The 110,026-nt window shown below is 27.9% G+C and carries 97 protein-coding genes, 2 pseudogenes, 1 riboswitch and 1 other annotated feature (1 of these 101 cut by a window edge); of the genes and pseudogenes, 33 read left to right on the top strand and 66 right to left on the bottom strand.

Annotated features, from left to right (window positions below):
* The first annotated feature begins 503 nt into the window (after positions 1-503).
* The 13 genes from B3603_RS05025 to B3603_RS04965 all read left to right on the top strand — a co-directional run bounded on the left by B3603_RS05025 (position 504) and on the right by B3603_RS04965 (position 15,308).
* Positions 504-2,018, top strand: coding sequence for a YfcC family protein (locus B3603_RS05025; protein WP_291561451.1), 1,515 nt, complete (start codon positions 504-506; stop codon positions 2,016-2,018).
* Positions 2,019-2,217: 199 nt separating this feature from the next.
* Positions 2,218-2,406 carry a hypothetical protein gene (locus tag B3603_RS05020; protein WP_039633461.1) on the top strand — a complete coding sequence of 63 codons (189 nt, stop codon included), beginning with the start codon at positions 2,218-2,220 and terminating at the stop codon, positions 2,404-2,406.
* Between the two features lie 344 nt (positions 2,407-2,750).
* Positions 2,751-3,029, top strand: coding sequence for a hypothetical protein (locus B3603_RS05015; protein ID WP_349676786.1), 279 nt, complete (start codon positions 2,751-2,753; stop codon positions 3,027-3,029).
* A gap of 310 nt (positions 3,030-3,339) precedes the next feature.
* Complete coding sequence (locus B3603_RS05010) at positions 3,340-3,765, top strand: NfeD family protein (protein WP_291561445.1); 426 nt, start codon at positions 3,340-3,342, stop codon at positions 3,763-3,765.
* Positions 3,766-3,767: 2 nt separating this feature from the next.
* A complete protein-coding gene (locus B3603_RS05005) occupies positions 3,768-4,712 on the top strand; it encodes an SPFH domain-containing protein (protein WP_291561442.1) in 945 nt (314 codons plus the stop codon).
* Between the two features lie 182 nt (positions 4,713-4,894).
* Positions 4,895-6,418 carry a cell wall-binding repeat-containing protein gene (locus B3603_RS05000; protein ID WP_291561439.1) on the top strand — a complete coding sequence of 508 codons (1,524 nt, stop codon included), beginning with the start codon at positions 4,895-4,897 and terminating at the stop codon, positions 6,416-6,418.
* 128 nt (positions 6,419-6,546) lie between these two features.
* Positions 6,547-7,533 carry an alpha/beta fold hydrolase gene (locus B3603_RS04995; RefSeq protein ID WP_291561437.1) on the top strand — a complete coding sequence of 329 codons (987 nt, stop codon included), beginning with the start codon at positions 6,547-6,549 and terminating at the stop codon, positions 7,531-7,533.
* 301 nt (positions 7,534-7,834) lie between these two features.
* Entirely contained in the window at positions 7,835-8,296 is a 462-nt protein-coding gene (locus B3603_RS04990; protein ID WP_291561434.1) for a MarR family winged helix-turn-helix transcriptional regulator, read from the top strand.
* Entirely contained in the window at positions 8,277-10,532 is a 2,256-nt protein-coding gene (locus tag B3603_RS04985; protein WP_291561432.1) for an excinuclease ABC subunit UvrA, read from the top strand. Before B3603_RS04990 ends, B3603_RS04985 begins: the two co-directional genes overlap by 20 nt.
* Positions 10,533-11,048: 516 nt before the next feature.
* Positions 11,049-11,633, top strand: a complete 585-nt coding sequence (locus B3603_RS04980) for a DJ-1/PfpI family protein (RefSeq protein ID WP_291561431.1) — start codon at positions 11,049-11,051, stop codon at positions 11,631-11,633.
* A 1,016-nt stretch (positions 11,634-12,649) separates the two neighbouring features.
* On the top strand, positions 12,650-13,891 hold the full coding sequence (locus tag B3603_RS04975; protein ID WP_291561429.1) for an Ig-like domain-containing protein: 1,242 nt from the start codon (positions 12,650-12,652) through the stop codon (positions 13,889-13,891).
* A 337-nt stretch (positions 13,892-14,228) separates the two neighbouring features.
* Positions 14,229-14,447, top strand: a complete 219-nt coding sequence (locus B3603_RS04970) for a hypothetical protein (protein ID WP_291561427.1) — start codon at positions 14,229-14,231, stop codon at positions 14,445-14,447.
* A 300-nt stretch (positions 14,448-14,747) separates the two neighbouring features.
* Positions 14,748-15,308 carry a cob(I)yrinic acid a,c-diamide adenosyltransferase gene (locus B3603_RS04965; protein ID WP_291561425.1) on the top strand — a complete coding sequence of 187 codons (561 nt, stop codon included), beginning with the start codon at positions 14,748-14,750 and terminating at the stop codon, positions 15,306-15,308.
* Between the two features lie 121 nt (positions 15,309-15,429).
* On the opposite strand, the gene B3603_RS04960 is transcribed toward B3603_RS04965, so the two are convergent.
* The 18 genes from B3603_RS04960 to B3603_RS04875 form a co-directional block, all read right to left on the bottom strand.
* Positions 15,430-15,912 carry a peptide deformylase gene (locus B3603_RS04960; RefSeq protein WP_291561423.1) on the bottom strand — a complete coding sequence of 161 codons (483 nt, stop codon included), beginning with the start codon at positions 15,910-15,912 and terminating at the stop codon, positions 15,430-15,432.
* 88 nt (positions 15,913-16,000) lie between these two features.
* Positions 16,001-16,933 (bottom strand): hypothetical protein, encoded by a 933-nt coding sequence (locus tag B3603_RS04955; RefSeq protein ID WP_291561420.1) that lies wholly within the window; start codon positions 16,931-16,933, stop codon positions 16,001-16,003.
* A gap of 75 nt (positions 16,934-17,008) precedes the next feature.
* On the bottom strand, positions 17,009-18,481 hold the full coding sequence (locus B3603_RS04950; RefSeq protein ID WP_291561418.1) for a UDP-N-acetylmuramoyl-L-alanyl-D-glutamate--2,6-diaminopimelate ligase: 1,473 nt from the start codon (positions 18,479-18,481) through the stop codon (positions 17,009-17,011).
* 158 nt (positions 18,482-18,639) lie between these two features.
* A complete protein-coding gene (locus tag B3603_RS04945; RefSeq protein WP_291561416.1) occupies positions 18,640-19,260 on the bottom strand; it encodes an HD domain-containing protein in 621 nt (206 codons plus the stop codon).
* A 501-nt stretch (positions 19,261-19,761) separates the two neighbouring features.
* A complete protein-coding gene (locus B3603_RS04940) occupies positions 19,762-20,685 on the bottom strand; it encodes a transposase (protein ID WP_291561414.1) in 924 nt (307 codons plus the stop codon).
* A 255-nt stretch (positions 20,686-20,940) separates the two neighbouring features.
* Positions 20,941-21,819, bottom strand: a complete 879-nt coding sequence (locus tag B3603_RS04935; protein ID WP_291561412.1) for a hypothetical protein — start codon at positions 21,817-21,819, stop codon at positions 20,941-20,943.
* Positions 21,820-21,919: 100 nt separating this feature from the next.
* On the bottom strand, positions 21,920-22,756 hold the full coding sequence (locus tag B3603_RS04930) for a hypothetical protein (protein WP_291561410.1): 837 nt from the start codon (positions 22,754-22,756) through the stop codon (positions 21,920-21,922).
* 142 nt (positions 22,757-22,898) lie between these two features.
* Positions 22,899-23,729 (bottom strand): ABC transporter permease, encoded by an 831-nt coding sequence (locus B3603_RS04925; RefSeq protein WP_291561408.1) that lies wholly within the window; start codon positions 23,727-23,729, stop codon positions 22,899-22,901.
* 126 nt (positions 23,730-23,855) lie between these two features.
* A complete protein-coding gene (locus B3603_RS04920; RefSeq protein WP_291561406.1) occupies positions 23,856-24,308 on the bottom strand; it encodes a hypothetical protein in 453 nt (150 codons plus the stop codon).
* Between the two features lie 8 nt (positions 24,309-24,316).
* The gene (locus B3603_RS04915) at positions 24,317-25,315 is read right to left on the bottom strand and encodes an ABC transporter ATP-binding protein (RefSeq protein WP_291561403.1); all 999 of its coding nucleotides are present in this window, start codon (positions 25,313-25,315) and stop codon (positions 24,317-24,319) included.
* Between the two features lie 215 nt (positions 25,316-25,530).
* The gene (locus B3603_RS04910) at positions 25,531-25,905 is read right to left on the bottom strand and encodes a MazG nucleotide pyrophosphohydrolase domain-containing protein (protein WP_291561401.1); all 375 of its coding nucleotides are present in this window, start codon (positions 25,903-25,905) and stop codon (positions 25,531-25,533) included.
* Positions 25,906-25,959: 54 nt separating this feature from the next.
* Positions 25,960-27,135, bottom strand: coding sequence for a SpoIIE family protein phosphatase (locus B3603_RS04905; RefSeq protein ID WP_396151807.1), 1,176 nt, complete (start codon positions 27,133-27,135; stop codon positions 25,960-25,962).
* Positions 27,132-28,844 carry a [Fe-Fe] hydrogenase large subunit C-terminal domain-containing protein gene (locus B3603_RS04900; RefSeq protein WP_291561399.1) on the bottom strand — a complete coding sequence of 571 codons (1,713 nt, stop codon included), beginning with the start codon at positions 28,842-28,844 and terminating at the stop codon, positions 27,132-27,134. The genes B3603_RS04905 and B3603_RS04900 overlap by 4 nt, the downstream gene beginning before the upstream one ends.
* Positions 28,844-29,089 (bottom strand): (2Fe-2S) ferredoxin domain-containing protein, encoded by a 246-nt coding sequence (locus tag B3603_RS04895; RefSeq protein WP_039636165.1) that lies wholly within the window; start codon positions 29,087-29,089, stop codon positions 28,844-28,846. Before B3603_RS04895 ends, B3603_RS04900 begins: the two co-directional genes overlap by 1 nt.
* A gap of 192 nt (positions 29,090-29,281) precedes the next feature.
* Positions 29,282-29,821 carry a GrpB family protein gene (locus B3603_RS04890; protein ID WP_291561395.1) on the bottom strand — a complete coding sequence of 180 codons (540 nt, stop codon included), beginning with the start codon at positions 29,819-29,821 and terminating at the stop codon, positions 29,282-29,284.
* Positions 29,822-29,989: 168 nt separating this feature from the next.
* Entirely contained in the window at positions 29,990-30,463 is a 474-nt protein-coding gene (locus B3603_RS04885; protein ID WP_291561393.1) for a GNAT family N-acetyltransferase, read from the bottom strand.
* A gap of 157 nt (positions 30,464-30,620) precedes the next feature.
* Positions 30,621-31,370 (bottom strand): hypothetical protein, encoded by a 750-nt coding sequence (locus B3603_RS04880; protein WP_291561391.1) that lies wholly within the window; start codon positions 31,368-31,370, stop codon positions 30,621-30,623.
* A 174-nt stretch (positions 31,371-31,544) separates the two neighbouring features.
* Positions 31,545-32,207, bottom strand: coding sequence for an AIM24 family protein (locus tag B3603_RS04875; protein ID WP_291561389.1), 663 nt, complete (start codon positions 32,205-32,207; stop codon positions 31,545-31,547).
* A gap of 614 nt (positions 32,208-32,821) precedes the next feature.
* On the opposite strand from B3603_RS04875, the gene B3603_RS04870 reads away from it, so the two are divergent.
* A complete protein-coding gene (locus B3603_RS04870; RefSeq protein WP_291561387.1) occupies positions 32,822-34,003 on the top strand; it encodes a dicarboxylate/amino acid:cation symporter in 1,182 nt (393 codons plus the stop codon).
* A gap of 60 nt (positions 34,004-34,063) precedes the next feature.
* Here the strand turns inward: B3603_RS04870 and B3603_RS04865 are convergent, their stop codons facing one another.
* The 13 genes from B3603_RS04865 to B3603_RS04805 all read right to left on the bottom strand — a co-directional run bounded on the left by B3603_RS04865 (position 34,064) and on the right by B3603_RS04805 (position 47,179).
* A complete protein-coding gene (locus tag B3603_RS04865; RefSeq protein WP_291561386.1) occupies positions 34,064-34,579 on the bottom strand; it encodes a DUF6886 family protein in 516 nt (171 codons plus the stop codon).
* A 15-nt stretch (positions 34,580-34,594) separates the two neighbouring features.
* Positions 34,595-35,314, bottom strand: a complete 720-nt coding sequence (locus tag B3603_RS04860) for a hypothetical protein (protein ID WP_291561383.1) — start codon at positions 35,312-35,314, stop codon at positions 34,595-34,597.
* A 32-nt stretch (positions 35,315-35,346) separates the two neighbouring features.
* Positions 35,347-35,751: a GNAT family N-acetyltransferase gene (locus B3603_RS04855; RefSeq protein ID WP_291561381.1), complete on the bottom strand. Its 405-nt coding sequence runs from the start codon at positions 35,749-35,751 to the stop codon at positions 35,347-35,349.
* A gap of 143 nt (positions 35,752-35,894) precedes the next feature.
* Entirely contained in the window at positions 35,895-36,296 is a 402-nt protein-coding gene (locus B3603_RS04850) for a GNAT family N-acetyltransferase (RefSeq protein ID WP_291561379.1), read from the bottom strand.
* 108 nt (positions 36,297-36,404) lie between these two features.
* Complete coding sequence (locus tag B3603_RS04845; RefSeq protein ID WP_291561378.1) at positions 36,405-36,947, bottom strand: GNAT family N-acetyltransferase; 543 nt, start codon at positions 36,945-36,947, stop codon at positions 36,405-36,407.
* 355 nt (positions 36,948-37,302) lie between these two features.
* Positions 37,303-38,496: a GNAT family N-acetyltransferase gene (locus tag B3603_RS04840; RefSeq protein WP_291561463.1), complete on the bottom strand. Its 1,194-nt coding sequence runs from the start codon at positions 38,494-38,496 to the stop codon at positions 37,303-37,305.
* 205 nt (positions 38,497-38,701) lie between these two features.
* Entirely contained in the window at positions 38,702-39,481 is a 780-nt protein-coding gene (locus B3603_RS04835; protein WP_291561376.1) for a class I SAM-dependent methyltransferase, read from the bottom strand.
* Positions 39,482-39,553: 72 nt separating this feature from the next.
* The gene (locus B3603_RS04830) at positions 39,554-40,108 is read right to left on the bottom strand and encodes a GNAT family N-acetyltransferase (protein ID WP_291561374.1); all 555 of its coding nucleotides are present in this window, start codon (positions 40,106-40,108) and stop codon (positions 39,554-39,556) included.
* A gap of 424 nt (positions 40,109-40,532) precedes the next feature.
* Complete coding sequence (locus tag B3603_RS04825) at positions 40,533-41,570, bottom strand: serine hydrolase domain-containing protein (protein ID WP_291561371.1); 1,038 nt, start codon at positions 41,568-41,570, stop codon at positions 40,533-40,535.
* Positions 41,571-41,735: 165 nt separating this feature from the next.
* Positions 41,736-42,167, bottom strand: a complete 432-nt coding sequence (locus tag B3603_RS04820; RefSeq protein WP_291561369.1) for a GNAT family N-acetyltransferase — start codon at positions 42,165-42,167, stop codon at positions 41,736-41,738.
* 293 nt (positions 42,168-42,460) lie between these two features.
* The gene (locus B3603_RS04815; protein ID WP_291561367.1) at positions 42,461-44,248 is read right to left on the bottom strand and encodes an ABC transporter ATP-binding protein; all 1,788 of its coding nucleotides are present in this window, start codon (positions 44,246-44,248) and stop codon (positions 42,461-42,463) included.
* 1 nt (position 44,249) lies between these two features.
* Positions 44,250-45,995: an ABC transporter ATP-binding protein gene (locus B3603_RS04810; protein ID WP_291561365.1), complete on the bottom strand. Its 1,746-nt coding sequence runs from the start codon at positions 45,993-45,995 to the stop codon at positions 44,250-44,252.
* A gap of 629 nt (positions 45,996-46,624) precedes the next feature.
* Positions 46,625-47,179: a histidine phosphatase family protein gene (locus tag B3603_RS04805; protein WP_291561362.1), complete on the bottom strand. Its 555-nt coding sequence runs from the start codon at positions 47,177-47,179 to the stop codon at positions 46,625-46,627.
* Positions 47,180-47,482: 303 nt separating this feature from the next.
* Positions 47,483-47,666, top strand: a riboswitch (cobalamin riboswitch).
* Positions 47,667-47,943: 277 nt separating this feature from the next.
* On the opposite strand from B3603_RS04805, the gene B3603_RS04800 reads away from it, so the two are divergent.
* From B3603_RS04800 to B3603_RS04790, 3 genes are read left to right on the top strand one after another with little or no spacing between them, the layout of a single operon-like run.
* Positions 47,944-48,951 carry an ABC transporter substrate-binding protein gene (locus B3603_RS04800; RefSeq protein WP_291561360.1) on the top strand — a complete coding sequence of 336 codons (1,008 nt, stop codon included), beginning with the start codon at positions 47,944-47,946 and terminating at the stop codon, positions 48,949-48,951.
* A gap of 17 nt (positions 48,952-48,968) precedes the next feature.
* The gene (locus tag B3603_RS04795; RefSeq protein WP_291561357.1) at positions 48,969-50,015 is read left to right on the top strand and encodes a FecCD family ABC transporter permease; all 1,047 of its coding nucleotides are present in this window, start codon (positions 48,969-48,971) and stop codon (positions 50,013-50,015) included.
* Between the two features lies 1 nt (position 50,016).
* Positions 50,017-50,808 (top strand): ABC transporter ATP-binding protein, encoded by a 792-nt coding sequence (locus B3603_RS04790; RefSeq protein WP_291561355.1) that lies wholly within the window; start codon positions 50,017-50,019, stop codon positions 50,806-50,808.
* Between the two features lie 95 nt (positions 50,809-50,903).
* On the opposite strand, the gene B3603_RS04785 is transcribed toward B3603_RS04790, so the two are convergent.
* From B3603_RS04785 to B3603_RS04775, 3 genes are all read right to left on the bottom strand, one after another.
* Complete coding sequence (locus B3603_RS04785; protein WP_291561353.1) at positions 50,904-51,188, bottom strand: DUF4491 family protein; 285 nt, start codon at positions 51,186-51,188, stop codon at positions 50,904-50,906.
* A 364-nt stretch (positions 51,189-51,552) separates the two neighbouring features.
* Positions 51,553-51,690: a hypothetical protein gene (locus B3603_RS04780; RefSeq protein ID WP_160289247.1), complete on the bottom strand. Its 138-nt coding sequence runs from the start codon at positions 51,688-51,690 to the stop codon at positions 51,553-51,555.
* 101 nt (positions 51,691-51,791) lie between these two features.
* Positions 51,792-53,393: a DUF4830 domain-containing protein gene (locus B3603_RS04775; protein ID WP_291561348.1), complete on the bottom strand. Its 1,602-nt coding sequence runs from the start codon at positions 53,391-53,393 to the stop codon at positions 51,792-51,794.
* A gap of 276 nt (positions 53,394-53,669) precedes the next feature.
* Here B3603_RS04775 and B3603_RS04770 point away from each other — a divergent pair, with 276 nt between their 5' ends.
* On the top strand, positions 53,670-55,022 hold the full coding sequence (locus B3603_RS04770) for a DUF3298 and DUF4163 domain-containing protein (protein ID WP_291561346.1): 1,353 nt from the start codon (positions 53,670-53,672) through the stop codon (positions 55,020-55,022).
* A gap of 191 nt (positions 55,023-55,213) precedes the next feature.
* Here B3603_RS04770 and B3603_RS04765 read toward each other — a convergent pair whose 3' ends face one another.
* The 4 genes from B3603_RS04765 to metG form a co-directional block, all read right to left on the bottom strand.
* Complete coding sequence (locus tag B3603_RS04765; RefSeq protein ID WP_291561344.1) at positions 55,214-55,660, bottom strand: DUF134 domain-containing protein; 447 nt, start codon at positions 55,658-55,660, stop codon at positions 55,214-55,216.
* 56 nt (positions 55,661-55,716) lie between these two features.
* Complete coding sequence (locus B3603_RS04760; RefSeq protein ID WP_291561341.1) at positions 55,717-56,550, bottom strand: Mrp/NBP35 family ATP-binding protein; 834 nt, start codon at positions 56,548-56,550, stop codon at positions 55,717-55,719.
* 169 nt (positions 56,551-56,719) lie between these two features.
* The gene (locus tag B3603_RS04755) at positions 56,720-57,967 is read right to left on the bottom strand and encodes a metal-dependent hydrolase family protein (RefSeq protein ID WP_291561338.1); all 1,248 of its coding nucleotides are present in this window, start codon (positions 57,965-57,967) and stop codon (positions 56,720-56,722) included.
* 139 nt (positions 57,968-58,106) lie between these two features.
* A complete protein-coding gene (metG, locus tag B3603_RS04750) occupies positions 58,107-59,735 on the bottom strand; it encodes a methionine--tRNA ligase (protein ID WP_291561336.1) in 1,629 nt (542 codons plus the stop codon).
* Between the two features lie 175 nt (positions 59,736-59,910).
* Positions 59,911-60,193 (bottom strand) — a binding site (T-box leader).
* Positions 60,194-60,433: 240 nt separating this feature from the next.
* Here metG and B3603_RS04745 point away from each other — a divergent pair.
* The gene (locus B3603_RS04745) at positions 60,434-61,309 is read left to right on the top strand and encodes a 50S ribosomal protein L11 methyltransferase (RefSeq protein ID WP_291561334.1); all 876 of its coding nucleotides are present in this window, start codon (positions 60,434-60,436) and stop codon (positions 61,307-61,309) included.
* Between the two features lie 188 nt (positions 61,310-61,497).
* On the opposite strand, the gene B3603_RS23200 is transcribed toward B3603_RS04745, so the two are convergent.
* The 5 genes and pseudogenes from B3603_RS23200 to B3603_RS04720 all read right to left on the bottom strand — a co-directional run bounded on the left by B3603_RS23200 (position 61,498) and on the right by B3603_RS04720 (position 67,562).
* Complete coding sequence (locus B3603_RS23200) at positions 61,498-61,857, bottom strand: CZB domain-containing protein (RefSeq protein WP_396151847.1); 360 nt, start codon at positions 61,855-61,857, stop codon at positions 61,498-61,500.
* Positions 61,858-62,091: 234 nt separating this feature from the next.
* A pseudogene (locus tag B3603_RS23195) lies at positions 62,092-62,484 on the bottom strand (methyl-accepting chemotaxis protein); the annotation flags it as partial.
* A gap of 6 nt (positions 62,485-62,490) precedes the next feature.
* Entirely contained in the window at positions 62,491-62,955 is a 465-nt protein-coding gene (locus B3603_RS04735) for a hypothetical protein (protein WP_291561330.1), read from the bottom strand.
* A gap of 2,788 nt (positions 62,956-65,743) precedes the next feature.
* Complete coding sequence (locus B3603_RS04725; RefSeq protein ID WP_291561326.1) at positions 65,744-66,859, bottom strand: sensor histidine kinase; 1,116 nt, start codon at positions 66,857-66,859, stop codon at positions 65,744-65,746.
* Entirely contained in the window at positions 66,849-67,562 is a 714-nt protein-coding gene (locus tag B3603_RS04720; protein WP_291561324.1) for a response regulator transcription factor, read from the bottom strand. Before B3603_RS04720 ends, B3603_RS04725 begins: the two co-directional genes overlap by 11 nt.
* A gap of 588 nt (positions 67,563-68,150) precedes the next feature.
* Here B3603_RS04720 and B3603_RS04715 point away from each other — a divergent pair.
* On the top strand, positions 68,151-70,802 hold the full coding sequence (locus B3603_RS04715) for a cation-translocating P-type ATPase (RefSeq protein WP_291561321.1): 2,652 nt from the start codon (positions 68,151-68,153) through the stop codon (positions 70,800-70,802).
* 29 nt (positions 70,803-70,831) lie between these two features.
* Positions 70,832-71,449: a DedA family protein gene (locus B3603_RS04710; protein ID WP_291561319.1), complete on the top strand. Its 618-nt coding sequence runs from the start codon at positions 70,832-70,834 to the stop codon at positions 71,447-71,449.
* Between the two features lie 56 nt (positions 71,450-71,505).
* Here B3603_RS04710 and B3603_RS04705 read toward each other — a convergent pair whose 3' ends face one another.
* Positions 71,506-73,194 carry a hypothetical protein gene (locus B3603_RS04705; protein WP_291561317.1) on the bottom strand — a complete coding sequence of 563 codons (1,689 nt, stop codon included), beginning with the start codon at positions 73,192-73,194 and terminating at the stop codon, positions 71,506-71,508.
* A 3-nt stretch (positions 73,195-73,197) separates the two neighbouring features.
* Positions 73,198-73,980, bottom strand: a complete 783-nt coding sequence (locus B3603_RS04700) for an ABC transporter ATP-binding protein (RefSeq protein WP_291561315.1) — start codon at positions 73,978-73,980, stop codon at positions 73,198-73,200.
* Between the two features lie 572 nt (positions 73,981-74,552).
* On the opposite strand from B3603_RS04700, the gene B3603_RS04695 reads away from it, so the two are divergent.
* A complete protein-coding gene (locus B3603_RS04695; protein ID WP_291561312.1) occupies positions 74,553-75,443 on the top strand; it encodes a polysaccharide deacetylase family protein in 891 nt (296 codons plus the stop codon).
* Positions 75,444-75,649: 206 nt separating this feature from the next.
* Here B3603_RS04695 and B3603_RS04690 read toward each other — a convergent pair whose 3' ends face one another.
* The 5 genes from B3603_RS04690 to B3603_RS04670 all read right to left on the bottom strand — a co-directional run bounded on the left by B3603_RS04690 (position 75,650) and on the right by B3603_RS04670 (position 78,377).
* Entirely contained in the window at positions 75,650-76,204 is a 555-nt protein-coding gene (locus B3603_RS04690) for a DUF4269 domain-containing protein (RefSeq protein WP_291561310.1), read from the bottom strand.
* Between the two features lie 75 nt (positions 76,205-76,279).
* Positions 76,280-76,756, bottom strand: coding sequence for a GNAT family N-acetyltransferase (locus tag B3603_RS04685; RefSeq protein WP_291561308.1), 477 nt, complete (start codon positions 76,754-76,756; stop codon positions 76,280-76,282).
* Between the two features lie 216 nt (positions 76,757-76,972).
* Positions 76,973-77,125 (bottom strand): hypothetical protein, encoded by a 153-nt coding sequence (locus tag B3603_RS04680; protein WP_291561306.1) that lies wholly within the window; start codon positions 77,123-77,125, stop codon positions 76,973-76,975.
* A gap of 169 nt (positions 77,126-77,294) precedes the next feature.
* The gene (gene arsM / locus B3603_RS04675; protein WP_396151844.1) at positions 77,295-78,086 is read right to left on the bottom strand and encodes an arsenite methyltransferase; all 792 of its coding nucleotides are present in this window, start codon (positions 78,084-78,086) and stop codon (positions 77,295-77,297) included.
* Positions 78,087-78,110: 24 nt separating this feature from the next.
* On the bottom strand, positions 78,111-78,377 hold the full coding sequence (locus B3603_RS04670; protein ID WP_039636097.1) for an ArsR/SmtB family transcription factor: 267 nt from the start codon (positions 78,375-78,377) through the stop codon (positions 78,111-78,113).
* A 425-nt stretch (positions 78,378-78,802) separates the two neighbouring features.
* Here B3603_RS04670 and nhaC point away from each other — a divergent pair, with 425 nt between their 5' ends.
* Positions 78,803-80,257: a Na+/H+ antiporter NhaC gene (gene nhaC / locus B3603_RS04665; protein ID WP_291561299.1), complete on the top strand. Its 1,455-nt coding sequence runs from the start codon at positions 78,803-78,805 to the stop codon at positions 80,255-80,257.
* A 120-nt stretch (positions 80,258-80,377) separates the two neighbouring features.
* Here nhaC and B3603_RS04660 read toward each other — a convergent pair whose 3' ends face one another.
* Complete coding sequence (locus B3603_RS04660; RefSeq protein ID WP_291561297.1) at positions 80,378-80,617, bottom strand: hypothetical protein; 240 nt, start codon at positions 80,615-80,617, stop codon at positions 80,378-80,380.
* Positions 80,618-80,918: 301 nt separating this feature from the next.
* On the opposite strand from B3603_RS04660, the gene B3603_RS04655 reads away from it, so the two are divergent.
* Positions 80,919-81,551, top strand: a complete 633-nt coding sequence (locus tag B3603_RS04655; protein WP_291561295.1) for a HutD family protein — start codon at positions 80,919-80,921, stop codon at positions 81,549-81,551.
* Between the two features lie 201 nt (positions 81,552-81,752).
* On the opposite strand, the gene B3603_RS04650 is transcribed toward B3603_RS04655, so the two are convergent.
* From B3603_RS04650 to B3603_RS04635, 4 genes are all read right to left on the bottom strand, one after another.
* Positions 81,753-82,793: an NAD(P)H-dependent oxidoreductase gene (locus tag B3603_RS04650; protein ID WP_291561293.1), complete on the bottom strand. Its 1,041-nt coding sequence runs from the start codon at positions 82,791-82,793 to the stop codon at positions 81,753-81,755.
* On the bottom strand, positions 82,777-83,994 hold the full coding sequence (locus B3603_RS04645; RefSeq protein WP_291561290.1) for a lactate/malate family dehydrogenase: 1,218 nt from the start codon (positions 83,992-83,994) through the stop codon (positions 82,777-82,779). The genes B3603_RS04650 and B3603_RS04645 overlap by 17 nt, the downstream gene beginning before the upstream one ends.
* Before the next feature lie 12 nt (positions 83,995-84,006).
* Positions 84,007-88,854: a nicotinate-nicotinamide nucleotide adenylyltransferase gene (locus tag B3603_RS04640; protein WP_291561288.1), complete on the bottom strand. Its 4,848-nt coding sequence runs from the start codon at positions 88,852-88,854 to the stop codon at positions 84,007-84,009.
* A gap of 429 nt (positions 88,855-89,283) precedes the next feature.
* The gene (locus B3603_RS04635; RefSeq protein WP_291561285.1) at positions 89,284-90,513 is read right to left on the bottom strand and encodes an aminopeptidase; all 1,230 of its coding nucleotides are present in this window, start codon (positions 90,511-90,513) and stop codon (positions 89,284-89,286) included.
* Positions 90,514-90,809: 296 nt separating this feature from the next.
* Here B3603_RS04635 and sufC point away from each other — a divergent pair, with 296 nt between their 5' ends.
* The 6 genes from sufC (at position 90,810) to B3603_RS04605 (ending at position 96,662) form a co-directional block, all read left to right on the top strand.
* Positions 90,810-91,547, top strand: a complete 738-nt coding sequence (gene sufC, locus B3603_RS04630; protein WP_291561283.1) for a Fe-S cluster assembly ATPase SufC — start codon at positions 90,810-90,812, stop codon at positions 91,545-91,547.
* An 18-nt stretch (positions 91,548-91,565) separates the two neighbouring features.
* Positions 91,566-92,975 (top strand): Fe-S cluster assembly protein SufB, encoded by a 1,410-nt coding sequence (gene sufB, locus B3603_RS04625; RefSeq protein ID WP_291561282.1) that lies wholly within the window; start codon positions 91,566-91,568, stop codon positions 92,973-92,975.
* A gap of 12 nt (positions 92,976-92,987) precedes the next feature.
* Positions 92,988-94,073, top strand: a complete 1,086-nt coding sequence (sufD, locus tag B3603_RS04620) for a Fe-S cluster assembly protein SufD (RefSeq protein ID WP_291561280.1) — start codon at positions 92,988-92,990, stop codon at positions 94,071-94,073.
* Positions 94,066-95,298, top strand: coding sequence for a cysteine desulfurase (locus B3603_RS04615; RefSeq protein WP_291561278.1), 1,233 nt, complete (start codon positions 94,066-94,068; stop codon positions 95,296-95,298). Before sufD ends, B3603_RS04615 begins: the two co-directional genes overlap by 8 nt.
* Complete coding sequence (sufU, locus tag B3603_RS04610) at positions 95,288-95,710, top strand: Fe-S cluster assembly sulfur transfer protein SufU (protein WP_291561275.1); 423 nt, start codon at positions 95,288-95,290, stop codon at positions 95,708-95,710. The genes B3603_RS04615 and sufU overlap by 11 nt, the downstream gene beginning before the upstream one ends.
* A 739-nt stretch (positions 95,711-96,449) precedes the next feature.
* On the top strand, positions 96,450-96,662 hold the full coding sequence (locus tag B3603_RS04605; protein WP_291561274.1) for a hypothetical protein: 213 nt from the start codon (positions 96,450-96,452) through the stop codon (positions 96,660-96,662).
* A 198-nt stretch (positions 96,663-96,860) separates the two neighbouring features.
* On the opposite strand, the gene B3603_RS04600 is transcribed toward B3603_RS04605, so the two are convergent.
* From B3603_RS04600 to B3603_RS04570, 7 genes are all read right to left on the bottom strand, one after another.
* Positions 96,861-97,658: an ABC transporter permease gene (locus B3603_RS04600; protein WP_291561270.1), complete on the bottom strand. Its 798-nt coding sequence runs from the start codon at positions 97,656-97,658 to the stop codon at positions 96,861-96,863.
* A complete protein-coding gene (locus B3603_RS04595) occupies positions 97,642-98,319 on the bottom strand; it encodes an ABC transporter permease (protein ID WP_291561268.1) in 678 nt (225 codons plus the stop codon). Before B3603_RS04595 ends, B3603_RS04600 begins: the two co-directional genes overlap by 17 nt.
* A 112-nt stretch (positions 98,320-98,431) precedes the next feature.
* Positions 98,432-99,427, bottom strand: coding sequence for an ABC transporter ATP-binding protein (locus B3603_RS04590; protein WP_291561266.1), 996 nt, complete (start codon positions 99,425-99,427; stop codon positions 98,432-98,434).
* A gap of 318 nt (positions 99,428-99,745) precedes the next feature.
* Entirely contained in the window at positions 99,746-100,612 is an 867-nt protein-coding gene (locus B3603_RS04585) for an SPL family radical SAM protein (RefSeq protein WP_291561264.1), read from the bottom strand.
* A gap of 442 nt (positions 100,613-101,054) precedes the next feature.
* Positions 101,055-101,825: an ABC transporter permease gene (locus B3603_RS04580; protein ID WP_291561260.1), complete on the bottom strand. Its 771-nt coding sequence runs from the start codon at positions 101,823-101,825 to the stop codon at positions 101,055-101,057.
* A 15-nt stretch (positions 101,826-101,840) separates the two neighbouring features.
* A complete protein-coding gene (locus B3603_RS04575; RefSeq protein ID WP_291561259.1) occupies positions 101,841-102,665 on the bottom strand; it encodes an ABC transporter permease in 825 nt (274 codons plus the stop codon).
* A gap of 2 nt (positions 102,666-102,667) precedes the next feature.
* On the bottom strand, positions 102,668-103,417 hold the full coding sequence (locus tag B3603_RS04570; protein WP_291561256.1) for an ABC transporter ATP-binding protein: 750 nt from the start codon (positions 103,415-103,417) through the stop codon (positions 102,668-102,670).
* A 162-nt stretch (positions 103,418-103,579) separates the two neighbouring features.
* Here B3603_RS04570 and B3603_RS04565 point away from each other — a divergent pair.
* Together B3603_RS04565 and B3603_RS04560 are read left to right on the top strand one after the other, a co-directional pair.
* A pseudogene (locus tag B3603_RS04565) lies at positions 103,580-104,269 on the top strand (IS1595 family transposase); the annotation flags it as partial.
* A 98-nt stretch (positions 104,270-104,367) separates the two neighbouring features.
* A complete protein-coding gene (locus tag B3603_RS04560; RefSeq protein WP_291561254.1) occupies positions 104,368-104,643 on the top strand; it encodes a nucleotide modification associated domain-containing protein in 276 nt (91 codons plus the stop codon).
* 137 nt (positions 104,644-104,780) lie between these two features.
* Here the strand turns inward: B3603_RS04560 and B3603_RS04555 are convergent, their stop codons facing one another.
* Entirely contained in the window at positions 104,781-105,611 is an 831-nt protein-coding gene (locus B3603_RS04555) for a sugar nucleotide-binding protein (RefSeq protein ID WP_291561252.1), read from the bottom strand.
* A 297-nt stretch (positions 105,612-105,908) separates the two neighbouring features.
* Here B3603_RS04555 and B3603_RS04550 point away from each other — a divergent pair, with 297 nt between their 5' ends.
* On the top strand, positions 105,909-106,538 hold the full coding sequence (locus B3603_RS04550; protein ID WP_291561249.1) for a hypothetical protein: 630 nt from the start codon (positions 105,909-105,911) through the stop codon (positions 106,536-106,538).
* Between the two features lie 412 nt (positions 106,539-106,950).
* Here B3603_RS04550 and tlp read toward each other — a convergent pair whose 3' ends face one another.
* The 3 genes from tlp to pepF all read right to left on the bottom strand — a co-directional run.
* Positions 106,951-107,178 carry a small acid-soluble spore protein Tlp gene (gene tlp, locus B3603_RS04545; RefSeq protein WP_291561247.1) on the bottom strand — a complete coding sequence of 76 codons (228 nt, stop codon included), beginning with the start codon at positions 107,176-107,178 and terminating at the stop codon, positions 106,951-106,953.
* 577 nt (positions 107,179-107,755) lie between these two features.
* Complete coding sequence (locus B3603_RS04540; RefSeq protein ID WP_291561245.1) at positions 107,756-107,947, bottom strand: hypothetical protein; 192 nt, start codon at positions 107,945-107,947, stop codon at positions 107,756-107,758.
* A gap of 457 nt (positions 107,948-108,404) precedes the next feature.
* Positions 108,405-110,026: the 3' portion of an oligoendopeptidase F gene (gene pepF, locus B3603_RS04535; protein WP_291561243.1), read on the bottom strand. The gene runs 343 nt beyond the window's last position; the window shows 1,622 of its 1,965 coding nt (coding positions 344-1,965); its start codon lies beyond the right edge, outside the window; the stop codon is at positions 108,405-108,407.

Raw genomic sequence — 110,026 nt, 5'->3', positions numbered from 1 at the left:
GGTGCAGCATAGCTCGGAACAACACTAATAAATTTAACTAACACTAAGGAGAGACTACATTTGCTACTCTCTTTATAATAAGTTACTGCGTAACTTAAAAGATAAATAATTCTAAATTTCTCAGTTACCACTGAGAAATATCCGAAATTGTGAATTGTGAATTGTGAATTGTGAATTTAGTAGTTTTAGGGATGATACCAATAAGTGTTAATTATTTTCAGAGATAGATTAAATTAAGGAGTGGTATATCTATATATAATAGGTATTATAAATTTATAAAAAATAGGTGCCAGTCTAAATTAATACCAAAAAACAAGTTAATTATACATATTATGTATAATTTTTTGTTATTTTTACTGTTATACTTAATCATATAATTTATAATATAAAAAATAAATAATACTGTAAAAAATATTTAATAAATATTTAATATTTTTGTAACATAGTGTATAATGTTGCTGTAACAAATTTTTAGAATATTTTCATAATGAGGGAGGAGAAAAATGAGTAACAAAAAAAAGAAGAAAGGTTTTCCAACAGCCTTTACAGTTACATTTATTGTGTTAATTCTTGTTGCCGCATTAACTTACTTAATACCAGCTGGGAGCTATGCTAAATTAAAATTTGACACTGAAACTAATATGTTTACGATTACAAAGCCATCTGGTGAAATAGAGGAACTTCCTGCTACACAAGAAGTATTAGACAAATTAAACATGAAAGTTGATGTATCTAAATTCACTAGTGGAAGTATTAGTAAACCTATTGCTATACCTGATACCTATGAAAAAATAGAAAGCAATCCACAAGGACCTTTCGAAATATTAACTGCACCAATTCAAGGGGTGTATGAATCAATTGATATTATAATGTTTGTATTTATTCTTGGAGGTATAATTGGGGTTATTAATTATACAGGAGCTTTTGATGCTGGAATAGCTAGTTTATCAAAGGCAACAAAAGGAAAAGAAATGATGCTAATAATCGTAGTAACTGTATTAATTGCAGCAGGAGGTACTACTTTTGGTTTAGCAGAGGAAACCATAGCATTCTATCCAATATTGATGCCAATATTTTTGGTTGCAGGATATGATGCATTGGTATGTATAGCTGCAATATATATGGGTTCATCATTAGGAACAATGTTTGCAACTACTAACCCTTTGTCATCTGTTACAGCATCTAATGCTGCGGGTATAAGCTTTACAGAGGGATTGACATTTAGAGGAATTGGTTTAGTGTTATCATTAGTAATTTCTTTAATCTACATAATTCGTTATGCAAAGAAAGTTCAGGCTGATTCTAAAAATTCATTAATCCATGCAGACAAACAGCATATTGAAGATAAATTTTTAAGTAATTATGACCCTAATAACATTCCAAACTTTGATTTTAGAAGAAAGCTTATGTTGATGATTTTCGCTTTAGCTTTTGGAGTAATGATTTGGGGAGTATCATCAAAGGGTTGGTGGTTTACTGAAATGACTGCATTATTCTTAGCAGTAGCAATAATAATAGGATTTATTTCAGGAATAGGAGAAAAAGCATTTGTTGACAAATTTGTTACTGGTGCTGGAGATCTTATAGGAGTTGCATTAATTGTAGGTGTTGCTAGAGGGGTTAACATCATTATGGAAAAAGGCTTAATTAGTGACTCTATATTATACTTCTCATCAGGAGTAGTTGAAGGTATGAACTCTATGTTATTTATAGTTGTTATCTTAATACTATTTAGCTTATTAGGATTTTTCATATCATCATCATCAGGACTTGCAACTTTATCAATGCCTATTATGGCTCCACTAGCAGATGCAGTTGGGCTATCAAGAGATGTTATTGTTAGTGCATATCAGTATGGACAAGGCTTAATGTCATTTATTACTCCAACGGGATTGATATTGGCTAGTTTGGAAATGGTTGACGTAACCTATGATAAATGGCTAAAATTTATTTTACCGTTAATGGCATTAATGGGTGGATTATCTATAGCAATGCTATTTGTTCAAGTAATTCTATAATATTTTTTATAAAATGTAGAGTCTATCATTAAAAATTATTTTAATGATAGACTCTATTTTTATATGTTTTATAAATTTTTTTAATTAGTTACTTTTTAATATATATAAATAAATTTTAGATTTTTTTATATATTATGTTGATTTTAAATATATATTTTTTCTCTTTGGAAATACTAACATTAAAAGAGGAGGTGAAAATATGGAGCTTTCTACTAGAGAGGTTATCAAACTAAAACTTGTTGACCTTCAAGAAAATGTTCGTGATTTTCAAAGCTACGCTGATAAAGTGGATGATAAAAATGTTAAAGATGAATTTAAGGCATTGGCTAAAGAGTGTGGATACCAAGCACAAAGGCTTCAAGGATTACTAGGGGAATTTGAAGATTAATTTTAGGAGTTTTCATTTTGAAAACTCTTTTTTTATAGACAAAATTATATAAATAAATAATATTATAAATAAATTTTAATATATAAGTTTATAATGCTTTCGATTAGTGTTAAATTATAATTGTAAAATTAAAATTAAATCAAGGTTTACAATGAGAGGTGGGATAAAGAGTTTAATTTTAATATCCATTTTTGGAGCGCTTACAGCTATTGAAGCATTTACCAAAATACCAATACCTTTTGTATCGGATATATGGGGATGTCAGCAGTTCTAACAATAGAAGAAATATATAATAGTTTTTATGGTGACTATAGTGAGGGAAGGGCACTTGTGAAACATTAAAAATATTTGAAGAAGAAAATATTATAGAAAAAAACATAGATAAATCTGCACTTATAAAAAGCTTAGCTGATAGAAATGTAAAAAATCATCCTTATGTAGGAGAGTTTAGACAAATAGGAATGATAGGCGCAATTGAATTAGTTAAAGATAGAAAAACTAAAGACACATTTCCACTTAAAAGCCGTGTAGGCTATAACATATACAAAACTGCTTTAAAAAAGGGTGCCTTACTAAGGCCTTTAGGAAATATAATTTATTTTATGCCTTCTTACTGTATCTAAGAAAGAGATATAGATAAAATGGTTACTGTAGCTATTGACAGTATTAATGAGTACTTTAATTTATAAAAGTAGAGTTTAGTTCTAAAATTATTATTAATCTAGGACTAAACTTTTTATTTTTATAATATGTTTATTATCATGCTTGTTATATGTGATAATATATATTATTATATAAGTTTTTGCATACCGCTTTATAAAGTTTATATTGCATTTTGTTGAAATATAGGATATTATTATATTAAAGATAATTACTAATAATTCATTAAAAGTAATATATAATATTATTATAGTATAAAATGAGGTGAGTGGGATGGAAATTAATTGGATTTGGCTTCTATTAACAGCTTTTGTTATAGTCATTGACTTTCTTACAAGTGACTTTGTTTATTCCTGGCTTATTATAGGCTTTATACCAGCTTTTTTATTAGGTTTTCTGGTAGTATTTCCTGTGCAAGTTTTTATTGCTGTAATGATAGGCGGAATTTCAATTGTACTAGGATTAAAATACTCTAGAAAATATATTAAAAAGAATATAAAACAAGAAAAGCTAATGATGGGAAAATATTTGGGACAGGAATTTGTAGCAAATATAGATATTATAAAAGAAGAACAAATGAAGGTGAACGGTGTATATTGGAGAGTAAAAAATATAGGTTCACCAATAATTAGTGGTGAAAGTTTTATTGTTGTTGATATAGAGAACAATAAACTTATTATTAAAAAGGGAGATGAATAGCAATGATTCTTTTTGGTTTTTTAACTGTACTGGTAATAGTATTATTACTTATAATATTATCAGTGAAAGTTGTAAACACAGGCTATGTTTACATTTTAGAAAGATTTGGCCAATTCTATAAGGTTTTAGAGCCAGGATGGCATATAACAATTCCATTTGCTGACTTTGTAAGAGCAAAAATATCAATGAAGCAACAAATTCTTGATATACCACCTCAAAACGTTATAACAAAAGATAACGTTAAAATATCAGTAGATAATGTAATATTCTATCAAGTATTAAATTCTAAAGATGCAGTTTATAACATTGAAAATTATACTTCAGGTATAATGTATTCAACAGTAACTAATATGAGAAATATATTAGGAGATATGACACTTGATGAGGTATTAGCAGGTAGAGATACTATAAACTTTAAGCTATTAACTATTGTAGATACTATTACAGATGCTTATGGAATAAAAATATTATCTGTAGAAATTAAGAATATAGTTCCACCAGCTGAAATTCAAGAAGCGATGGAAAAACAAATGAAGGCTGAAAGAAATAAGAGAGCAGCAATACTTAATGCAGAAGGAGATAGACAAAGTGCTATAGCTAGAGCAGAAGGTGACAAGCAATCTAAAATTCTTCAAGCAGAAGCGGAGAAAGAGGCTAATATTAGAAGAGCAGAAGGTTTACGTGAGTCTCAATTATTAGAGGCAGAAGGTAAAGCAAGTGCAATTGAATTAATTGCTAAAGCTGATGCTGAGGCTATAGAAAAAGTTAATAAAGCTATACTTGATTCAGGTACAGATGCAACTGTAATAGCTCTAAAACAAGTAGAAGCATTAAAAGAATTATCTAAAAACCCAGCTAATAAGTTAATATTACCTGTAGATACACTATCTTCATTAGGTAGCATATCTGCTATAGCTGAAACAATAAAGATGTCAAAAGATAAATAATAAAAAATAAAAGCTAGCTTTTATTTTTTATTATAAATGATAGACTTGATATAATGTAATTTAGTTTTAATTATAAGAAATACATTAGAGGTAGTTTTTTAAAATAGGAATCACCTTATTTTTTTATTTTATAAAAGGAAAAGGTAGTTAAATGTAGAATAGTGTTAAGTCGAGGTGATTTTATGAAAAACAATAGAAAAACACAATTTATATACTGTTTTATTGCATTAACTTTAATAATTACTAATTTATTTACTTTAAGTGTTAATGCAGAAACTCAAATAAAAAGATTAGCTGGTGAAGGAAGATATGAAACTGCAAAAGCAGTGTCATCAGATGGATGGATAAATAGTGAATATGCGGTTTTAGTTACAGGAGCAGATTATCCAGATGCACTTAGCGCTACTCCACTTGCTAAAAAATATGAAGCACCAATACTATTAACAGAAAAAAATAAACTAAATAGTAATGCATTAAGTGAAATAAGAAGATTAGGTGTTAAAAAAGTATTTATAGTAGGTGGAACTGGTGTAGTAAGTACTGAGGTTGAAAATGAAATTAAAGATTTAAATATTGAAGTTGAAAGAATTTCTGGTCAAGGTAGGTATGAAACATCAGTTGCAGTTGCCAAAAAGGTAGGAGTAGAAAATGGTATTTTTGTTGCTTATGGATTAAATTATGCAGACGCATTATCAGTAGGACCAATTGCAGCTAAGCTTCAAATGCCCATATTATTAAATCCAACTCATAGTTTAGATCCATCATTAGAGAATCTAATAAGTAATAATTCTATTGCGAAGACATATGTAGTTGGCGGAACATCACTTATTTCTGATAATGTACTTAATAAATTTCCTAATGCTGAAAGATTATATGGAAGTAATAGATATGAAACTAATAAAATATTATTAGATAAATTTAAAGATCAATTAGATTTTTCTAATTTATTTATTGCAACAGGAACAAATTTTCCGGATGCTTTATCGGGAGGTGCATTAGCATCTAAGAATGGTAATCCTATGGTGCTTATTTCAAATACTCCAGATAATGCAACCTTAAGTATTAAAAAATATAATACACAAGCTAACTTAATTGTTTTAGGAGGAGAAAGTGTTGTTTCTACAGCGGCAATACAGAAATTTAAATCAGGAGTTAAAATGTTTAACTTAAATGCAGGACATACACTTACCGGAGCAGATACAGGTGCTAGTGGCGTAAATGGTTTAAAAGAAGAAGTTTTAACTAGACAACTTGTTAAAGAATTGGATAGTGAGTTTAAATCAAAAGGACAACAGACGAATTTAGTTATTGTAGATCATGCTACTACTTTAGATGAAAGTCTTAATAAACAAGTTATACTATGTAATAGTGTAAATGCTGACATGAATGTTGTTATACATTTTAATAGCCATTTAGGCATTGGATATGGCACAGAGATATTTACATATCAGGGTAAGTATGTACCAGAAGCAGATAGAGTATTAAAAAATATGAGCAAATTAGGATTTAGAAATAGAGGCATTAAGAATGCAGAACTAGCCTTAATAAATGGAACAGATGCAGAAACTATTTATATTGAGGTATGCTTTATTGACAATGTAAAAGATGTTGCTATTATGAATCAATATGGACTAAATGCTATAGCTAAAGCTATTGCTTGTGGTGTACTAGATATTGAATTCAACGAAGGGAGTCTAATTAAATAAAAAGCATTGTAACAATAGATAATATGTAATAAGTATGAAGTAAGGGGGATTTATGTTAGTTAAGATTACTTCTTAAACGTAAAACAATTTTGTATATTATCAAAATTAGTTTGAGGGAGATTTGAGAAATGAATTTAGAGAGAATAGAGAAAAAGAAAATGACTAAACAAAAAGGTTTAAAACGATTTAGACAATATTTATTGAGAGGCTTTACTTTTGTCATTTTTATTTTATTAATAGGCTGTTTATATGAAAGAATAGGTGGATACAGGGATGAAAAAAACTATCTTCCAGTGGGTAAGATGGTTGAGGTAAATAATCATAAAATTAATGTTTTTAGTAAAGGTGAGGGAAATTCTACTGTAGTTTTTACTGGAGGATTAAATGAGCCAAACTCTTATGCAGATTTTTATCCTCTTTATAATGAAATTTCCAATTATACTAGAATTGTTACTTATGATAGACCAGGACATGGATGGAGCGAAGTAACAGATGAATCGAGAGATATGGATTCTATTGTAAAAGAAATGCATACTGCACTTATTGAATCAGGAGAAAAATCTCCCTATATATTAGTTGGACACTCATATGCATCATTGCAAATGATAAGATTTGCACAGCTTTATAAAGATGAAGTATCTGGGTTAGTATTGATAGATGGTGGCAATCCTGAGTATTATGCAAAAAATGGCTTGGAAATTGCTAATAGCACAGTAGCTAAGTATAAGTTTCTAAAATCTACTGGTATAGCAAGATTAGCACTTTATCATACAGATTTCTTTTCAAAAAAAATTAAGTTATTACCTGATGATTTAAAGCAATTATATTTAGGAATGGCAATAAAAACTATGTATAACAAAAATATTATAGACGAAGGTAATGGAGCAAAAGCTAATGCAAAGACTGTGATGGAAAATGGCCATTTAGGTAGTTTACCACTTAGAATACTAACTGCGCCTAGTGATACTGAATGGGATAATAGTCAGATAGCCTTAAAAGAATGGTCAATAGATAGTAAACAAATAGTTGTTAATGGAGCAGGTCATGCTATACATCAATATAATCCCGATGCTGTTAATAATGAAATAAAAAAACTAATAGAGAAGCATAAGTAAAAGATATTAATTCTAATAACTAGAAGTGTTTAAATTAAAACTAGAGTCAATACATATTTTTTAATATCAGGCAACGTAAAATTAGAATTTACATGGTTTTTGATAACTTTTGTAACCATTTAAAGACAAAATAACAAACTATATATGCCTTTGGGGAAATTATAAGTGCTAGCTTATTACAAGATTAATAAGCTAGCACTTAATTTTTAGTATAAAATAGTTTCCTTATTGCAATCATTTTATTAAAGTGATAAAATAATTTCTAAAAGGAAACTATTTTATATTAAAGAGGTACTTGTCTATGAATGAAAAATTATATAATTCTAAATTAGAAGAAGGCTTATCAACACTTCAATGTGAACTTGTTGCTGAGAGAAATAGAGTAAACCCAGAAAATATTTCTTGGTTTCAGTACGATTTATTAGAGTTGTTATACCGAGCAAAGGGAAGTTTGCCTTCAGAATTAAGTATTAAACTAGGTGCTTCACGTTCTAAAATATCTAAGGCATTGAAGGGACTTAAGGAAATAGGCTATATTGAACAAAAGAAACAACCTAATGATGATGCACGAGAATTTTGGACAGAATTAACAGATAAAGGATTCAAATTTTTAAAGAATACTAAAAAAGAACATGAATATTTAGCAGGGATTGCTGAAACTACTTTAACTAAAGATGAGCAAGTATTGTTTGCTGAGATGTGTATCAAATTAAGCAAAGTATTTGAAGAAAAGAGGAGATACTATGACAGAAGAAATGATTGAAATATTTCATGCAAATGAAAATAACCTTAAGGATATATCAGTAAAGATTCCAAAGAAAAAAATTACTATAGTCACAGGATTATCCGGCTCAGGAAAATCTTCGTTGATTTTTGACACGTTAGCTGCTGAGTCCCAACGAATGTTAAATGATACTTACTCTGCCTATATTCAACAGCTATTACCTCATTATGGGAGACCAAATGTTGAAAAGATTAATAATCTTCCTGTATCGATTATTATAGATCAAAAAAAGATAGGTGGGAATGCACGTTCAACAGTTGGAACAATCACCGACATTTACACCTTGTTGCGTCTACTTTTCTCTAGAATTGGAAAACCTTTTGTTGGTTATTCAATGAACTTTTCTTTCAACAACACAAATGGTATGTGTCCTCAGTGTCAAGGATTAGGAGTAGTTAAGGACATTAATATTAATAAACTAATTGACTTTGATAAAAGTTTAGCTGAAGGAGCTATTCAATTTCCTACATTTCAACCAGGAGGATGGAGGTTAACTCGATATACTGAATCCGGATATTTTGATATTCAAAAACCTATTAAAGATTACTCTAATTTAGAACTCAATACTTTACTTTATGAAAAAGAAAAAATACCAGATAGCCCTACAGAAAAGTGGCATAAAACAGCTAAATATATTGGTGTTATACCTCGAATTAGAAGTTCATTTTTAGAAAAAGAACAAAAACAATACAAAGAAGAGATTGAAGAAATTATTAAAGAACAGATTTGTCCCCACTGTGAGGGAAAAAGATTGAATGACACGATTCTATCTTGTAAGATTAAAGGAAAATCAATCGGTGATTGTGTGAATATGCCAATAAATGAATTGAAATCTTTTATTCAGACAATTCATGAAAAAGAAGTCCAAACAGTGGTTAATGATATTTTTCAACGTTTAAGTACATTGGAAGAAGTTGGATTAGATTATCTGACATTAAACCGCACTACTAATACATTATCTGGAGGAGAATCTCAACGTATTAAAATGTCAAAGCATTTAAACAGTAGCCTCAGTGATATTTTATATATATTTGATGAACCTAGCACTGGATTACATCCTCATGATATCATTGGTATAAACAAGATATTTAAGGGGCTTAAAGATAAGGGAAATACAGTAGTAATAGTGGAGCATGATCCTGATGTGATAAAGATAGCAGACCATATAATTGATATGGGGCCAAAGCCAGGAATTCATGGTGGGGAAATTCTTTTTGAGGGAACCTATTTGGACCTATTAAATAGTCATACTATTACGGGGATTGCTTTATCTGAAAAACATAAAATAAATATGATAAATAAAGAATTTACTGAGTTTTATGAACTTAATAATGCAAATATGTTTAACTTAAAGAACATATCAGTAAAAATACCTAAAAATGCCTTGACAGTTGTAACAGGAGTAGCTGGTTCAGGTAAGAGCACATTAATTACACGTCTTTTCATAAATAGTTATCCTAGCAGTGTCCTTTTAGATCAAAAAAGAGTGTATACATCTTCTCGCTCAATATTAGCTACATACATTGGCTTTTTTGATAAAATTCGAGCCCTATTTGGCAAAGCAAATGATCAATCACCTTCATTATTTAGTTATAATGGAAAAGGAGCGTGCCCTTTATGTAAAGGTATGGGAATAATTAAAACAGACCTTGCTTTTTTGGATGATGTAGAGCAAACTTGTGAGTTATGTGGTGGAAGACGATACAGTGAAGAAGCTTTGAGTTATAAATATAAAGGATATACAATTAGTGATATTCTTAACCTTACAGTGGAAGAAGCTTTAACTGTTTTTACAGACAAAGAAATTAAAAAAATATTACATACTATTCAAGAAGTAAATCTAAGCTATATAAAACTTGGTCAGTCACTGGATACATTATCAGGAGGAGAACTTCAGCGATTAAAAATTGCTGTAACACTTTTAAATGATACTGGTGAGATTTATATACTTGATGAACCAAGCACTGGTTTACATGAGGCAGATACTAAAAAGTTGATAGTATTATTAAACAAATTAATTGAACGAGGAAAAACAATTATTGCACTGGAACATAATTTGAGCATCATGTGTCATGCTGACTGGATTATTGATTTAGGACCTTTTGGAGGCTTTAATGGCGGAGAACTAGTATATATGGGATATCCACAAAATATAATAAACTGTTCTTCATCCTTAACAGGAAAAAGATTATTAGAGTATATATCAAAAGAATAGATATCAATTTTGATTGTTGTATGTTATTAAAGGAAGTCATTATGGCTTCCTTTAATAAACATAAAAAAAATATGAATTAATTATAATTCATAGCTCATGTATTATTTTATAATAATAAGAAAAAAATATGGAATTTTGGATTAATGATTTAAATTGAAAAGAAAGAATATTGGATTTTATACAAAAGTTAAATAAAAATTAAAAATATCATTACTCGGAATACTGCATTATTCAAAAGTGAATTTTACGGTATTTTTTTATTATACAATTTGAAATAAAGACGACGTAACTATTTAAATTAAAAATACGAATAATGTTCTTTGAAAATTGAATAATGTGGTATTTAAAAATATGTTATAATATAGATTAAAATACATTATTTCACAAAAGATATTGTGTATATACATCTTAGTGTTAAGAAAGGAGATGATAGGTATGAAGTCATATAAAATTATATATCTAAAAAAAATGAGGAGGGTGAGTATATTTTAGCCTTCCTAGAGACAGGAGGATATAATGAATAATATTAAAAATGAAGTACTTATTGTATTGACAGAACAATGGAATGATTGGGAAGCAAGTTATGCAATTGCAGTTGTCAATTCTTTTTCAGATTATGAGGTTAAAACAATTGCAATTGATGATGTTCCGAAGAAATCAATGGGTGGTATCAATGCGTCTATTGACTACAAGATAAATGATTATCAAAATTTTAATAATCTTGCCATGGTCATTCTCCCAGGTGGTCTTTCATGGGAAGAAAATGACTATATGGAAATTGCAGATTTTATTAAGAAACTCATGGGAGTACGCATTCCTGTGGCTGCTATTTGTGGATCAACTACTTTCTTATGCAAGCACGGATTGCTTAATAATGTAAAACATACAGGAGATAGCTTAGAATTATTTCAAAAGCAAAAAGAATATATAGGAGAGGCATTTTATATTTCTGCACAGATAGTTGTTGACAATAAAGTTATTACTGCAAATGAAACTGCTGCTGTTGAATTTGCTTATGAAATTTTTAAAGCATTAAAGATTGACAGTGATGAAGAAATGGCACAATGGTATGATAACTTTAAAAATGGTGCAATTCGCTAGAATGTGAGTAAAATCATATCAATAAATTCTAATTTATCTAAGAATGGACTATGAATAATTTTAATATTTAAAGTTTCAAGTAAATAATAAACAATATATTGAAATACCGCATTATTCAGATTGAATTTTGCGGTATTTTTACGTCGTATTTCAAATATTTTATGAAGTTAAGAAAAGAAAATATAAAGTGAATAAGATAAAAACAGAAATTAAAGGATTAGCCTATGAGTTAGTACATGAAGAAGCTAATGAAACATGTAAGAGCTATAGTGAATATATATCTTAAGGACTAGATAGAGCATATGAAATCTTAAGGGTTAATAGAAAAGAATTTATAAAAATGTTTGTATAAGTAGCACAATACGCTGTTTTACGAGGAAAAGTGCAAAGTAAGTATATTAGTTAAATAATAAAATAATACATATATATTCAAAATCATTATCCTAAAATCTATAAAGAGTATAACTTAAAGATAGAAGAAAGCCATAAAAAGAGATTTAAGTCTATGCCGCAAAAGAGTGCAGAAGTTAGAAGAAATCAGAAAGAATATCTACTGTGCTTTAACAATAAAGCTTTTGAAAAATTACCAAGAGAGGAATTATAAATGAGATAGCCCCAATAATATGGATTGACAAAAAATACACTGATTAAATCTGTAAAAAATACGGAAAGAAGCCTGAGAAAGTCTGTAACAAGTTCGGTAAGTATATGTTAATATTAAATCATGGAAAAAGGTAGTAACCATAGCAGGATTACAAATGTGGTTACGGATACTAGAAAAGAGTAAATTTTAGAAAGACGCCTAGGTGACTAGGTGCTTTTTACATACATTGATAAGCTAAGAGAGGTATATCTATATACAAAACAAAGAAAAATTTTAATTAGTTAATATTTTAAATTAAGAAGTTTACTTATAATGTAATATATAGTGCTATTTGTCTAATGATTTGAGTTGAAATGGGTATGTTGAACATTTATAATGTTTACTGGAAATACTTTAAGGTGGAGGGGATAATATGAGAAAAAAATTTACAATTGCATTAATTATGATATTAGTACTATTGCTAGGGAGTTCTGCTACTGTATTTGCAGCTGATTCTATAGAGAGCAAACTTAAAAAGGACTATTCCAATAATTTAATAGCGAACTATAAACTTGATGAAAGAGATGAAAATACTTGTATAGATACTATAGGACAATATAATGGTACATATAATGGCACTATAAGTATAACTGAAGATAATAATACTTTTAGAAGATTTAATGGGATAAGTGATTATATACAATTCGATAATTCAATTATTCCTGTTGGTAAAAAATCTATTAAATTCAAAGTACGAGTAAATGATATTCCTAACAAAGATATGGCAGTTTTGAATAATGCTGTATCAGATAAGCAATTAATTTATGGTAGTTGGATAGGGATAGATACAGAAGGTAAGGTTGTATGGAATATATATAATGGAGATTACAATGTTTCAAGTAGGCTTATCCGTTTAGCTTCAACAAGAAATATTTGTGACGGACAATGGCACACAGTTTTATTAACATGGGATGGAACTACTAATTCTAATACAGCTAAAATGTATATTGATGATCTAAATACTCTAGATATTAGCACAACATCAAAGAAAACAGAATCAAATAATTTAACGTCAAACTTAATAATAGGAAAAACATTAAATAAAGCGCATCCATATATATTCAAAGGTGATTTAGATGAAATTGAAATATATAATGAAGTTGTTGATTATTCAAATAAAGCAGAGACTATATCATTAGACAAAACATCTATGAATTTAATGGAAGGCAGCTCAGAAAAACTAACTGCAACAGTATTACCTGAAGATACTGCAAATAAAAAAGTTATATGGTCATCAAGTGATGAAAGCATAGCAAAAGTAGATGAAAGTGGAAACGTAACAGCTATAAAAGAAGGACAAGCAATAATAACAGCTAAAGTAGAAAATACTGATTTAATAGCTACTTGTGAAGTAAATGTAAGCAAATTAGTAGAAGAAAATAAGAATAATGCAATACTTAGTATATCTCTAGTAAATGGAGCTACAAAAGAATATGATGTAAGCATGGAAGAAGTAAATAAATTTATAAACTGGTTTGAGGAAAGAGCTAATGGTAAAGGACTAGCAACATATTCATTTAATAAAAAGATCAGTCCTTATAAATCAGTAAAAGAATATATAGTACATGATAAGATAGCATCTTTTGAAGTAAGAGAATATGAAATAAGTAAATAAATTAGATAAAAAAGCACTTACTCATGTAGGCGCTTTTTTATTTTGATGTGACAGGTAATGTGCGCATTGTTAACCTAATCAAAATAAAAAAGGAGAGATACAAATGTTAAAACCACCTATTTGTTGTATGGGAAGAAAGAGTAGATTACAAAATGGAATCAAGAAAATTATATATTAATCTAGTTTCTTTATTATATATTTTTTTATAATAGTGTTTCTTAAATCACAATTTTTCATAATATGTATATATTATGATTAGGAGCAATTATAAATGTACAAGCCATTCATATATTTGACATTACAGATAATAATTATAAATTAATTGGGGGGATTAATAATGAGTAATCAAGATTTATTTGAATCTTTTGGTTCTAACGACGGTTGGGATAGCGGAAGAAGATGTAGGAGAAGATGTAGAAGAAGATGTGAAAGAAGATGCGAAAGAAGATGCGAAAGAAGATGTTGTAGAAGAGACGATTGGAGTAATGATTCGGGCAGCTTTGGTAATGAAGGCGATGACCTACTTTCTTTATTACTTCTTTTCTCCATATTATAATCTTGCTTCTATTAAATCACTATAGTGTTTGCTAATAATACTCTTAATGAGATTAAATAATAAAATTTTATATATTATAAATAATTTATTATTCTCTAGGATTGGTATTTAAATACCAATCCTTTTTAAGATTCTATTAATTCTTTAAAGATATTTACTAATAAACATTCATTTTAATTAATTACTTTTATCAATTAATAATATTTCTCTTCTCTACAATTTAGTGTATAATTAAGATATAATTAAATACATACTAAAATAGATTAATAATATAAATATATAATTTCAGAGGTGATAACTATGGGTATTTATACAAAAGGTGGAGACAAAGGTTCAACTTCTAACCTAGCTGGAAATAGGCTATTAAAATGTGATTTGTTAATTGATGTTCAAGGACATATAGATGAATTAAATAGTCATGTAGGATATTTAAATTCTATGCTTTGTTTAAATCAAGGCATTAAACCTTTTGCTAGAAAAGAGATTTCAACTTTTTTAGAAGAAATTCAACATAAACTATATGTAACTGGTGTAGAAATCTCCTTAGAATTTAAAGAACCTAAAATTAAATCAGAAGATGTTACTGTTCTTGAAGAAGCTATTGATAAAATGACTAATTCAATGCCACCACAAACTCACTTTATTTTATACAGTGGTTCTCCAGAAGGGACTTATGCACATGTAGCAAGAGCTATAACTAGAAGAGCTGAAAGAGCTTTCGTTGAACTAATTCATGAAAGAAATATAGATGTAGGGGATAGCTATAAATATATAAATAGATTATCTGACTATTTCTTTACATTATCTAGATATTTAAATCATCTACAAGGTAAAAAAGAAACTATAATGGAACTAAGATAGAGCATAATTTATAGCATTATAAAAATGAGATTAAAATTTATAATTAATTTTAATCTCATTTTTTACCCTCAGCTCACAGTTAAAGGTAATGTTAAACTGTGAATTGTTTTAATGTCATAATTTATATTTCCATCTTAAGTGATTTATCATTAATTGCTCTTTGTACTGCTAGTATTCCATCTAAATGATCATACTCATGTTGTAACAATTCTGATAAGTCACCAGAAAGTAACATTTCACAATCATTCCATAATAAATCTTTATAACAAATTTTACATTTTTTATATCTTGAAACTTTAACCTTTAGTTTTGGAAAACTCATACAATCGTCCCAAAGTTCAAATTTTTCTTCATCAACAAACTGCAGTTTAGGATTAATAAATACTACTGGTTTATCAATATACATATAAATAATTCTTTTAAATACATCAATTTGCGGTGCTGCTATTGCTCTTCCACATTTATATTTTTTTCTAAAATCTATTAAAGTATCGTGCAAGTCTTCAGTTACTTTTTTCACTTCTTCTAATTCTTCTTTTCTAACTTCACTTGATACTTGATATAATTTTTCATTACCTAATAATAAAATTTCTCTTATAGCCATCTCTTACTCTCCCTAAAATTATAAATATTTCTATAAAATTATTTTTTATAATAATTTTATAAATTTAGACTCTTTAAGTAAATATTCTTTATCTTAAAAATCCAAAATAATAGCTTTCACCTTTTTCAATTATTTCTTTATTATCTTTCAATGCTTTATTATTAATAACAACTTTTATAACATCATTAACCATAGTTTCTCTTGCAACACTAATTAAATAGGCTGGTCTACTAGTCTTTCCTTTATCTTCATAGTATAAAAAGTCTTCAACTTCTTTAAATGCAACTATTTTTTGTTCTATATCGCCTATATAAACTTTTATATCTTCTTCACTTACTTCTGGCCAAATATCATCATTTCCATCGGATTCATTACTTATATATTTCATATTTTCTAGTACTTTTGTTAAAGACATTGGAACAAAATGTATATTAATACTATGTTCACCATACCATCCGTGTAATCTATAAATTTCAAATTTATCTATCCTTACATCTAACTCCATATCCTCAATTAAATTAACATCATATAGCCAGCATTCTAAGGCTTCTTTAGAATAATCTTTATTAAATATTGCTATATACTCCTCTTTCTCAGCTAAACATACTTCATAATATCCTTCTTCATTTCCTATAACTTTAATATCATTATTGGTTAAAACCATTGGATTTTTTACTGGTGTCCCATCAAAGTAAGTAACTCTTCCATAAAGGTTTTTTAGCTGTACTGGAATATTATATTCTTCTCTATCTATAATTACTTTAATGTTGCTCATACTTTGGAATATTTCTTTTAAATCAACTTTTAAATTAAAAGCACTTTTTTTCACTAAAACAATACTTTTTATTAAAAGTTCATCATCACAATATACTTTAATATTCTTTTGTCCATCTTCAAAGCCTTTTCCACTTACTTTTATATATGGAATATTATCTATATCCCAGACCTCTTTTTTTATTATACTTTCGATTGTAGTTTTAAATTCTGGATTATTATTAATAAATACTCTTAACTCTCCCATACCCTAAATTCCCCATCTTATTATATTAATCTATATTAAATATTTTCTAAAATTTAATTTCATAGCTTTAAATTTTTATTCAACACCAACTTTCTTCTTTAAATATTCTTTTACCACTTCCATATCATCAGACTTGATAGTTCTATCTTTTAAAATTTGATAGGTTTCATGACCTTTTCCAGCTATAACAATTACATCTCCAGATTTTGCACTATCCATTGCAAAATATATAGCTTCTTTTCTATCTAAAATTTTTTTATATGAACAGTGAGTTCCTTTTATCCCCTCTTCAATATTATAAAGAATTTGTAATGGTTCTTCTGTTCTAGGGTTATCAGATGTTATTACACAAAATTGTGAATTTTCACCTGCTATTTTCCCCATTATAGGACGTTTGCTTTTATCTCTATCACCACCACAGCCAAACACTGTAATAACTTTACCTTTTGCAAGACCCTTAACAGTAGTTAAAATATTCTTTAATGCATCTGGACTATGTGCATAATCAACAATTACAGTATATCCCTCTTCTGTATTTATTGCTTCTGCCCTCCCCCTTACAGTTTTTATATCTTGTAGTGCTAAAATTATATGGTCAAGTGTTAATCCTAAATGAATACAAACTGCAATAGCTGCTAAAGAATTATAAACACTAAATAAGCCTGGAATTTTAATAACTACCTCTTTTTCTTCCTTATTAAAACTTATTTTAAATCTTGCACCATCAGCAGATAATCTTATATCCTTTGCCATTAAATCTGCACTATTATTAATTCCATACGTGAATATCTTAGCTGTAGCAGTATTTATTATATCTTTTGACATACTATCATCTATATTTACTATAGCATATTTACATTTTGTAAATAACTTTAGTTTTGCATTTTTATAATTTTCCATAGTTTTATGGTCATCTAAATGGTCTTGACTTAAATTTGTAAAAACTCCTATATCAAATATGCAATTATCTACTCGATGTAATTCTAATGCCATTGAGGAAACTTCCATAATTACATCTTGAACTTTCTCCTTTGCCATTTTTCTAAGTAGCATTTGAAGTTCTAAAGATTCTGGTGTTGTAGGCGTATTCTTTTCTACTTCTAAAATTTTATTTCCTATTCTATTATCAATAGTACCAATTGTACCAACTTTATGACCTAGATTTTCCAATATATTTGAAATAATAATGGATACTGAAGTCTTCCCATTAGTGCCAGTTATTCCAACTAGATTTAATTCTTTTGATGGCTCATTATAAAATAAACTTGATATTTCAGATAATACTTTTCTTGTATTTTTAACCCTAATTATATTTACATCTTCAGAGCTTATTTTTATTTCCTTTTCAACTAATATAGAAGTAGCACCATTTTTAATGGCATCATCTATAAATCTATGACCATCCACTTTAAATCCTTCTATACATACAAATAATGAATTTTTCTTCGTAATTCTTCTTGAATCATACACAATTCCACATATCTCTGCATCATCATTCCCTTTTAAAATATCATAGTCTATTTTAAATAATAACTCTTTTATATTCATAAAAATTCTCCTATTCTTCTTTAATTAATGGAGATCTATTTCTTTAATTAGTTCTATTAAATAATCTTTATAATCATTTTATGATAATATCCTTAATATACAAAGGGACGGTTCATTCTTTTAATAACCACAAAATTTATTTATATAATTTTTTAACATTATTTAAATGTATTTTGAATTATATCCGGTAATACATTATAAATGGGCTTGTTCATTTTTCCTTCAAAGTAATCTTTTAATTGAAAAGTAACTTTCCATTTTGGTATTGTAAGCTCATTCACTCCATATCTTAAAGCTACATCAACCATTCTTTTTTCTAAAAGACAAAATCCACTTGGCAAAGCAAGTGCATCACACAGTTGTATTAATTTATCATAATCATCAAATTCTACTTCTTCCAAATATCTTTTAAGAAAACTAAAATTCTCTTCGGTACTATCCCACTCATCCAAAATTATATTTATATTTTTATAAGGAAAAGAATGTGTAATACAAATCCTTGCTAATAAACTATATCCTTTTTCCATAGCGTAATTATATCCGTCTATACTATGTCTTATTTTATATACTCCCACTCTTCTTCCAATATCATGGAGCATTCCTAATACTTCTGCAACTTCTGAATTTAAGCCTTCTATATTCTCCGCTATTAATCTAGCAGCTTGTCCAGTATATTTAGAGTGTTCTACCCACGGACCTGGGTTTAAACTTTCTGCTTCTTTTAAAATTAACTTTGCCTCTTCTAAAGTTGGAACTCCATTTAATATATTGTTTTTCATAATTTCACCTTTATCCTTTAATATAATCCTTCTATATAAATAAACATTTATATATTTATTTAATTAATTAGATTGGTATTATTATGCAAAATCTTAATTAACCTTTCATTGTATCGAATCTCTAACATTTATTTTAAAGTATAAATTATTGTAATAATTATATTTAACTAATCCAATAGATTAATATATGAAAATTATACCATATATTTTCAATTATCAGTATTACAGCTTCTACATCTACAGGCTTCATCTCAATGATAAATAATCTAACTATTTATAAATTTTAATATAAGGGACGGTTCATTATATATTTAAATATATTAATAAATGATGCTAAAAAATAATGAACCGTCCCTTTCTCATATTTTTTTATTATAGACTAATCATTCTATCTATATAGTAATTAAAATTTGATGTGATTTTTTATAATTTTAACAGCTTGTCCATTGATGAGATTAAAATATTATTTTTCAAAATAAATTTTTTTCTTTTATTACTATCTTAACATACTATTACTTTGCTATTCATTTCTATAAATTCATCTAATAAACTTTTATGAAATTTATCTTTTAAAATTAATTCAATACCATCACTACATAGCTTAGATATATTAGATTGTGTTACATTTCCTATTAAACTACATATATCTTTTGCTTTTTTACCTGCGAATTGTACTAAGTATACTACATAGAGAGCTTTTATTTTTCGACTTTTTCTTCTATATTTTAAATTAAGTTCTATTTCTTCTGTATTTGTTTTCTTACATATAAAACTTCGTATTTGTTCATCACTTAGATTTCTAAGTAAAATTACTTTTTCACTTCTATATTCAGATTTTTCAACTTCAAATTCGACTTCTTTAATTCTTTCATTTGTTATCTTAAACATAGTTTTATAATAATTTTCTCTTGCATTTTTCTTTGTTTTGCCAAATAATCTCATAATAAAAGCTTCATCGCATATTTTAAATTTATCTTTTTTAAATCCTAAGTATAGTGATAAACTAGAGAATTCATAAGTTTCCGTCTTATCTTTATACCCTATAATATCCACTGCATTTCTATGTATATATTTTGAAACTTCTATTAAATAAGTATCATTTTTTATAGGTTTACTTTTATATCTATCTCTAAATACAGGCCCTTCATGCTTTTTGCTTTTTCTAAGGTATCCTCCATATCTTAAATTAAGTTTTTTCATAACTTTTCCTAATTCCCCACCATTAATATCAATTAAAAAATGTGTATGATTATCCATTAAACAATAGGCATATATTTTAAAATTTTCTTCTATCTGCAGTTTTCTTAAAATTTTTAGCATAACTTCTTTATCTTTATCGTCATAAAATAAAAGTTTATTTGGAAAACTTCTCGTCATAATATGATATATTCCTGTATCGCATAATTCTCTTGCTCTTCTTGCCATCAAAAAATTCCTCCAATAATTATAATTTGTTATAATTATTGACAAATCTATGAAGTAATAAGCTAATTTTAATTAAATCAAAGGGACGGTTCACTATCTATTAGATTTTATATTAACTAATCTAATAAATTTAATGAACCGTCCCTTTACTAAAGTTTAAAAATAACTAAAACAGTAGTAAATTTTTAAAAAAACTGCTATATTTTCTTCCACAATATATGCTCTTTAAATCAACATGTCCGTAGTAGAGATATTTTATTTATAAATGTATTCATTTAACATATTCTGCACTTCTGGAACTTCTAAAATAATATCATCTATCAGCCACTTGCCATCAATACGTACATAATCTTCATGATCAGCATAAAATACCCAATCCATATTATTAGACGAGAAAAACTTTTCTCTATTTATTTTTTCATAAGGATTAAAAATAGAAGTATCTTCCCTGTTCACTTTTCCATAGGGATTAAAAATAGAAACATCTATTTCAAGATAAGTTTCCTTAGAAGTATCTATTTCATATAATTTTTTTATTCCATGGCTTACAAGTATATTTCTTAAAATCTGAGGTGGGACTTTTTTATCTATAAAAAAATAATCACCAAATAGTGAATCATCTTCAGCTTTACGAAATTTTCTACGAGCTTCTAATAAACAATTTTTTATTCTATTACCCTCTTCCTTCCCTAAAACTCTTCTGTAAAATAAAGGCTCCGCATATTTTAGCCTTTTTTCATTTAGTGATATTATAAAATCCTTAAACTCTTTCTTTTCATCTTCTATAGCTCTATACATTATTTCTTCCTTTTCAAATGAATAAGAGTCCATACAGTATTTATCTACATCAATATGTGCATTTTCATAAGAATACATAATATACTTTTTTAATTCCTCTGTTGTTTTAAAATCTTCTGGTACAGCTTTTTCAATTTCCTTTAATATACTACTTAAAATTTTTTCTCTAGCCAATGCGTTATTTAATGCTTCAAGTTCATACTCAGCATACATCTTTGTTTTATAATCTCTATATTCAACTCTGTTAAATAAATAAAAATGCTCCTTAAGCCAAAAGGAACTATGATACATGCAGTATCTTCTACATTCATTATGTAAACTTCTTATAATATCCAATGCCTTAATTACCTCTCTTTAAAAATAATAAATATTATTATTTAGCATACAAATACCCATATTTAACTGTTCTCCGCACAGTTAAATATTATAATACTTTTTATCTGTACATATAGTCATTTAACATATTGTGAGCCTTAGGGACCTCTGAAGTAATAGCCTCTATTAACCAGTCACCACAAATGTATATAGATTCTTCATGATCGGCAAAAATTACCCAGTCCATATCACAGGATGACCAATATCTATCACTTTGACTTACATCATAAGGATCAAAGATAGAAACATCTATCTCATGATAGATTTTTTTACCTATATGTATCTCGTATAATTTTCTTATTCCACGATTAATAAATATCTTTCTTAAAATCTGAGGCGGTAACTCTTTATCTATATAAAGACAGTTACCATATAGTACATCTTTTTCACTATAAGCAAGTTTTTTATAGGTGTCAATTAAAGATTTTTTAATTGTCTTACCTTCTTCCTCAGAAAAAACTTTTCTATAAAATAAAGGTTTAACATTTTGCAAATCCTCTTCATCTAAAGCCATTATAAAATTCTTGAATTTTTCTTTTTCGTCTTCTATAGCATTATACATTACTTTTTTCATTTCAATTTTATAAGGTTCAAATATATATTTTTTTTCATCAATTTTTACATTCTCTGAAGTATATATAATATATTCTTTGAGATCTTCTATTGTTTTAAAGTTTTCAGGTATTATCTTCTCAATTTCATTTAATATAACTTTTAGAATTTCTTCTCTAAAAGATGTATTACTTGCTTCTTCAGCCTGATAGAGAATAAATTCTTTTGTTTTACTATACCTATATCTAAATTTTTCTCCTAATTCAGAAGCTTGCCTATCCCAAAAAGCACCATTATACATACAATACCTTCTACATTCATTATATAAATTTATTATTATATCCAATGCTTTAACCACCTCTCTTAAAGACTCATAAGCTAACAATATGTTCTTTTGCTGACTATTAATTAAAGGGATAATTCATTATTTTTCAAATCATGTGTTGATTAATCTAATAAATCTAATGAACCGTCCCTTTGATAGATAATTAATGTGTTCCTAATATACCCTTAGTTCTACATCTTTTTTCTATAGTATTAAATACTAATGCTCCCATTAAGCAAAATCCAAACATGGAACATATTAACAGTAAAAATTCTTTAGATAGTGGCATTATTGAATTTTGCTCTAAAAGTATTGCTCTTGTACTATCATACATATAGGTTAATGGTATCATTGAAGATATAAACAATGCCCATTTTGGAAGCACTTTTAGTGGAAAATATCCTCCTGAAAATCCTATAACTAAGTTATTTCCTATATCAATAATTGTATTTGCTTCTTTTAACAATAGTACTGCCGAAGAGATTGCTAATCCTAGTCCAAGTAATCCTATAACTCCAGGAGTGATAAATAATAATGCTTTTAATATATTAGCATTTACAGTAAATCCAAATACAAAGTAGCAAGATATCCCTGTTAATATAATTTCAAAAGTTGCTACACAAAATTGAAAAGCACTTTTACTTATTAACAGTCCTATTCTACTTACAGGTGCACTCCAATTTGATTCTAAAACTCCCTGCGTCATTTCTTCTTTTAATGCAAAACCCATACTCCACGATACCGTCCAAACATAAGTAGATACCATAAATCCTAAAATTACAAATCCCATATAATCAGAGTTTCCTGCATATTTTTCAAAGCCAGGGAACTTTCCATTTAAACTAAAGCATTTACTCATAAAATAAATTGGTGCAAGCCATATAATAGGATCAATTAAAGTCATAAAAAAATTTATAGGGTATCTAAAATATATCTTCATTTGCATTATAAATACTGCTCTAAAAATATTTAGCCCTCTCTTTATTTTCTCCATATAAACCTCTCCCCCTAAAATCTTTCTAAAGAGCCTACTTCTCTTACTTTTCTTTCAGTAAACCCGAAGGCTATTCTACCTAATATCAATATTATTACACCTTGAATTAAACAAATCATAATACTCTTACTTGCAGTAACTAAATTTCCTCCAGTAACCATAAATCAATTTATACTCTAGTACAGAAATTACTGCTTGAAAAATCAACATTAACATAGAAATTAATCCCCCGCCAATTAAAATGTCAAATCGGTTTATAGGGCAAAGCCATGTAGATTCTAAAGTTCCTTTATTTTGTTCATTTCTTAAGTAGTTTCCAAAGCTCCACATAATCATATTAACTGCCATCCATACCATAGTACCTATAACTATATAACTAACTACATTATCTGCACCTGTAGTACTTTCAAAAATAGCCATACTTTCACTATCGTTGCCTCCCATTCCTACCGCGGATAATATATACATAAGTGGCATAATTAATGGCCATATTATCAGATTTACATACCAAGTAGAATATCTTAAAGTTTGGCGAAGATCTTTCTTAAATATGGCAAAAATAACTCTTAATCTATTCATATTATCACCTACTCCCTAAGACTTTTACCTGTTAAATGAATAAACACATCTTCAAGAGACGGTTCTAGTACATTAATATTAATAACCTTAAGGCCATTATTAGATATACATTCTAAAAGGTTTTGCATTATTCCATTATCACTATGATGTTGAATAGTAATTTCATAGATTCTTTTATCTTCTATATAAGTAGAAATAACTTTATCTACCTCTTCTATATTTCTTACGCATTCTAAGAACTCTTCACTACAATTATTTAACTCTACTTTTATAGATTTAGTGTCGTTTAGTCTGCTCTTTAAATTCTCTGGAGTATCTAAAGCAATAATTTCCCCCCCATCCATTATTGCAATTCTATCACTTAAAAAATCAGCTTCCTCCATATAGTGCGTAGTTAAAAGTACAGTTCTTCCTTCATTTTTTATATCTAAAATAATTTCTCTTAAATTTAATGCTGATTGTGGATCTAATCCTAAAGTAGGTTCATCTAATAAGACTATAGGAGCATTAGGCATTAATGCTTTTCCTAGAGCAACCTTTTGCTTCATTCCTGTAGAATACTTTTCTACCAGTTCATCAGCTTTATCAACTAAACCTAACTTTTTTAATATTTCATCTGCTCTTTTAGCTCCCTCTTTTTTATTTAATCCATAAAGAGCTCCAAAGTATTCTAAGTTTTCTCTAGCAGTAAGTTTCCAATATATACTTCTATCTCCTGCTAATACTGTTCCCAAATTTCTTAATGCTTCAATAGAGTTCTTATCCACATCTAAACCTTTAATTTTTATTTGTCCACTAGTAGGTCTTAATAAACCTGTTATCATTTTTATTACAGTAGTTTTCCCTGCACCATTAGGTCCTAATAATCCAAAAACTTCACCCTTATTAATTTCAAAGCTGACCCCATCAACAGCCTTAAACTCTTTCTTTTCAACAACCCTAAAAAATTTCTTCTTTTTGCTATAAAAATATTTTTTAACATTGTCAACTTTCACAATTGCTTCCATAAAATATAAAGCCCCCTTATTCCCTTTTTATGTAATATAAAAGTATTTTAATTGTAACATAACATTGTTACGTTGTAAATAATAAAAAAAGAATTTAGTGAATAATATGAAATTTCTTCACTAAACTTTATAGATAAACTTAATAACTATTTTACTTTTTCCCTAGTTCAAATTAATACTTATTTATATAAAAAACTTCTTCTATCATTTCATTATCACTTATTTGTAATAAAGTCTTTATATTGTTTTTCATAATTTCTATCCATATTACTAATATATTTATTTAAATATATTTTAGAGAATTCTTCACTGGTGATATTAAACCTATTAAGTACATCCATATAATACATTAAAACATCACCCATCTCTTCAATAAATTTTTCTCTAACTTCATTATTATCCATAATTTCATCTTCACCTTTTTTCTTTATTATGGATATAACTTCTCCTATTTCTTCTATCATGTATAATATAAAACTCTTACCATATTTAGGTTCCATAGGAGACCAATTATCCTTATTCTTCTCCCATAAAGTTTTTGAAAACTTAAGCATTTCGGAAATTCTTAAGTCCTCTCTATCTCTGTCCATTTTAAATCTCCTTCTTATATTTTATTTTTACTTATAAACAATCTAATCAAGTTTTTATATATAACTTATCTCTACATATTTTCCTAATTTCTTTAAGTATTTTTCTAATTCTTTAACTACCTTTATTTTCAAGTTGAAATCTGAAGGAAATAGTGGATTTTGATGGGCAGGATTTATAGCTTGACCTACCCAAATATGAATCTGGGTTCCTTCTTCTATAAGCATTTTAGAAAGTTTTGATGCTCCATCTGCTCCTTCAATAGGCGAAGTTATTACTTTATTTTTCTTTTGGCTTATATATTCACCTATTATTTCAGCAGTTTTATTTAGTGTTAATAATCCTTCAGTAACTAAGTCCATTCCTTTCATATATCCCATGGGGGGGACTTCTTTGCTAAAACTTTCTAAGTCTATATCTATTTTTCGCTTTAATTCTCTAGCTACTATATTGGCAGTAGTACCACCACAAAGAACTTTTTTACCTTTACTTTCTAAAAGTTTTTTAATCATATACTTATCATCCTCTATATTTTTAGGTGGTCCTGTAAATATATCTATATATTCTTCTGGCTTTAATTTTATAGTTACTACAGTTGTATCATCACCTGGCTTATTATCATAAAGGTTATTACATACTTCTATAAGATGTCTTGCAATATTTTCAACATATCTCTCTTTTACTATGATACTTTCTAAGAAAGTATTTATATCTTCCCATTGCCATCCTAGATTTAATAATTGGCCCACTCCAGCATGAATTACTCCATCACTTACTAATGTTAGTACATCATGCTCTCCCATATAAAATCTACTTTCATATATTTTCTTTCCATTAATCTTTTTTTCTTCTTTATAAATTTCACAAGCTTTACCGTAGCGAAAGAAAAATATTGGTGGATTATCATATTCAACCATGTAAATCTCACCATCATTAGTAATTTGTATTATTGTAAAAGTTGAATATGCTAATTTTCTAATTTGACATTCTGGAAGAGTATTTACAATGGTATCAATAGTATCCTCAATACTTGCACCTTCTTTGAGCATTGTTATAGCAATTTTAGAAGTTAAAGTTGCTAATATATTTGCTTTCACTCCACTACCTAGTCCATCTGCCATAACAATAATCATTCCATTTTCTGTTTTAGCTATCTCTACATTATCTCCACAAAGTTCTTCACCATATTTATTCATACTAAAATTAGCTACATCAATAAAATATTTAATCATACTTCTTTTTCCTCTTTCAATACTTTTTTAAGCTTCATTAATGCAACCTTTGTTTCTGCTGTAGTTTCCCCTAAAAGACTTGCTATTTCTTGAGCTACTCTCATTTGTTTATCAATAATAGTTTGAGTAACATCTAGGGTGTTTTCTTTTATTTTGCTAAGTTCAAGTTTTCTATTCTCTTCTTCTGTAATATCTGTAAAAATAACTAAAAGTGCAGATTGTTTTTCCATATATATAATGCTTCTATAAGCATAATAATCATATTCTGAGTAACTTACCTTTTGTTTAGGTATGCTCTTTTTATTTTCAATTACTTTTTTAAAAGTAGTATCCTCCATAATAGTAGAAATAGATATGCTGCTTAAGTCTTTATTTTCTATTCTAAAAATTCTTCTTGCTATAGGATTCATATCAATAATATTTAAAGATTTATCTAGTAATAAAATAGCATTAGGTGAATTTTGAAAAATCTCATTACTCATTCTTTCAGCAAGTGATCTCATATAAGGAATACACATATCTATTTGAGACATATTTTGCGATACTGCTATAGCCTTTTTATAACAACTATCATATCCACAGGCACCACAATTTAGTTCATCTTCTTTTTCATATTTACCCATCTTCTGTAAAATCTCTTTTATTTCTTCTTCTGTAGGCATATAACTCTTTATACTTCTATCTTTAAAAGTACGGCTTAAATCCACTAAAGGGTTTTTATAATTAATTTCCTTTATGGTTTCTTTTTCTCTTATACTTATATATTTATGCAAATTTTGTATTCTCTTAAAAGGTGTTCCTCCTTGGGCCGTTCCCCCTGGACCACCTAAACAACTTTCATTACAAATACTTAGTTCAACACAAACATTTTTTAAATTATTGTTTTTTAATGATTCCAACACAGATTTACAATTTTCTATACCATCAACTTTTATTAAATCTATATCTTTTGATAAAGCTGTAGACTTTATAGCACTTAATATCCCTCCCGCTAATGGATAGGAGTTTCCCCTTCTTGAACCATAATTATCTACTTTACTTTCTTTTAAATGATTAAAATCAATGCTTTCTTCACCTATCCATTGAATTAACTCATCAAAGGTTAATACTGCATCAACAATACCTTTATTTTCTTCTAATAATGCTTCATATTTTTTAGATATACAAGGTCCTACAAACACTACAAAGCTATCAGGATGACTTGCTTTTATAGTTTTTCCATGAGCAATCATAGGAGAAACTACAGGAAGTATGTCAGATATTAACTTAGGATAATATTGCTCTATTAACATAATTACTGAGGGACAACAACTTGTTAAAAATTCTTTTTTATCACTTTCTCTAATAATTTTTTCATAACTTTGGGAAACCAATTCCGCACCTATAGAAACTTCTTCTACAATTTGAAAACCTAGTTTTTTCAATGCAGTAACAATTTTAGGTGAATTTTCAAAAAATCCACGAAAGGCAGGTGCAATTTGTGCAATAACTTTATTACCATTTTTAATTGCTGATTTTATATGCTCTAAATCAGAAAGTACATTTCTAGCATTTTGAGGACAAACTACAAAACAATGACCACAAGCTATGCAGCGTTTCTCTATAATCTTAGCTTGATGATTTTTAACCTCTATAGCTTTTACAGAACAAGTCCTCACACATTTATAACAATTTTTGCAGTTAGCTGGTGAAAAATTCATTACTTGCATTACATCACCTTCTTTACAATCTCTAAGTTAAAGAACTCTTCAACAAAATTAGGCTCTACTGTATATATATCTGAATCATCAATCATTACTGATACTGCTTTAGTACAATGTCCCAAACAGAATGCTGCTTTTAATTCTACCTTATCTTTTAAATTATTTTCTTCAATTAATCTTTGTAGTTCCTTTATAATTTTGTGAGATCCTTTCAGATAACAGGCACTTCCCACACATACCTTTACAACCATACAATTGCCCCCTATAAATTTTATATTTTAAGTATAGAATTTTGTTAATATTGTGTCAATTTAATTCAGAAAAATTCTAGCTCATAACTTAACCCTATGTTATTCTTAGTTTTTATCATAGTTATATTAAAGTTATATAGTTAAAAGAGGAACTTCTTTCCTCTTTTAATTAAGTAATATTATTAATAAATACTAATTTTCATCCTCTGAAAATTCTTCTTTAGCTTTTTCTAATACCATACTAATAAACTTGTCCTTTTCATTAGTATATGAGTATCTATCATCACTAAACTTTATAGCTAAGTTTCCTTTTAGCTCTGAATACTGATGAATATATTCCTTATGTAAACGAAGATAATTTCTAAAATATATATGGTTTTTCCATATAGGTTCATTTAAAATTTCTATATGTAAATAATGTGTTCTTAGCTCTTCACTACCCTTAGCAAACATAAGCCTTCCTTCAATGCCTGCATTACTTCTGTACTGATAACCTATGTTTTCTAATAAATCTTTAAAACATTCTACTTTATCCAGTGATTCAACAGCCACTGCTATGTCAATAATAGGCTTAGCATCAAGCTCTTCTATTGATGTACTACCTACATGTTGAATATCTAAAACATATTTTCCTATTACTGAGTACAGTAATTTTTCTTCCTTATTATATTCTTCTTTCCATTCATAGGTATATGGAACTAACTTCACAATTCCTCTTTTTAATCCAATCATTCTCAACACCTCATATATTTATTCTCAGAATTTTTCAGCCACTTAACATAATGTTTTATATGCTAATAATAGTATTAACTTTAACATTTATGTAAAAATAAACCTTAAAATACAAGCACTTTAATTAAGTGTACTTGTATTTTAAGGTATCTAAATACTTATTAATATCTATTTTAAATCTTTTATATACCATGCATCACAGGAAAAATGTTCTGTTTGGACAATAGGCTTGTCAAGACTTTTAAAACCATGTTTTTGGTAAAATCTATTTGCAGCTCCCATGTTACTCAAAGTCTCAAGGTAACATTTATCATAATACTTTGATGCAAAATCTAAAGCTATCTTCATAAGATCATTAGCTATTCCTGTTCCTCTACCTTCTTTTAATAAATACATTTTTTGCAGTTCACATATACCCTCAAGGTTTTTCATAGGTGCTATTCCACATCCCCCTATAATTTCACCATTATTCTCTACAACCCAGTACTCACAATTTTCATCTTTATAAACTTCGGATAAATATGATAATTCTGGATCTGCCCACGCAAGTCCTTCTCTATTTCCTCCAAATTCTATTAAGCAAGTTCTTATAACCTCTTCTATTCTTTTATTATCTTCCTTTTGTATTTTCCTTATAATCATATTTTTACCGCTCCTTATTTTTTTGTGTTATGAAAGATTATAGCTAATATTTGAAATAAAATCTACTTCACAATTCAAATCTTTTAAATTATTATGGGACGGTTAATTATTAAAAATGTAATTATTGCAAATTAATACTATAAATTTATTCAAATTTCTATATAGCTCTTAAAACTGGAATAATGTTATCACTCTTTTCTCTTAAATCGTTTATAATAAATTCTTCTATAGAAGTTTTATTATTATGTATAAATGTCAATGAATTAAACTCTGGAATAATTTGTTTAGACTTTAATATGTCGTTGTGAAAATTAAATATATCCAATACTTCTTTTTCACTTATTAATAAATTCATTTTAAAGACAAGAGAAAGAAAATTATGATTTCCTCCACTTACTAAATAAGATGGTTCCAAACTCTTAACTAACTTTTCATTATTAGTGTTAATTCCTAACTCTTCAAAGATTTCTTTTTTGATGTTTTCCCTTAAATCTATACAATCTCCTATAATATCTTCTTTATCTATTCCTCCACATGTAAATTGAAGTTTTCCTGGAGCAACTGTATTACTATTCATCTCTCCCAAAACAAGTCTTCCATCTAAAGTTTCGATTAATGCAGATGTAGATATAACTCTACAATCAAATTCTGTAGAAAAACTCCTATGTAATGTATATAAATAATGAGCATAATCTGTTAGTTTAACATTAATTTTTATACTTTCTTTAGATTTTTCTATATCTTCAATTGTGTAACAATCTCCCCTAAAGAACCTTTTTCCTTTTCTTATTAAATCATTCCAATACTCTTCAACTTTATTACTATATTCTTCAGGCAAAAGTATTTTACTATTATCATAATAAACTTCAATATTCTTCTCAACTTTTTCTATATTTATTTCACTCATAATTTTACCCTCAAATCCCTTTTAATAAATTTTTCAAATTTATATAAGGGACGGTTCATTACAATATATTAAATTATAAAAAATGTTCCTTTATAATCTATAAAAAGTAATGAACCGTCCCTTAATTTTAAAATATTATTATATATATTAGTAGAAGTAACATTTATGTATAAACTAATCAATAGATAGCTTAAGTCCAGACAATCTTTCTGAAGGCTGAATTATTACTTTTTGTCCTGGTTCATTAAATTGAAGATAATAACTTTCACCGGAGGTTTGTCCAATTAAAGTTTTCCATCCTACTTGAGTTCCAATGGAAGGATTTCTTCCTGTCCAACAAACTACTGCATCTGGATCTACTGCACAGGGTCCCTCTAATATTAAAGGATTTCCATCTGATATCACTGCAACAGATAATATTTGATTTGTTTTGTTTGTAAATTGAGTAGAACATAACCCCCTTTGAGAAATTACCCCTGTTCCAACAAATGAAACATCATAGTGTATTTCTTTAGGAAAGGCAAGAATGTTTTCACTTTCAACACATACACCATCCATTGGCTCTAAGTCTATTACGGTAACATGATAAGCATTTTCCGCTAAATATACTTCTCCATCCCCCTCTACCGTCATAAGTTCAATATTTTCTCCTGAGATATTTCTTTTTACATATCCCATTAAAGCTCCTAATGCCCCTCGATTATTGTTAGGCCCTAGCAATGATTTCTCAAATCTAAAATCTCCTTTGTATCCTATCATGGCACCTTTTTTTGCATAAAATTCACCTCTACCCTTAGCAAGGCAACATAACTCATTTGTGGTTTCAAATATAAACATTATTTTTTCTCCTTCTTATTTGTATAAATGTTAAAGCCTACTCTTTCTTTAACTAAATTTAAATTATCAATTAAATCATATTTAAATAATTCAATATGATTTGAATGTACTCTATATCTTCTACACTAAATAACATAACTATCCTAAAATTTCCTTTCCTTCAATTTTAGTTCATTAACACTTAAGCCACAACATTTGGAACTCCTCTACTATATTTATAAACTGTAAATATAGTAAATCTATATATCTTTCTCCACTATTTTTTTATATCCTTCCATTTTTTATTAAATAATTCCTCTAATATATTCTAATCAATATGCTTATTAAAAAATATGTTAATAAGTTAATAAAAAATTAAGAACATGTATTAAATCGTTATAACTATTTGCTTTAACTTTGTAAGAATCAATTAACTGTACTTTCATCAATTATACATTATAGTTTTCCAAAATACTTTAAAACACTTTAATTCAAAATAATATATAGTTGTTATGCATGATTAAATGTATTTTTTATGAATTATTACATAATAATAATTTAAATTAAATTTTTTTTGCTATACTATATCTACTATATCTTTTTTGAATAACTAAACAATTGGAGGTGCTATATTTATGAAAAAGATTGGTCTCATACCAAAATTAATTATCGCTATCATACTTGGTATACTTATTGGTTCTTATTTACCAAAAAATATTGTGGAGATCCTAGCAACCTTTAGCTCCATATTCGCAAGCTTTTTAGATTTTGCAATTCCTTTAATAATTCTAGGATTTGTAGTTTCTGGAATAGCTGATTTAGGAAAAGGGGCTGGTAAAATGCTTGGAATAACAACATTTTTAGCTTATGGTTCTACTTTAGTAGCTGGATTTTTTTCCTTCTTTGTAGCTTCTAATCTATTTCCAAAGTTTGTGGAGACAACAGCAAATTTATCCAGTGCAGGAAATCCAGAAGAAAAGCTTTTAAAACCGCTATTTGAGATTGCTATTCCACCATTGATGCCAGTAATGACAGCTCTAGTTTTAGCTTTTTTACTAGGACTTGGTATTGCATCTATTAAAACTAAAGCTTTATACAATGTAGCTTCAGAATTTCAAAAAATAATGGAAAAAACAATATCTAATCTCATTATCCCACTTCTACCTTTTTACATTATGGGTATTTTTGCTAATATGACATTTGCAGGTGAAGTTAGCAGAATTCTTTCAGTATTTTGGAAAGTCTTTCTAGTAATAATTTTAATGCATTTAACTATAATAGTAATACAATTCTTAATTGCTTCTATATTAGGGAAAAAGAATTTATTTACTTGCTTAAAAAATCAAATTCCAGGATATTTAGCTGCTATTGGGACTCAATCTTCTGCTGCAACTATCCCTATAAATTTAGAATGTGCAGAAAAAAATGGAGTTTCAAGAGGAGTAAGAGAGTTTGTAGTTCCTCTTTGTGCAACTATTCATCTTTCTGGAAGTACTATAACTTTAACTGCTTGCAGTATAACTATAATGTTAATGAATGGAATGCCTATAAACTTTGGAGAAATTGCTGGATTTATAGCTATGTTAGGTGTAACAATGGTAGCTGCTCCTGGAGTGCCTGGGGGTGCTGTAATGGCTGCATTAGGTCTTCTTCAAACAAATTTACATTTTTCCGAAGCTCAATTGGCACTTATGATAGCCTTATATATAACTCAAGATAGTTTTGGAACTGCTTGTAATATATCAGGAGATAACGCTATAGCTATAATGGTAGATTCAATAAAAGATAAATTAATGCCTGAAAAAACAAACATTTAATTTTCAAGGGGACGGTTCATTACATTTTATNNATAAAATGTAATGAACCGTCCCTTATACTTATACTTTTGATGCATATGCCATTCTACACATAGACCAATTTAAGGTTGTTTCTCTTATTTCGTCACATAAATCCCATAAATTATCTACAATTCTTATTTCTATATTACGTTTTAATAATTCTAGAAATAAATCTTCAATTATTATCTTGTTAAAAGGAATCTCCATATGCTCACTTACATAATATCCTGCTATTTCATCTTGAATATAAAAATTATTAGAGTTAAATTCATATAAATAGAGTGTTGTATTTTTCATTATTTGAAACCATTTATTTTCAATGGCAATCACATGATTTGAAGTTTTAGATGAGAAATATTTTAAGTCTTCTTTATTTGTCTTATCTGTATAATAATAGGCTACACGTGGACAATCTCTTGGCGTTAAAAAATTTGGTAAGCATTTTTCGTTTATTGCCCATACCAAACCTTTGGATTTATCCATATCATTTCTACTTGGAATACGAGGTTTAAATACCTTTATATCACTTTCTTCACTGACATGAAACAATCTCAAATTTACAACCTCCAATTAAATATTATCTAGAACATATTTTTTAATTACATTATTAAACTCAATATTATTTATATCTTGTAAAAACTCTTTTTCTAAAGTTTCTATAGTTTTTCCATAAACTTGTTCTAGCTTTTCTTCAGCATAATCATCACAGGTCGAATAAAACTTACTATATTTTTCATTACCATAGTTTATTATTAAAAAATTAGTAAATGCACCAGCTAATGTATAGGTAAATATCTCATTATTCTTAAAAAACTCTTCATTATTCATTAAGTTTCTAATTGGTATATAGTTATCTTTATTTATAAATTCTTTTATCCACGCTTCATTTGGTATTCCCCACCATAGTTTATCAAAGTACATAGCAAGTCCTTCTCTAATAAAATTTCTACTTGCCTTTCCCATTGCGATAAACGCAATATAATGAACATCTTCATGATATCCTAAACATTTAATGTCTTCATTATAGACAGCATAAATGCCATCCATTTCTTTACCCGGGTATCTGCAAAATCCATTACAGGGTTCATTGTCTCCATAAAGTTTTCCTACTTCATCTCTAGTATCGCATAGATAATAATTGATTTTCTTATCAAGGACTATACTAAGAACTCTACAAATAACATCATAACAATTTTCTTGACAACAAATAATATGCTGTATATGCTTTTCTGATAAAGAATCTTTATGAAAGTTAAAAATGTAATGTTCTGAATCAATAGTACTCCACATACTAATTCCTCCGAAATCTTAAATTAATAATATTACACATTTAAGCGGTAAAAATAGTTATTTTCATTATGAACAAACCCAAAATCTGTGTAAAAATCATCAAGTTCACTTACAGCAATAAGACCTATAATTGCATCTTTTGAACAATTATTTTTAATATAACTCATTATCTTCTCCATAATTTTAGTGCCTATTTTTTTGTTTTGATACTGAGGGTCAACAATGATATCTTGTATATAGAAAACTGTTCCTCCATCTCCTACAATTCTTCCAAAACCTATCATACGATTCTTATCTCTAATACATACACAGTATATAGAATTTTTTAATCCTTTTCTTATATTTTCTATGTCAATTACTCTCCATTTTACAGCTTTTCTTAATTCAATATATTCTTCAACTGTTGGACATTCCTCATTAATTACTAAATCCTCCATATTAAAACCCTCCTCAAAGATTTTTTCTTTTATCTGTTAATTGTCATTTAAATTACTGAAAAGATTTGAAATATACCCTTTTGACTATCTATCACTTCTTCAAATTCCTCATAGTTAATAGAACTTTTTTTATAAAGATTTCTCTAAAAATTTATCGCTGGAGTATTATGATATAATTGTACTACTTTATAATTTCCTTTATATAATTCAAAAAGTTTTTCTACAACTATAGACGCTATACCTTTTTTTCTATAAGCTTTCATTAAAAATAATTCATGTACAGAGTAATCTATATTTTCTGGCACATATTTGCCACTGTTTAAAAGAACAAAGCCTGCTATATCTGCATTTACAAAAATAAAAAATGGCTTTAAATCTTCACTTTTAAAATAATATTCAATTCCATCGTACTCAAATAATCCCTCAGAATTTATTTTTAAATCATCTGCAAACTCTGATAAATCATGCAAATGCAAAGTCATCAAGTTCTTAAATATTAATTGTGATTTTGCATCTATTGGGAGTAATTTTACTTCATTCTTCATTTCATTAACTTCCTCCAAATATCCATATATCTTCCTGCACATTTACTAATTTTACTTATCATATAAAATTAATTCCTATTATTTTGTATATAGATTATTCTTATGCTCCTACACGTATTTCTTTAGCGACTGTTCCATATTACTTTTCATTAACAGCATATCTACCAAGAATATATCTACCAACAATCCACCACCCATCTGATATTCCTGCCTGGCAACCTGTGCACCAAATTTGCGATAAAACTGATTTGATGGTGAATAATGAGGATTATAGACCACTATCTTTTCCATACCTTTAGCCATATAGAAATCTAATGTATAAATAATTATCATAAGGGAAATTCCCCTGTTTCTTTGGTCGGGATATATCCAAAGACCGTTCAACTCTATCCCTTTTTCAGGTATGTCAAAGGTTTTAGCAAAACTGCTAAAGGCAACGCCAAGCATCTTGTCGTCTTCAAATGCTCCAATTAACAAGCGAATATCATTGTTTTCTTTAGCTGTATTCATCCATTCTACCCATAAGTCCAGTTCTTGCGAAAATGAAAGAGTGTTTTCAGCCTTACCAGCTAACTCTTCTGTCCAGCACAAAATCTTTAATTCCATTGCTTGTCTCATATCTGCTTCTGTTAATTGCCTAATTTTAATCATAATCCCATCCCCTAATTGGATAATATTTATTTCATCTTGAAATATCAGGGACGGTTCATCAAAATATTTAAGTTTTATTGTAATGTTTAGAAAAATTCTAAACAACTGCTTACATGCAATTTTAAATACAATAAAATATAATGAACCGTCCCTTAACTTCTAAGTAAAGGGTAGAAACGCTCTTTACTTTTCATAACATTTAAATAACTTATACTTCTCTCGAATATCCCCTAGTAAATTAAATAATAATTTTTTATGGTTATGCTATAAATCATAACTTATCGTAAATTCAATATTTCTAATTACTGACTTGTTAATATATGATTGAGATATTTGCACATATTAAATTAATACATTAGAAATAATATGGATTATAAAGAAGTTTTTTCGGAAACCACTCATCTAATATCCTTCCACTCTTTGAATCTGATAGAATAAGCCACTCCTTAAATTCAAGCTCTTCTATAGAATATACACCATATAAAAGTGAAGTAAGTCCTTTTATATCCATCCTTACATGTGGTTTAATTTCACTCCTGCATTCACTCATTTTTAGTTTATTATTAATAGCTTTCAAATCATAAACACCATTATTCCACTGGCAATATTCATCATGTAATTCTAAAATAATTTCCTCTTCTAAATTTACATTTATACCACTTATTGCTTCTACTGCATCAATAATTCTTACCATCCATGGGTTCCTATTAATATTTACTTCAAAAGGTCTCATTGTATCGCATAACCACCCAAAAAAATTAACACCATATGGAATTCTTAACTCTATATGCGAAAATTGGTCTTTATGTTTTGCAAAATATCTGAACAACATTACTCTACCTTCTATGCTTTTCCAATACATTTCTGGCACAAAAATTATTCCATTTTCTCCAGAACCTATTTTAATATATTTTGCTGCTGCCATAATTTTATTATTTCTCTTTATGAAGACTACAATTACCCCACCATGATCTTCTATCCAATATTCATTAGACATATCATTAAGAAAAACAAGTCCATGATGTTGTAATAAATCAAGTTCTAATTTAAATGCCTCAAATTCATCTTGTACCTCAGTAGCCCTTACCCTTTTTTCTTCCCACTCACCTTCTATTTTTGATACATCTCCCAAATAATGAGAAAATCCATCTAGAGAAATTTTGACTAATAAATTGTCATTTGTTCCAACATAGCCAAAAGAGCTATAAAAACTTTCTTTAAAAGGATGCAACATACTAACAGATTGCTTCTTTCCTTTCATATCTAAAAATGCTGCTTTTGTTAAATCTTTTACATATCCGCGTAAACGGTATTCGGGAAAAGTAGCCACGTGGGAAACCCCTCCCATTTTCTTAATTATGCCTCTAACTGATTGATTGAAAGTATAGTTCCTTATCATAGATACTAATTTTTCGTCCTCAAACACTCCTAAAATTTCATCAGGTGTATAAAATGATAACTCATCTTTTGATGCTGCTTTATCAGTCCATTGACGGCTTGTACAATAGACATGTAACTCTCTAGCTTGATCAAGATTATTAGCTTTTATTTTTTTAATTTCTATAGTTATATCCTCCTAATGATTTTATCCATCAACAATGTCATTCTATTCCATTGCTCATCCTGTTTTATTAATTATTAAAGTATAATTTAAATATAGGGGACGATTCATTAAAATATAATGAACCGTCCCTTAATTTTAATTCTGTAATTTGGATTAGTAAATACCTTCAAATTATCTATATCTATAATATTTATTTACAGCTTGTTTTTACTGCTCTTGTACCAATATAGGTATTTATATATTTATCTAAAATAGACTTTCCACCATAAGTATCTTCATAAAATCCTGTAATAACAAATCCTACATCAATTTGTCCCTTAATTTGATCTTCTAAGGTATGTCCAAATTCAAAAGGATAATTTTTTTCAATATATTCGTCTATTTCTTCTTTACTTAAGCTTTCTAAATCTGAATATGGAATTGAGTATTTAACCTCAAATATCCCTTTATCTAGCTTTTCATCGTTAAATACATAATTTATAGGATTTGCTATGCCTGAAATTAATATCCCACTATTTTTCAGCACTCTTGCAGCTTCTTTCCACACCACTAAAATATTATCTACAAAAATATTAGAAACAGGATGAACAATTAAATCAAAACTTTCATCTTCGAAACGAGATAAATCTCTCATATCTCCTTGAATGGTTTTAATATTAAGTCCTTCTCTTTCAGCTACATATTCATCGCCCTTTAATTGCTCTCTTGAATTATCAAAAACAGTAACTTCTGCACCGACTGCTGATAAGATAGGTCCTTGTTGCCCTCCTCCACTAGCTAAACATAAAACTTTTTTTCCCTTTAAATCTCCAAGCCATTCTCTTGGAACTATCTTAGTTGGAGTAAGATAAATACCCAATTGTCCCCTTCTAGCATCTTCTATAATTTCACTTGAAACTGGTTTAGTCCACATATTCCCTGCTTTAACTTGACCATCCCAAGCTTTACTATTATGTTTTATAATATCCATATTAATCACCCTCTTACCTATTTAAACTAAAGTACCTTCTAACTCTTTAATTTATTTTGCTAGAATATCCCTTTATATATTATTAATTAAATCTCCTTCAAATTCTTCAGAAAGTATGTCCATATAAACTTCATCATACTGTTTTTTTCCATATATTATTGCTTTTCTGCGTCTGCCTATCTCTTTAAATCCACACTTTTTACATGCCTGTATTGCTCTTTCATTAAAGGAAAAAGTTTCAATCATTATATTATTTAAATTGATGATATTAAATCCAAAATCTAATATCAATTTTGTCACTTCTGTGCCTATTCCAATATCCCAGCAACTTTTTTCTCCTATAAACATTCCAAGTGTAGCTCTCCTATTTATTAAATCTACTCTCATCAATCTTCCAATTCCCACAGCTTCATCATTATCTTTTCTAACAATATAAAATGCATAGCCATTATTATTCATATTTTCAAGATATCCCTTTTGCACTTCATAACTTATCATGTCAGAAGCATCACCAGTTCTAATAGCTACTTCCATATCGTTACTCCATTTAGCAACTTTATCAGCTCCTTGAGCATCTACAGGTGATAAATAGCAATTCTCCCCAACAATTTTTCTTAAATATTCCATAAAAATTACTCCATTTACCTTTTATTAATTTTATTTTTCGAGTGCTTTTTTCATCCATAAAATCTTCATTTTTTATCATGATATTTCACAATTATGGGGTAGCAAAAATTTCAAATCCTGCTTTTTCATATGATTTGATAGCTATTTTATTAAACTCTGCTACTCCCAATCTAGCATACTCATATTTAAATTTAAGGGACGGTTCATTAAAATTATATATTTTTTAGATCCCTTCTCCTCAATATATAAACTTTGCAATTTATAAAAAGTAATGAACCGTCCCTTAATATACATTTTTCGCAGTCTCCTAAATTTAAGGGATGGTTCATTAAAATTATATATTTTTTAGATTTCTTGCCCTCAATATATAAACTTTATAACTTATAAAAAGTAATGAACCGTCCCTTAATATAAAATAAAGTCTTTAGTAATCCTTCAATACTTTATTTTCAAATTCCCTTGTTATGATACTTCCCCCATATTCCTTATTAGCCATAACAGTTAAATTGATATTATGCTTTGGATATACTGATGATCTAAAGCTTACTCCTGGATCAGCACCCATTAGAGTGTATTTAAATATGCCATCTTTATTTTGTACAATCCAGATTCCATATCCATAATATAGGTCTTTTTCAACAACTATTTGAGTTGATAAGATCTTTTCAGTTAATTCTTTATTTAATAATCTATTATTAAATAATTCACTCCAGAATTTTGTCATATCTGATGCTGTAGTAAAAACCCCGCCATCCGGTCCCCCTACAATTGGAATGGAATAAATATTAGTCTTCCAAGAATTATTCTCATGATTTTCAATATATCCATAGGCTGTATTCTTAGGAAGGTTGTCCATAAAAAAGTATCCTGAATCATTCATTTTGCATATTTTAAATATATTATTTTCAATATATTCTGCAAATTTTAAACCTGTTAATTTTTCTATTATTAATCCTAATACAATAAATCCTGCATTATTATATTTAAATTTGTATCCAGGTTTAAATTCCATTGCTCTATTTTTAAACATAGGAAGAAAATCTTTTACTTCACATATGTTATACATTGGCATGGAATTCCATAGTGCACTGTAGTCACTCATGACTTCTTCATCAAAATAATCAGGTATTCCAGAAGAATGAGTTAATAAATGATGAATGGTTATATTAGAATCAAACTTAGGAAAATCAATATCTAAGCAATCTTTTAATAAGGTATCAAATGATATTAATCCCCGTTGTACTAACTGGCATATGGCAACTGCAGTAAATCCTTTAGCTCCTGATGCAACTCCAAATTTTGTATCTACTTTATTTTTAATTTCTTCATTTCTATTTGCTAAGCCATAGGACTTTTCAAATATGATATTATCCTTCTCTTTTACTAAAACAACTCCAGAAAATTCTTTCTTATTGTTTATATCACTAATAATGCTTTCTATTTTATCAAACACACTATTCATATTTTATATTGCCTTTCTACTTATAGTAATTAATAAGGGACAGTTCATGAAAATTATATAATTTTAAAAATATAGCTTATCTAAAATATATTTAAAGTCTTTAATTTATAAAAAATTAATGAACCGTCCCTAATAATTAATGTTCTTAGACTTTTACCATAATTCTTAATTAGATTTCCATACCATTAAATAATCTTTTTCTCCCGTGTCATTATCAATTAATTCATCTTTTAAAATAAAACCATTTCTTAAATAAAACTCATAGGCTTTTTTATTTTTTTCATAAACCTTTAATTCAATTTCATCTTTACGCTCTTTTACAAAGTTTAATAACTTATTACCATACCCCTTATTATGATAATTGTTGTCAATAAACAATGCTGCTAAATAGTTGTCTATCATAGACACAAAGCCTAAAATTTTATCATCATCTTCTATAACATAAGTCTCAGACATAGGAATGTATTTTGTCATCATATCTTCTTTTTTCTCTTCCCAATATTCCCCATTAATAAAATCATGAGATTTCTTAGAAACCTCACACCAAAGTTCAACTATATAATTTATTTCATTCTCATTATATTTTCTAATATTCATAGTTAGAAATTCCTCTCTATTATTCCTCTATTTTTAAGCCCCCAATTTATTTAATCATAATTTTTCTCTCACTCTTATAGGACTCTCTATTAATCCTTTTATCTTATTTATCTCTATACCCCATATAATTAATTTAATATTTAAGTTTTACTTAATAAATTTAATAATTCTACCTTAATTTCTTATTATAATTACACCTTAGAGGAACCCCTAAATGGCTTCATGCCATTCCTCTAAGGTGAAAATAATTTGTTGAAATCTATATTCTTTTTACTAATTTTAATTATCTATTGTTAAGCTCCTTCATTAAGGAATCTATACTGTGCCATATACAAGCCGTAATAGAAGCCTTTTTTAGCCATAAGCTCATCATGGGTTCCTGCTTCAATTATTTTTCCGTCATCTATTACCATAATTTTATTACAATCTCTAATAGTTGATAATCTATGAGCTATTACAAAAGACGTCCTTCCTTTTAGAAGTTTATTGATCCCCTTTTGTACTAATATTTCTGTAGCAGTATCTATATTAGATGTAGCTTCATCAAGAATTAAAATCCTTGGATTAGCAAGAAGAGCCCTAGCAAAGGAAATAAGCTGACGTTGACCAACTGAAAGTCTTGATCCTCTTTCATTTACCTCTGTATCATATCCATCTTCAAGCTTCATAATAAACTCATGAGCATTTACCGCTTTTGCAGCTGCTATAATCTCCTCATCAGTTGCATCTAACTTTCCATAACGTATATTTTCCTTTATTGTATCAGAAAATAGGAAAGTATCTTGCAGCATTATTCCCATTTGACTTCTTAAAGAATAAAGGTTAACATCTTTAACATTTTTACCATCAATCAATACTTCTCCAAGATTGCAATCATAAAATCTACTCACAAGACTAGTTATAGTTGTTTTTCCTGCTCCTGTAGGGCCAACTAAAGCTATATTCTCTCCTTGTCTTATTTTAAAACTTACATCTTTAAGGACAGGAGTTCCTTCTTCATACTCAAAGGTTACATTTTTAAACTCTACATTCCCTTTAATTTTAGGCATAATTTCAGCACTTTCCAAATCTATAATATCTGGTTCAACATCCATTATGTCAAAAATTCTCTCTGCTGCCGCAAAATTTGTTATTAATGTATTGTAATAAGAAGCTAAGTTTATAATTGGTCTCCAAAACATATCAGAATAAGATATAAAAGCAACAATTGTACCTACAGTAATCTCTCTACTTTGGAAAAATTTAGTTCCATACCAAAATATAATAAGTGTACTGATACCCCAAGATACTTCAACTATTGGCCAGAAAAAGTCGTTAAATATAATTGCCTTCATAAAGCCATCCAACATCTCTTTTAGTGAAAATTTAAACTTATCTGAGCTAGTTTTTTCATAAGTGAAGTCTTGAATAATTCTTACCCCTGAAAAAGCTTCATGAGTATAACCATTCATATTAGAGCGCTTTTGTCTATAAATTTGCCACTTCTTTCTAGATATAGTTTCTATAGAGAACATGGTAAAACATAGTATTGGCAATACAATAATAGCCAATACTGCAAGTTTTGCATTCATTGTAAACATAAGTACAGCAACACATACAACTGTTAAAAACTGTGGTATTACTGTAGTTACTCCACTTGAGAAAAGTTCTGCTAGTGAGTTAACATCACCAATAACTCTTGCAAGAATTTTTCCAACTGGTCTTTCATCAAAGAAAGCAAAAGATAATTTCTGAATATGATTATATAATTCTTGTCTTATATTCAACAATATTTTATTGGTTATCTTAGACATTTCTATAATTGAAATTCTAGATGACAGCATACCAATAAAGTTAATTATTACAACTGCTGAAGTTGCCATTATAAGACCTTTAATATTTTTTGCTCCTATGAATTTATCAATAGATATTTTTAGTAGATATGGAGTTAATAATCCGCTAATCATAATTATTATCATTAAGAAAATTATAAAAAATACTTTAGCTCTAAATGGCTTTAAATATTTTATTAATCTTAAAAATATTTCACTATTTGATCTACTAGTTATCTTTTCATCCTGATTTATTGAATTCTTAGCCATATTAACTCACCTCCTCATTTCTCTTTTCTGAGTTTATAAAATCTTTAAATTGTGTTTTGTAAATTTCATAATATTTACCACCTTTTTTAAGTAAGCTTTCATGAGTTCCATACTCTACAATTTCACCTTCATCCATATATATAATTAAATCTGCATTTTTTACTGCTGAAATTCTATGAGCTACAATAAAAGTGGTAATTTTCTTTTCGCTATGATAAAGGTTTTTTAGAAGATCATGTTCTGTTTCCATATCTAAAGCTGAGGTTGAATCGTCAAGAATTAATATTGAGCACTTTCTAATAAGGGCTCTTGCAATACATAATCTTTGTTTTTGTCCTCCAGATAATCCAAGCCCTCTTTCCCCTATTAAAGTTTCTAGTCCTTCTTCTAACTCATCTACAAATTCTTTTGCACAAGCAAGTTCTAATACCTTTTCTATTTCTTCTATTGTGGCACTTTCTTTTCCGTATCTAATATTATTTTCTATTGTGTCTGAGAATAAGAAAGAATCTTGAGGCACAATTGAGATGCTTTTTCTTAGAGAATGTACATCAATATCCTTAACATCACACCCATCAATCTTAACAGAGCCTTCCATTACATCATAATTTCTTAATAAAAGACTTATTAATGATGATTTTCCTGAGCCAGTAGCGCCCATAATTGCTACTGTACTTCCAGCTTTAATATCTAAATTAATACCTCTAAGAACTGGTTTTTCTTTATATTTAAAAATAACATTTTCAAAAGATATATCACCCTTAATATCCTCAAGTACTATGGCATCTTCAGAATTCTTTACTTCTGGTTCTATAGCAAGTATGGCATCTATCTTCTTTTGAGATGCCTTAGTTTGAGATAACATATTTGTAAGCCATCCAAGCATTCTCATTGGCCAAATTAAAAGCCATAAATAACCATTAAAAGCTACAAGTTCTCCTACAGTTAAGGTACCTTTAATAACCAATATTCCACCTACACCATTAACTAAAAGTACAGATAAATTTCCTAAAAATTCTTCTATAGGATAAAACTTTCCCCAAATTTTTGATTTCTGAACAGCAAGATCATAATTTTTATCATTAAACTTAAGAAATTTTAATATTTCATGCTTTTCCCTTGCAAAAGCTTTTACTAGTTTAACCCCTGCAATATTTTCTTGAGCAGTAGTATTTAATACTGCTGTATGATCACTTATTTTTTCAAAAACTGAGTCTAATTGCTTTTCAAGCTTTACAGTTATAAAAGCTATAACTGGCATAGTAATTAGTGCAATTACTGTTAAAAGCACATTCATTCTCAGTAAGATAACTGTAGATAAAACAAAGTAGACAATATTTTCTATAAATAATCTCATTCCAAAGCCCATAACTCCCCAAATATTATCTACATCTTCACCTACTCTAGACATAAGTTCACCAGTATTCATATTATCAAAATATGAAAAAGATAAACTTTGAATATGATCAAAAAGATTTTGTTTTAAATCTCCTGCAACTTTTCTTCCAAGATAATCAAACATAAATTCTTTTACATATCCAAATATAAATTTGGTAAATGCTATTACTGCAATACCTTTGAGCAACATTCCTAGTATTTCATAATTTCCCTTTACAATTACATCATCAATAAATAGTTTTGTAATATAAGGAGTTACTAAGTCAACACCAATTATAATAATCATAGCTAATGCTCCAATTAGTGTTATTAGTTTATAATTTTTTGTGTAGCTTAAAATTTTCTTCAACGTAAATCGCCCCCTCCAGCTACAAGTCACTTTTTAAAATAAACAACATACAATTTTCAACATCTTCTAAACTGCTATAGAAAATTTTAAAATTTATATTTATTTTTTTACTTCTAAACACAAGTTTAAAATTGCACATTGTTACAAATGGTTTTTGAACAATCTACCTAGAATGATTATCCAATTTTTACTTAATATAGAATCCCCAGAGATGAAAAAAAGCCGTATTTTCCCATTGATAAACAGGAAAATACAGCTATTAATGCATAAAAAAAGTCCTAGGAATACCCTAGGACTAAAATTTACACAAAAAGGCTATGATAAACCTATATCATGAGGTAGGGTATTAGTTAATACAATATTAAATTTGGATCCTATACTTATTAATCTGTTTAACATCTTACTACCTCCTTTTATAAATTAATCATATTTAGGTTTTACACCCATGTACTAAGTATATCTATATCTAGATATTTATGTCAATATATTATTTCATTTATACATTTTAACTTTTTATTAACATATTAATAAAAAATCCATACTTTTATCTAAAATTGATTAAATAATCAAAATCTTAATTCTTTTCTAGTTTTACTATAGACTTCTATTAAATATTTACAGCAAATAACTTATTTACTGACTGCCTCTATAGCTAAAAGCTTTTTATCTTCAAAAATTAATTTATAAGCATCAGGCATTTTAAGTTCCTTCCAAAAATCAAAATCATAATTTTTACAATAATAATTCATAATAAGCACCATAATATTACCATGAGTTCCAATAGCTATATTTTTTCCGCTATAATTATCTAATACATTATTTAAGGAATTAACGCCCCTTGCTTGTGCTTCTATATTACTTTCTCCACCTTCAAAACAAAAACTTGGATTTGTCCACAGTTTTACTATAGCTTCCTCAAAATTATCCACAGGATATTCACATAATTTCCTTTCTTTAAAGCCCTCCTCTATAATTATACTTTTATTTATTAAATTTGCTACAACTTCTACAGTTTCTATTGCTCTTTTATAAGGGCTAGAAATTACTAAATCTATATTTTCTTTTTCAAGGACTTCCGTAATTTTATTTCTCTCTATAACTCCTTTATGAGATAATGGTCTATTTAACTCATCAGCGTTGTAATTAGAATGAGCATGTCTAACTAAATAAATATTTGTTTTCATTATTATTTTGCCACTAAAGATATATTTCTATGGATAATTTTCCCTTTATATAAAATTTTATTTAGTGGATTCTCCTTTCTTATTTTTATATCACCTTAAAGTAATTATATCAAAATATTTACATTTATTCTTTATACTGTTATACTACTGTTACTCTCTTAATACAATATATTTAACTTATATCTATTTCTTGTAGCAAATAAATTGTATGTTTTATAATAATTTAAATTTTCTGAAATATACTCTTTGTAAAATTTTGTGTTATAATCCTGATGAAGTAATTGTAAATCTTTATTTAAAATTAAATATATTAACTATTTTGGTGAAATATAAGTATTTCTTGAAAGGGAAAAGGGTGAAAATCCCTTACGGTCCAGCCACTGTATTGAGGAGTAAATTTTTGTTATGCCACTGCATTTTTTTTGTGGGAAGGTAAAAACTTATGATGAATCTAAGTCAGGAGACCTGCCAATATAGGTTTTAAAATCACTTACTAGGATAAGGTATTTTAAGGTTGCTAATTTAACTATATGGTATTGTCTTATTTTATTTATAGTTTAAATATTAGAAATAGATTTATTATTTTAGCATTACATCTTTTAGTATCTTAATTCTTAAGATACTTTTTTTATTTTAAAAATTAATAAAAAACTTAATTTTAATAGCTTTCTATTGCTATTTTTTTAAAGTTAATAAATAAAATATTTTATTTAAATATATAAATAACACATTACAATTCTAAAAAATAATGGAGGAATTTTAAGATGAAAAAACAAAATATTTATTCATTGATTTTAGCGGTTTCTTTAACTGCAACTATGTTAGGAGGATGCGGTAATGCAAATGAAAATAATGCTTCAAGTTCTATAGAATCAACCTCTGATGCTAAAACTTATACACAAGTTACAATTAATAATGACTTACCTTCTGGAAAGGCAGATGAAGTTTTTTCTGAAGCTCCTAAGAAAGCTGTAAGCTTAAGTGGCTTTACAACAGAGATGCTTCTTGCTTTAGGTCTAGAAAACTCTATAGCTGGATATTCCTTTCAAGATAATGAGGTATTACCAGAATATAAGGATGCCCATTCTAAATTAAATGAGTTAGCTGACTTAATGCCTTCAAAGGAAACTTTACTTGGCGTAGAACCAGATTTTATAACTGGATGGATGTCTACTTTTACTGAAAACAATTTTAATGCTGAATTTTGCAAGGAAAATGAAATAAAAATTTATGTTCCGAAATGTGAAAGCCCTAATGCAACAATGGAAACTGTTTATGAAGATTTTACTAATCTAGGAAATATATTTAATGTAAAAGAAAATGCAAATAATGTTATATCAAAAATGAAAAAAGAAATTGAAGATATTTCATCTGCTGTTCCTAAAGATAAAGAACCAGTGAAAGCTTTTATTTATGACTCTGGAGAAGATTCACCATTTACATCTTGTAATGGTTTACCGGCAGATTTAATTAGACTTGCTGGTGGCGTGAATATATTTAAAGATGGAGAAAAACCTTGGGCTAATGTAACCTGGGAAGAGGTTGTAAATAGAAATCCTGAATACATAATTGTTATGCAATACAATGCTGCTGATAACGTAGAAGAAAAAATAAACTTTTTAAAAAATAATGCAGCTCTAAAAGATGTAGATGCAATAAAAAATAATAATATTTTTGTTTTAGGACTTTCAGATGTTGTTGCCGGTGTAAGAAATTCTAATACAATAAAAACTATGGCTGAAAAATTCCATCCAGAAGCTTTTAAGAATTAAATTGGAGAGTTATTGACATGAAAAAAAATAAACTTACCTTTCCCTTTATATACATATCCTTGATTTTATTTTTAATAGTTTCTATAATAATTGCTATTAATGTGGGATCTGTAAATATAAGTGGTGCCGAACTATGTAAAATAATAATTAACAATATATCAAACAAAGAGTTTTTTCCAAAAACTTGGTCTAACTCTGTAGAAAATATAGTGTGGCAATTAAGACTTCCTAGAGTACTACTTGCTGCAATTGTTGGTGCTGGTCTCTCTTTATCAGGTGTATTAATGCAAGCATTAACAAAAAATGTTCTAGCTGACCCTTATATACTTGGAATATCTTCTGGTGCTTCAACTGGAGCTGTACTAACTATTTTACTAGGTAGTACACTAGCATTACCTATCTTATCTGTACATTTAGGTGCTTTTATTGGAGCATTACTTTCTTCAATAATTGTTTTTGTTATTTCAAGTAGACAGGGAAAATTTTCTTCCTCTGGATTAGTGCTAACAGGGGTAGCAGTAGCATCTATATTCTCTGCTATAACAAATTTTATTATGTTTAAAGCCAAAGACGTAAGAAAGCTTTACTCTGTAATGTTTTGGATGACTGGGTCACTTGCTGGTGCTAAATGGGGTGACTTACTTTTAGCCTTTTTAGTTTTAGTAATTTCTTCTATAATAGCTTTAGTAATTCATAAAACATTGGATGCAATTTTACTTGGTGAAGACGCAGCTATAACTTTAGGTGTTAATATTAAGCTTTTGAAAAAAATAATAATAGCAACAAGTACACTATTAACTGGAATTATGGTATCTCTAAGTGGAATAATAGGCTTTGTTGGTCTTGTAATTCCTCATATTTCAAGAACTATTGCTGGTTCTGTGCATAAAAAGCTTATTCCACTAACTATTCTTTTAGGTTCTTTATTCTTAATATGGTCTGATATACTTGCAAGAATAATTGGTTCTCCTGAAGAACTTCCTATAGGTGTTGTTACAGCCTTCATTGGTGCACCATTTTTCTTACTTCTATTAAAAAAGAGTAAATATTCTTTTGGAGGTTAACATGATCAAATTAAGTGTAAAAGATTTGCAATATAAGCATATATTAAAAAATATAAATTTAGAAATAAATAAAGGTGATTTTGTTGGAATTATAGGACCAAATGGTAGTGGAAAATCAACTTTACTTAAAAATATATATAGAGTTTGTACACCAGATAAAGGTGAAGTTTTTTTAAATAATATAAACTTAAAAAAATTATCTAATAAAGAAGTTGCTAAAAATATGTCAGTAGTAGCCCAAGAAAATAGACCTGAATTTGACTTTAAAGTTATAGATATGGTGTTAATAGGCCGTTTTGCACATAAAGGCTTATTCGAAGATAGTAATTCTAATGACATAGAACTTGCTGAAAATTGTTTAGAAAAAGTTGGAATGTTAGGGTTTAAAGATAGAAATTTTTTAAACTTATCTGGTGGAGAAAAACAGAGAGTTTTAATTGCAAGAGCATTAGCTCAAGAAAGTGATTTTATGATTCTTGATGAACCAACTAATCACCTCGATATTGGATATCAACTACAAATAATGGACATAATAAAATCTCAAAATTTAACAGTATTTTCAGCAATTCACGATTTAAATATTGCTTGCTATTATTGCGATAAAATAATTATAATGAAAAATGGAGTAATACTAGATTTTGGAAAACCAGAAGATGTTTTAAATGAAAATATTGTATATGAGCTTTTCGGACTTAATTGTCAAATTGAGAGAAATAAATTAACAAATAAATTAAATATAATATACATTCCAAAATCTTTTAATAGTAAATTAAACAGCACTACAGTAGTTTAATGTAATTATTTTTTATTTATATATTATCTTAGGTATTTAAAAAATAACTAGCCAGTATGCTAGTTATTTTTTAATTATATATTATTATATAAAAATTATTTACGTTTAGGGTTTTTAGGAAACCATCCTTTTTTTACCCGTTGTTCTTGTTCTATTAGCTCATGTATACTCCAAAGACAAGAAAAACCTGTAACTCCAAATAATGCAGATACCAATTCAACTTTAATATTTAACGATAAAACTATAAATATAATACCTAATAATAAAAATATGGGCCATATGCTTTTACTGAAATAATATTCCCCTTTAATTACTATAGGATGAAAAATACCTATAATTAAAAATGAAAATAATCCTATTATAATCCCTTGAAAATTCAAAATATCCCCCCCTTATGCAATTTACTTTGCTTTCCAAATTGGAACTAAATTTGTTTTATTCTAATCAATTTAAGAAAGGTTTGAAAGTCACTTAATAAACTGTTAATTGATTATATTATAGCAGGTTATATCTGTTATAATATATATGAAATTTAATTATACTTTAAATGTAAATTTTATAACTAAAATAAAAAAAGTAATATATAACAACTATTGATAAATAGTCCATATGTATTTTAAGTATTATATAGGTGTCCAATATAAAATAGAATGCAACAAGTAACTATTATCAAATTATTTCTACAACATATTGCACCCCTGAGAATATAAATTCCACAGGGGTGCAATATTGTATTACTAATAACTATTTATTTTTTCTTGCTTTATTATGTTTTTCAGAACCTTGAGAAATATCTTCTGAAAACTCTTGGTTAAATTTATTTAATTCCTTTTTTGTAGATGGGGTTAATGCTACACGTTTTGCTTCAGGTACATTTTTCATAGAATAATCCTCCTCTAAAATATAAATTAATTATAGGATTATTTTGCCCAAATCTATAATTTAAACTCAAGAAATTAATAGCATTTATGAAATTTTGTTTTTTAATTATCTTTTCCTTTATGATAAAAATCTTCAAAATTTATATTTCCATCAATTATAGAATAAGGTACATTATTAATTATTAATGTATTCTGTTCACATCTTTTTATATCAATTAAATTACTTCTTGTACTATTCATTAATTTTATATGATAATAAACAGCCAAAGTATCTTTATCTATATCTTCATTTAATTTTAAAGAATATTTATTAAGCTCTTTTGAAAACTTATTAACTTCATTTTTATCATCAATAGTCTTATATTTTTTATTATTTTTTGAAATTCTTACAATATCTAAATCTTCCATATTTCCTACATTTAAATCTTTAAATGTATAATATTCTCTTGTTTCTTTAGTATAAGCTTTTAAAATTGATAAATCATCAGCATTTTCTATATCTTCTTGCCATATTCCAATAATATTATCCTCATATAAGAAAAAATAAATATTCTTAATATCTTTTTCATTGCCGCTTACTTTATAAGTAAATAACTTTACATCTTCACCCATATATTTAGAAAAGTCATATCCATTTTTCTTAGATAATTCATTTTTATCATTTAGAAATCTTCCTATACTATAACTATTATAAATATAATTAAAATCCTCTGGAAGTTTTAAATAATAAGCCTGTTCACTATCATTTATAATCTTATATCCCAATTTTTCTATATATTCTTTTGCTTTTTTTTCGAGTTTATAATAATTTTCAAAAGGTAAAATTTCATTAGGTGCATTTAAAACTTTCTTTATGATTTCCTTGCTTAAATCAACTTCATATTGATAATCAATATCTCTATTTGGTGATGTAACAACTATAGTAGAAAACTTATCATTGTAAAATCTAATACAATCTATATATCCCTCTTCTAAATTTTTATATTCTTCATTATCCCCATAATCCATCCATACTCTATTTATTCTGGTTTTTTTCTCAATTATCCTCAAATCACTTATTCCCTTATAATTTCCTATATATTGAATATTAGATAAGTTTATTTCACTAAATAAATCTTCAATAATTTTTTTATCAATTATTAATGTTCTATCATGAGTTTCTCCATTAATCACAACCATATGCCTAGGAATTTTAAATTCACTTACTTTTATATCTTGCTTTTCATAACTTAAAAGGTGTGCATATCTACCATAAATAAAATATCCTAAAACAAAAAGTAAAATAAAAATACCAATTATAGAACTTTTCCTTATAGATTCATGAGTAATTTTCCCTTCTAAATAAACCAATAAAATTAATGATACAATACCTAATATATGAAATATATCAAGATAAATCCCTACTTCTAAAGAAGATGAAATAAATACCTTATAGAAAGAAAAACATAAAATAACACAAAATATGGCTTCAATTATTATAAGAGGAATAATATTATAAGCTTTTATATCATCTCTATATACTCTATATAATGCTATTGGATAAATTATTAGTAGAAAGATAATAAACAGTATTTTAACAGAAACTAAAAATTTAGATGCATTATTTTGAAAGGTATATTGATTTCCCATTCCAATAAAACCTATAATGAAAGATACTATATATAATATAATGTTCAATTTCTCCTTTTTTTCATAATTCTCCATAACTCCTCCTAATAGACTTAATTATAAAACCTAAATCACCTAATGGTTCTTGAAGCTTATAACTAAATTATAATAAAGCTATAATATGTAAAATATTCTATATTTTTTAATAAAAATCTTTATTTTTCATTTTTAACATTATATTTACATAGTTCAGCATAATATATAAAGTTTCTTATATTAATTATTATTGGTATCAATTGATTAATATGGTAACTTTTTCAAATCCATCACATATTATATTATGATAATATTAATAAGGAGCGTTATTACATTATGTTTGTTCGTCATCCATATGATAATGATTTTAGGTCATCTAATGAAGATTTCGATTTTGTACCTTTTACTTTCGATAGAGAGGATAGAGAGCGTCAAATGATGCCTCCACCAACTGGTAGGCCGCCGATGACTCCAACTGGTACGCCACCAACGGCTCCAACTGGTAGACCACCAATGACTCCAACCGGTACGCCACAGATGGCTCCAACTGGTAGACCACCAATGACTCCAACTGGTACGCCACAGATGGCTCCAACTGGTAGGCCGCCAATGACTCCAACTGGTAGACCACCAACGGCTCCAACTGGTAGGCCGCCAATGGCTCCAACTGGTAGACCACCGATGACTCCAACTGGCAGGCCACCAATGGCTCCAACTGGCAGGCCACCAATGGCTCCAACTGGTAGACCACCGATGGCTCCAACTGGCAGGCCACCAATGGGTCCACCTAGTGTTGGAGGACAATTTGGTGCGCCTTCTAGTCCGCCTCCAAATTTCACGCCACAAAAAGCCGCTGGCGTACAACCTTTTGCTGTGTCTCAAGCTTCTATACGTCCATGCAGATTTCAATTTGTATATATATGGCCTACAACTGGTAGACCTTTCTGGGCATGGTTAATCAGTGTAGATAGAAGAAGTATAGCGGGCTTTAGATGGAATGGACGAAGATGGGTTTATTTTGGAATGGACTTAAGAAGAATTGCGATGTTCGAATGTTTTGGAAGAAGTTTTCTTAGAGAAGCAATGGATCTTTCATCTAACATTAGAAATGTTAGTATAGCACCTAGTAGTTTTAAAGTAGATTATCCAATTATTGAAGGATTGCAAAATGAAAACATTCAATCCAACATAAATGGATCAATTATTGAGAAACTTAATTCTATGTTTAATAGTGCTGTTTTTCTTCCTGAGCAAACTAATTTTAATGAGATTGTTAGTTCTTATATTCTTTCTCTTCAGAGAAATGGATTGATAAGTATTCTCTTCTATTTGTATACTAATACTATGGGAGGAAATGAAAATACAGTTTATAGTTCCTTAATTATAGATGCTAACACCGGACAAGAATATGATCTTGAAGATTTATTTAATCCTAGCTCAAACTTTAGAGAAAGGCTCAGCCAGCTTGCTGTTCAAAGAGCTAGGGCAGAAAATATTCCATTCACTGAAAACTTTGAAGGAAATATTGAAAATCAACAATTTTATTTAACTCCAGATGCACTAGTATTATTTTATCAACCTGGCGAATATACACCTGCTTCTTATGGATTGTTTGAAATTGCAATACCTTATAGTGATATTAAAGATCTGTTCTCTCAAGCAAATCCTATAAGTAGAATGACCACATAAAAGAAAGTCGTGACTTATGTCACGGCTTTTTCAATACACAATAAAAAATATTTATATTAATATAGGTATAAGTTATTTCCCAAGAAATGATTTTTTACTTTCTCATTTGTGAAATTTCAACAAAATTTCTATTTGTAAATAAATAACAAGTAAAATTTTGCTTTTTAAAGTTATAAAATTATCTTATATGTTTATAACTTACTACATTTTATATCACATAGACTTCTCTTTCTACATATTATTTTCTCCGAGCTACAAATTATACAATTTCCTTTTACTTTTTCAAAAGCTAGCTCATATTCACCGTGGCAAGAAACGCATTTAAATTTGCATATACATTTTGTATAGTGTCCGCCTTCTATGGAAAGTGCATATCCATTAATAAGTGCTAATGCAACCTTTTTTCTCGCCTCATCAATTATATTTTGAAAAGTTTGTCTTGATACTTCCATCTTTTTCGCAGATTCTTCTTGAGAAAGTCCTTCTATATCTTTTAACCTCATCGCTTCAACTTCTTCAAATTTTAGCTTAACTTCCCCCACTCTATCTTTAATCTTATAATCTTTTTTAGAGCAAGGTATAAAATAAGTATTTTTAGGCATAAATTGAACTTTTCTCAATTTTATCGGTCTTGCCATTAAAGTTCTCCTTAATTAATTTTCTTAGATAAGGCTAAATTTTAATTGAATAATAGTTAAACCTTATTGTTTATATAATCTATAATTTTATTAGATATTAAAATCATAGTCTCTTCAATATTTTCATTATATTTTTCTGCCTTTTCACTTGATAGTTGTGCTATCTCTTTACACATAGGAAGCTCTCCAAGTAATGTTGTGTTCATTCTTCTAATATAGTCATCAAGATTCTCATTTTCAAAAATTCTAATCTTTGTATCGCAGTCTGGACATAATAGATAGCTCATATTTTCAATAATGCCTATAACAGGAATATTTAAACTTCTAGCCATATTTAAAGATTTAGCAACAATCATAGATACCATATCCTGTGGTGTAGATACTATAACAACTCCACTAATAGGAACTGATTGCATAACAGTTAGTGGCACGTCTCCTGTTCCTGGTGGCATATCTATTATAAGAAAATCTAATTCACCCCAATAAACATCTGTCCAAAACTGTTTAACAGTAGCAGATATAACTGGACCTCTTAATATAGCTGGTTGCTCTTCATTATCCATTAGAAGGTTAACAGACATAACTGATATTCCTTCTTCAGACTTTGCTGGTATTATTCCAGCTTCATTCCCAAAAAGCTTTTCATGTTTTATTTTTAAAAGTCTTGGAATACTTGGACCTGTTATATCAGCATCTAGTACTCCTACTTTATACCCTTCTTTATTTAAAGTTTTAGCAATCATGGTAGACATAGTAGATTTTCCAACTCCACCTTTTCCACTCATAACTGCAATTATATTTTTAATCTTATTATGTGGATTGTTTTCAATAGTACAAGTGGATTGAGAAGTACAACTAAATTTACTAGAACAACTATCACATTTTGACATTTAAATCACCTCGTTAGTTATTAGCATATGCTAATAACATTGTAGCTATATTTATTCTTGTTGTCAAAAATTTATTAGCTTTTTAAATTAGAAAGTGGATATCTTTAGTTGTATTTATTAAACTAAAAATATCCACTTTCTCTTAATTTATTATTTTATGTTTCCTATATTATTTTTCCTTTACAAATTCCCCTTCTTTCATGATTATGCTCATGTTTTCTAATGCTATATTTCTGACATTCTCTAATGGGTTTTTGCTAAGTACAACTATGTCTGCTGCTTTTCCTTCTTCTAAAGTACCTGTCATATTATCTATTTTTAATACTTCAGCACCAGCTTTTGTTGCTGCAACTATAGTTTCCATTGGTGAAAGACCTGCATCATGTACTGCATATATCTCTTTTAAGCTATATGCTCCATAAGGAGTAAGCTTACTACAGAAAGAGTCTGAACCTACAGCTATACGTATTCCTGCATCTTTAGCCGCCTTAAAGTTAGCAATGGTACGATTTAATTCTTTCTCTGCCATAGTTTCGCCAGGGAATTTGTCTAAAATTGGTCTGTATGGTGGTTCATATTCTGTAAACCATTCATAGAAGAATTTCATAGTAGGAACTAAGCTTATATCTTTTTCTTTCATTATTTTTAAGCACTCATCATTAAGCTCTTGTCCATGTTCTATACTATGTACTCCTGCTTTTATACAATCTATTGCACCTTCTAATGATTCACAGTGAGCTCTTACAGGTAATCCTACATAATTTGCTTCTTCAACTACTACAGCTATTTCTTCAAAACTATAGTGTTGATGAGTTTTACTATCTAATCTCCAAACTCCGCCACCTGTTGCCCATATTTTTAACATGTCTGGACCAGTTCTTAAAACTTCACGAACTGCTTTTCTCAATTCTTCTTTTCCATCAGCACATACTGCCCAAGGATGCGATTCCTGAACATAATCTAATGGTAATGTGTGAGTATCACCATGTCCACAAGTTCTTGAAAATCCTAATCCGCAAGTTACTATTCTAGGTCCTTTTACAATTCCTCTATTTATCATATCTCTTAAATAAGTTCCATTACGAGATATATCTCCTGTAGTCGTAAATCCATGATTTAAACATGCTTCTCCCTGTGCTACTGCAACTATGGCCTTTTGAAGAACTGGTTCTAAAACCCAATCTAAATCTGATGGGCTTAATGCTCCTCCAAAATGCACATGAGTATCTATAAGTCCAGGCATAATAACCTTTCCACTTATATCAATAGTTTCATACTCTGAAGAAATTTTTCCATTGTTTTCTCCAGCATATTGAACTTTTCCTTCTTTTACCAAAACTAAAGATTTTTCTATTGGTTCCTTATCAGTACCATCAATTAAAAGTCCGCCTACAAAGGCAATATTTTTTAAAGTCATAATAACCCTCCTAAAAAATTTTAAACCTTTATAAAATTTCGACAATGGCTCACTAAATCCTTTTAATTTATGGTAAAACCCTATTTAATTAACATATAGATAGTTTATTAATAATAATTTTTAAATGTTGTAAATAAAACTAAATAATATTTTTACCTAGCTTTTTTACTTCTTCTTCAATTTTACTTTTATCTATCCTTTCAAATAATATCTTTACTTCTCCTAGTTCTATACCTTCTTTTACCTCTATATAATGCCAATTTACATCTTTAATAAATAACCAATTTCTTATCTCCTTTGAAGAGAAAGGTATAAATGGTTCTAATAAATTAGACAAATTTCCTATAACTTGAACACAATTATAAATAGTATTTATACATTTTTCTTTATCTTCTTTTATAGTTATCCATGGTCTCTCTTCATCAAAATACTTATTTATACTTCTAATAAATATAAATATTTCTTCTAATGCTTCTTTAAGCTCTCCATTCTCTATCTTACTTCCTGCTGACTTATATAACTTGAATGTATTATTTTTTATAGTTTCATCTATAGTTCCCTTTGGAATAATATTATCAAAATATTTTTGTATAAATATTAAAGTTCTATTTACTAAATTGCCATAAGCACCTAGTAGCTCTCCATTATTACTATTTATAAACTCCCTCCAAGAAAAATCTGTATCACGTTTTTCTGGTCCATTCGCTGTTAAAAAATATCTAATAGAATCAGCATTATAATTCTCTATTATATATGGAACCCAAACTGCCCAATTATTACTTGTAGATAACTTTTTCCCTTCTATGGTCAAATACTCACTGGAAATAATTTTGCTAGGTAGCTTATATATTCCTACTCCACTTAATAAAGCTGGAAGTATAATTGTATGAAATGGAATATTATCTTTTCCATGGATATAATAAGAAATTATATCTTCTCTCCAGAACTTTTCCCAATCATCATTATTATCTCTTGCCCATTTTTTACTTGTAGTTAGATATCCTAAAACTGCATCTATCCATACATATATTTTTTTATCCTCAAATCCACTAATAGGAATATCAATTCCCCATGGTAAATCCCTTGAAACTGCTCTATCTAAAAGTCCTTCTCTTAAATACCTTTCTGTCATATTTATTGCATTTGTTCTCCAACCTTTAGAAGTTTTTAAATATGTTTCAATAGTATTTTGAAATCTTGAAAGAGCAAAAAATAATTGATCTGTTTCTTTAACTATCGGCATATTACCACAATTCTTACAATGTCTATCACTTAAATCTAATGGATCAAGTAATGTAGAACAACTATCACATTGGTCTCCTCTTGCTATATTTCCACACTGTGGGCAAATTCCTTCTATAAATCTATCCGGTAAAAATTGCTTGCATTTATTACAATAAAGCTGTTCTTCTTGTTTTATATAAATATATCCATTGTTATATAAATCTTTAAATATACTTTGAACCTCTCTTTTATGAAATTCATCATCCGTTCTAGAATATAAATCGTAAGTGAATCCTAGCTTCTCAAAGCAATATATAAACTCTTCATGGTATCTATTTGTTATTTCCATTGGTGAAACTTTCTCATTTTTTGCTCTAATAGAAATAGGGGTTCCATGACAATCGCTACCAGAAACATATAAAACCTCTTCTCCTTTGGCTCTATAGTATCTTGCTATAATATCCCCAGGCAATAATGCTGCTAAATGTCCTAGATGTAAGGACCCATTAGCATAAGGCCATGCTCCTCCAATAAAAATACTCATATTATCTCCTCCCTTAATTTAAATTAAATTTTGCAGTAAACAATTTTATTAATAATATAGAGAATTTGATTATCAATTTTTTTATAAGCCTCAATCTTCTTAGCACTTTTCTTAATTCCAACTATTAATTTTTTTTAAAATAACATAAAAAAACTCCCGTTCCTAAGACTATAGTCTTAGGGACGAGAGTAAATACTTCGTGTTACCACCCTAATTTATTTATATGTCACCATATAAATCTCTTCAAGTACGACACAAAACCAACTTAACAATTATCTGTGTTTATACTCTAAGCACTGTAACGGGTGCAGATTTTACCGCTGTAGTCTAAATTCATAGGAATCTCGGTACAGAAGCTCCAAGGCCATGTTCAGTTTACTATTCACTACTTCTTCTCACCAAATAGAAGTTCTCTGTAAAAGAAATTATAAACTTACTCTTCTCTTCAACGCTTAAATTATAAATTTTAAAACATTATTACATTTATTATCCTTAATGTCAATAGTATTTTCAGTTATTTAGAATTTTATCCTAACTTCTAAACTTTATATGAAATTAATTTTATGATATAATTTTAACCTTGTAAATTACTCTAATTACATTAAATAACTTATTGTAAATGTATAAGTTAAATTATGGTTAAGAAACTAAAAAATAATGTCAATACTAAAGATAAACAAATAAGGAGGAACATTTTTATGTATAAACTTACTTTTGATTACCCTCTTTCAAAAGCTGAAGAAGCAGCAGAGAAATTATATATTGTAGATATATACAATGTATTTTATGAAACTCCAATAACTATAACCACTACTGATTACGGATATGGATATTATGAAAATAAAGATGAAAAAATAAATTTCAATATCGTTGTAGAAAGTGAAAATTACAACGAGGCAAAAAAACAAAAGAGTATAGTAGAAAGTACTCTTAATTTATCTAATGTATCTATAACTGAAATAAAAAATGTTGAGTTTAATGAAAATATCGAACCAATAGATTTAAATAATGGATGGATAATTGCATCTCCAGATTATACTGTAGAAGGAAAAAATAAAATAAACTTTATTCCACAAGGAGCTTTTGGTACAGGACTTCATGAGACAACTCAAGACTGTCTTCGTTTTATATTAGAAGAAGATTTTACAAATAAGACTGTCTTAGACATTGGTACAGGTTCTGGCATATTATCAATAGCTTCAGCTATTAAAAATGCTAAAAAAGTAACTTCTATAGATATAAGAGATGTAAAAGAAGAAATAAACCTAAATGCTTCCTTAAACTCATTAGAAAACATAGATGTTTTAGTTGGTAATGCCTTAGATAATGAAATTACTCTTGCAGGCAGCTATGATTATATATTTATAAATATTGGTGGAGAAGAGACACAAATGTTTATGGACTTTATAGATTGCCATGTTAAAAAAGGTGGAAAATTATTGATATCTGGTCTTGTAGAATGGACCTTTGATCTCGTTATAAATGAAGTAAGTAAATATGGTTATACACTTCTTGGTAAGAAGCAAACAAATGAATGGTGTACTTCAATATTAATAAAAGACTCTATCCAGTAATATGTTGAACTTTATTTAATATATACTTTATAAAAACATATTTATAAGACTATATTTAAAATAAAACTGTAGATAAATCTATTTCTGCTTAGATTTACCTACAGTTCATAAAGATCATAAATTTTCAAATTTATGATTTAATCTACCCTTTTATTTCATAGCTTTATAATAAGTTTAAGTATTTAGTTTTAAAAAACAGTCTCGCCTTTTTTACTTAGGTTTTTACTTATAGAAATCATATTGCTAAATGTTTCTATAAGTGTTGATGAAAGCTCTTCTGCTTCTTCTAAAAGTAGTTCTGCTTCTCTCTTTTCTCCATTATCTATTCTTTCAAAGACATTATCTCCTATTTTATGAAATCTAGCATGGTATTCTTCAACGTGACTCCATAATTCAATGATATTTTCATGTTTAGGCTTTAAAGAGTAATAAAAATGTCCAAACCCACATTTATGATGATCAGTTTGAAGAGGTAATATTTCCATATTCTCTACTATGTATTTTAAGTTGTCAACCCAAGCTTTATGTTTATCGATAGCATTATCCATTAACTCTATAAAAATTTCGTTAGGAATTGTATAAAAGTTATCTAAAGTAAGCTCTCCACCTATTTTAGCTGTTTTGTCTAAGACCTCTTCTACCATTTGTAACTCTCCAGACAATCCCTGTATATCATTACTAGATTCCTTTAGCTCTTCTGAATAGTGATGTAAATCTTCTATTTTATTTCCAATAATACTTACTGATGAAGCTTCTTCCTCCATAGTAGCATTTATTTCCTCAGTGGTAGATTTTATATCAAATAGATTTAAAGCCATTTCTTGAATTGCCTCATTATTTGAAGTTGTAGATTCTACAATACCTTTTACTGCTGAATCAATTTCATGTAGAGAATTTACTGTATCATTTACACTATTACTACTTTTTTGAGATGCTTCTCCAATTTCAAGTAGCAAGCTTTCCATATTTCCCATAAGTCCTTTTGTATTACTTGAAAGTTTTCTAATTTCTTCTGCTACAACTGAAAATCCCTTTCCCATCTCCCCAGCTCTAGCAGCCTCAATAGAAGCATTAAGTGCTAATAGATTTGTTTGATCAGATATACTATTAATTGAACCAACTATTTCTTTAATTCTATTTAGTGTTTCAAGTAAATTATTTATATCACCTTTCATATTTTCTTAAAAATTAATGGCATTTTCCATTGATGACTCAATTTGATTAGCCATATTTTCACTGTTTTTAAAATTTTCACTCATGAAGTCAGCCTTATTTGAGATCTCTTCCATTAAATTCACTAATTCTGCATTAGCAGAAGTTATTTCTTCTGTTGACGCTACTGTAGCTTGTGACGCTACATGAAGCTCTTTAATCATACCATTAATTTCTTCACTTACTCTATTTACTTTTTCTCCATAAAACTTTAACCTTAGATCAAAGTTACTTACTTGCATAACTGCATTTAATGTATTATTGACTATTTCTCCAAAAACGTCTTTGCCTTTATTTAATCTTACACATAAATAGTCTATTTTATCTTTTAATTCTTTCTTTATTGAACATTTTTTATCGACTACTTTTTCACAATCTCCATTCTCAATACAGTCTATTATTTCTTTTAATTTGTTCGATTTATCAAAAAACATTTCATCTCCTCCATTTACTTTTTTTGATTTTATGTTTAACATTATTTTTATTCATACTAAATAATATCCTTAATTATTATCGTATAATAGCTACAATACATTATGGTGTATATATTAGTTTTTTAAATAATCTCTAGCTAAATTGCAAATATCTATCTTGTTATTTAATTAACCATATTTCTATACTTAAAAAACTCTTTATTTATGATTATTTTTAAGTTATATAATATATTTTAAGGTAAAAAATATCTTTATTTTCATTGTAATATAAAGCTGTCATAATCTCATGCTAAAAATTATTAAAAATTTCTATATCGTTTAAGACATATAAAAAAAATAACTAGTGAAAGATGAGTGATGTATTTACATCATATCAGTCAATAAACTCTTACGATAATCAGTTATCATATAGCTCTAACGACGAATTATGGTTAAAAATACATTATCATACTTACTAGTTATTTTTAATACAAATTATTTATATGGTTATTAATATCTAATTCCTACATCATTTAATAATACAGTACCTCTTTCGGTTCTATCAAATTGAAAACTTATTTTGGCTAATTGCTCTGGATTAAAATTTGTATTAGCCTTTTTAAAATCTTCTAAATTGAACTCAAAGCTTTTAAAAACAGGTTCTTTTATTGGTGAGGAACTACTAAATGGTGCCTTTAATATTTTGCTTTGAATNNCTTTGAATAATTGGTGGTAAATACGAAAAATGACTTAGTGGAAGACTTGATTTATTTCCATTCATATCTTCAACTTTTATTGTTAAATCTATTAATAGATTTTTGTCATCATCACTTTTCTCCTCATCACTATCAGCTAAAGAAAATACTATTTTACTATTCTCTTTAATATTTAAATCTTTATTAGGTAATATTATATTATACATAGCAACATTAGGATTGTTATTTATGTCCCATCCTAAGCGAACTGCGCTATACTCTCCTTCAGCGTATTTCAATTTAACTCTTTCTTCTTTCCATTGACTTAAATTTTCTCCAGTTATCTTCCCTCCATCAATGGTAGTACTATTCACATCTATATCATCATTATATGAACAAATTATTTTAGTATTTGAATCAAAGTAGTTATTTACATATAAAGTGTCTGGAAGCCATTTCCTAGCATATTCTATATCCTTAAATACTTGTCTATACTCCGTATTTTTCTTTAGAGTGGTTTCTAAAAATGATGTTATCAATACCTTTGATATTTTCTGTTGCTCTTCTTCACTTATAAGCTGCTTAATGTTATAAACTCTGTTTCCTAAACCAGCAGCATCTCCTCTTCCCCAACTACTATTGAACTGACCATGATTTGCTCCATATATATAAATAGAAGACTTAAAATAATTACTGCCATCGGTAAAATCTATTCTATTATATTGGTCTGAACTACTGAAAGAAGTTACATCCATATCATGAGCTCCATGTAAAGCTAGATAATTAACATCTTTTAACGAAAGAGAGTTTCCTGAAGGTTTATATTGTTTATCAGTTGATGCAATAGCAATAATTGAACGTATATTAAAATTATAATCAAATTTCACATTACCATTCTCAGGATAAGACTTCAATTTATTAAAAGCTGTAGCAATAGTTATTGCTTCTCCCCCTCTTGAATGACCTATAAGTGCAATATTATTCATATCCACTTTATTATAAAAATTATTTTCTATATCTTTATTCCATTGTCTCCAAACCTTAAGATGTTCTAACATCAAAAATCCTCTTGCAGGATTTTCACCTTCTAGAACACTTAGCATGAATTTGTCATCATATGGAGAAAAGTTTAAAAAATTCTCATCTATTGAAGCTACAATGTATCCACGACTTGCTAAAAGTTGTCCTAAATATTCATATCCTGGGTCTGAGTAGTCAGTCATTATATGATTTCCGTGTGCAATTACAACTAAAGGAAATGTGCCTTCCCCCTCTGGGTACCAAACTAGTCCATTAAGAGGCATGTTCTCCGGTCCAAAGCCTAAAAATTTTCTTCTTGAAAATGACCATTTTGATAATGATTTTTCAAGAAATGCTGACCCATCAACAGGATTAGTGATTATAGAATTCTTTTCATTAAATTCTTTACGATAACTTTTTTCACTACCATAGGATAGCTTTTTCACTTTATAAGGTCCTTCTAAGGAAGGATCTTGAATGCTTGTACTATATTTTCTTTCTCTTTTATTTTCTTTTATATTTTCTTTTATAGCATTTAAATCTCTCTTATTCCCATCATTAGCTATCCAATATCCCCCTAAGCCTATAGATACTATTATAACTGCTGATAAAGCTATAGTTGTAACTTTTTTTAATTTAGTTACATTTTTATAACTCCCTTTTGTAAATTTATATATTAAAGATCCTAATAAAGAAAAGCTTATTATTGTGAACATTGTAACTATAATATTAACCTGCATAATAGGTACAAGAAAACTTATAAAAATTAAAATAAATGAACTAATAAAAACTAGAATATATCCACTAGGAATCTTTTTCATACAGTGGATTAAAATAGATATTATACTTCCTATTAATAATATTGCTAATAGAAGTACAAATGCTCCTTTAATAAAATCCCAAAAACCATGTGATGAGAATAAATAATAACTCTGCATTATATATAAAAATAAGGTTATAATAATTAAGCCAATGGATGCACCTTTCCAGCCATCACTCAGTGGTTTAATATTTTTTATTTTATATCTTAACTTTTTAAATAAATCTATAAATTTATTCTTTATTTTGTTCATCGTAACCTCCAATTCACATTTCTATTTATTCAAAATTATTGAAAAAACACTCTTTTCCTCTGTAACCTGATTTTTAAGTATCAATTGACCCCCATGTCTTTCAATTATCATTTTTGATATTGCTAGTCCAAGACCAGTTCCTCCATCATCCTTTCTTGATTCTTCTCCCCTAACAAAAGCATCAAAAATTCTATTTTTAATATTCTCAGGTATACCTATTCCGTTGTCTCCAATTTCAAGTATAACTTTGTCATATTCTTCAATTATTTCTATTCGTAATTTTATACCGTCAGGATTATATTTTAATGCATTCTCAATTATATTTGATATTGCCCTAGATATAAGCTTAGTATCAAAACCTAATAAAATTTCTTTTTCTGGAAACCTTAAGTCCAATTCAAATCCCTTTTCTTCAATTTCCTCATAGTGATCTACTATAATTTTTCGTACAAATTCTACATAATCAGTTTTTGTTATTAAAAGCTTATAATCAACACTTTCCAATTTGACAAACTCAAAGAGATCATCTGTAAGTTCGCTTACTCTACCAGCTTTATTAAAAATAGTATTATAATATCTTATTTTTTTGTCTTCATCTTCAATAAGCCCTTCGCTTAGCGCCTTAGAATACCCTTGAATGGTGGTTATTGGTGTTTTAATGTCATGAGATAAGTCTACGAGCATTCTGGTTTTTCTGTCCTCAAGTTCTTTTTTTTCCCTTTCCATAACTTTTAATTTTTCTGCCATAAAATTAAAGGTATCTCTTATTATTGCAAATTCCCTTTCTGCATAAAATTCAATCTTTGTATCGTAATTTCCCTCACTCATTTTGCTCATTCCCTCAGTTATTTTTCCTAATGGCTTGCTTATCTTTTTCGATGTCCATAAACTAAAAAGGGTAACATTTATTATGAATGTTAATAAAAAAAGTATTCCAGCTTTTGTTAACATATTGTAAAATATAGCTAAATTAACACTAGAAATCTCCTCTACATTGCCAGTCCCACTACCAATAACTTTTTCTAATTTCCATGATAGAACACCTGCAATTACAACAAATAATAATGCGAGAATGAATACAAACACACTATAATTTATAATAAGCGAAGTAAATATTTTTTTATTCTTATTCCTCATTGCTTATTACCTTCTTTTCAAACTTATATCCAAGTCCTCTTACAGTCTTTAAATATATAGGTTTTCTTGAATCCTCTTCAATTTTTTCTCTTAAATTGCTCATGTGAACCATTATAGTGTTATCATCTCCCATAAAATACTCCTCCCAAACAGTTTCAAATATTTCCTTCTTAGTGAATACTCTTCCTGCATTCTCCATTAAAAGTTTTATAATTTTATATTCTACTGATGTTAAGATTACTTCATTGTCCCTTTTTTTAAGAGTATTACTAAATATATCAAGCTCTATCTCTCCAATTTTTATCATCTTCTGTGCATTTTTACTATCAGAATTTAAATTATAAAATCTTCTAAGCTGAGCTTCTACTCTTGCTAGCACTTCTAAAGGATTAAATGGTTTTACAACATAATCATCTGCTCCTAATCCTAGTCCTAATATTTTATCTGTGTCCTGATTTTTAGCTGAAAGAATAATAACAGGAAGATTATGTTCTTCTCTTATTTTTTTAATTAATTTAAATCCATCTATTATAGGCATCATTACGTCTATAATTGCCATATCTATTTTACTCTTTTCTATAACTTCCCATGCCTTTTGTCCATTTATTGCTTTAACTACTTCAAATCCATCTTTCTCAAGATAAAGCTCAAGTATCTCTAATATATCTTCATCATCATCAGCAATTAAAATTTTATACGCCATAATTCTTCCTCCTCAATATTAAAAGCTAATTATAAAAATTTCTGTATTATTATTAATAATTATGAAAATATTATAACATTTCAGTAATTTATTTAATTGAATGTTTTTAAATATAGCTTTTTAATAGTTGTAGGAATAAATGTATTCTATAAAATAGATATTATAATACTTAAAAATATATAGCTTTCCTCCTTTCTAGTACTAATGATACATTGATAATCTTTAGGATGACTAAAGATATTCTTAAGATAATCTTAAGTTTAAGATACTAGAAATAAAAAAGAATTCTTATTTTATAAAAAATCAATTTCTAAATATAATTTGGTAATCTTGCATTCTTTTGTTAAATATTTAAAATCCTACTTGACATGTTTTTGTACATGCTATATCATTAATTTAAATTGAATATACAATTCTCTATATTAAGAGGGAGTAGTAGCAAATATAATACCAACATACCCGACTAGGCTTTTCTATTCTGGTATTATATACCAATAATTTGGTTACAAGACTTTTAATATAATTCTTATTTTATTAAGAATTATATTAAAAGTCTTTTTTTATTTTTATTAAGGAGGAGTAAAATTTATGAAAGATTGCTACAAAAGAGTACCAGAAGAATTATTCAATATGTTTAATTCTAATTCTAAAGGACTTAGTAACGAGGAGGTAGAAAAAAAACGGTCTGAATATGGCTATAATGAACTAACTGAAGGTAAGAAAAAGTCAATTCTACAAATATTTTTTGAACAGTTTAAAGATTTATTAGTACTAATATTAGTTGTAGCTGCTCTAATCTCAATGTCTATAGGAAATGTTGAAAGTACAATTGTTATTTTTGCTGTAATAACAATTAATGCAATTTTAGGCACAGTCCAATATATAAAAGCTGAACAATCTTTAAATAGTTTAAAGGCGTTATCTGCTCCAATGGCAAGAGTGCTAAGAGAAGGTAAAAAAATAGAGATTCCATCTCGAGAGGTTGTTCCTGGGGATATTTTATTCTTAGAAGCTGGAGATTATATAAGTGCTGATGGGCGTATCATTGAAAATTATAGCATTCAAATTAATGAAAGTTCATTAACTGGTGAATCAGAAAGTGTTATTAAAAATATAGATATTATAACTGGAGATAATATACCCATTGGTGATCAAAAAAATATGGTTTTTGCTGGCAGTCTAGTAACTTATGGTAGAGCAATGGTATTAGTGACATCTATAGGTATGTCCACTGAACTTGGAAAAATTGCTACACTTTTGGATAATACAAAAGAAAAAAGAACACCTCTTCAAATAAGTCTTGATAATTTTGGTAAAAAATTAGCAAGTTGCATATTAGTTATCTGTGCTATTGTTTTTTTGTTAAATATGTATAGAGGTTATGAAATTGTTGATTCTTTAATGTTTGCGGTTTCTTTAGCTGTGGCGGCAATTCCTGAAGCACTAAGTTCTATAGTAACGATAGTACTTGCTCTTGGAACTCAAAAAATGGCTAGTGAAAATGCTATAATTAGAAAGCTTCAAGCGGTAGAAAGCTTAGGATGTGTATCCATAATTTGCTCTGACAAAACTGGTACCCTTACACAAAATAAGATGACAGCTAGCAAAATTTATATAAATGAAGAAATAATATCATCTAAAAATATGAACTTAAAAGAAGAGCTTCATAATAAATTACTGTTATCAAGTTTATTGTGCAATGACGCAATTTCAAATGATGAAAATGGTATAGGTGATCCAACAGAAATTGCCTTAACAGATTTAGGTAAAGCTTATTCTCTAAAGGAATTAGATGTTAGAAAGAATTACACTAGACTTTGTGAAATTCCTTTTGACTCAGAAAGAAAATTGATGAGTACAGTACATGAAATTAATGGTAAAACCTTTATGCTTACAAAGGGAGCTTTAGATGTACTTTTAAACCGCACAATAAATATAGAAACAAAAGATGGCATTAGAAAATTAACAGATCATGATAAAATTAAAATAGAAAAAGTAAATAAAGATTTCTCTAATGAAGGTCTTAGAGTTTTGGCATTTTGCTATAAAGAAATTGATAGCTCAAATGATATTAGTTTAGATGATGAAAATAATCTTACTTTCCTTGGATTAATTTCAATGATTGATCCACCTAGAGAGGAATCAAAAAAAGCTGTAGAAGATTGTATTGAAGCTGGCATAAAGCCAGTAATGATTACAGGTGATCATAAAATAACTGCATCTGCAATTGCTAAAAAGATAGGAATTTTACAAAAAGATTGTGAAGCTATTGAAGGTGTTGAATTAGATAAATTAAGTGATGAAGAACTAAAAGAAAAAGTTGATAAAATTTCTGTTTATGCTAGGGTATCTCCAGAGCATAAGATTAGAATTGTAAGAGCTTGGCAAGAAAAAGGTAATGTTGTAGCTATGACTGGTGATGGAGTTAATGATGCTCCCGCTTTAAAACAGGCAGATATAGGTGTTGCAATGGGCATTACTGGGACTGAAGTAGCCAAAGATGCTGCATCTATGGTATTAACTGACGATAATTTTTCTACTATTGTAAAGGCTATTTCAAATGGTAGAAATATATATACCAATATTAAAAATTCTATAAAATTTTTAATCTCAGGAAATGCAGCTGGAATTCTTTCAGTTTTATATGCTTCACTAGCTGCTCTGCCAATGCCTTTTGCTGCAGTTCATCTATTATTTATAAATCTTTTAACGGATAGTTTACCTGCTATAGCATTAGGTCTTGAACCACAAAATAATAATGTATTAAATGAAAACCCTAGAGATATAAATGCTCCAATTTTATCTAAAGCCTTTCTAAAAGAAGTTTTAATTGAAGGGTTAATAATTGCAATTTGTACCATGACTGCTTTCCATATTGGATTAAATCGTGGAAATCAACAACTAGCAAGCACTATGGCATTTTTAACTTTATGTATTGCAAGATTATTTCATGGCTTTAATTGTAGATCTAAGAATTCTATATTTAAAGTTGGAGTATTTACCAATAAATATAGTTGGTTTGCTTTTTTATCTGGATTAATCTTACTTAATGTAGTACTAGCATTTGAACCATTAAGAAGAATCTTTGAACTAAGTAAACTTGGACTTAATGAATACATACTAGTTTATATTCTTGCATTTATCCCACTTCTACTAGTTCAATTATCAAAGCTATTTATTGATGGAAAATCTACAACAAATTCTTATTCTTTCAATAAAAATCTAGCAGATAAAATGTAATATTTTTTACTTAGGAGGTATAAATAAAAGTGGAGTTCTTAAGTACTCTCGTATCTAAACTAATAGATTTAATAGAACAATGGGGATATATAGGAATTGCCCTAGGTGTAACTTTAGAGTATGCCTGTATTCCCATTCCTAGTGAAGTTATATTACCTTTTATAGGAATACTTGCTTCTCAAAACTCCTTTAGTTATTTAGGAGTGATATTAGTTAGTGTTGTAGCTGGAATTTTTGGATCAATTATTTGTTATTTAATAGGATATTATGGAGGCAATCCACTGATCTTATCATTAACGAAAAAATTCCCAAAAACTAAAAAAAGTACAATTGCATTAAATAAATGGTTTGAAAAACATGGGAAACTTGCTGTTTTATTTGCAAGATTATTTCCCTTAACCCGTACCTATGTTTCTTTTATAGCAGGAGCAACAAAGTTTAATTCTATAATTTTTATTTTATATTCATTAGTTGGAATAACACTTTGGAATACAGTACTAATAACATTAGGCTATTTCGTCGGTGAAAATTGGACAGTTATTGAATCTTTAATGAAACAATATAGTACTGCCTGTGCTGTTATTGCATTAATTATAATTGTAGTAATAATCTTTAGGAAAAAATTTAATTTTAAAAAAGCTAAATAATAATAATAAAAGCATCAGAAATCTCTGATGCTTTTATTATGTTATTAATTATTTACTTATGAATCTTTTATTTCATTCTTTTTTGTATAATTCCATTTTATATTAACAGCATTTTTCCCAAGTAAATATGTTATTACAATAATTATTATAGTATAAATAAAAATACCATAATCTATTAGAGATGCTCTATAGTGTATAAACGCTAATAATCCTGTAACTCCCATTACAATAAATAACGTTGAAAGTTCTCCACTATTGCTAACAGTTTGGCTTTTTTTACTGAAAGGTATTTGAAGATTAGTGTTTCTTTTATAAACTACAATCATAATTAAAATATAGTTTATAAAGGCTATAATCATATGTGGTATAACTTCAACTCCAAGAATGAAAGTAAAAATTATTGTAATAGCAATAAATAAAGGCAATATATACTTCAATATTATAGCTTTAAATATCCCCTTGATTATTGGTCTCGGTGAGTCTAGTGGTACTACCTTATAAATCCATGCACCTTCATATTTTTCACTAAAATGTACTAGTGAAATTATAGTACTAAGCATTGTAATAGTAACATATATTAAAAGATATGTCTTACTATTGCTTGCCTCCCTCATAGCCTCGGTAAAAGATCCTTTATTTAAAATTTTGGCTAACAATATTGAAACTGGCAGTATTAGACCCAAAGCAATATTGGGATAAACTGTAAGTTTTATTTTTCTTTCACTATTTAGCATATTTAAATCGAATTTTAAAAACGCTCTTTCAATTTTATCTCTACACAATATATTTACTAAAGCTCTTTGTCTTTTCCCTTTTCTTAAGGATGCTTTTTTTGAGGAGTTATTATTTAATTTTTGAAGATTTTTTTCAAAATATGGCGAAATAACCTTTAAATATAAGATTAGCGATACAATAGATATCACTATTAATAGTATCGTAAAAATGGTAAAACTAGGATTATCATTTTTACCAACAAAAAGTTCAAATGGAGCAGAAAACCACATTGATGGTAAAATATAGTGCCAAAGTTTTGCAGTGTAATTTAAATTGATTATCTCCATTAAATTAAAAACTCTTCCAGATAATTGATAAAAAATAACCATAATAGTGGTTAACATGATTTGACAATAATTAATAATATCCTTTAGTTTTTCTCCATCATAGAAATGTAGAATCAATAAATACATTAAAGATGTAAGAAATATTATAAATCCAACTAAAAGTGGCATAACTAAAAGAAAAATTAATAAAAATAATACTCCATATTTAATTGTTCCTATAACTATAGTTACCCCTGTAAAGCAAACACTTAAAGTAATTAGATAAATAGTTATATGCAACACTTTTGCTAAATTTAAATCCTTGCCTTTAATTGGCTTTGGTAAAAGTATGTTTTTATCTTTTACATCTAAAAGAACTGATGAGAAATCACTCATCATACTTAGTGCTATTATAAATATAGTTATTCCAAAGATCATATTCATAGATACATATAGTGGTATATCTAAGATTAATAATAATCCTGTAAAAATCCCGAATATTAAATACATTATCATTTGTGTCTTAAAATTATTGCTTTCTTTTTTCTCTTTCTTATTTTGATTCTGTATTATAGTTGGAACATTTCTTTTATCCATAATAAGTTTTATTTTAAGTATCTTTCTAACAACACTGTAGTCGTATCCTAACCTCTCAAATATTCCACCTAATTTATCTATTATTTTTAATTGGAAAGGTTCCTTCATATACTACACCTCCTTAAGTGTAGCAATAAAGTCTTTTGCTAATTGTTCTTGAGAATCGAATCCAGTTAAATCATTAAATATCTTTTCTAGAGATCCTTCTTCACTTTGTTTTTTTAATTCCTCAAATGAGCCATCAGCTACTACCTCACCATTATTAATAACAATAATTCTATTACTTATTTTTTCAACTACATCCATTATATGAGATGAATAAAATATGGTTTTTCCTTCCTTTATCAACTGTGCTAATATTTCCTTCATCACAATAACGCTATTAGCATCAAGTCCACTTAATGGCTCATCTAAAAATAAAATATCTGGATCATGTAAAAGACTGCTTATTATCATAACTTTTTGTCTCATTCCTTTTGAAAAAGAGGCAATTCTATTATCATAATTATCACCTATGCCAAAAATCTTCATAAGCTTATTTGATCTTTTATCTGCTATTTCATAATCTAATCCATATAGCTCTCCAATAAAAGTTAAATATTCTCTAGCAGTGAGATTATCATAAATTTCTCCAACTTCTGGTACATATCCTATTCTTCTTTTATATTCTTTATTATCAGATGAAATATTCTCACCAAATATTTTTACTTCACCATCATAATCTTCTATAATTCCAAGAAAAGTTTTAATGGTGGTACTTTTACCTGCACCATTAGGACCAATGTATCCAATAAGTTGTCCAGGGTAAATGTCTAAACTAATTCCTTTTAAAACCTCTTTACTTCCATAATGTTTTTTTAAATCCTTAACGGATATTATAGGTTCTACACACATTGCCCTTCCCCCTAAAATTGCATTTTTAATTTTATAACTATATAAGATATTTGAAAGAAAATAACACGCTGAGCTGTTACTTTTTTTTAAATACCTTAATATCTATTCTTAACTAGAATTCGTTAATGAGTTATTTTAATCCTTCATATAATAAAAATTTTCCATATTTTATGTTACATATAATTAATCTATAGCACAAAAGAATATGTTATAATATTTTTATTATTGAAGTTTCAAATAAAATAATCATATTATAAAAATCATTTACAATACCTTTTTAGATTTTGATTAATATCTATATTATAATTGATAGTCATATCATATTTTAACTTTTTTCTAAAAGTGCAAAAATTAAATAAATTAAGAATAACTACAACTTTTTTATCTATACTAAAGTATGTACATTAAAATAGTTAGTCAAAGATAAGTGGAATATTTTGTGTTAGATACAAAACTAGGTATCCTTAATAAACATTATATTTACAAGTTCTATGGTCAAAATATCATATAAAATAGTCTAGCATATTAACTAATTATTTTTAAAGATACTTAATACAAATATGGAGGTAGAAATGAATACTAGAAGAAAATTTTTCACCTTATTAATTGTTGCTATTATAGCTTTTTTAGCAGGAACAGGATTTTACCTTAATGAAAAGACTACTAAAGAAAGTGTAGTAACTTCAACTAATGAAGATGAGAAGATAACACAATCAGAAAATCAAAATATAGAAGTTCAACTTAAAGAAGATATCAAGAGTAATAAATTTGATGAATTGCCTCTTAAAGATAATTCAGTAGGAGTTCCTGTACTCTATTATCATTCCATACAAAAAAGTGGTGAAAATGAACTTATGATGGATCCAAAACTTTTTAGAAGTCACTTACAATGGTTAAAAGATAATGGTTATACCTCCTTAACAATGGAAGAATTCTATAATTATATAAAATATAATACCCAAGTCCCTGAAAAATCTGTAGTTATAACTTTTGATGATGGGTATATAGATAATTATACAAATGCTATGCCAATAATTAATGAATTTGACTTTGATACAACAATATTTATGGTTTCAGATTTTGTTGGTAATCCAAATTTTCTAACGGAATCACAATTAAAAGAGTTGGAAAAAAATAAAATCAATGTAGAAAGCCATACTGCAAACCATTTAGACTTAGCTAAGCTACCAAAAGAAAAACAAAGAGAAGAGTTACAACAATCTAAAGATAGCTTAAATAATTTATTAGATGAAAAAATTGAGTATGTCGCCTATCCATATGGATCTTATAATGATGATACGAAAAATATTACAAGAGAAATAGGATACAAGATGGGATTTTCCACTGATAGTGGATGGGCTTCTGGAGATGATGATTTGTTTTCGATTCCTAGAGTGTATATGAGTGATTTTTATGACTTGGATGAATTTATCAGAAGAGTAACAACCCCAAAATATTACTAATATTAAGAGCTGGAACTTTGTTATAATCCAAAAGTAGAAAACCCTATAGGGTAGAACTTTTTTGAAATTGTCTACTCTATAGGGTATATTTTATTTAAAACTATGGTTTTTATACTTTTATACAATAAAACAATACGCCATTGATTATTCTATATTTTATTATTTCTCTATAATTAATTGTTAATTTATAATATTAGCATATATTATTATGATAAAAGTAACTCTATATCTCCATTACTCATATTTTCTAATTTTAATAATTCTTCATATGGATTTCCATTTAAATTTAAATATTTGGCAAAGGCAGGTTCTGTCTTCATGCCATTTCTCTTTAAATTTATAATTTCTTTCTTTAACTTATTTCCACCAAGCTTTAAAATTTTATCTTCTATAATCATGTGCCTATATCCATATTGTTCTTTTGTTGGTATGGCTTGTCCATATATCTCTATTTCAAACTCTTTAATAAAAAAATTTGCTACTATAGCTTGATTTTCGTTAATCTTATTAATATTAAAATTCTCATATTTTTGAAATGAATTTTTAATTAACTTTTCAAACTCATAAAAATTATGGACTTCACATATAATGTCAAGATCACTTTTTTCAATATCTATTTCTAATGGAATTGTTCCAACTAAAATTGGACTATATTCTTTTAATATACGAAGAATATTAGCATTCATAAGTATATTATAAGATTGTTGCTGCTTTACATTCCCATTTAATAAATATTCTATATTTGTCCAATCTTTTTCCATAAGTCCTCCAATTTATTTTTTATTAATCTTTATAGTAATTTTAATATATATTCTTCATAAGTGCGATTTTAAAGGCTATATCTCTTTTATCATTCTTCTACAAAGAGTTGTAAATCCTTTATTTTGGTATAAATTAAAGGCATTTTTATTAAAATCCCAAACATAGATTTCCACTTCTTTAATTCCTTTTTCTTTTAAATAACTTTCAGTGGTATCTATTAATGATGTAGCAACACCAAGCTTTCTATACTCATCTTTTACTATTAGTTTATCTATTATTGCATATTCTCTATCTACATGCACAGGATTTATACCATCCTTAATAATAAGTGTTTCTATTAACCCTATAGGTTCTCCCCCTATTTCTGCTATAAAAAATATTTGGTTAGGATTGTTAAGAGCATTATTAACATACTCTTTTATATGTTCTACCTCATCTAGTCTTTTAAATATATTAGGTAACTTACTACTATGCAATATCTCCAATTCTTTAAAGAAATTATATATTTTCTCAATATCCACTTCATTAAGTTTTTTAATACTAAAATTCATTTTTATTGACCTCCTCTATAATCTAATGTAAAAGAGTATTACATCATAGTATCATAAATAGAATTATTTTACTATAATTTATTTATGTATGTTCCATTTAATTATAGCAAATAGAAATTTTAATTTTAAATCAATAAAAGAGAATGAAAAAAATCTCACTCTCTTTTATGCTTTCAATGTGATTTGCTATAAGAAGTCAGCCTAAATTGAACTTTCTTAATCCTTCTTTTCAGTATTTTCTTTTACTTTTTCTAAAAAGTTCGTCTGACTTACAATATTCTCTTCAAATTCTTCTATTGCATTTTTAGTATAATGTCCTATTGCTTTCATATTTTTCTTACCATCTCTAAAATTATTATCTCTACTCATAAAAACCACCTTTTCTTCTTAGGTTGCCCTAGAGAAAAGATTTTATGTTAAAGAAATAAATAGAATTTATCATTGGTAGTAAAGAATTTATTATGAATTGCATTGAATATTTAAATATCCAAAAACACCAGCGCATTTTTTAGAATAAAAATTATTAAATAAGATCCTATTATTTAACTGCTTTAATTTCACCAGACATGATATACTCTCCTACGTTCAATCCATGTCCCCATTTTTCTGCATACTCCTTAGATACTTCTTTAACTTTAATATTAATATCTTTAAAACCTGCATTTTTCAAATATATTTCTAATTCTTCAACTGAAGAAGCACCGGTTACTCATCCGCAATAAAGCTTTTCATCACTTTTCATTTCTTCTGTAAGCTCTCTCATAAGCACTACATCAGAAATAGCAATTCTTCCACCTTTTTTTAATACACGATAAGCTTCATTATATACTCTTTGTTTATTAGGAGATAAGTTTATAACACAATTAGAAATTATGACATCTACTATATTATCTGCAACAGGTAGATTTTCAATTTCTCCAAGCCTAAATTCTACATTTTTATACCCATCTTTTGTAGCATTAAAGCGAGCTTTACTAATCATTTCCGGTGTCATATCTACACCTATAACATGACCATTTACACCTACTTTATTAGCAGCTAAAAAACAGTCAAAGCCGCCACCACTTCCAAGGTCTAAAACTACTTCTCCATCTTTTAACTGAGCTATTATTTGTGGATTTCCACAACCAAGCCCCATATTGGAACCTTCTGGTACCACTAATATATCTTCTTTAGTATATCCAATATTCTTAGATATAGTTAATACAGATTTTTTCAGATTAAGTCCACTACAGCAGCTTTCTGATTTCTTATCTTCAATTGCAAATTTTTTATAACTTTCTCGAACGCTTTTTCTTATATCATCTTTATTTATTTTGCTCAATTTAATCTACCTCCAACTTATCTTTAAACTTTAAGAATCATTCATAGATTTAGCAATATTTAAAAGCTCTAAAATTTTATTATTTTTAATACTATAATAAATCCACATACCATCTTTTCGGGCATTTAAGATATTGGCTTCTTTTAATATTCTAAGATGTTGAGATAAATTAGATTGACTAAAATCCACATCTTCATTGAGCTTACAAACGCAAAGCTCACCTTGAGCTAGCTTTGTGATTATTTTTAATCTTATAGGATGAGCTAATGCCTTAAAGATTTTCACTTGATTTTCCATATAATATCCTCCTAAATTGAAGATTATATAACTATATAATAATTTACTAATATACTTATATAGTATTTATAAAATTATAATCTGTCAATACTCTCGTTATCTCCAAATATATGAGTCTAATGACTTTATTCAAAACACATATTATGGAGCTTATTGAATTATTATGCTACATTAAATATATTCGAATAATATGTTTAATTCTGAATATTCTTGATTTTACAAAATTAAAGTGATATGTTTATAAGAAAAAAAGAAAATTTTAGTAAGCTTTATAACTTTTATGAAAACGTTATCGTATGGAGTAATAATATATAAATTCTGCATACTACAACATTATTACACTTAAGATAAATTTTATGATATTAAGTATGATTTTTTAATCAATACTTGATAATAAATATATTACAACAAGGGGGAAAAGATTAATGAACAATCAGAAAAATAAAAAAAAACCATCACTTATTGTAGCTGTGATACCATTCATTTTTCTAATCTGTTTCATGTTATTGGGGGTAATAGTATTTGATTCAGCACCTCAAATTCCATTAATTATATGCTGTGCAATAACCGCAATTATAGGTAAATTTTTAGGCCATAATTGGAATGACATGGAAGAAGCTATGATAAAAACTAACTCTATGGCAATGCAAGCAAACTTCATAATTATGATTGTAGGATGCTTAGTAGGCACTTGGATTGCTGGTGGAGTAGTTCCAGGTATGATTTTCTATGGACTTAAACTATTTACTCCTGCTATGTTTTTATTTTTATTACCAATTATATGTGCAATAGTTTCAGTTTCAACAGGTAGTGCATGGACTACTGCTGGAACTATGGGGACCGCAGCTATGGGCATAGGTGCAGGTCTTGGAATACCTTCTGCAATAATCGCTGGCGCAGTTGTAACAGGCGCCTCTTTCGGAGATAAATTATCACCATTATCAGATAGTACAAATTTAGCAGCTGGTGTAGTTGGAGTAAATGTATTTGATCATATAAGACATATGCTTTATACTACAATACCAAGCTTTATTTTATCAGTAATAATATTTTCAATAATAGGTATGGGATATAAGGGTCAAGCTGTAGATACTACTCAAATTAATGCAATATTAGATACTATTCAATCCTCTTTTAACATTAGTCCATTAATATTTATTGCTCCATTATCTGTGATTTTAATGATAGTATTTAAAGTACCTGCTATACCAGGTATGATAGGTGGAACAATTATAGGTGTACTCTTCTCTTTTATGCAAGGTAGTAGTATATCAGAAGTTTTACATTCATTATTCTATGGTTTTGAAATAAGTTCAGGAAATGCTATGGTAGATACACTACTAAATAGAGGTGGACTTCTTTCTATGATGGAAACCATTTCCTTAGTTATGTGCGCATTAGCTTTTGGTGGGCTTGTTAAACAAATAGGATGTTTAGACACGATAATAAATGTTATACTTAGACACTGCCATAGTAGAGGAAGTATCATTTTATCAAATATACTAAGCTGTATAGCTATGAATTTTGCAGCTGCAGATCAATATATATCAATAGTTATTCCAGGACAAATGTATAAGCCTGTTTATGAAAAGTTGAACCTACATCCTAAAAATCTCTCTAGAGTACTAGAGGACGCTGGTACTCTAACATCTGGATTAGTACCTTGGTCAACCTGTGGAGCAGTATATTTTTCAACCTTAGGTGTAAGTGCCTTTGCTTATGCTCCATTCCATTTTCTAGGTTTAATTAATCCTATTATATCTGCAATTTATGGATATACAGGCTTTGCAATGAAATCATTGGATGAAAGCAAGCCAATTGCTAAAGAATTAAAATCAGAGGATTTTGCTGAATATAAAACATTACATGAAGTTTTATAATACTTTCTTTCTGAATTAATCATAAAGGACCTTTAATCAATAATTTGGTTAAAGGTTTTATTTTTAAAGTGTTATTTGTAAAACTAGATTCATTATTTAAATTATTATTAAAGATTTTTATCATAATCTAGGAAAAATTAAGAAAAATCCTATGAACATATTAAAAATGAAGAAGAAGATAAAAATTATAGGTATTTTTATATACAAAGTACTATATCGTTCATCAATAATTGCTGGTATTATTGCTAATGCTAAAGTTTGCAAAATAGTAGTTATAAATAATCTTAAAAAATACTTTTTCTTACCTTTCTCTTTTATTTTAAGATTATAGCTGTATATAATTTTTCTTAAATTACTCATAATTTCACCTCTATTTTATAAATTATCATTATTCTTTCACTTAATAATCTATTGGTCTTCTATACTCAACTTGCATAATGTATACATTTAAAACTTAAACTTTCATTTACTTAATAAACAATTCTTCATATCAATTACTTTTCCTTTATTATTTTATTTTTTATAAAGATTTCAAAAGTTTAAACCCATATATGAACTTTATTATTATGAAGGTTATATTAAATTATGATTTGATGTATAATATTGTAAAATAGTCAAATTAAACTATGAACATATTTAAAATCGTAGGGGGCTAATATAAATGTCTTATTCTCTAGAACTTATTCATAATGAAGATTATAAAACTTCCAATTGGTCAGGTGGAACCACCACAGAACTTGCTATATATCCTATTGCTTCTGATTATAAAAGTTTAAATTTTAAATGGCGTTTAAGCTCTGCAAAGGTTGAATTAGAAGAATCTACTTTTACTTATTTACCTAATACATCTAGATTTATTCTCTCTTTAGATAATCCTTTAAAGCTTCAACATGAAAATAATAAAATTATAAATTTAAAGCCTTTTGAAGTACATAGCTTTAGTGGTGAATGGGAAACTAAGAGCTTTGGAAAAGTAAGAGATTTTAATTTGATGCTTAGGGAAAACTCCAAAGGTTATATAAATTCTATACTCTTATCAAATAATAATGCCTATTCTGTTCCTAAAAATAATTTAATTCCTAAAGGGGAAGATGAAATCTTATTAGAAAGTTTTTATGCTGCAGATGGTGATTGCAATATAATTATAAATGATGCTGAAAATATTAAACTAGAGAAAAATGATTTGTTACTTATAACTATAAAAGATTCTTATGATAGTTTAAAAATCACCATAAATAGTATATCTGAGAAAGCTGCTATTATAAGATCGACTATTTTGTATAATACAAGATAAAATAACTAGTTAAAGATGATAAGTTGCTACGATATTCTAATGATTTAATATATAAAAATAAAGGAATATATCTATTAATTATTTTAAAAATATATTTTATTCAAAAAATACCTCATGATTGCTATTCATATAATCTACAAATTAGAGTATTAGCATCATGAGGTAAATATTTTATACATACTTATCCCCCTTGTAATATAACTATTTATCAATAATTCTTTTTATTTCTTCACTAAATTCCTTAGCAAGTTTATCCACATCTTTATAATTGAATATTGATTTAGGATCATTAGCTGTTGCTAGTAAGAATGCCTTTGGTGGAAGCATGAAACCTTTATTTAAGTTTAATGCTCCTATTAGTTGTTTTGCTACAGAATCTCCTCCAGAATTTCCTGATACCACTATTCCAAATATAACCTTGTCATGAAAAGGCTTTTTATTATAAAGTACTGTTAATCTATTCATTACTGCTGTTAAATTTGCAGCTATAGCATCATTGTAATTAGGACAAATCCAAACTATTGCATTAGATTTCTCTATGGCAGGCAATACATCACTTATCATAGGTCCACCATAAAAGCATTTATTATCTTTTCCATAGTGAGTACATACCTTATATCCACAGCCTTTACAATCCTGTATTGACCCATTTTCTATTAATATCTCTTTAATATCTATTGTAGAATCAAAGTTTGATTTTACCATCTTCCATAAATCTAAAGAGTTAGAAATTTTATTAGGAGTTGAATATAGAACTGTTATATCTAGTTCTTCATACTTTTTAAACTCAAACTTTCTAAGTCTCTTATTTAAGTTCTTACATCTTTCTAAAAGTATATCACGAAGAGGTATACTAAGAACCTTTTGCCATGTAGAAAAATTTATAAGGTCCTTAGTAGCTTCTACCATTGGATGTCCCATAAAAATTGCACCCATAGAATTTGCAAGAAATATTATATCTTGACAGGTATCTTTTGTGCCAAGTTCTGAAGTAGATGCACAAATAATTCCACAGTGAGAATCTACGAATGCATTTTTATCTTTTTTCATGAGCTTTTTCATAAATTTTAACATACTTATATCAGAAAGTGTTTCATCAACGTCTATTGCTAATAATATCTTTTTATTATTTAAATCTACTAATTCATCTTGAATAATTTTGTGGCTCTCATGGGTAAACTGAGAAATCATGTCCTGAAGCATCTTAGAAGTCTCTTTTCTTGGATTAATTATATAGAGCATTTAAATAATTATAGGTTTGTTTTAATTTATTTAAAAGTTCTTCAGGCATATTATATCTCTCAAGTTCTATGCCGCTCTCAGTAGTTCTATTTTTAATTCCCATAAAAACACCACCTAAAAAAGAAGTACTATAATGCCATTGTCCTCTCAGATATGCAAGAATACTCACTGCTCCTGAAGATAATGCTGGAGCAATATAAGGCTTAAATCCTGAAGCTCTCACCTCTAAGTTTGCAGTTTTAGTTTTTTCTGTAAGAAAGTCTGAAATATTCTCATCATAATTTTCTATGCTATTTGCAATGATTAACCCTTCTCCATGTGGTCCAAAAGCTCTTCCTTCACTCTCATAATCTATATTGAATTCATCAGCATAAAAAGTTGCTCTCCCATTCATAACTCCAAGACCATAACCTCTTATTTGATGAGAACTAAGTCCTTTAAAGTCAAAATCCCCATTTTCATTTTTATTACTTTCATTAAATACTACTTTGCAAAGTAAATCTACAGGATCTGACACCACTGCAAAATCCCCTTTAAAATTAGCCTTTCTTGCCATTTTGCTATAAATACTTATCACTTTTTTATTTCCTTCAAATTGAACCATTCTAACATCTTTCTTTTCATCACCAACTTCAGGTACAAAAACAGATACACAAAATATAAATAAATCACAATCAAAAAGCTCATCTTCATTTATTTTAATTATCTTTGGCATATCTATATTATTAGTATCATATATTTGGTTAGCTTCAAAGTACCATCTATCTACTTTATTTTTATCCAAATCATATATGCCTATATTCTCAACTACATCTGCTCCTAAAAGCCTTAATCCTATAAGAAGTGTTCCTCCAACATCGCCTAAACCAACAATATTTATTTTATATTTTTTAGATGGCTTACCTTCTATGATTTCCTCCCAATTATCAACATTTAAATTTATGAAAGAAAGATTTCTTAACACTTTACATAATTTATTTTCTTCTTCTTTTTCTTTTATAATCACATTTAAATCTTCATTATATAATTCCTTTATTGAAGATACTTTAAAATAACTTCGAAAGTCATTAAGTGGTCTTTTCCCAAGATAGTAAGCCCTTCTATTTAAATTTAATCCTTCTTCCTCAGTTATGTTAGTAAATTTATTTGATAAAGTCTCCTCACTTATAAGCAATAAGTCTTTATATTTATAGTACTTCATCATATCCTCTCCCTACATATACATATCTTCAAATCTTTTTAATCTTTCAAGGTCATTTTCTAAATAATGTGAAGGTTTGTGATTTAAGTCATAATTTATATCCAGTCCCCTATCTACAGATCTTGGTATAGTAAATACCTGCCCTAAAGACAAAAGCGTTAAATTTCTTTCATTTATATAATGATATTCATCTTCTAATGCTTTAAGTATATTTATAGAGTTTTCTATACATACTTTAGATAATTTATAACGTTCCTTATTATTAGCGCCTCTTATAAATTTAGGTGAAGTATATGGCATAATTAAATTGATTGATGGAAGAAGATTTCTGCCTGGAAATTCCCCTCTCCAAACTGCATCGCCACCTATAAACGGATATAATGCATTTTCATTGAACCAAATTTTTAATCTAGGGATGAAGTATAAACAATCTACCTCTCCTCCTTGATAATCTAAAAGATCTTTACCACGGCCAGATAATATAGCAACTATAATTTTTTGTATATTTATTTTTTCTTTTTTAAATATAGGCTCAATAGCTTTCATTCTATATCCTTTATGAAGAAGGTTATCTACTAATATAATTGGTCTATTAAAGGACTTTAACATTTTAATCTGATTTTCTAAGCTAAGATAATGTGGAAATTCCCCAATCTTAAATGATTTCATATCAGGGTTAAAGTATTTCTCCGTGTGAAGTGACTTAGTCACTGTGTTAGGAATTATATATCTATCTAATATATCCCCATAAGGTACGCACATTGCACTTCCTAATGTTCTTGGATTTGTTTCATATTCTGATACTTTATTTTCTTTGCAAATCTTTTTTATAAGTCCTTGATGAACCATATTGGAATCAAAAGAAAGCACTAAGTTCCCTGGAAAAAGGTTGCATATTGCCTGCTGAAGTTTAATTCTACTTTCATTAATTGCAGCTTTTATTTTATTATTACTTCTAAAAGGTTCTTTTATTAGATTTTCTATATCAAAATTTAAAACACAAGGTGAACTCATATTTACAAGATGAACAGAATCAAAAATTTCTTTAAATCCATATAGGGCTAAGGTATCCTTAATTGTAGTAGATAGATTATCTTTTTCACACTGCCTATAAAGAGCATATTCATAATCGCGACTACAAGCAAAAGCTAAAGTTTCAGTTATCAATATCGAAAGTAAATTTTTATTTTTTTCATGATTTTTAATGTAAAATCCATCTAATAAAATCACTCTTCCTTGACTTTCTTCTCTCATATACTGAGCTATCTCGATATCTTTTATATCACTATAGAGCATACCTGAGCGAGCCCAGTGTATTAATGAAAAACCATGTATTTCATTTTTATTACAATCTTTTAAAATTACTATTCTACCAGAAGGTTTTGAGAAAAGTTCTTCAATTTTTTTTCTTAACCCATTATTAGCTATATTACATAGGGCATTTATAATCTCTTCATCCTTATGTTCTATTATTTCTGTTTCAAGATATAATAAGTTTAAAGTGGCTTTCTCTAATGGTTCTCTTTGATAAAATCCATTATCATAAATATATTGCTCTGCTAGTGGATCTACAAGACTTGATATATCTCTATTACTGTCAATATAATTTCTAATTTGTGTTGAACTTATATCTGTATATTTACTTGGTAAATTAATAATATGGACATTTCCCTTTATCTCCATTAAATACTCTGACAAAGTATTGTTTTTATTTCTCTCAATAACTATGTGAGAAAAATCATGAATGGATCCTTTATTATAAGGCAATTTATAACTAGAAGCATTAGTAATTACATCTGCTCCAACTACTATAAAAACTTCTTGCTCTTTAAAATTATCTTTAAGACTTTGAAGATCTTCTTTATTAGATAGGTTTATAGGTTCACTTTGTGGATATACAAATATTCCAAATTCGTTAGCAATGGACATATTAAGAATATTTCTTCTTAATAAATGGGGTAAAGTTTTTTTAGACCAAGAAAATTCATCTACTGAAAGATAAACTTCATATCCCAAATTCCTAATTGTCTTTGCAATTTCTTTATGACTGAGGGAAAATGGATCAAATGTTCCTGGGAAAAATGCAATTTTCTGTGGTATCTCCATATTAAACTTTCCAATAAAAAAATTATAATCAGCAATAAATCTATATATGTGAGCTAATCCTGCTGCATTTGAAAGAAAAAATAAATCTTCCTTCTCATCATTTATAACAAGAGTCAATATCTTTTTAGCTAAAAGATCAAAATAATTTTTCTTTTCTTTTAACGATAAAATCTTAGAGCCAAAAATAACTTTTCCAATAGTGGTAAAGGCACTTCTTTTAACCTCATTTATATAGTCACCAAGCCCATTTAAAAGAATACTAAGAAGTGTATTTTTTCTCTTATTTAATATTTTTTCTGGTTCATTAAATCTTTTACCATAACATTTATAATACTCTAAAACTACTCCTATAGTTTTTAGCATTAAGGTCTTTACTGAAGGCTTTGCTATTTTAACCTTAAAGGCTAAATCATCAATTATCTCATCAAATTCTTTTGGTGGTATATAAAGAAGGACTTGCCCTAAATATCTTGGTATATATTCAGTTATCTTATGGCCTTCTATTTCTAGTGATCTTAAAAGTTCTATAGCAACTTCATTTCTTTCAGAAAAAGACAAAAAATCCATTATTTCAACAATTGCTTTTCCAGCACTAACTCTAACTTCTTCTACAGCACTTACCTTAAGCAAATTACAAAAATGTATTGATGCCTGCAATGCATTGATTTCTTTATGGTTTTTTACAAATTCCAGAATTAATTCTATCTGATACTTTTTTACACTCCATTCAGTAGCAGATTTTAAATTACTTAGATAAATTTCTTGTATATTTTTCTTTTGAACTTGTAAATTTTCTTTTAAGTTGTATTCTAAATCTTTTAAACTTAATTTTTGTGAAAGTCGATATCTTAATAAGATTTCAGCACCATAACTGCTTTTAGCACTAACAGAATATAAATAGTCTTTTAAGTGAATTACAAATACTGATTCATCATTTAATTTTTCCATTAAATTAATACATAAACCTAAAGTGGAAAGTCTTAATGTTATATTTCTCTTTTTTAACATAGTAAATATAAAAATATATAATTTATCTAAAAGCTTATCCTCTTTATCTATTGGAATATAATTAGCACTTTCAATTAGAAATAATAAATTATCTGAATTTTTATATTTAAAACTTTCATAATAGCTTAGAATCACTTCCTTATATTCTTCTTTTTTATTTTCTCCACAATTCTCAAATAGAGATTTTATTAATGTACTTAAGCTATACCCAATCCAATATCTGTGGCTTGATATAATTTTATGACTTGGAAATAATATTTTATCTATATACTTTCTTAATACATCCTTACTATCAATATTAAAAAAATCATCTACCGCGCCTTCCGGTAATTCTTTTCTATATTCTTCATCTAATATAGCAATAAGCTTACCAATAATTTCAGCAGAGTGACGTCTTATATCATCTTCAGGATGAACAAGATTTTCATATAAGAAATTTATAGTCTGGATTTTTTGTTTTTGAGTTAAATAGGTGGAATACTCCTCAAATATTCTTATATATTCTCTTAAACTTTTCCAATTCTTTTCGCTTCTAGCTTCTTCAATAATAGTATTTAATGAATGTTCATCTCTTAAAATATACATTAGATTTATATTGTGGTTTATGGCCATATATTTTAAATTATCAACGATTTCCTCGCCCTGATTAAGAGAATATAACGGCTCTTTTATCTTCTTCATACTCTTTAAATCTATATCTTTAACTTCAGTTTCAACATTAATTGACTGTAAGAACTTCTCAAAATCCCTAAGCTTTGAATAAACTCTTCTATAACGCTTTTCCTTGGTTTCATCTACATTATCAAGCTTACTTAAAATTACATCAAAAGATTCCTTAAGAGAGAATATGTGCATTTCATTTTTGTTGTTTATTTGTCTATTTTTAACTCTAAAGTCTGAATATATTAAAATAAGACTTTCAAGAGAAAGATTTTCAAACTCAAGATCCCAAGTTGAATGATTGATAGCAATATTTCTTATATAGTTTATACTATGCTTTTTAAACCAAACATCAGAATAATAATAATGTAAATAAGGGACCCTTTTCATTTCATTTTTCTTGCACCCATACTTTCCTATATCATGACCAGCAGCACTTCCAGAAACTCTTCCTAAATCTACCTTAAGTCCTTGGTGTTTAACTTGTCTTGCAATGTACATAGCTAAGTAATGAACTCCAGAAATATGTTCTAAAGTATTAAATCCTGTTATTTCTCCATTTACTTTCATCATTTCATAGATATAAGAATCCTCAAAGGCTTTAACAAATCTTAAGTACTCGTCACTATATTCAAGAAATTCTAATTCTTCATCTTTTAAAAATTCCATAGGATATTTAGAGATAAATTTTTCTCCATTACAGTGTTTTTCAAAGACTGTAATTATTCTAAGAACTCTAAAATAAAGATTACAAATAGAGTCTAAATTAGCATTTAATTCAACACTTACTGCTTCGGGAAAAACTTTTGATAGTGAGTATTCATATAGGTATAAAAGTAGATCATTTTCTGAATTTTCTAATATATCTTTAGAGGATAATTCTAAGATCAATGGTTTTAATAATACCAATGTCGACTTTGCTGTATAATCCTTTTTAAAAATCATTTCTTTTAACTTTGCCACAAAATACTCGGATTTTATATGAGAATCTATAATAATCTTATCTAAATTTACTTTATTAATCCATTTAACACTTAAAACTTTTCTCTGAATACGAGCGTAAATATTTTCAAAATTTACTTCCACTAATCTCACTCCTTTATTACACTGTAAATAAATTATATCATATTTTAAATTCTTTAATTCAATAAAAAAGTCAAGATAAAAATAGGCTTTAATCTATTTTTATCTTGACCATTTCTATTATATAAATACCTTATATAGGGCTTCTTAATTAAAATTAAGCTTATACATAATTTTAATTTTCATAGCAGAAATCCTTTTCTATGAATGCGAATTAAGGATGAAAAGTGAAGAATTATGGTTAAAACTCCAAGACCAAAGTCTTTGTAGTTTTTTTTAAATAAATTTTATTTTAAGAAATTCACCTTTAGTGAATTCTTTCCTGAATTCGTATTCTTAACTATTAATTCTTAATCTTTAAGAGGTTAAGATATTTTACTGTTATATATATATTTATTTCGTTATCTATTTGTCTAAATTACAAATTCCTCTTTAAAATGCCCAGTTTCCATCTTTAAAGATTTGAACTGACTCTCCATTATAAGTAGTTCCAACTATATCTAAATCCTCTGTACCTAGCATAAAGTCTACGTGAGTTAAAGAATTATTTGCTCCAGCCTTTAATAATTCTTCTTCAGTCATTTTATCTCCATCTTTAACACATAGACTATAAGCTCTTCCTATAGCAAAATGGCAAGAAGCATTTTCATCATATAATGTGTTAAAGAAAATTATTCCTGAGTTTGAAATAGGAGAATCAAAAGGTACAAGTGCAACTTCACCTAAATAATGTGAACCTTCATCAGTTTCAATTAAACTTTTTAATGACTCATATCCTCTTTCAGCTGTAAAATCTATTATTTTTCCATCTTTAAAAGTTAAAGAGAAGTTTTCTATAAGATTCCCAGCATAGTTTAATGGTTTTGAACTAAATACAACACCATTTACTCCATCTCTTTTGGGCATTGAGAATATTTCTTCTGTTGGCATATTAGCTATGAATTCAATTCCCTCAGAACTTTTCTCTGCTCCTCCAACCCAAAGATGATTTTCTGGAAGTTCCATTTTTAAATCTGTTCCTAATGAGTTCTTAAAATAAATAGATTTAAAGTTCTTTAAGTTTAAAAAATCCATTTTTACTTTAAGATTATTTTTATGTTCATTCCAAGCTTCCACTGGATCTTCCTTATCCACTCTAACTATTTTAAATATTGCCTCCCAAAGCTTTTCCACAGCCTCTTCCTCTGAAAGGTTTGGAAATACCTTTTTAGCCCATGCCCTTGTAGGGATTGAAACGATTGACCATGGGTTTTCATTAGTCATCAATCTCTTATTAAATTCTTTTAATCCTATTTGCCTTGCTTTCATTGAAGTAGAAATTTTTTCAGTTGGTACTTCTTTCATAAGCTCTGGATCTGATGCAGATATGCTTAAAAATGCAGCACCATCCTTTGCATAATGAATTAAAGAATCCACCTGCCAAGGTGCTACTTCACTTAAAACCTCAGTGCTGGCATTCATGTATCTAATTTTTGCTGATATTTCATCAGACCAATGAATTATAACTTCCCTTGCCCCTTCTTTATAAGCAACTTCAGAAATCATTCTAGTAAAAGGAGCACACTCTATTGGTGACATTATTACAAGTGTTTGATTTTCTTGTATGTTAACTCCTGTTTTAACTGCCAATCTCGCATATTTTTTTAACATTTCTTCTTTCATAATTAAACACCTCCGAAAAATCATTTTTATATAGACCTATTTTAACATTAAATTAGTAACTTTTGTAAAACTTCATTTAAATATGTATTTAATTTCATTATAAAAGTCGCTATAGTTCGAAAAGCTTACTATTAATTTATCCTTTTATATAGCTTTATAAGCCTAATTTTTTATTAGTATCTTTATACATTAAATATATTAAAAAGCTTTTGACTAATTCCGAGCAAAGTAGTATGATATAAATATATATTAATTCAGAGTATTTAACTCTGATATAATTCAAAGGAGATATAAAAATGTCAGAGAAACTACTTAAAATAAATAATTTACACAGCAAAGTTGAAGATAAAGAAATTTTAAAAGGCTTAAACTTAGAAATAAATAAGGGTGAGATTCATGTAATTATGGGACCTAATGGTGCTGGTAAATCTACCCTTGCTAACACACTGATGAGCCATCCAAAATATAAAATTTCTGAAGGGATAATAGAATTTGAAGGGGAAATTATAAATGAACTTGGCCCAGATGAAAAAGCTAAAAAAGGAATATTTCTATCCTTTCAATATCCAGAGGAGATTCCTGGAATTACCGTTGAAAACTTTTTAAGAACTTCAAGGGCCGCTGTTTCAGGAACGGTTCTTAAAATGATGAGTTTTAGAAAAGACCTAAGAGAGAAGATGTCAATGTTAAAAATGGACGAATCTTATGCAAGTAGATACTTAAATGTTGGATTTTCTGGCGGCGAAAAAAAGAAAAATGAAATTCTACAAATGGCAATCCTTGAGCCTAAACTAGCAATTCTTGATGAAACTGATTCAGGATTAGATGTGGATGCTGTTAAGGTTGTATCTGAAGGTGTTAAAATGCTTGTAAATGGTGATAGATCTATTCTAATAATAACTCACCACAATAATATTTTAGAGCATCTAAAACCAGATTTTGTTCACATATTAGTTGATGGTAAAATCGTTAAAACCGGTGGAGTAGAGCTTATAGAAGAAATTCAATCAAATGGTTATGAGGCTTATAAATAGAATAGGTGGTGAGATGGTTTGGAAAAAAGAAATAAAACCTATGTTGAAGATGTAGACAGAGGTATATATGATATAAAAAATGAAGTTAGATATAGCTATAAAGTAGATAGCGGACTAACTGAAGATATTATTCGTTCTATTTCATCAGAAAAAAATGAACCAGAATGGATGACTGAATTTAGACTAAAATCTTTAGAAATTTATAATCAATTAGATGTTCCTACATGGGGACCAGATATTTCTAGTTTAAATATTGAAAATATTGTAACCTATGTAAAACCAGATACAGATATGAAGGCAAGCTGGGATGAAGTGCCAAAAGATATTAAAATGACCTTTGACCTTTTGGGAATACCAGAAGCTGAAAAAGCTTCTCTAGCAGGTGTTGGTGCACAATATGACTCTGAAGTAGTTTATCATAGTATAAAGGAAGACTTAGTAAAACAAGGTGTTGTTTACACCGATATGGAATCTGCTATTAAAGAGTATGAGGATATTGTTAAAGAATATTTTATGAAATGTGTTCCCCCATCAGATCATAAATTTGCTGCCCTACATGGTGCTGTATGGTCTGGAGGTTCATTTGTTTACGTTCCAGAAGGTGTTAATGTAGACATTCCACTTCAATCTTATTTTAGATTAAATGCACCAGGTGCAGGACAATTTGAACATACTCTAATAATTGTTGAAAAAGGCGCTAATCTTCACTTTATAGAAGGTTGCTCCGCTCCTAAATATTCAGTAAATAATCTTCACGCGGGTTGTGTTGAGCTATTTGTAAAAGAAGGTGCAAAACTTAGATATAGCACTATTGAAAACTGGTCAAGAAATATGTATAACTTAAATACTAAAAGAGCAATAGTAGAAAAAGATGGAACTATTGAATGGGTATCAGGTTCCTTTGGTTCAAAGATTTCTATGCTTTACCCTATGAGTGTATTAAAAGGTGAAAGAGCAAAATGCGAATTTACAGGTATTACTTTTGCAGGTAAAGGTCAAGAACTAGATACAGGTGCTAAGGTAATTCATGCAGCTCCATATACATCTTCTAATATAAATACAAAATCCATTTCAAAGGATGGAGGAATAGCTGTATATAGAGGTGCTGTAAAAATATCACCTAATGCACATCACTCTAAATCAACAGTTTCTTGTGAATCTTTAATGCTTGACAATATATCTAAATCAGACACTGTTCCAGTTATGGATATTATGAATGATGAAGTAGACTTAGGACATGAAGCTAAAATTGGAAGGATTAGTGATGAAGCTATATTCTATCTAATGAGCAGAGGTATAAGTGAAGCGGAAGCTAAAGCAATGATAGTTCGTGGATTTGTTGAACCAATATCTAAAGAACTTCCTCTTGAATATGCTGTGGAAATGAATAATTTAATCAAGCTTGAGCTTGAAGGAACAATAGGTTAGGAGGGAAATTAAATGAAACTTAAATTTAAAAACTTAAATACACTTCCAGTTATTACTTGGAGATGGCTTAAAGTTAATGATATCTCAATTGATACTTATTCCCTACCTACAGTTGGAGAATACAATAATACAAATATAATATCACCAAAAGCTATTTCCATAGACACTACCCCTAATGCTAAAGAGCTTTTAGACGACTTTGGATTTGAAGCTATAAATTATGGAGTATCTAAAGAAGTTAAGGATTATGCTTTAAACAATTATAATTCTTCTATGGTTATTAAAGCTAATGGACAGGAAAAAGAACCAATTAGGATTGAGCATATAATTGATAAAAATAATTTAATAGATAATAATTTGATTATTGCTGAAGAAAACTCTAAAGTAAATATAATTATTCAATATAAAGGCGACGAAGTTGTTTTTCATAATGGAGTTACAAGAGTCTTAGCCAAAAAAGGTTCAGAAGTTAATTTAATAAAAATTCAAACTCTAAATGATGATAGTCATAATTTTGATTCAAACGTAGCTATTTGCGAATATGGAGCAAAAGTTAATTTTATAGAGATTAACTTAGGCAGCAAATTCAGTGTTACTAATTTTATTTCAGAGTTAAAAGATACCTCTGGAGAAACTAATGTAAATTCTATTTACCTTGGAGATGGAAATAGAGTTATTGATTTGAGCTATGAAATTCTACATAAAGCAATGAGAACAAATAGCAATATTATATGTAAAGGTGTATTAATGGATAATTCTAAAAAAATATTTAGAGGAACTCTTAACTTTAAAAAAGGTTCTGCTCGATCTAAGGGTTCTGAAGAAGAATATGTAACTCTTCTAGATTCTACTGTAAAATCAGATGCTATACCATTACTACTTTGTGACGAGGATGATGTAGAAGGAATGCATGCTGCTAGCGCAGGAAAAATTGATGAAAATAAACTTTATTACCTAATGAGCAGAGGTTTTAGTGAAAAAGAGGCTAAAAAGCTTATAATTGAAGCTAATTTTAGACCTATTATAGATCTAATTCCAGTTGAAGAAATAAAAGAAGAAATTGATACAGAAATTCAAAGGAGGCTTATAAATGGGTAAATTTGAAGAATTAAGAAAAGATTTCCCAATACTTTTAGAAAGTGTAAATGGAAAGCCTTTAGTGTATCTAGATAATGCTGCAACAACACATAAACCAAAACAAGTCATTGAAGCTATAGATAAATATTATGAAAAATACAATGCAAATCCTCATAGAGGTGCTCATGCTCTAAGTGTTTTTGCTACAGATGCCTATGAAAGTTCAAGAGTAAAGGTAAAAAATTTTATTAATGCTTCAAAAAGCAGTGAAATTATATTTACTAAAAACGCTACGGAAGCCCTTAATCTAATAGCTTATTCCTATGGTATGAATTTTATAAATGAGGGTGATGAAATAGTTCTATCCATTGCAGAGCATCATAGTAATATACTCCCTTGGCAGCAAGTAGCAAAAGCCAAAGGTGCAATACTCAAATATATGTATATTGACAATGAAGGTAAGCTTTCTATGGAAGAGGTTAAATCAAAGATTTCTGAAAAAACTAAAATTGTGGGTATAACTCATATTTCAAATGCACTAGGTACTATAAATCCTGTAGATGAAATTATTAGTTATGCTCACTCAAAAGGCGCATTAGTTATTTTAGATGGAGCTCAAAGTGTACCTCATATGAAAGTAGATGTAAAAGCTCTAGATGCAGATTTCATGGTATTTTCAGGCCATAAAATGCTGGCTCCAATGGGCATTGGAGTATTATATGGAAAAGAGCATATTTTAGATAAAATGCCTCCATTTTTATTTGGCGGAGACATGATAGAGTATGTTTGGGAAGATAGGGCTACCTTTGCAGAACTTCCATACAAGTTAGAAGCAGGAACTCAAAATGTTGAAGGAGCAGTTGGACTTGCTGCTGCCATTGATTATTTAGAAAATATAGGCTTTGATAATATAAAAAAGAGAGAAGAAGAATTAACTAGTTACGCATTAGAAAAAATGAAAGAACTACCTTTCATAACTATTTACGGTCCCCAAACTATGAAAGATAGGAGTTCGGTTATATCCTTTGGAATAAAAGATATTCATCCTCATGACGTAGCTACAATTTTAGATAGTTATGGTGTTGCAGTTAGAGCAGGTCACCATTGTGCTCAACCTTTAATGAAGTATTTAGGAGTAAACTCAACTTCCAGAGCTAGTTTTTATTTTTATAATACCTTTGAAGAAGTAGATATATTTATTGAAGCTTTAAAAAATGTAAGGAGGTGGTTAGGCTATGCATCTTAATGATATATATACAGAACTTATAATGGAGCATAATCAAAGCTCTCATAATAAAAGAAATTTAGTAAATCCTGATACTAAGGAGCTTGGACACAACCCAAGCTGCGGAGATGAGATTTCCCTAGAATTAAAATTTAATGGAGACATTATAGAAGATGCAGCCTTTACAGGCAGTGGATGTGCCATCTCCCAAGCTTCTACTTCCATAATGATTGATCTAATAAAGGGAAAATCAAAGGAAGAGGCATTAAATTTAGTAGAAACTTTTATAGGAATGATAAAAAGAGAAATAAAATCTGAAGAAGAACTTGAAATATTAGAAGATGCAATAGCCTTTCAAAATATTTCAAACATGCCTGCAAGAGTAAAATGTGCGGTACTTGCATGGCATACCCTTAAGGAATCAATTAAATAAATTAAATTTTAAGAAACTGCTTGGAAATGCACTTAGTAAAAGATTTATTAATGGACTTTTATAATAAAAACACTATCAATTTATTTAATTACGATAAATTTTGATAGTGTTTTTATTATATTTAGCTCAATTATAAATATAATTCTAAAATTTTTCTCATTTTTAACTTAAATAGCTTCCTCTAAATTTTAATTTTGCAGTTAATAAATTTATTATCTTCTTACTATAAACTCTTTTAAATTTTTTATCGTATATACTATAATACTATGCTTTACTTAATACATATTTTTATGGTGAAATATAAAATAAAAATTTATATCTATTTTTAATTACCATTGAAAAATTTAGAGTTATTTTAAACATATTTTTCTACTCTTATTTATTACTAACTTTTATACTTTCTTATGAAATAAAAAACTGACATTTTTCTTGTAATTCTGTCTTATTCTATTTAGAGATTACATTATATTTATTATAAAATAAAAAATATTTGTCTTAAATAAAGTGAAAATTTATATATTTTTCATCTTCTTGTAAAATTTTTTTAATTGCTTTAAATTCACAGAAAAATTACATTCACTTAAATTCCAAAATATGTTATAATGTTCTTAACTCAATTAAGCAAGTCCCCTCTTGTTTAATAGAGATTTATTTTATAGTTGTTTCAGTATTCAAACTTCCTGTGCTGCTTTAATATGGGTAGATGGTATTGGGCCTTTAGGGCATAGGAGGCGATATGATGACCGATTATACAATCTTGGCGATAATTGGAATCATTACCTTGGCTTTGGTTATTATAAGCGTAGTATCCATTGTTGGTTGCTTTGTTTATAAGTATGAAACACTTAAAACAGGTACTCGAACTAAAATGAATACAGATTTGCAAAATGGAAAAATAGAAGCTGAACTTTCTGTTGACATAGAAGGACATTCTGAAAGCAAAAGAAAATAGTGGGTCGTATCACAAAATTCTCCCACTATTTTCTAACAACTATTAAATAACCGTAAAGGCCTGATACCTTTTATCTACCCTTATTATATCATATATACTTAATCAATATAACAATTTTAAATAAAATTTGACAAAATAGATTATAATTTACTCATTTTATTATACAATCATTTAAACAATTGCTCTAATTTTCATAAATTATAACTTAGCTACAATTAAGTTCCCTGATTCATATTTTTTAAGACCTTTATAAAATATCTTATATGCAGCCAATACCCAAATAACTGTAACACCAATCAATATAGAAAAATCTAATATATTAAAAGATCTTATTAAAGCTATCGGTATATGAGCAGTAAAGGCTGCTGGTACTATGGTATATATTATATATTTTGTAGCGCCTTTAAATATTCCCTTTGGATATGAGCTGAAATTTACCATAAATTCTAACATAAGCCCTGATAGACCTTCAGCATTGCCTATATAAAAACTTAAAGAGTTTACAATAACTATAACACTTGAAAGTATAATAGCTGAAATACAAGAAAAAAATAAGAATAAAGCTATGCTAATTAAATCAAAATTACCTACAAATATAAATAGAATTATTCCATAAATAACATCACCAAAGGCTGATATTACACTTTTAGAGCATAGTATATTCATTAAGGTATCCTTAGGTTGGATCAAATATGAATCTAGCTCTCCATTTACAATCATTTTTGTAAGTTCTCCAATATTTCCAAATAAAATAAAAGCTATTCCAAAAGATGTGGACATAATGGCAAAAAGCATCAATGTATCACTAAAACCATATCCTCCTATAGTACCTACATTATTAAATAATATCCACCAGAAAAATATAAACGAAGCATTATTTATTATCATACCTAACACCTGTATAATAAAACTTACTTTATACTCCATAGCTGAAGATAGGTTAAATTTAAAATATGCTCTTATTAGTTTTATGATATTTTTAACCTCCATTAACATTTAATTTCTCTGCCCCCTTTCTATATATAACTAAAGCTAGTATTGCAAATATAGTTAAATATAAAATTTGTATTCCAAAGCCTTTATAAAAATTATTAAGTGAAAAATCTACTGCTAGCTTTCCAGGTACATATGTGACATAGGCAAAGGGTAAATAACTTGATATGTTTTTAAGCCAGTTAGGAAATAAATCAAGTGGTACTAACATTCCTCCTAAGGTAAATGTAAGCTTTGAATATATCCAAAAAAATGCCTTATTCTCCTCAATCCAAAAGGAAGTTAGTGCTAAAATAATATATATGAAAAAATTGATGGTTGATCCTATTAAAATAGAAAGTAATATTAATGGCAGATATACTATATTAAAGCCTTCTAGAAATCCTACAAAACATATACCGATAATTATACCTAAAATCATATTACATCCTAGCTTTACTGCTATTTCTCCTAGTGAGTTAAAAAAACAATATAATACATAGTTATAAGGTTTATTTATTCCATAAGCTATAGCCCCGCTTTTGACATCATCACTAATTTGGATATGGAAATTTGATCGAGATAAGGTTATGGTTTCTGTAACTATTAAATACCATATAATTTTATTTAAAGTTAGTCCTGATATTATATCTCCTTTTTGTCCATAAATATTTCCCCAAAGCATTAAAAATATATATATTATGAAAACAAAGAATAAATTTCTAATTATAAAACTCCAAAAATATACTAAATTATTACTAAGACTTATTTTAAATATATGAATATATTTATTGAGTTTACTCACTACAATCACCTACCTTACTTTCACTATATATATGAGATATAATTTCCTCCATAGGTGGTTCTAGAATATTTATATCTAAAATACTTCCATACTTTATAATTTCCGTTAAAACTTCTTCTATATTTTCTTTCAAAGTGTCTATTTCTATCTTTACTCCATAGCCATTACTTTTTAAAACCTTAAATTTGTTTTTATCTATATGAACTTCTTCTTTAAACTTTACCTCTATAACCTTTTTATTGAGATAGTTATATTTAAGATTTTTAATGGATTCATCTAAAACTAACTGCCCATGATTTATTACTATAGCTCTTTTGCAGAGCTGTTCTATGTCACCTGCATCATGTGAAGTTAAAAATATAGTTCTTTTTTCTTCTCTATTTATACTTAAAATAAGATCTCTAATATTTTGTTTAACTATAACATCCAGGCCTATAGTAGGTTCATCTAAAAATATTATCTCTGGATTGTGAATTAAAGACGCTGCTATCTCACACCGTATTCTTTGACCAAGAGATAGCTTTCTAACAGGTATATCCATAAGTTCACCTATCTCAAAAATTTCTTTTAAAAAGTTTATCCTTTTCTTAAGGCTTACTTCCTCCATATCATAAATTTTTCCTAAGAGATTAAAGCTATCTATAGGTGGTAGATGAAACCATAGCTGCGACTTTTGGCCAAATACAGTACCTATTTTATAAGATAACTTCTTCCTCTCAGTAGAAGGATCCAGCCCTAATATTTTCATATTTCCTTCCGTTGGATAAAGTATTCCTGTAAGCATTTTTATTGTAGTTGATTTTCCTGCTCCATTAGGGCCAATAAAAGCTAAAATTTCTCCTTTTTCTACATTAAAAGATACATCTCTAACTGCCTCTATCTCTTTATACCTAGGTGCAATCATAGATTTAATACTTCCTTTAAATCCTGGTTCTTTTGTTTTGATTTTAAATGATTTGCATAAATTATTAACGCTTATTACCGTCATAAAGCCTCCCCCTCTATTTAAATTATTTTAATAAAAAAAAGCCCAAAGAATAAGTCCTATAGAGACTCATCCTCTGGGCTTTTATCCCAAAAGTGTAGAAATAATTCCTGTACCGCTTGGTCCAGACATGCAAAATAGTATCCTATTAGCACCGGAACCCTAGATACACTCTCACAATTTTGAATATTGTATCATATAAAAATTAGCATTTCAACAGTTAATTACATTTTTTCAAAATTTATATAAACATAAAAACTTTATATTTACCCATAAATGTATTACTGCTTATTCTATGTATACTCTAAAAATATACTTTTATTACCACAATCGCAATTGTTCATATTCATCACCCTTATAAAAATTCATATTTGTAGCTATACCTTCTTTTTTACATAATTCATAAAAAATATTATATAATCTTTTTGAATTAGGAGACGAACAATTATATTCATATCCATAATTTCTAATATATTTTTCTTTCATAGTAGGAAAATGTTTATCTAATGTTCTATAATAATATTCTCTTTGTCCTTCTCTTAATGTCATTCCCATAAAAGGTAAAATATATTTAGCACCTGCTGCTTTTCCCTTTTCAACTATTTGTCTTATATTTTCTTCAGTATCATTTATAAAAGGAAGTATTGGCATCATTAATATTCCTGTATAAATCCCCTCTTCTGAAAGCTTTTTTATAGTTTTAAACCTGTCAGAAGACTTAGGTGCACCTGGTTCAATTAATGATGATAGATTATCTTCTGCAGTAGTTATGGTAATTGAAACTGCACAATAGACCTTGTTTATTTTCTTTAAAATATCTATATCTCTTTCCACTAGATTACTTTTAGTTAGGATATGCACTGGAAAACCATAAATATTTATAATCTCCAAAGCTCTTCTAGTAAGCAGAAGTTTCTTTTCTACAGGCATATAAGGATCATTCATACTTCCTGTACCAATTGTACCTTTAACCTTCTTCTTTCTCAGTTCACTTTCAAGCAGCTCTAAAGCATTTTCTTTCATCTGTATTTCTGAGAAATTTTCAATGCCATAGCAATTACTTCTAGAATCACAATAAATACATCCATGTTGACAGCCTCTATAAAGATTCATATTATATTTAAGACCAAATAACTTATCCCCTTTAATAGTTGAAAGAAGAGTCTTTGCCTGAATCATTTTTACCATAACTTTCACCTCAATACTTATACACATATATAGATAAATTACTCTAAAATTTAATGTATATCTTTATTGTATTTTACATCACAACTTTAATTAATGGAGAATTGACGATGTACAATTGACAATTAATGTTGAAATTATTTTTTATCAAAATAATTTCTTTAATAGATTTTTAATAAAAGTGACTTCATCACTTTTAAAAGGAATAAATTCGAAACTTCTCTTACAAAGAGAAATTTCCACAATTGTCCATTACCAATAGTCAATTCTCAATTGCATAAGTGTAGATTTAAATAATTTAATGTCGCAACTTTATAAGCCTATAGATTAAATTTAGATGTGGTATGTCTATATTTATATTATTATAACAAATACATATTATAAGCAAAATGTTGACTAGAATTATACTCCATATTTTTATAGATTAAGATATATAAATTATATTCTAAAATAACCAATCTTTAGTTTTCCATAATGCAATTGTTCCACCTATTCCTATTATAGTTGTAAAAAATAGTATAGTGAAAAAACTCATAGGTGCAATATTGGCTAATACATCAAAAATCATCTTTGAACTACTTAAAAAGAATACAAAACTGTCTGATATATATAGTGAGCCTAAAAACACTGCTATAATTGCTAAAAATGATAACACAGAATTTTCGATAATTCCACAGATTAAACTGCTAATAGATAAGATAGCAAATAATATAAGGAATTCTATAACATAAAATTTAAAGCTATAAATAAAAGCTTCAATTGAGTTAAAATCCTTTGTAATATTAAAAAACTTAGTTGTTTCCACTGTGTCTAAGAAAAATTTACTGAAAAGACTTGATATTATAAAGAGTATCATTAAAAAAACAAATGTTATAAAAGCTTGAGCTATTAATTTAGCTAATATAAATTCTGTCTTCTTATAAGGCCTAGTCATCACATTACGGTAACTACCTGAAGTATATTCAGCATTGAAGCAATCAGTATAAAGCATTGGTAAAATTACAAACATTAATAGTGGATGAATGTCCCTTAAAATAAATACTGAAAAATTTAAAGAATTTAATGGCATAGTTATATTACTATCATAAAAACCTACATTCCAACTTCCCATTGCTATACTCCATAAAGTAGATAATAATATGAAAGTAATTAATAGAGTCTTTGTTTTTGAACGGCTCCAAACTCGTTCCATTTCACTTATAATCAATTGTCTCATAAAACCCCTCCTAAGCTATATATATCTATCTGATTTAGCAAAAATTGCAGAAGATAATATTGTAAAAATTAATGTATATGCTATTAATACAATGAATCCGTATAATACAAAAGTAGGATGTTCCCCCAGCATAATAGCAATTCCCATATGTTGTATATGAGTTAGAGATAAAAGTTGAAACTTAAACAATCTCTCAGTCATATTAGGTGAAAACATAAGCAAAATTTGTGGATATATCATTGATGCTAATAGGAAAGCCACACTAATTCCTACTCCAGCAGTAACAGTTTTACTTATTACTGCAATAAACATTACGATTGATGCCATTGCAATTAGTGTTAAATATGACATAGCATAATATTTTATCCCGTATAAGAATGATTCCTTTATAGTGGATAATCCATTATAATAAAATATTTGAACCTTTTCTAATTTAGGCATAAATATATATCCTATTGGTATGCTTAAAAGATAATATGTTATAAGAAGTAACAATATTGTAGTAGCAACTGCAAGAAACTTAGCAAAAAATAATTGTGTAAAAGATCTTGTTCTAATCATAACCATTCTAATTTGTCCACTTCTATACTCTTCTGTTACTGATAAAACTAAAAGTAAAACAACTACAATGTTGAAAAATAGTATAAGTTGTTCTTGTATTGCAGCAGAAGGAAAATTTGCAAAGGAAGTAAATTCTGGGCTAATTTCTGGCACAGATAAATTATGACTTAAATAATATTTTGAGGAAGCATATAGTACTAATGGAATGGCAATAAAAATCAACCAAGTGCTTTTTTTAGACCATAATCTTTCCAACTCACTTATAAATAAAGCCTTCATTTTTATTCACCCTCTTTATTTATAACAAGCTCTATAAATGCATCTTCTAGCCTGTTACTTCCTTTGGCTTTTTCTAATAGCTCACTTGTCAGTCCTTGCCATATTAATTTACCATCCTTTATAACAACTAATCTATTACACATTTGTTGAAGTTCATCTAAAAGATGACTAGAAATAAGGAAGGTAATGCCTCTTTCTTTTTGCAATCTTATAATCAAATTTCTTAAATCCCTCATTCCTATGGGATCTAATCCATTTGCAGGCTCGTCTAAAATTATCACCTCAGGATTATTTAAAAGTGCTTGAGCAATTCCGAGTCTTTGCTTCATTCCAAGAGAATAGGTCTTAACCTTATCATTTGCTCTATCCTTTAGTCCTACAACTTCTAAAACTTCTTCCACTTTATTTAATTGACTTTTTCGATCCATATTTGGATTTAATCTAGCAAGATTTTGAAGATTTTTTCTTCCTGACATATACGGAAAAAATATAGGAGATTCAACAATAGCACCAAGTTTTAAAAGAGCCTCTTTACGATTTTTATTTACATCTTTACCTGATATTAATATTTCTCCACTATTAGGAGAAATAAGTCCTGTAATCATCCTAATTGTAGTAGTTTTTCCCGAACCATTTGATCCAAGAAATCCACATATATCCCCACTTTCAACCTCAAAAGACAAATTACTTATAATAGTCCTTCCTTTAATTTTTTTATTTAAATTAATTATTTGTAACTTTTTTTCTTTCATCTATATTTCCTCCCTTAATCCATATAAGCCCATAATAAAGCTAAAGTTTAAAGATTTTATAAAGAAATATAATTTTATGTAGCAAAAAAATAATAGCCCTAGAAAATACTCAAATTATGAATACTTTCTAGGACTAAATATAGGGGACGGTTCATTAAAATTTTACCTACATCATTCTATTGGAGGCATAAAATATTAGATGCAATTAGAGCCTTTATGGGTATCGGAAGTGTAGGTGGCGTTATAGAGGTTGACGAGGCTTTATTTAGGGAGTCGTTTAAAGGCAACCATAAGAAAAGCAGTACATTTACTATGCCACGAAAGTCCCATAAAAGAGGCGTTAAAGGCAGTTTTAGTAGTAAGACCGAAAAGAAAAAAAAGGGTATATCCAAGGAACAGGTCTGCATTCTTTGTACTATGGATAGAACAGGAAATCTTATTACAGAACTTATATGCAAAGGAAGAATGAAACATATAGATTTAGAAAGGCTCTTTATTGGGATGATTGAGGATGAAGCCATCCTTTGTACGGACTCCCACAAGAGTTATATTCAGCTTGCCCAAAATTTAGGTATTGAACTTCAACAGGTTAAGCGTGGCAAGTATAAAGAAGGAATATATCACATACAGCATATTAATGCTTTCCATAGCAAACTCAAGAAGTGGATGGATAGGTTTAATGGTGTTGCAACTAAATATCTTGCTAACTATATGTATTGGTTTAAATGGCTTGAAATCTTTAATACAGACAAGGATACTATGAAGAGTAAAAACCTTTTTGTACAATCTCACACCTCTCATACTGATACAAAATTAAAGGATTTTAGAGTAAGAGAACCAATTTATGTATAAGGCATACTAAATATTTGAAATATTGTGATTTTGTACTGTATAATATAATAAATGAACCTTTGTAGTAAATGACGAATCAAACGAAAGGAGTATTTTTTATGGGAAAAATTGACCAACATAAGGAAATATGTGAAAATTTAAATAAGATATATACCGCAAAGAATAAAGACTATGGAGATAGTTTTAGCGATGGATTTCAAGAGTATGGTCTTATTATGCCTGCAATTAGATTAGAAGATAAATTGCGAAGATATAAGCAATTAATTAAGCAGGATGCTGAAGTAAAAGACGAGAGCATTATAGATACGCTACTAGATTTAGCCAATTACTCTATCATGACTATTATTGAAATAGAAAATAGAGACAAAGAGTAATAATGAACAATATTCAAAAAGTCGAACTAAAGGAACTCCAGAAGGAGTCCCTTTAAAAAATGCTATAATACCAACACTATTCTTTAACAAAGCCAAATTTTAAAATTTCTTAGCTTGTAAAAAGTAATGAACCATCCCTATACATTACTGAATATATCCCCTAATAGCTTTCTGCACTTAGATGTATTTATTGATAAGTCTAATGAGCGATTATTTTTAGCAGCATAATCTTCATCAATAAAATCGCTTTTAATTAAATTAACATCTAAGTTTAAATGTGTAGCCATTTTTCTATAATAATTATAATAACTTTCCTTCTTCTCTGGCCCTAAATGAATAATTCCTTTATAATCACATTTTATTAACTCTATTATGGCTTCTGCTAGTTCATCTACTTTTACAAAAATATTGTATAAATTTTCTGTTCTTACAACTTCTTGTTTTTCTTCTAATTTATTAATTAAATCAGATATCCGTTTATCCCACTTTCCATTTATATCTTGTCCATAAATAGCACCTGGTCTTATGATAATATAATTGTCATGATGCTTAACTATTTTCTCGCCATCTATTTTTGCATTTGAAAATAGTGCTAATGGCTCGTCACTATTTTTATATTTCGGGTTATCTTCTTCACTGTAATAACCTTTTCCATTAAAAACAGCATTTGTTGATATAAAGATTAACTTCTGCTTATGAGATAAGTATTTTAAGATATTATTTAGACCCATTTCTATTAAATACTTTTCACTTTCTTTACTCATTAAGCTCCATAAAACAATATCTGGTTTAAAGTTATATATTAAGTCTTCAACTTCTTCCTCATTAGTTACATCAAGTTTTATTAAGTCATCACAATTATTTGATCCATAACAAGTTCCCAGTAGATTAAAATCCAATTGAGATTTTATTTTTTTATAAATATGTCCACCTAAAAATCCACTTGCCCCAAGAATTAAAACATTCATTTTTATTACTCCTTTTTATAAATCACTATAGTTTTAACTAATATAGTTATGTTCTTCCTCATAAAATATACTGCGGATAAGTTGTTTTACATTGCATTCAAATTATATCATTATTTTCATAATTTTCTAATATTTAATTCAATCTTATACCCTCAACATATCTACATAAAATAATTTCTTAATAATCTAAGTTCCTTATTTAATTTGCAGCTCTATTAAAAGTATAAAATAAATTTATATATTTCTAACTTAATACACAAAATAACTTTAAAGATTATTTTATTGAGGAGAAGTTAAATGAATAAGAAGATATTATTTATTACATTATTTCTAACATTCTTTATTACCAGTATAATTTATGCTAAATCCTCTTTTACAGTATTAGTTAATGATAAGGAAGTACCTAATAATGGAGATTATTTAATTAAAGATGATAAAATTTATATCGATGATAGAGCATTGATGAGGGACTTTAATATTAATACTTTCTATGACAAAGAAGAAAGCAGGCTAAGACTATATGATACAAATAAAATTGAGTTAAAAGCTAGATGTGAAATGTTTGAAGAATTTGCAGATTTATATGATCCTAAAACTGCAGATGAAATAGCTGAACTTTGGGCAAAAGGTATAAAGGACAGAAATGGAGTATTTCAATATGCTACTTATAGTAAAGTTCTAAAAAATGAATTTAAAAAATTAATAGAAGATCGCGGTTCATGGGTAACTGGATTTTCAAGTCCATGGGTTAAAGATTATAAAATAGAAAAAGAGGAAATCTCCCCTTCTAAATTTAAATATAAAATAGTTTTTGAAGCTACAACCTCTGCTAAAGATACTTATATCTGGAATGCTATCCTTGAAGTTTCAAGAGAAGATGGAAAGTGGAGAATTACAAGCCTAGTAAAGGATTTTGATATAGTTTAAATGTAAGGGATGGTTCTCACAATTCAATAATAACTTATTTTATAGCTTAAAATTATTGAAGTATCCTACAATTAGAAATATAATGAACCGTCCCCTGAAACATAATCATTTTATAACTCTTGTAATGTTTATTATTATAATTCACGTTGATAATATGTTGGCTAGTTCTATTCTTGATAGGCTAGTTTCTAATTCAAATCTCATAAATATCTTAGAAATTCTTATAGAGCATCAACTGTGCTTTCTAAAATTTCTAATAAAAATAATTAATAAATTTGTACATAGATAAAAAAAGTAAAAGTATCACTAGAAAGTGATACTTTTATTTCGGTAATTTACTACTTTGGATATATTAAATTTGTACCCGTTCTATATGTATAATATTAAATAATATAAACTATAAAAAATATTTTTATTTATATCCGTTTTGTTTATCCATTGCTTCATCTTTAATTTCTTCTCTCATAGCATCAAGAGCTGCTTCTCTTCTCTGATTTTTTTCACTTAATGCTTCCTTCGTATTTTCATCATCTGTTTTTTCAATCATTTCATCTGCACGATGAATGTTTTCAATAGTATTACTAATGTTATATTGAATTCTATCTACATTATCTCTTCTATCATCTGGTTTATTTTTCATAATTTCATCTCTCCTCTTTTTAAAATTTATCCTTTAAAAGGTAGTTTATATATAAATCTCTTCTTTCTTTATTATGTGTATAAATATATTTATTTATGTGATAATAATTTTTAACTTCTTATATGTTTCTTGTATTATATAAGAAGTTGCATCTTTTTATGGACAAGTATAAATTTACTAATATATAAATATTAATGTGATTAAAACATATCATTATAAACTTTAACCTTAATTTACGGTTAAGAAAAAATAAAAACTTGAAAAACTTATTAGCAAAATATATTTATCAATGATGTGAAAAATATAAAATGTCTTTCAATACTTAAGGGACGGTTCATTACAATTTGACGATAACTTATTTTATATAAATATAATGAACCGTCCCCTAACATACTAGTTGGTATAATGCTAAGATGTGATTGGGTACAGCAGCACTTGCATACCTCCACTACGCAGATAAGTTGGCTTCCTAACCTTCCACTTGCACATTATTTTAATATTATGCATAAACTAAGGGCAGTCCAATGGACTGCCTTTAAATGTTTTTAATATGTAATTTATTTGGAATGTAAAGTAACTAAGACTCATATATATCAGCGTTGCACTCATCACATATGCCGTCATTACGCTTATATTCCTCTTCTGATATTTCAGTTTCGCAAGTATCACAGGCGAATATTTCTTCTCCTTTATATTCAAAGTTCCTTAGGAATTGCTCATTATCTTCCTCTTCCTCATGTTGATAATATACTTTTATTTTATTTGACATCTTAATTCCACCTTTTTAAATTTTAGTTTTAATGCTTCGGATTACCATCATATTTTCGCCTAATTATATCATAAATTTTTACGTTAAAATATTATTTAGTCTTTCGCCACATAATAACATTGTTCTTTACTTTATATTCTTATTACACATACAAGTTGTAATACATCCCCAATATTGGTATAAATTGGATGATTTATCCATTTGAACCATTTAAGATAGTTACTGATATACTTGGTTGCAACACAATTAAACCTACCCATCTATCTTTTTAAATTGGTGTGTATAAGGGACGGTTCATTACAATTTAAGGGACGGTTCATTACAATTCAATGATAACTTATTTTATACAAATATAATGAACCTTCCCCTAACATAGAATAAAAAACCTCTAAGGACTTTTATTTATTGTTCCATAGAGATTTTATAACTTTATTATTATGCTAATATATTATCTTAATTATTTTATTTTTCCTTGTTTTTTAAGGATAGTTTCCATTTCGTCTACATATTGTCCAAACTCAGCTAATAAATTATCTATTGAAGTTGTTTTTGTTGGATCGACTCCTGCTTTCTTTAGTGCATCAACAGGATATTCTGAAGATCCAGTCTTTAAGAATTCTAAGTACTTATTAACTGCATCTTTATCTTTTCCATCAAGTATATTTTTAACAATTTCATTAGAAGCTGCCATAGAAGTAGCATATTTATAAACATAGAAATTGTTATAGAAATGAGTTATTTTTGCCCATCCTAAAGTTCCTAGCTCATCTGGAGCAAAGCTATCACCATAGTATTTTTTTATTAAATCTCCATATATCTGCCTTAGAGATTTAGCTGATAATGGCTCGCCTGCTTCTAATTTTTCATGTACTGTTTTTTCAAATTCCGCAAACATCACTTGAGTATATACTGTACCTTTTATATTTTCAATTAATTGATTTAATAAATATAACTTTTCATCATCATTCTTAGCATTTTTTATTAAATTTTTAATTATCATCAATTCATTAGCTGTTGAAGCTACTTCCGCATTAAATATAGGTGTATGTGCATTCATATATGATTGGGCTTTTCCTGCATAAACAGAGTTTACCGCATGCCCCATTTCATGTCCTACTGTTAACATGTCATCTAAAGAGTCAGTATAATTTAAAAGTATAAATGGGTGTACACCATAAAGTCCTAGATTATATCCACCTGTTCTCTTACCTTTTGATTCATAAACATCTAACCATCTATTATCAAAACCTGTCTTAACTATAGATAAATATTCTGCTCCAAGTGGTTTTAATCCTTCTAAAACCATCTTTTTAGCATCTTCATAAGGTATTGTTAATTTATAATTATCAACTAGTGGAACATATAAATCATATGCATGTATCTTATCAAGATTTGTAATTTTTCTTTTTAATTCTACATATTTATGAAGTGGTTCCATATTGTTATTAACAGCTGTAATTAAATTATCATAAACTTCCCTTGGAATATTATCCTTAGCAAGAGATGCTTCGAGAGTGGAGTTATATTTTCTAGATTTAGCTAAGAAAATATCCTTTTTTACAGAAGCTAGATAAATAGAGGCAAAAGTATTTTGAAGCTCTTCTGTTACTTTACCATTAGCTTCAAATGCTTTCTTTCTTAGCTCTCTATCTTTTCCATCAAGTATATTTGAATATACTCCTGAAGTTAATTCTATGTCTTTTCCGTTTTTATCTTTTATAATTGGTTTTCTCATATCTGCCATTCTCAATTTGTTAAAAATCTCTTGTGGACTACCTACAAATTCTGATGCATTTGCTAATATATCTTCCTCTTCTTTTGAAAGGGCATGTTCTTTTTGCCTTATTAAAGATTCTATAAAATGAGCATAATTTTTTAATTTTGGATTTGCTATAAGACTTTTTAATGAAGCTTCATCTTGTGATAACAATTCAGGTGTAAAAAAGGTTACCAGTTGATCATATTCTGCAACAATACTATCTGCTTTAGAAATCAGCTCTGTTGCTTCATTGTCTCCTTGATTTAAATCTCCTCTAAAACCAGCATACCAATATATTTTACTTAAAACAATTGATGCTT

The organism is Clostridium sp. UBA2485, assembly GCF_002341865.1.
In the GTDB taxonomy this organism is placed as follows: domain Bacteria; phylum Bacillota; class Clostridia; order Clostridiales; family Clostridiaceae; genus Clostridium_J.
Note: the sequence above shows the minus strand (reverse complement) of the source record. Positions and strands in the feature narration are given on the sequence as shown.

Excerpts from the sequence above, each read along its gene's own strand:
- B3603_RS04815 (WP_291561367.1), bottom strand. The coding sequence starts at position 44,248 with ATGGCTAAGAATTCAATAAATCAGGATGAAAAGATAACTAGTAGATCA.
- B3603_RS04555 (WP_291561252.1), bottom strand. The coding sequence starts at position 105,611 with ATGAATGTTTTAATTCTTGGGGCAAGTGGATTTTTAGGTGGACATATT.
- B3603_RS05000 (WP_291561439.1), top strand. The coding sequence starts at position 4,895 with ATGAAAAACAATAGAAAAACACAATTTATATACTGTTTTATTGCATTA.
- B3603_RS04955 (WP_291561420.1), bottom strand. The coding sequence starts at position 16,933 with ATGGGAGAGTTAAGAGTATTTATTAATAATAATCCAGAATTTAAAACT.
- B3603_RS04880 (WP_291561391.1), bottom strand. The coding sequence starts at position 31,370 with ATGAGTGAAATAAATATAGAAAAAGTTGAGAAGAATATTGAAGTTTAT.
- B3603_RS04925 (WP_291561408.1), bottom strand. The coding sequence starts at position 23,729 with ATGGAGAAAATAAAGAGAGGGCTAAATATTTTTAGAGCAGTATTTATA.
- B3603_RS04960 (WP_291561423.1), bottom strand. The coding sequence starts at position 15,912 with ATGGCTATAAGAGAAATTTTATTATTAGGTAATGAAAAATTATATCAA.
- tlp (WP_291561247.1), bottom strand. The coding sequence starts at position 107,178 with ATGAAAAATAAACCAGATGATAGAAGAGATAATGTAGATAGAATTCAA.
- B3603_RS04585 (WP_291561264.1), bottom strand. The coding sequence starts at position 100,612 with ATGGTAAAAATGATTCAGGCAAAGACTCTTCTTTCAACTATTAAAGGG.
- B3603_RS23200 (WP_396151847.1), bottom strand. The coding sequence starts at position 61,857 with ATGGATAATGCTATCGATAAACATAAAGCTTGGGTTGACAACTTAAAA.
- B3603_RS05020 (WP_039633461.1), top strand. The coding sequence starts at position 2,218 with ATGGAGCTTTCTACTAGAGAGGTTATCAAACTAAAACTTGTTGACCTT.
- B3603_RS04845 (WP_291561378.1), bottom strand. The coding sequence starts at position 36,947 with ATGATTAAAATTAGGCAATTAACAGAAGCAGATATGAGACAAGCAATG.
- B3603_RS04905 (WP_396151807.1), bottom strand. The coding sequence starts at position 27,135 with ATGATTAAATATTTTATTGATGTAGCTAATTTTAGTATGAATAAATAT.
- B3603_RS05010 (WP_291561445.1), top strand. The coding sequence starts at position 3,340 with ATGGAAATTAATTGGATTTGGCTTCTATTAACAGCTTTTGTTATAGTC.
- B3603_RS04885 (WP_291561393.1), bottom strand. The coding sequence starts at position 30,463 with ATGATTATAAGGAAAATACAAAAGGAAGATAATAAAAGAATAGAAGAG.
- B3603_RS04805 (WP_291561362.1), bottom strand. The coding sequence starts at position 47,179 with ATGAAAACAAATATTTATTTAGTTAGACATGCTCATTCTAATTACAAC.
- B3603_RS04760 (WP_291561341.1), bottom strand. The coding sequence starts at position 56,550 with ATGTCAAAATGTGATAGTTGTTCTAGTAAATTTAGTTGTACTTCTCAA.
- B3603_RS04820 (WP_291561369.1), bottom strand. The coding sequence starts at position 42,167 with ATGAATATTAGAAAATATAATGAGAATGAAATAAATTATATAGTTGAA.
- B3603_RS04970 (WP_291561427.1), top strand. The coding sequence starts at position 14,229 with ATGAGTAATCAAGATTTATTTGAATCTTTTGGTTCTAACGACGGTTGG.
- B3603_RS04605 (WP_291561274.1), top strand. The coding sequence starts at position 96,450 with ATGACCGATTATACAATCTTGGCGATAATTGGAATCATTACCTTGGCT.
- B3603_RS04570 (WP_291561256.1), bottom strand. The coding sequence starts at position 103,417 with ATGAAAGAAAAAAAGTTACAAATAATTAATTTAAATAAAAAAATTAAA.
- sufD (WP_291561280.1), top strand. The coding sequence starts at position 92,988 with ATGAAACTTAAATTTAAAAACTTAAATACACTTCCAGTTATTACTTGG.
- B3603_RS04575 (WP_291561259.1), bottom strand. The coding sequence starts at position 102,665 with ATGAAGGCTTTATTTATAAGTGAGTTGGAAAGATTATGGTCTAAAAAA.
- B3603_RS04560 (WP_291561254.1), top strand. The coding sequence starts at position 104,368 with ATGGGAAAAATTGACCAACATAAGGAAATATGTGAAAATTTAAATAAG.
- B3603_RS04870 (WP_291561387.1), top strand. The coding sequence starts at position 32,822 with ATGAAAAAGATTGGTCTCATACCAAAATTAATTATCGCTATCATACTT.
- B3603_RS04895 (WP_039636165.1), bottom strand. The coding sequence starts at position 29,089 with ATGGTTGTAAAGGTATGTGTGGGAAGTGCCTGTTATCTGAAAGGATCT.
- B3603_RS04645 (WP_291561290.1), bottom strand. The coding sequence starts at position 83,994 with ATGAAGTACTATAAATATAAAGACTTATTGCTTATAAGTGAGGAGACT.
- B3603_RS04990 (WP_291561434.1), top strand. The coding sequence starts at position 7,835 with ATGAATGAAAAATTATATAATTCTAAATTAGAAGAAGGCTTATCAACA.
- B3603_RS04695 (WP_291561312.1), top strand. The coding sequence starts at position 74,553 with ATGAATACTAGAAGAAAATTTTTCACCTTATTAATTGTTGCTATTATA.
- nhaC (WP_291561299.1), top strand. The coding sequence starts at position 78,803 with ATGAACAATCAGAAAAATAAAAAAAAACCATCACTTATTGTAGCTGTG.
- B3603_RS04660 (WP_291561297.1), bottom strand. The coding sequence starts at position 80,617 with ATGAGTAATTTAAGAAAAATTATATACAGCTATAATCTTAAAATAAAA.
- B3603_RS04680 (WP_291561306.1), bottom strand. The coding sequence starts at position 77,125 with ATGAGTAGAGATAATAATTTTAGAGATGGTAAGAAAAATATGAAAGCA.
- B3603_RS04860 (WP_291561383.1), bottom strand. The coding sequence starts at position 35,314 with ATGTGGAGTACTATTGATTCAGAACATTACATTTTTAACTTTCATAAA.
- B3603_RS04600 (WP_291561270.1), bottom strand. The coding sequence starts at position 97,658 with ATGTTAATGGAGGTTAAAAATATCATAAAACTAATAAGAGCATATTTT.
- B3603_RS04655 (WP_291561295.1), top strand. The coding sequence starts at position 80,919 with ATGTCTTATTCTCTAGAACTTATTCATAATGAAGATTATAAAACTTCC.
- B3603_RS04550 (WP_291561249.1), top strand. The coding sequence starts at position 105,909 with ATGAATAAGAAGATATTATTTATTACATTATTTCTAACATTCTTTATT.
- B3603_RS04770 (WP_291561346.1), top strand. The coding sequence starts at position 53,670 with ATGTTTGTTCGTCATCCATATGATAATGATTTTAGGTCATCTAATGAA.
- B3603_RS04985 (WP_291561432.1), top strand. The coding sequence starts at position 8,277 with ATGACAGAAGAAATGATTGAAATATTTCATGCAAATGAAAATAACCTT.
- B3603_RS04855 (WP_291561381.1), bottom strand. The coding sequence starts at position 35,751 with ATGGAGGATTTAGTAATTAATGAGGAATGTCCAACAGTTGAAGAATAT.
- B3603_RS05025 (WP_291561451.1), top strand. The coding sequence starts at position 504 with ATGAGTAACAAAAAAAAGAAGAAAGGTTTTCCAACAGCCTTTACAGTT.
- B3603_RS04705 (WP_291561317.1), bottom strand. The coding sequence starts at position 73,194 with ATGAAGGAACCTTTCCAATTAAAAATAATAGATAAATTAGGTGGAATA.
- B3603_RS04920 (WP_291561406.1), bottom strand. The coding sequence starts at position 24,308 with ATGAATAGATTAAGAGTTATTTTTGCCATATTTAAGAAAGATCTTCGC.
- B3603_RS04580 (WP_291561260.1), bottom strand. The coding sequence starts at position 101,825 with ATGAGACAATTGATTATAAGTGAAATGGAACGAGTTTGGAGCCGTTCA.
- B3603_RS04720 (WP_291561324.1), bottom strand. The coding sequence starts at position 67,562 with ATGGCGTATAAAATTTTAATTGCTGATGATGATGAAGATATATTAGAG.
- B3603_RS04835 (WP_291561376.1), bottom strand. The coding sequence starts at position 39,481 with ATGGATATTATAAAACATAATAGTAAAGCTTGGGATGGTCAAGTTAAA.
- B3603_RS04790 (WP_291561355.1), top strand. The coding sequence starts at position 50,017 with ATGATCAAATTAAGTGTAAAAGATTTGCAATATAAGCATATATTAAAA.
- B3603_RS04755 (WP_291561338.1), bottom strand. The coding sequence starts at position 57,967 with ATGACTTTAAAAAATATTGCCTTTGTAGGCGGACTTTTAATTGATGGT.
- B3603_RS04825 (WP_291561371.1), bottom strand. The coding sequence starts at position 41,570 with ATGAATAGTGTGTTTGATAAAATAGAAAGCATTATTAGTGATATAAAC.
- sufC (WP_291561283.1), top strand. The coding sequence starts at position 90,810 with ATGTCAGAGAAACTACTTAAAATAAATAATTTACACAGCAAAGTTGAA.
- B3603_RS04830 (WP_291561374.1), bottom strand. The coding sequence starts at position 40,108 with ATGGAATATTTAAGAAAAATTGTTGGGGAGAATTGCTATTTATCACCT.
- B3603_RS04915 (WP_291561403.1), bottom strand. The coding sequence starts at position 25,315 with ATGGAAGCAATTGTGAAAGTTGACAATGTTAAAAAATATTTTTATAGC.
- B3603_RS05005 (WP_291561442.1), top strand. The coding sequence starts at position 3,768 with ATGATTCTTTTTGGTTTTTTAACTGTACTGGTAATAGTATTATTACTT.
- B3603_RS04715 (WP_291561321.1), top strand. The coding sequence starts at position 68,151 with ATGAAAGATTGCTACAAAAGAGTACCAGAAGAATTATTCAATATGTTT.
- B3603_RS04965 (WP_291561425.1), top strand. The coding sequence starts at position 14,748 with ATGGGTATTTATACAAAAGGTGGAGACAAAGGTTCAACTTCTAACCTA.
- B3603_RS04945 (WP_291561416.1), bottom strand. The coding sequence starts at position 19,260 with ATGAAAAACAATATATTAAATGGAGTTCCAACTTTAGAAGAGGCAAAG.
- B3603_RS04900 (WP_291561399.1), bottom strand. The coding sequence starts at position 28,844 with ATGCAAGTAATGAATTTTTCACCAGCTAACTGCAAAAATTGTTATAAA.
- B3603_RS04615 (WP_291561278.1), top strand. The coding sequence starts at position 94,066 with ATGGGTAAATTTGAAGAATTAAGAAAAGATTTCCCAATACTTTTAGAA.
- B3603_RS04875 (WP_291561389.1), bottom strand. The coding sequence starts at position 32,207 with ATGTTTATATTTGAAACCACAAATGAGTTATGTTGCCTTGCTAAGGGT.
- B3603_RS04735 (WP_291561330.1), bottom strand. The coding sequence starts at position 62,955 with ATGTTTTTTGATAAATCGAACAAATTAAAAGAAATAATAGACTGTATT.
- B3603_RS04995 (WP_291561437.1), top strand. The coding sequence starts at position 6,547 with ATGAATTTAGAGAGAATAGAGAAAAAGAAAATGACTAAACAAAAAGGT.
- B3603_RS04890 (WP_291561395.1), bottom strand. The coding sequence starts at position 29,821 with ATGATTGGATTAAAAAGAGGAATTGTGAAGTTAGTTCCATATACCTAT.
- B3603_RS04595 (WP_291561268.1), bottom strand. The coding sequence starts at position 98,319 with ATGCTTTGGGGAAATATTTATGGACAAAAAGGAGATATAATATCAGGA.
- B3603_RS04745 (WP_291561334.1), top strand. The coding sequence starts at position 60,434 with ATGTATAAACTTACTTTTGATTACCCTCTTTCAAAAGCTGAAGAAGCA.
- B3603_RS04765 (WP_291561344.1), bottom strand. The coding sequence starts at position 55,660 with ATGGCAAGACCGATAAAATTGAGAAAAGTTCAATTTATGCCTAAAAAT.
- B3603_RS04650 (WP_291561293.1), bottom strand. The coding sequence starts at position 82,793 with ATGCTCTATATAATTAATCCAAGAAAAGAGACTTCTAAGATGCTTCAG.
- B3603_RS04685 (WP_291561308.1), bottom strand. The coding sequence starts at position 76,756 with ATGAATTTTAGTATTAAAAAACTTAATGAAGTGGATATTGAGAAAATA.
- B3603_RS04795 (WP_291561357.1), top strand. The coding sequence starts at position 48,969 with ATGAAAAAAAATAAACTTACCTTTCCCTTTATATACATATCCTTGATT.
- B3603_RS04540 (WP_291561245.1), bottom strand. The coding sequence starts at position 107,947 with ATGTCAAATAAAATAAAAGTATATTATCAACATGAGGAAGAGGAAGAT.
- B3603_RS04670 (WP_039636097.1), bottom strand. The coding sequence starts at position 78,377 with ATGGAAAATCAAGTGAAAATCTTTAAGGCATTAGCTCATCCTATAAGA.
- B3603_RS04850 (WP_291561379.1), bottom strand. The coding sequence starts at position 36,296 with ATGAAGAATGAAGTAAAATTACTCCCAATAGATGCAAAATCACAATTA.
- B3603_RS04980 (WP_291561431.1), top strand. The coding sequence starts at position 11,049 with ATGAATAATATTAAAAATGAAGTACTTATTGTATTGACAGAACAATGG.
- B3603_RS04700 (WP_291561315.1), bottom strand. The coding sequence starts at position 73,980 with ATGTGTGTAGAACCTATAATATCCGTTAAGGATTTAAAAAAACATTAT.
- sufU (WP_291561275.1), top strand. The coding sequence starts at position 95,288 with ATGCATCTTAATGATATATATACAGAACTTATAATGGAGCATAATCAA.
- B3603_RS04940 (WP_291561414.1), bottom strand. The coding sequence starts at position 20,685 with ATGGCAAGAAGAGCAAGAGAATTATGCGATACAGGAATATATCATATT.
- B3603_RS04780 (WP_160289247.1), bottom strand. The coding sequence starts at position 51,690 with ATGAAAAATGTACCTGAAGCAAAACGTGTAGCATTAACCCCATCTACA.
- B3603_RS04635 (WP_291561285.1), bottom strand. The coding sequence starts at position 90,513 with ATGAAAGAAGAAATGTTAAAAAAATATGCGAGATTGGCAGTTAAAACA.
- B3603_RS04950 (WP_291561418.1), bottom strand. The coding sequence starts at position 18,481 with ATGAATATAAAAGAGTTATTATTTAAAATAGACTATGATATTTTAAAA.
- B3603_RS04775 (WP_291561348.1), bottom strand. The coding sequence starts at position 53,393 with ATGGAGAATTATGAAAAAAAGGAGAAATTGAACATTATATTATATATA.
- B3603_RS04590 (WP_291561266.1), bottom strand. The coding sequence starts at position 99,427 with ATGACGGTAATAAGCGTTAATAATTTATGCAAATCATTTAAAATCAAA.
- B3603_RS04975 (WP_291561429.1), top strand. The coding sequence starts at position 12,650 with ATGAGAAAAAAATTTACAATTGCATTAATTATGATATTAGTACTATTG.
- B3603_RS04690 (WP_291561310.1), bottom strand. The coding sequence starts at position 76,204 with ATGGAAAAAGATTGGACAAATATAGAATATTTATTAAATGGGAATGTA.
- metG (WP_291561336.1), bottom strand. The coding sequence starts at position 59,735 with ATGAGTATTTTTATTGGAGGAGCATGGCCTTATGCTAATGGGTCCTTA.
- B3603_RS04800 (WP_291561360.1), top strand. The coding sequence starts at position 47,944 with ATGAAAAAACAAAATATTTATTCATTGATTTTAGCGGTTTCTTTAACT.
- B3603_RS04910 (WP_291561401.1), bottom strand. The coding sequence starts at position 25,905 with ATGGACAGAGATAGAGAGGACTTAAGAATTTCCGAAATGCTTAAGTTT.
- B3603_RS04725 (WP_291561326.1), bottom strand. The coding sequence starts at position 66,859 with ATGAGGAATAAGAATAAAAAAATATTTACTTCGCTTATTATAAATTAT.